The sequence below is a fragment of the Streptomyces phaeolivaceus genome (genome assembly GCF_009184865.1).
Classification (GTDB): Bacteria; Actinomycetota; Actinomycetes; order Streptomycetales; family Streptomycetaceae; genus Streptomyces; species Streptomyces phaeolivaceus.
The window spans coordinates 3,386,118-3,499,714 of the sequence record NZ_CP045096.1 but is presented as its reverse complement, the minus strand read 5'-3'; the positions used below and the strand labels follow the sequence as shown (position 1 = coordinate 3,499,714).

The 113,597-nt window shown below is 71.2% G+C and carries 111 protein-coding genes (1 of these 111 only partly in view); 38 read left to right on the top strand and 73 right to left on the bottom strand.

All coding sequences use genetic code 11. The features are described from left to right. On the bottom strand, positions 1-395 hold the start of the coding sequence (locus tag F9278_RS16430; protein ID WP_152169015.1) for a helix-turn-helix domain-containing protein. Its footprint begins 601 nt before the window's first position; only the first 395 of its 996 coding nucleotides appear in the window; the start codon lies at positions 393-395; its stop codon lies beyond the left edge, outside the window. A gap of 263 nt (positions 396-658) precedes the next feature. Between F9278_RS16430 and F9278_RS16425 the strand changes: the two genes are divergently transcribed. Further along, positions 659-961: a hypothetical protein gene (locus tag F9278_RS16425; RefSeq protein ID WP_152169014.1), complete on the top strand. Its 303-nt coding sequence runs from the start codon at positions 659-661 to the stop codon at positions 959-961. Between the two features lie 86 nt (positions 962-1,047). Here F9278_RS16425 and F9278_RS16420 read toward each other — a convergent pair whose 3' ends face one another. Both F9278_RS16420 and F9278_RS16415 read right to left on the bottom strand, forming a co-directional pair. Next, the gene (locus F9278_RS16420; protein WP_152169013.1) at positions 1,048-1,233 is read right to left on the bottom strand and encodes a DUF397 domain-containing protein; all 186 of its coding nucleotides are present in this window, start codon (positions 1,231-1,233) and stop codon (positions 1,048-1,050) included. Beyond that, on the bottom strand, positions 1,230-2,090 hold the full coding sequence (locus tag F9278_RS16415) for a helix-turn-helix domain-containing protein (protein ID WP_152169012.1): 861 nt from the start codon (positions 2,088-2,090) through the stop codon (positions 1,230-1,232). Before F9278_RS16415 ends, F9278_RS16420 begins: the two co-directional genes overlap by 4 nt. 158 nt (positions 2,091-2,248) lie before the next feature. Here F9278_RS16415 and F9278_RS16410 point away from each other — a divergent pair, with 158 nt between their 5' ends. Together F9278_RS16410 and F9278_RS16405 are read left to right on the top strand one after the other, a co-directional pair. Further along, positions 2,249-2,749 carry an ATP-binding protein gene (locus F9278_RS16410; RefSeq protein ID WP_152169011.1) on the top strand — a complete coding sequence of 167 codons (501 nt, stop codon included), beginning with the start codon at positions 2,249-2,251 and terminating at the stop codon, positions 2,747-2,749. A gap of 461 nt (positions 2,750-3,210) precedes the next feature. Further along, on the top strand, positions 3,211-3,609 hold the full coding sequence (locus F9278_RS16405; RefSeq protein WP_152169010.1) for a hypothetical protein: 399 nt from the start codon (positions 3,211-3,213) through the stop codon (positions 3,607-3,609). Positions 3,610-3,678: 69 nt separating this feature from the next. Here F9278_RS16405 and F9278_RS48180 read toward each other — a convergent pair whose 3' ends face one another. Further along, positions 3,679-3,807, bottom strand: coding sequence for a hypothetical protein (locus F9278_RS48180; RefSeq protein WP_264300170.1), 129 nt, complete (start codon positions 3,805-3,807; stop codon positions 3,679-3,681). 952 nt (positions 3,808-4,759) lie between these two features. Here F9278_RS48180 and F9278_RS16390 point away from each other — a divergent pair. The 5 genes from F9278_RS16390 (at position 4,760) to F9278_RS16370 (ending at position 11,547) form a co-directional block, all read left to right on the top strand. Further along, a complete protein-coding gene (locus tag F9278_RS16390) occupies positions 4,760-5,425 on the top strand; it encodes a hypothetical protein (RefSeq protein WP_152169009.1) in 666 nt (221 codons plus the stop codon). A 63-nt stretch (positions 5,426-5,488) separates the two neighbouring features. Continuing rightward, positions 5,489-6,040 (top strand): SdpA family antimicrobial peptide system protein, encoded by a 552-nt coding sequence (locus tag F9278_RS16385; RefSeq protein ID WP_152169008.1) that lies wholly within the window; start codon positions 5,489-5,491, stop codon positions 6,038-6,040. Positions 6,041-6,057: 17 nt separating this feature from the next. Beyond that, entirely contained in the window at positions 6,058-7,008 is a 951-nt protein-coding gene (locus F9278_RS16380) for a sporulation-delaying protein SdpB family protein (RefSeq protein WP_152169007.1), read from the top strand. 92 nt (positions 7,009-7,100) lie between these two features. Next, the gene (locus F9278_RS16375) at positions 7,101-7,775 is read left to right on the top strand and encodes a hypothetical protein (RefSeq protein ID WP_152169006.1); all 675 of its coding nucleotides are present in this window, start codon (positions 7,101-7,103) and stop codon (positions 7,773-7,775) included. Between the two features lie 262 nt (positions 7,776-8,037). Then, entirely contained in the window at positions 8,038-11,547 is a 3,510-nt protein-coding gene (locus F9278_RS16370; RefSeq protein ID WP_152169005.1) for a BTAD domain-containing putative transcriptional regulator, read from the top strand. A gap of 13 nt (positions 11,548-11,560) precedes the next feature. Here the strand turns inward: F9278_RS16370 and F9278_RS16365 are convergent, their stop codons facing one another. The 18 genes from F9278_RS16365 to F9278_RS16280 all read right to left on the bottom strand — a co-directional run bounded on the left by F9278_RS16365 (position 11,561) and on the right by F9278_RS16280 (position 34,405). Then, the gene (locus F9278_RS16365) at positions 11,561-12,256 is read right to left on the bottom strand and encodes a hypothetical protein (protein ID WP_226966771.1); all 696 of its coding nucleotides are present in this window, start codon (positions 12,254-12,256) and stop codon (positions 11,561-11,563) included. A gap of 105 nt (positions 12,257-12,361) precedes the next feature. After that, positions 12,362-13,489, bottom strand: a complete 1,128-nt coding sequence (locus tag F9278_RS16360) for an ABC transporter ATP-binding protein (protein WP_152169004.1) — start codon at positions 13,487-13,489, stop codon at positions 12,362-12,364. Then, positions 13,482-15,254 carry an ABC transporter permease gene (locus F9278_RS16355; RefSeq protein WP_152169003.1) on the bottom strand — a complete coding sequence of 591 codons (1,773 nt, stop codon included), beginning with the start codon at positions 15,252-15,254 and terminating at the stop codon, positions 13,482-13,484. The genes F9278_RS16360 and F9278_RS16355 overlap by 8 nt, the downstream gene beginning before the upstream one ends. A gap of 49 nt (positions 15,255-15,303) precedes the next feature. Then, on the bottom strand, positions 15,304-16,458 hold the full coding sequence (locus F9278_RS16350) for an ABC transporter substrate-binding protein (protein ID WP_152169002.1): 1,155 nt from the start codon (positions 16,456-16,458) through the stop codon (positions 15,304-15,306). Positions 16,459-16,586: 128 nt separating this feature from the next. Continuing rightward, entirely contained in the window at positions 16,587-18,059 is a 1,473-nt protein-coding gene (locus tag F9278_RS16345) for a DUF6177 family protein (protein WP_152169001.1), read from the bottom strand. Next, positions 18,056-22,087, bottom strand: a complete 4,032-nt coding sequence (gene eccCa, locus F9278_RS16340) for a type VII secretion protein EccCa (RefSeq protein WP_152169000.1) — start codon at positions 22,085-22,087, stop codon at positions 18,056-18,058. The genes F9278_RS16345 and eccCa overlap by 4 nt, the downstream gene beginning before the upstream one ends. 49 nt (positions 22,088-22,136) lie before the next feature. Further along, entirely contained in the window at positions 22,137-23,678 is a 1,542-nt protein-coding gene (locus F9278_RS16335; protein WP_152168999.1) for a hypothetical protein, read from the bottom strand. A 16-nt stretch (positions 23,679-23,694) separates the two neighbouring features. Beyond that, positions 23,695-25,083 carry a type VII secretion integral membrane protein EccD gene (gene eccD, locus F9278_RS16330; RefSeq protein ID WP_152168998.1) on the bottom strand — a complete coding sequence of 463 codons (1,389 nt, stop codon included), beginning with the start codon at positions 25,081-25,083 and terminating at the stop codon, positions 23,695-23,697. A gap of 16 nt (positions 25,084-25,099) precedes the next feature. Next, the gene (locus F9278_RS47105) at positions 25,100-25,405 is read right to left on the bottom strand and encodes a hypothetical protein (protein ID WP_152168997.1); all 306 of its coding nucleotides are present in this window, start codon (positions 25,403-25,405) and stop codon (positions 25,100-25,102) included. Positions 25,406-25,449: 44 nt separating this feature from the next. Beyond that, positions 25,450-25,761: a pore-forming ESAT-6 family protein gene (locus F9278_RS16320; RefSeq protein WP_152168996.1), complete on the bottom strand. Its 312-nt coding sequence runs from the start codon at positions 25,759-25,761 to the stop codon at positions 25,450-25,452. 18 nt (positions 25,762-25,779) lie between these two features. Beyond that, the gene (locus F9278_RS16315) at positions 25,780-26,112 is read right to left on the bottom strand and encodes a hypothetical protein (RefSeq protein ID WP_152168995.1); all 333 of its coding nucleotides are present in this window, start codon (positions 26,110-26,112) and stop codon (positions 25,780-25,782) included. Positions 26,113-26,507: 395 nt separating this feature from the next. Next, a complete protein-coding gene (gene rbsD, locus F9278_RS16310; protein WP_152168994.1) occupies positions 26,508-26,897 on the bottom strand; it encodes a D-ribose pyranase in 390 nt (129 codons plus the stop codon). Beyond that, positions 26,894-27,799 (bottom strand): ribokinase, encoded by a 906-nt coding sequence (locus tag F9278_RS16305; RefSeq protein ID WP_152168993.1) that lies wholly within the window; start codon positions 27,797-27,799, stop codon positions 26,894-26,896. Before F9278_RS16305 ends, rbsD begins: the two co-directional genes overlap by 4 nt. Before the next feature lie 32 nt (positions 27,800-27,831). Further along, entirely contained in the window at positions 27,832-29,811 is a 1,980-nt protein-coding gene (locus F9278_RS16300) for an ABC transporter permease/substrate-binding protein (RefSeq protein WP_152168992.1), read from the bottom strand. Further along, the gene (locus F9278_RS16295) at positions 29,801-31,378 is read right to left on the bottom strand and encodes a sugar ABC transporter ATP-binding protein (RefSeq protein ID WP_152168991.1); all 1,578 of its coding nucleotides are present in this window, start codon (positions 31,376-31,378) and stop codon (positions 29,801-29,803) included. Before F9278_RS16295 ends, F9278_RS16300 begins: the two co-directional genes overlap by 11 nt. Next, on the bottom strand, positions 31,375-32,439 hold the full coding sequence (locus tag F9278_RS16290; protein ID WP_152168990.1) for a LacI family DNA-binding transcriptional regulator: 1,065 nt from the start codon (positions 32,437-32,439) through the stop codon (positions 31,375-31,377). Before F9278_RS16290 ends, F9278_RS16295 begins: the two co-directional genes overlap by 4 nt. Before the next feature lie 298 nt (positions 32,440-32,737). Beyond that, positions 32,738-33,868, bottom strand: coding sequence for a DUF2332 domain-containing protein (locus F9278_RS16285; RefSeq protein WP_152168989.1), 1,131 nt, complete (start codon positions 33,866-33,868; stop codon positions 32,738-32,740). A 132-nt stretch (positions 33,869-34,000) separates the two neighbouring features. Beyond that, positions 34,001-34,405, bottom strand: coding sequence for an ATP-binding protein (locus F9278_RS16280; protein WP_152168988.1), 405 nt, complete (start codon positions 34,403-34,405; stop codon positions 34,001-34,003). Between the two features lie 179 nt (positions 34,406-34,584). On the opposite strand from F9278_RS16280, the gene F9278_RS16275 reads away from it, so the two are divergent. From F9278_RS16275 to F9278_RS16265, 3 genes are all read left to right on the top strand, one after another. Then, positions 34,585-35,424 carry a helix-turn-helix domain-containing protein gene (locus tag F9278_RS16275; RefSeq protein ID WP_152173901.1) on the top strand — a complete coding sequence of 280 codons (840 nt, stop codon included), beginning with the start codon at positions 34,585-34,587 and terminating at the stop codon, positions 35,422-35,424. A 7-nt stretch (positions 35,425-35,431) separates the two neighbouring features. Continuing rightward, positions 35,432-35,620, top strand: a complete 189-nt coding sequence (locus tag F9278_RS16270) for a DUF397 domain-containing protein (RefSeq protein ID WP_152168987.1) — start codon at positions 35,432-35,434, stop codon at positions 35,618-35,620. Between the two features lie 84 nt (positions 35,621-35,704). After that, complete coding sequence (locus F9278_RS16265; RefSeq protein ID WP_152168986.1) at positions 35,705-36,133, top strand: VOC family protein; 429 nt, start codon at positions 35,705-35,707, stop codon at positions 36,131-36,133. A 218-nt stretch (positions 36,134-36,351) separates the two neighbouring features. On the opposite strand, the gene F9278_RS48175 is transcribed toward F9278_RS16265, so the two are convergent. Both F9278_RS48175 and F9278_RS16255 read right to left on the bottom strand, forming a co-directional pair. After that, on the bottom strand, positions 36,352-36,597 hold the full coding sequence (locus F9278_RS48175; RefSeq protein ID WP_193241518.1) for a hypothetical protein: 246 nt from the start codon (positions 36,595-36,597) through the stop codon (positions 36,352-36,354). Between the two features lie 45 nt (positions 36,598-36,642). Further along, positions 36,643-36,987 (bottom strand): hypothetical protein, encoded by a 345-nt coding sequence (locus F9278_RS16255; protein WP_152168984.1) that lies wholly within the window; start codon positions 36,985-36,987, stop codon positions 36,643-36,645. A 217-nt stretch (positions 36,988-37,204) separates the two neighbouring features. Between F9278_RS16255 and recD2 the strand changes: the two genes are divergently transcribed. Together recD2 and F9278_RS16245 are read left to right on the top strand one after the other, a co-directional pair. Continuing rightward, positions 37,205-39,469 carry an SF1B family DNA helicase RecD2 gene (recD2, locus tag F9278_RS16250; protein WP_152168983.1) on the top strand — a complete coding sequence of 755 codons (2,265 nt, stop codon included), beginning with the start codon at positions 37,205-37,207 and terminating at the stop codon, positions 39,467-39,469. Between the two features lie 275 nt (positions 39,470-39,744). Next, a complete protein-coding gene (locus F9278_RS16245; RefSeq protein ID WP_152168982.1) occupies positions 39,745-41,034 on the top strand; it encodes a citrate synthase in 1,290 nt (429 codons plus the stop codon). A 728-nt stretch (positions 41,035-41,762) separates the two neighbouring features. Here the strand turns inward: F9278_RS16245 and F9278_RS16240 are convergent. The 3 genes from F9278_RS16240 to F9278_RS16230 form a co-directional block, all read right to left on the bottom strand. Further along, positions 41,763-44,033, bottom strand: a complete 2,271-nt coding sequence (locus tag F9278_RS16240) for a heavy metal translocating P-type ATPase (protein ID WP_152168981.1) — start codon at positions 44,031-44,033, stop codon at positions 41,763-41,765. A 19-nt stretch (positions 44,034-44,052) separates the two neighbouring features. Continuing rightward, a complete protein-coding gene (locus F9278_RS16235; RefSeq protein WP_152168980.1) occupies positions 44,053-44,292 on the bottom strand; it encodes a heavy-metal-associated domain-containing protein in 240 nt (79 codons plus the stop codon). A gap of 151 nt (positions 44,293-44,443) precedes the next feature. Then, the gene (locus F9278_RS16230; protein WP_193241517.1) at positions 44,444-45,139 is read right to left on the bottom strand and encodes a TetR/AcrR family transcriptional regulator; all 696 of its coding nucleotides are present in this window, start codon (positions 45,137-45,139) and stop codon (positions 44,444-44,446) included. A gap of 171 nt (positions 45,140-45,310) precedes the next feature. Here F9278_RS16230 and F9278_RS16225 point away from each other — a divergent pair, with 171 nt between their 5' ends. Together F9278_RS16225 and F9278_RS16220 are read left to right on the top strand one after the other, a co-directional pair. Then, positions 45,311-47,569 carry an MMPL family transporter gene (locus F9278_RS16225; protein ID WP_152168979.1) on the top strand — a complete coding sequence of 753 codons (2,259 nt, stop codon included), beginning with the start codon at positions 45,311-45,313 and terminating at the stop codon, positions 47,567-47,569. Between the two features lie 364 nt (positions 47,570-47,933). Next, positions 47,934-48,977, top strand: coding sequence for a zinc-dependent alcohol dehydrogenase family protein (locus tag F9278_RS16220; RefSeq protein WP_152168978.1), 1,044 nt, complete (start codon positions 47,934-47,936; stop codon positions 48,975-48,977). A gap of 216 nt (positions 48,978-49,193) precedes the next feature. On the opposite strand, the gene F9278_RS16215 is transcribed toward F9278_RS16220, so the two are convergent. Continuing rightward, positions 49,194-49,394 carry a helix-turn-helix transcriptional regulator gene (locus F9278_RS16215; protein ID WP_152168977.1) on the bottom strand — a complete coding sequence of 67 codons (201 nt, stop codon included), beginning with the start codon at positions 49,392-49,394 and terminating at the stop codon, positions 49,194-49,196. A 317-nt stretch (positions 49,395-49,711) separates the two neighbouring features. Continuing rightward, a complete protein-coding gene (locus F9278_RS16210) occupies positions 49,712-50,629 on the bottom strand; it encodes a sugar phosphate isomerase/epimerase family protein (protein WP_152168976.1) in 918 nt (305 codons plus the stop codon). A gap of 138 nt (positions 50,630-50,767) precedes the next feature. Here F9278_RS16210 and iolC point away from each other — a divergent pair, with 138 nt between their 5' ends. From iolC to F9278_RS16165, 9 genes are all read left to right on the top strand, one after another. Further along, a complete protein-coding gene (gene iolC, locus F9278_RS16205; RefSeq protein WP_152168975.1) occupies positions 50,768-51,718 on the top strand; it encodes a 5-dehydro-2-deoxygluconokinase in 951 nt (316 codons plus the stop codon). 62 nt (positions 51,719-51,780) lie between these two features. Beyond that, positions 51,781-52,659 carry a Cgl0159 family (beta/alpha)8-fold protein gene (locus F9278_RS16200; protein WP_152173900.1) on the top strand — a complete coding sequence of 293 codons (879 nt, stop codon included), beginning with the start codon at positions 51,781-51,783 and terminating at the stop codon, positions 52,657-52,659. Between the two features lie 7 nt (positions 52,660-52,666). Further along, the gene (gene iolB, locus F9278_RS16195; RefSeq protein WP_152168974.1) at positions 52,667-53,515 is read left to right on the top strand and encodes a 5-deoxy-glucuronate isomerase; all 849 of its coding nucleotides are present in this window, start codon (positions 52,667-52,669) and stop codon (positions 53,513-53,515) included. Then, the gene (gene iolD / locus F9278_RS16190; RefSeq protein WP_152168973.1) at positions 53,512-55,401 is read left to right on the top strand and encodes a 3D-(3,5/4)-trihydroxycyclohexane-1,2-dione acylhydrolase (decyclizing); all 1,890 of its coding nucleotides are present in this window, start codon (positions 53,512-53,514) and stop codon (positions 55,399-55,401) included. The genes iolB and iolD overlap by 4 nt, the downstream gene beginning before the upstream one ends. 16 nt (positions 55,402-55,417) lie before the next feature. After that, positions 55,418-56,920, top strand: coding sequence for a CoA-acylating methylmalonate-semialdehyde dehydrogenase (mmsA, locus tag F9278_RS16185; protein WP_152168972.1), 1,503 nt, complete (start codon positions 55,418-55,420; stop codon positions 56,918-56,920). A gap of 225 nt (positions 56,921-57,145) precedes the next feature. Continuing rightward, complete coding sequence (locus F9278_RS16180) at positions 57,146-59,806, top strand: alpha/beta fold hydrolase (protein WP_152168971.1); 2,661 nt, start codon at positions 57,146-57,148, stop codon at positions 59,804-59,806. Then, positions 59,803-60,714 carry an ABC transporter permease gene (locus F9278_RS16175; RefSeq protein ID WP_193241516.1) on the top strand — a complete coding sequence of 304 codons (912 nt, stop codon included), beginning with the start codon at positions 59,803-59,805 and terminating at the stop codon, positions 60,712-60,714. Before F9278_RS16180 ends, F9278_RS16175 begins: the two co-directional genes overlap by 4 nt. 159 nt (positions 60,715-60,873) lie before the next feature. After that, a complete protein-coding gene (locus tag F9278_RS16170) occupies positions 60,874-62,463 on the top strand; it encodes a vWA domain-containing protein (protein WP_152168970.1) in 1,590 nt (529 codons plus the stop codon). Between the two features lie 154 nt (positions 62,464-62,617). Continuing rightward, positions 62,618-64,543: an AMP-dependent synthetase/ligase gene (locus F9278_RS16165; RefSeq protein WP_152168969.1), complete on the top strand. Its 1,926-nt coding sequence runs from the start codon at positions 62,618-62,620 to the stop codon at positions 64,541-64,543. An 87-nt stretch (positions 64,544-64,630) separates the two neighbouring features. Here the strand turns inward: F9278_RS16165 and F9278_RS16160 are convergent, their stop codons facing one another. Next, on the bottom strand, positions 64,631-65,035 hold the full coding sequence (locus tag F9278_RS16160; protein WP_152168968.1) for a rodlin: 405 nt from the start codon (positions 65,033-65,035) through the stop codon (positions 64,631-64,633). A 117-nt stretch (positions 65,036-65,152) separates the two neighbouring features. Next, positions 65,153-65,563 (bottom strand): rodlin, encoded by a 411-nt coding sequence (locus F9278_RS16155; RefSeq protein WP_152168967.1) that lies wholly within the window; start codon positions 65,561-65,563, stop codon positions 65,153-65,155. A 254-nt stretch (positions 65,564-65,817) separates the two neighbouring features. Here F9278_RS16155 and F9278_RS16150 point away from each other — a divergent pair, with 254 nt between their 5' ends. From F9278_RS16150 to F9278_RS16140, 3 genes are all read left to right on the top strand, one after another. Continuing rightward, positions 65,818-66,228: a rodlin gene (locus tag F9278_RS16150; RefSeq protein WP_152168966.1), complete on the top strand. Its 411-nt coding sequence runs from the start codon at positions 65,818-65,820 to the stop codon at positions 66,226-66,228. A gap of 266 nt (positions 66,229-66,494) precedes the next feature. Further along, entirely contained in the window at positions 66,495-66,752 is a 258-nt protein-coding gene (locus tag F9278_RS16145; protein ID WP_152168965.1) for a chaplin, read from the top strand. Between the two features lie 110 nt (positions 66,753-66,862). Then, positions 66,863-67,864 carry a chaplin family protein gene (locus F9278_RS16140; protein ID WP_152168964.1) on the top strand — a complete coding sequence of 334 codons (1,002 nt, stop codon included), beginning with the start codon at positions 66,863-66,865 and terminating at the stop codon, positions 67,862-67,864. Positions 67,865-67,912: 48 nt separating this feature from the next. On the opposite strand, the gene F9278_RS16135 is transcribed toward F9278_RS16140, so the two are convergent. Beyond that, a complete protein-coding gene (locus F9278_RS16135; protein ID WP_152173898.1) occupies positions 67,913-69,172 on the bottom strand; it encodes an FAD-dependent oxidoreductase in 1,260 nt (419 codons plus the stop codon). After that, positions 69,172-70,485, bottom strand: coding sequence for a carboxylate--amine ligase (locus F9278_RS16130; protein WP_404819012.1), 1,314 nt, complete (start codon positions 70,483-70,485; stop codon positions 69,172-69,174). Before F9278_RS16130 ends, F9278_RS16135 begins: the two co-directional genes overlap by 1 nt. A gap of 179 nt (positions 70,486-70,664) precedes the next feature. Between F9278_RS16130 and F9278_RS16125 the strand changes: the two genes are divergently transcribed. Then, entirely contained in the window at positions 70,665-72,047 is a 1,383-nt protein-coding gene (locus F9278_RS16125) for a glycoside hydrolase family 26 protein (RefSeq protein WP_193241515.1), read from the top strand. A gap of 22 nt (positions 72,048-72,069) precedes the next feature. Here F9278_RS16125 and F9278_RS16120 read toward each other — a convergent pair whose 3' ends face one another. The 9 genes from F9278_RS16120 to F9278_RS16080 all read right to left on the bottom strand — a co-directional run bounded on the left by F9278_RS16120 (position 72,070) and on the right by F9278_RS16080 (position 82,722). Beyond that, complete coding sequence (locus tag F9278_RS16120; RefSeq protein WP_152168962.1) at positions 72,070-73,209, bottom strand: GNAT family N-acetyltransferase; 1,140 nt, start codon at positions 73,207-73,209, stop codon at positions 72,070-72,072. After that, entirely contained in the window at positions 73,206-73,850 is a 645-nt protein-coding gene (locus F9278_RS16115; protein WP_193241514.1) for a YveK family protein, read from the bottom strand. Before F9278_RS16115 ends, F9278_RS16120 begins: the two co-directional genes overlap by 4 nt. Before the next feature lie 20 nt (positions 73,851-73,870). Then, the gene (locus F9278_RS16110; RefSeq protein WP_152168960.1) at positions 73,871-75,019 is read right to left on the bottom strand and encodes a glycosyltransferase; all 1,149 of its coding nucleotides are present in this window, start codon (positions 75,017-75,019) and stop codon (positions 73,871-73,873) included. Between the two features lie 7 nt (positions 75,020-75,026). Further along, positions 75,027-75,719 carry a polysaccharide deacetylase family protein gene (locus F9278_RS16105; protein ID WP_152173896.1) on the bottom strand — a complete coding sequence of 231 codons (693 nt, stop codon included), beginning with the start codon at positions 75,717-75,719 and terminating at the stop codon, positions 75,027-75,029. Positions 75,720-75,783: 64 nt separating this feature from the next. Beyond that, positions 75,784-77,565, bottom strand: coding sequence for a murein biosynthesis integral membrane protein MurJ (gene murJ, locus F9278_RS16100; protein ID WP_152168959.1), 1,782 nt, complete (start codon positions 77,563-77,565; stop codon positions 75,784-75,786). After that, positions 77,562-78,947: an O-antigen ligase family protein gene (locus F9278_RS16095; RefSeq protein WP_226966769.1), complete on the bottom strand. Its 1,386-nt coding sequence runs from the start codon at positions 78,945-78,947 to the stop codon at positions 77,562-77,564. The genes murJ and F9278_RS16095 overlap by 4 nt, the downstream gene beginning before the upstream one ends. 2 nt (positions 78,948-78,949) lie before the next feature. Next, complete coding sequence (locus F9278_RS16090; RefSeq protein WP_152168958.1) at positions 78,950-80,404, bottom strand: exopolysaccharide biosynthesis polyprenyl glycosylphosphotransferase; 1,455 nt, start codon at positions 80,402-80,404, stop codon at positions 78,950-78,952. Then, positions 80,401-81,573 carry a glycosyltransferase gene (locus F9278_RS16085; protein WP_152168957.1) on the bottom strand — a complete coding sequence of 391 codons (1,173 nt, stop codon included), beginning with the start codon at positions 81,571-81,573 and terminating at the stop codon, positions 80,401-80,403. The genes F9278_RS16090 and F9278_RS16085 overlap by 4 nt, the downstream gene beginning before the upstream one ends. Positions 81,574-81,612: 39 nt before the next feature. Then, on the bottom strand, positions 81,613-82,722 hold the full coding sequence (locus F9278_RS16080; protein WP_193241513.1) for a DUF3344 domain-containing protein: 1,110 nt from the start codon (positions 82,720-82,722) through the stop codon (positions 81,613-81,615). A 300-nt stretch (positions 82,723-83,022) separates the two neighbouring features. Between F9278_RS16080 and chpG the strand changes: the two genes are divergently transcribed. From chpG to F9278_RS16040, 8 genes are all read left to right on the top strand, one after another. After that, positions 83,023-83,262 (top strand): chaplin ChpG, encoded by a 240-nt coding sequence (gene chpG, locus F9278_RS16075; protein WP_046708543.1) that lies wholly within the window; start codon positions 83,023-83,025, stop codon positions 83,260-83,262. Between the two features lie 177 nt (positions 83,263-83,439). Beyond that, positions 83,440-84,243 carry a hypothetical protein gene (locus tag F9278_RS16070; protein ID WP_152168956.1) on the top strand — a complete coding sequence of 268 codons (804 nt, stop codon included), beginning with the start codon at positions 83,440-83,442 and terminating at the stop codon, positions 84,241-84,243. Between the two features lie 168 nt (positions 84,244-84,411). Then, positions 84,412-84,702, top strand: coding sequence for a hypothetical protein (locus F9278_RS16065; protein ID WP_152168955.1), 291 nt, complete (start codon positions 84,412-84,414; stop codon positions 84,700-84,702). 207 nt (positions 84,703-84,909) lie between these two features. Continuing rightward, positions 84,910-85,407: a DUF5949 family protein gene (locus F9278_RS16060; RefSeq protein WP_152168954.1), complete on the top strand. Its 498-nt coding sequence runs from the start codon at positions 84,910-84,912 to the stop codon at positions 85,405-85,407. After that, the gene (locus F9278_RS16055; RefSeq protein WP_226966768.1) at positions 85,407-86,045 is read left to right on the top strand and encodes a vitamin K epoxide reductase family protein; all 639 of its coding nucleotides are present in this window, start codon (positions 85,407-85,409) and stop codon (positions 86,043-86,045) included. The genes F9278_RS16060 and F9278_RS16055 overlap by 1 nt, the downstream gene beginning before the upstream one ends. A 126-nt stretch (positions 86,046-86,171) precedes the next feature. Continuing rightward, positions 86,172-86,678 carry a hypothetical protein gene (locus tag F9278_RS16050; RefSeq protein ID WP_152168953.1) on the top strand — a complete coding sequence of 169 codons (507 nt, stop codon included), beginning with the start codon at positions 86,172-86,174 and terminating at the stop codon, positions 86,676-86,678. A gap of 92 nt (positions 86,679-86,770) precedes the next feature. Then, positions 86,771-87,229: a tyrosinase family oxidase copper chaperone gene (locus F9278_RS16045; protein ID WP_404818894.1), complete on the top strand. Its 459-nt coding sequence runs from the start codon at positions 86,771-86,773 to the stop codon at positions 87,227-87,229. After that, on the top strand, positions 87,213-88,079 hold the full coding sequence (locus tag F9278_RS16040; protein WP_152168952.1) for a tyrosinase family protein: 867 nt from the start codon (positions 87,213-87,215) through the stop codon (positions 88,077-88,079). Before F9278_RS16045 ends, F9278_RS16040 begins: the two co-directional genes overlap by 17 nt. Positions 88,080-88,257: 178 nt before the next feature. Here the strand turns inward: F9278_RS16040 and F9278_RS16035 are convergent, their stop codons facing one another. From F9278_RS16035 to F9278_RS16020, 4 genes are all read right to left on the bottom strand, one after another. Next, complete coding sequence (locus F9278_RS16035; RefSeq protein WP_193241512.1) at positions 88,258-88,545, bottom strand: chaplin; 288 nt, start codon at positions 88,543-88,545, stop codon at positions 88,258-88,260. Between the two features lie 333 nt (positions 88,546-88,878). Further along, the gene (locus F9278_RS16030) at positions 88,879-89,124 is read right to left on the bottom strand and encodes a hypothetical protein (RefSeq protein WP_152168950.1); all 246 of its coding nucleotides are present in this window, start codon (positions 89,122-89,124) and stop codon (positions 88,879-88,881) included. A 111-nt stretch (positions 89,125-89,235) separates the two neighbouring features. Continuing rightward, a complete protein-coding gene (locus F9278_RS47095; protein WP_226966767.1) occupies positions 89,236-89,496 on the bottom strand; it encodes a hypothetical protein in 261 nt (86 codons plus the stop codon). Positions 89,497-89,777: 281 nt separating this feature from the next. Then, positions 89,778-90,725 (bottom strand): Fic family protein, encoded by a 948-nt coding sequence (locus tag F9278_RS16020; protein ID WP_226966766.1) that lies wholly within the window; start codon positions 90,723-90,725, stop codon positions 89,778-89,780. Between the two features lie 910 nt (positions 90,726-91,635). Here F9278_RS16020 and F9278_RS48715 point away from each other — a divergent pair. Then, on the top strand, positions 91,636-92,004 hold the full coding sequence (locus F9278_RS48715) for a helix-turn-helix domain-containing protein (RefSeq protein ID WP_152168949.1): 369 nt from the start codon (positions 91,636-91,638) through the stop codon (positions 92,002-92,004). On the opposite strand, the gene F9278_RS16010 is transcribed toward F9278_RS48715, so the two are convergent. The 3 genes from F9278_RS16010 to F9278_RS16000 are packed head-to-tail and all read right to left on the bottom strand — an operon-like array spanning position 92,001 to position 92,568. Continuing rightward, entirely contained in the window at positions 92,001-92,180 is a 180-nt protein-coding gene (locus F9278_RS16010; protein WP_152168948.1) for a hypothetical protein, read from the bottom strand. The genes F9278_RS48715 and F9278_RS16010 overlap by 4 nt on opposite strands. Continuing rightward, on the bottom strand, positions 92,177-92,368 hold the full coding sequence (locus tag F9278_RS16005; protein ID WP_152168947.1) for a hypothetical protein: 192 nt from the start codon (positions 92,366-92,368) through the stop codon (positions 92,177-92,179). The genes F9278_RS16010 and F9278_RS16005 overlap by 4 nt, the downstream gene beginning before the upstream one ends. Further along, positions 92,365-92,568 (bottom strand): hypothetical protein, encoded by a 204-nt coding sequence (locus F9278_RS16000; RefSeq protein WP_152168946.1) that lies wholly within the window; start codon positions 92,566-92,568, stop codon positions 92,365-92,367. The genes F9278_RS16005 and F9278_RS16000 overlap by 4 nt, the downstream gene beginning before the upstream one ends. Positions 92,569-92,718: 150 nt before the next feature. On the opposite strand from F9278_RS16000, the gene F9278_RS15995 reads away from it, so the two are divergent. Beyond that, positions 92,719-92,955, top strand: coding sequence for a GntR family transcriptional regulator (locus tag F9278_RS15995; protein ID WP_152168945.1), 237 nt, complete (start codon positions 92,719-92,721; stop codon positions 92,953-92,955). Positions 92,956-93,015: 60 nt separating this feature from the next. Here F9278_RS15995 and F9278_RS15990 read toward each other — a convergent pair whose 3' ends face one another. From F9278_RS15990 to F9278_RS15875, 24 genes are all read right to left on the bottom strand, one after another. Next, entirely contained in the window at positions 93,016-93,315 is a 300-nt protein-coding gene (locus F9278_RS15990; protein ID WP_226966765.1) for a hypothetical protein, read from the bottom strand. Then, complete coding sequence (locus tag F9278_RS15985) at positions 93,312-93,542, bottom strand: hypothetical protein (protein WP_152168944.1); 231 nt, start codon at positions 93,540-93,542, stop codon at positions 93,312-93,314. The genes F9278_RS15990 and F9278_RS15985 overlap by 4 nt, the downstream gene beginning before the upstream one ends. Positions 93,543-93,545: 3 nt before the next feature. Continuing rightward, entirely contained in the window at positions 93,546-94,442 is an 897-nt protein-coding gene (locus F9278_RS15980) for an endolysin (protein WP_152168943.1), read from the bottom strand. After that, positions 94,442-94,777: a hypothetical protein gene (locus F9278_RS15975; RefSeq protein ID WP_152168942.1), complete on the bottom strand. Its 336-nt coding sequence runs from the start codon at positions 94,775-94,777 to the stop codon at positions 94,442-94,444. The genes F9278_RS15980 and F9278_RS15975 overlap by 1 nt, the downstream gene beginning before the upstream one ends. A 63-nt stretch (positions 94,778-94,840) precedes the next feature. Further along, positions 94,841-95,368 (bottom strand): hypothetical protein, encoded by a 528-nt coding sequence (locus F9278_RS15970; RefSeq protein WP_152168941.1) that lies wholly within the window; start codon positions 95,366-95,368, stop codon positions 94,841-94,843. Positions 95,369-95,380: 12 nt separating this feature from the next. After that, positions 95,381-98,509, bottom strand: coding sequence for an alkaline phosphatase D family protein (locus tag F9278_RS15965; RefSeq protein ID WP_152168940.1), 3,129 nt, complete (start codon positions 98,507-98,509; stop codon positions 95,381-95,383). Then, on the bottom strand, positions 98,506-99,885 hold the full coding sequence (locus F9278_RS15960; RefSeq protein ID WP_193241511.1) for a hypothetical protein: 1,380 nt from the start codon (positions 99,883-99,885) through the stop codon (positions 98,506-98,508). The genes F9278_RS15965 and F9278_RS15960 overlap by 4 nt, the downstream gene beginning before the upstream one ends. Positions 99,886-99,887: 2 nt before the next feature. After that, a complete protein-coding gene (locus F9278_RS15955; protein WP_152168938.1) occupies positions 99,888-102,518 on the bottom strand; it encodes a phage tail protein in 2,631 nt (876 codons plus the stop codon). A gap of 144 nt (positions 102,519-102,662) precedes the next feature. Then, the gene (locus F9278_RS15950; protein ID WP_152168937.1) at positions 102,663-103,142 is read right to left on the bottom strand and encodes a hypothetical protein; all 480 of its coding nucleotides are present in this window, start codon (positions 103,140-103,142) and stop codon (positions 102,663-102,665) included. Then, positions 103,142-103,618, bottom strand: a complete 477-nt coding sequence (locus F9278_RS15945) for a phage tail tube protein (protein WP_152168936.1) — start codon at positions 103,616-103,618, stop codon at positions 103,142-103,144. Before F9278_RS15945 ends, F9278_RS15950 begins: the two co-directional genes overlap by 1 nt. 63 nt (positions 103,619-103,681) lie before the next feature. Then, entirely contained in the window at positions 103,682-104,104 is a 423-nt protein-coding gene (locus F9278_RS15940; protein WP_152168935.1) for a minor capsid protein, read from the bottom strand. Then, complete coding sequence (locus F9278_RS15935) at positions 104,097-104,450, bottom strand: minor capsid protein (RefSeq protein WP_226966764.1); 354 nt, start codon at positions 104,448-104,450, stop codon at positions 104,097-104,099. The genes F9278_RS15940 and F9278_RS15935 overlap by 8 nt, the downstream gene beginning before the upstream one ends. Continuing rightward, on the bottom strand, positions 104,447-104,767 hold the full coding sequence (locus F9278_RS15930; RefSeq protein WP_152168934.1) for a hypothetical protein: 321 nt from the start codon (positions 104,765-104,767) through the stop codon (positions 104,447-104,449). The genes F9278_RS15935 and F9278_RS15930 overlap by 4 nt, the downstream gene beginning before the upstream one ends. Beyond that, positions 104,764-105,180: a hypothetical protein gene (locus tag F9278_RS15925; protein WP_152168933.1), complete on the bottom strand. Its 417-nt coding sequence runs from the start codon at positions 105,178-105,180 to the stop codon at positions 104,764-104,766. The genes F9278_RS15930 and F9278_RS15925 overlap by 4 nt, the downstream gene beginning before the upstream one ends. 11 nt (positions 105,181-105,191) lie before the next feature. Further along, on the bottom strand, positions 105,192-105,695 hold the full coding sequence (locus tag F9278_RS15920) for a hypothetical protein (protein WP_152168932.1): 504 nt from the start codon (positions 105,693-105,695) through the stop codon (positions 105,192-105,194). Continuing rightward, entirely contained in the window at positions 105,692-106,003 is a 312-nt protein-coding gene (locus tag F9278_RS15915) for a hypothetical protein (RefSeq protein ID WP_152168931.1), read from the bottom strand. Before F9278_RS15915 ends, F9278_RS15920 begins: the two co-directional genes overlap by 4 nt. A 1-nt stretch (position 106,004) precedes the next feature. Then, entirely contained in the window at positions 106,005-107,213 is a 1,209-nt protein-coding gene (locus F9278_RS15910) for an SU10 major capsid protein (RefSeq protein WP_152168930.1), read from the bottom strand. Between the two features lie 14 nt (positions 107,214-107,227). Next, entirely contained in the window at positions 107,228-107,938 is a 711-nt protein-coding gene (locus tag F9278_RS15905; protein ID WP_152168929.1) for a hypothetical protein, read from the bottom strand. 126 nt (positions 107,939-108,064) lie between these two features. Further along, positions 108,065-109,204, bottom strand: coding sequence for a phage minor capsid protein (locus tag F9278_RS15900; RefSeq protein ID WP_152168928.1), 1,140 nt, complete (start codon positions 109,202-109,204; stop codon positions 108,065-108,067). A gap of 3 nt (positions 109,205-109,207) precedes the next feature. Next, a complete protein-coding gene (locus F9278_RS15895) occupies positions 109,208-110,800 on the bottom strand; it encodes a phage portal protein (protein WP_152168927.1) in 1,593 nt (530 codons plus the stop codon). Continuing rightward, the gene (locus F9278_RS15890) at positions 110,781-110,981 is read right to left on the bottom strand and encodes a hypothetical protein (RefSeq protein WP_152168926.1); all 201 of its coding nucleotides are present in this window, start codon (positions 110,979-110,981) and stop codon (positions 110,781-110,783) included. Before F9278_RS15890 ends, F9278_RS15895 begins: the two co-directional genes overlap by 20 nt. After that, positions 110,981-112,258 (bottom strand): PBSX family phage terminase large subunit, encoded by a 1,278-nt coding sequence (locus tag F9278_RS15885; protein WP_152168925.1) that lies wholly within the window; start codon positions 112,256-112,258, stop codon positions 110,981-110,983. The genes F9278_RS15890 and F9278_RS15885 overlap by 1 nt, the downstream gene beginning before the upstream one ends. Further along, positions 112,245-112,790, bottom strand: a complete 546-nt coding sequence (locus F9278_RS15880; protein ID WP_152168924.1) for a helix-turn-helix domain-containing protein — start codon at positions 112,788-112,790, stop codon at positions 112,245-112,247. The genes F9278_RS15885 and F9278_RS15880 overlap by 14 nt, the downstream gene beginning before the upstream one ends. A gap of 75 nt (positions 112,791-112,865) precedes the next feature. Then, positions 112,866-113,522: a DUF4352 domain-containing protein gene (locus F9278_RS15875; protein WP_152168923.1), complete on the bottom strand. Its 657-nt coding sequence runs from the start codon at positions 113,520-113,522 to the stop codon at positions 112,866-112,868. Positions 113,523-113,597: the final 75 nt, after the last annotated feature.

Genomic DNA, 113,597 nt, shown 5'->3' with positions numbered 1-113,597 from the left:
CCCACACCCCAGATCACCTGACGGCCCAGCCCGGCCGGCGCGTGCACCTCGTACGGCCGTGACGTGTCGCTCAGCCACAGGTCGCTCGGGCCGTACGCCTCGGTCCGCCCCACATGCTCGAACCCCAGCCCACCGCCGAGCACCAGCGACAGGTGGTACATCTCCGGGTCGGACTGCCGCACCAGTTTCTCGGTACGCCGGAACCCCGTCACCAGATGCGCCGTCGGCCACACCAGCACCGGCCCCAGCGCCATCAGCCGCTGCCGCGCCCAGAAGTCGTCCGCGAACTCGCAGCGCATCTCGCTGGGCGCGATCGCCTGGTGCATCAACTCCCGCCAGTAGTCGAACCGGTGCTCCTTGGGCACGTCGTCACTCCGGAACACGGTTCCGATCATGGCGGGTTCGGTCCGGGGTTCAGATCGTCGATGCGCATGCCCGCATCCTGACATATCCCCGTCACCGTCCTTTTCTCGTCGCGTCGAGGTGGACCGTGGTACCACGCGACGTCGCGGCGTACCGCGTCCGGACTACGGATCACCGTGCCGAAGGACGATGCCGGGGAGCACCGCACCGGGAGATCCTTTTCCGAGTGGCGCAGGGCCTTCCCCACTGGCTCACCCACGCCCCCACACGCAGTACGACGAAAAGGTGATGCGACATGACCACTGCCACCACATCCGGCGGAGCGAGGAACAAGCGCGTGCTCCGGGCGGGAGCGACGGGTGTGCTCAGCGCCGCGCTGTTCCTCGGCCTGGCCGCCTCGCCCGCCCAGGCCGCCTGGTTCGTCGACGGACCCCAGCGGAGCACGCCGTCGGCCGCCGAGGCGGACAAGTCCGCCACCGAGGCCAAGTGCCGCCAGGGGGACTACGTGGTCCAGTCGTCGTACCTGACCTTCTCGAACAACGACACCGAGGTCACCGCCTGGTTCTGGCGGGTCCTCTGCGAGCGGAAGCGCGGCTAGGGCGGGTCGGCGCGACACGTCGCGAGGGCGGTTCGGCGCGACACGTCGCGAGGGCGGTTCGGGGGACGGCCCGAACCGCCCTGCGGTCAGCCCCGGCAGGCGTACGGCACGAAGTCCGCCCAGGTGGCGGGGGAGAGGACGAGCTGGGGGCCGGTGGAGTTCTTGGAGTCGCGGATGTGGATGGAGTGGGGGGAGGTGGCTACTTCGACGCAGTCGCCGGATGCGCTGCTGCTATAGCTCGACTTGAACCAGGCCAGTTCACTGGTGCTCATAGGTCCCCTCGCATCCGTTGCAACAGGCTCACCGAGTCCGGGATGGTGAGAGCCTGTGAACGCATCCTGGCATAGCGCCGCTGGAGCACGCTGACCACTTTCGAGTCCGTGATCAGCAGGCCGCTCTCCTGGCCCTCGTTGTAAGCGAACCACTTCGCCTCGGGGGTTTCCAGCAGCTGCATCGGGCCAGCCAATCCGGAATGCGACTCCTGCACCAGCGGCATGACCTGGATCTCGACGTTCCGCAGCTTGGCGATCTCCAGCACGTGATCGATGAGTCCGCGGGTGACCTCTGTTCCGCCGGTGCGCCGCACGAACAGCTGCTCTTCGAGGATGAAGCCGAAGGCGGTGTTCGGGCGCTCTCGCAGCAGCCGTTGTCGCGCCACCCGGGCAGCCCACCGCTCCTCGATCTGCTCGTCGTCCATCGGTGGCAGCTGGTCGGCGGACAGCGCCCGCAGGTACGCCTCGGTCTGCAACAACCCAGGAATCAGACGGCACTCATACGTGTAGAGCACGATCGCCGCCGCCTCCAACTTGGCCCACTTCCTGAACCAAGCCGCCAACCCCGGCTGTCGCCCCAGATGCTGAGCCGCGCGGATCAGCGCACCCGTGTTGCCCAGCGCCCGATCCACCCCCTCCACGAACGCCGCGTCCGGCATCCGCCTCCCCAGCTCCACGGACGCCACCATGTGCTTGGAGTAGCCGATGAGGTCCGCCAACTCCTCCCGGCTCAGCCCCGCGTGCTCCCGCAACGCCTGGACCATCGCCCCGAACGTCCGCAGACTGTCGGACGCCTCCGGCTCGCCACCCCCGGCGACTCCGCCGATCCCCACCACGCCGCCGCTGTCGGCCACCATGGGCCACCTCCCGCGCACCCGCCCACCGAACCACACCGTTCCGTCACCCATGGTGACGCGATGTCACCAGTACCGTCCAGTGCGTAACCGTGTACGCGCGCGCAGCGTACACGGGCCGGAGCTGGTGAACGGGGCTTCGCACAGGCCACATTGGGGGCATGACCGCACCACCCGCCCCCCGACACCCCGTCGCCGTGCCCGCGTTCACCCAGCGGTTCGGCTCGACACCGCTGGGGGCCCGCCTCGCCAGACACCTGGCCCTGAACCAGCTGCACGCCTGGGGCATCCGGTACGGCTCGGAGGCGTCCGACAAGGCGGCCGTGGTCGTCGCGGAGCTGGCGGCGAACGCGGTGACGCACGGCCGCGTCCCGGGCCGGGACTTCGAGCTGCGCCTCTCGCTCCCGACCGGCTCCCTGCGCATCGAGGTCACCGACACCCGAGCCGAACGCCTGCCGCCGCGCCCCGGTACCGTACGACCGGCCCGCCCCCTGGACGAGGACGGGCGCGGGCTGGTGCTCGTCGACGCGCTGGCCGACCGCTGGGAGGTGCGGGACCGCAACCCGCCGGGCAAGACGGTCCTGGTCGAGATCGACCTGCCCGGTTGGCTGTCGCTGGTCCGGCGGCTCCCGGAACGCAGGCCGCCGAAGCGGCGCGGTTAGTCGATGTTCCAGACGGTGGGCAGCGGGCTCGGCGCGGTGTGGCGACGTCCCGGATGGTGGAGCCGGAACAGTTGGCGCCGCGCCAGTCGAAGTCCACGCTCTCCTTGGCCGCGATGCCGATGTTCTTGATCTGGACGGTGCCGCCCTGAGTGAACTTGACGGGGCCGGAGGAACCGCCGTTGACCGTGCCGGTCACATACGCAGCTCGCCCCGGACGGGATCGCCGCGCTGCCCACGTTGCTGGTGACCGTCGCGGCCGACGCCGGGGAGGCGACCAGTGGTTCTCGCTGGTCAGCGGCAGTGAGTTGAGCCTCTCGCGCGGCTCGTGGCGCTCAAGTCCTCGTAAGGTAAAGAGATCTTGAAGTCTCAACTAGGAAATCTTCTCAGGGTTGTTCGGGCAGGTTGCGAGGGCAATAATTCACGGCGTTGGATCCCCCCACAGTGAAGGAATGAGGACGCGCATGCGTTCCATCGGTATGACCCGCTCCCTCAGCCTCGCGGCGGCGATCGCCGCGGCGGCCACCCTCGGCTTCGCCGGCCAGGCCGCCGCGGCGAACGGCCATCGCACGAGCCTGGTGGCCTCGGTGCCCAGCGGCGTCAACTACGTCAAGATCACCAGCACCGGTAGCTCCAGCCGGAGCGGCGGCGGCAAGGTCAACCAGTGCCTGACCGTCTCCGCGGCGCGGAGCAGCGGTCCCGTGGTCTACGCCGACGAGACGTTCACCGTCATCGGCCACGGCAACAGCTCATGCAGCGACACGGGCAAGGGCGGAGAGAGCTACGACATCCCGGACGGCTGGGCGGCCGGCTGCGTCGTCTACGAACTCGGCGTCAACGCGCTGCAGCAGGGCTCCTGCTAGCAGACGACGGTGTGCCCCCTCGCCCGGAAGCGGCCGGGCGAGGGGGCACGCCTGTGCGTACAACCAGGGTTACGAGGTGACCGTCAGCAAGTCCCGCTGGTCCTCCGGCAGTTCGACCCGGTCCGCGTACAGCAGGGCGTGCCCCGGGTCGAAGACGAGGGCGACGTCCCCCGCCAGCCCTGCGTTGCCGCTCAGCACCCGCACCACCTGGTCGCCGAGGCGGACGTCGTACGCGTAGCGCGAGCCGGTGTGAGAGCTGGTGATGACCTGCGTGCTGAAGCTTGTTCACGCCGGGCGGTATCTCGGCCGAGGCCACGGCCTCTGGCCGTTCGGGGGGACCGCCACGGCGACGGAGTCGTCGACGACGGGCCTGCCGCCGCGCCCCGGCACCGTACGACCGGCCCGCCCCCTGGACCCCGCCCCCTGGACCCCGCCCCCTGGACCCCGCCCCCTGGACCCCGCCCCCTGGACGAGGACGGGCGCGGCCCGGTCCTCGTCGACGCACTGGCCGACCGCTGGCAGGTCCTGGACCGCAAGCCGCCCGGCAGGACCGCACTCGTCGAAACCGCCCCGCCGGACCGGCGCTCGCTGATGAGACGGCTCCCCGAACGCCGGCCGCCGAAGAGGCGCGACCAGCGGTTCCGGGTGAAGGGCCTGCCGATTGCCGGTCGTTGCGGGTCGTGGTGCTCCACCGGGGCTCGATGAGGAGCCTTCTCCCGGCCGGCGCCGGCCGCGCCGGTCTCCGCGTCGGCATCGTCACCACCGACGGCGTCGCCCATGTGCGGCAGGGCGGCCCCCTCGCCCCTGGGCACGTGTGGCCGACAACGTCCGGTCGCTGGCCCTGTCCGGGAACCGGATCGGAATCGTCCTGAAGGACGGCGGCCTGTACGCCTCCTGGGCCGGACCGCGTAGCCCCGGTGCGGCAACGGTGTTCCGGCGACCGGCAGGGGACTGCCGCCCTGGTGGGGCGCGGGCGGGGTTCCGCGGCGTGTTGTCGCAGGTCGGGGCACGTTGCGTGGGTGGGTCGCGGGGTGGTGGGCGGATCCAGAATCCGTCCGGTTTTTTGCTGCCCGCCTCCTTCTAGGGTCGAGAAGGAGGACGCCGCGGCCGAGGGCCGGGGCGTGTGGATACCGAGCTGAGATGAGGATTCATGCGCAAGAGCAGAGGTCTCGTGACGGGGGCGCGGGCGGTGGCGCTCGCGGTGGCCGTGGGGGTGGCCGCGTCGACGGGCATGGCGGGTACGGCGAGTACGGCGTGGGCGTCGGTGCGGGAGGGTGAGCGGTCGTCGGGGTACTCGGCGGAGGAGATCATCCTGGGGCTCATGGGCGAGGGGGTCGTGGCCAAGGAGCAGCCGGAGGTCGCGGTGGTGCCCAAGGGGCAGGCCGTGGGCGCGAACGAGTCGGCTGTGGCGGCGTTCGTGAAACTGGCCTCGCTGAAGGAGCCGGCGTTCGCCGAGGAGTTCCGCGCGGAGGTCACCTCGGGCGACCCGTACCGGGTCCGCAAGGGGCTGGAGCGGCTGGACACCATGTCCCGGACCATCGCGCAGGAAGTGGCCGAGGGACAGGGGGACCTGGGCAGCGGCTCCGGGTCGTTCATCGTGAACCACAGCGTGCTCATCAAGAACAGCACCCTGGTCAACGACAGGGACCTGGCCAAGGTCCAGGTGGTGGACGTCGTCGCGGCGGCGGCGGATGTCGCGGTGGTGGTTGAGGTCATCGCGGCCGCGGTGGTCGCGGCGGACTTCGAGGCCGGCAGCAGCGGCCTGACGACCGAACAGGCCGTGGCGATGGTGACCAAAGCCCTGGCCGGTAAGTAAGTAGGCATACGAAAGGGCGGCTCCGCCGTGCGCGGCGGAGGGCCCCTTGGGGGGTAGAAAATCATGTCTCGCACAGGCTTCTTCGGCGGAGCCGCCCTGTGGGCAACGGTCGGTGTGACGTCGCTCGTGGTGGCGCTGCCGGGTTCGGCGGTCACTCCACCGGGGCTCGACGAATCACGTCGGATCGTCGGCCAGGTGTGGCCCCAGGGCTGGTCGTTCTTCACCAAGAGCCCCCGGTCGCCGGTGAACGGTGCCTATACGGTTTCCTCCGATTCTTCCGACGGGGCGCCGCGGAGCGCGCTCATCGGACCCAATTCCAGTCCGTCCAACGTGTTCGGGGCCAGCAGAAGAGCGCGGGCCCAGGGTCCCGAGCTGGCGAGCCTGACCTTTGCCACGCCGAAGCGGGCCTGGAAGAAATGCGACGGGTACACGGTCTCCGACTGCGAGATCGGCGATTTCGGTTCGGCGCCGAAAATCCGTAACGAGTCTCCGATCCCGACGCTGTGCGGGAAGACCGTCCTCACCGCGGAGGAACCGGTTCCATGGGCTTGGCGAAAGCTGACAGAGAGCCAGTTCCGGATCGTGCAGGCGGCGGAGGTGGACATCCAGTGCTGAGACTCAAAATGCCCGCGGTGCCCGAAGCCGCCGAACGATTCGACCCGCGCACCAATGTGTACGGATTGATGCGCACCCTGATCGCCGTGGGGATGTTCGCCACACTGACCCTCACACCGGCCGCGGCCCTGTTCCATCCCGTCGCCGGTACGAAGGACGCCCCGTACTGCGACGGCCTGTCCGCGATCTCGGGGTTCTGCGTCGGCGGGGACGCGCTGGGTCTGGATGTGCGCCGCTGTCTGCTGGCAGCCGTGCTGATCCCCGTGATGATCGGCTGGAGGCCGCGCTTCTGGGTGATACCGCACTGGTGGGTCGCGTTCAGCGTCGTCTCCTCGCTCAGCCTGCCCGACGGCGGAGACACGGTCGCGGTGATCCTCACGCTGGCCATCGTGCCCTTCGGGCTGGTGGACGACAGGACCTGGCACTGGAGCACCAAGGGCGGCTCGAAGAGCCTGAGTGGTTCCGCCGCGGCTTTTTGCTACGTCACCCATTGGGCGATTCGCATCCAGGTGGCCGGGATCTACTTCCAGTCGTCGGTGGCGAAGTTCGGCGTCGCGGAGTGGGCCGACGGTACCGCGCTCGCCTACTGGCTCAACGATCCGTCCTTCGGTCTCCTGCCGCTCTGGAAACCCGCGATGCAGCCCTTGCTGGAGAACGGTTACACGGTCGCCGCTCTCACCTGGGGAGTCCTCGTCATGGAACTCACCCTGGCGTTCTCGCTCTTCTGGAAAGCGGAGGTGCGCCGGAAGACGTTCTGGCTGGGAATCACGCTCCACGCGGGAATCGCGCTCTTCATGGGCCTTTTCAGTTTCGCGTTCATCATGTTCGGTGCTTTGGTCATCGCCTACCAGGTGCCGACCACGAGCCTCGACCTTTTCCGGTTCGCGGGGCGAAAAGCACGGCGCGGAGATCACGACGACGACGCGCGCGACGCCCCGGTGCGGGACAAGTCCCTCGTCCCCGGCTGAGGAGCGTTCGGCTCCCGGCTGTCCGGTTTTCCATGTCCGCATTCACGTGCTCCGTGGCGTACGGCCGCCGAGCCGAGATGAGATGAGGATTCATGCGCAAGAGCAGAGGTCTGGTTGTGGGGGCGCGGGCGGTGGCGCTCGCGGTGGCTGTGGGGGTGGCCGCGTCGACGGGTACGGCGGGTATGTCGTGGGCGTCGGCGCAGTCGGTGCGGTCGGCCCAGGAGGGTGAGCGGTCGTCGGGGTATTCGGCGGAGGAGATCATCCTGGGGTTCATGGGTGAGGGGGTCGTGGCCAAGGAGCATCCGAAGGCGGTGCTGGTGCCCAAGGGGCAGGCGGTCGGGGCGAATGCTTCGGCTGTGGCCGCCTTTCTGGAACTGGCCTCCCTCAAGGAGCCGGCGTTCGCCGAGGAGTTCCGCGCGGAGGTCACCTCGGGTGATCCCTACCGGGTCCGCAAGGGGCTGGAGCGGCTGGACACCATGTCCCGGACCCTCGCCCAGGAAGCCGTCGAGGGGCAGAAGGACCTGGGAACCGGCAACGGCGCGGTCGTCATCGACGACACCCTCTCCGACCACATGGATCTCCCGATCTTCGACATGGCCTCCGTCAATGTCGTCGACAGGATCATGGCCCTGGACGTGGTCAAGCAACTCGACAAGACCCGGGTGGTCGTGATCACGTTCCAGATGGCGGATGTCGAGGAAGGCGCCCACAACCTGGCGACCGAAGAGGCCGTGGCGGTCATCACCAAGACCCTCGCTGCGAAGTAGCCCGCATCGCGCACCGCCTCCGCCCGGCCAGTCCGGGCGGAGGCGGTGATTTTTTGAGCACAAGTCACCTATGACAGAGGGGAGTTGACATGTCATCAGGGCGTTTCGTTGCGGAGCTTTTTGGACGGTTGTTGGCGGAGAAGGAGCTCTCCGGGCGACGGTACGCACACGTACTGTCATCCATCCGTGGCGGGAGGTTCCGCCCGGTGAGGCCGCCGCCGGAGTCCCGCGGCGGGGGGACAGCAAGGAGAAGCAGGGGCGCATGCCTGAGCAGCTGGGGGCCTGGCTTCGCGAGCGTCGGACGCGGCTGGGGCTGAGCCAGCCCCGGCTGGCGGAACTCGCCGGAGTCAGTGTCCGCAGCATCCGGGAGATCGAGCACGGCCGGGCCGGGTCCTCGTACAGCCCCTCCGTCCGCAGACTGCTCGCGGCACTGGGACCGGACGGCGGGCCGGGGGACCGGGACGCGCCACCGCTCCGGCTCGGCGTCCTCGGCCCACTCACCCTCCACGTGGCGGACCGGCCCACCCCGCCCGGCGCCGCGAAGCAGAGCAGCCTGCTGGCCCTGCTCGGCCTCCACCCCGGCGCACCCGTGTCCCTGGACGAGATCGTGGAGGTGCTGTGGGACGGCCGTCCGCCCGCCAGCTCCGTGAACATGGTCCACACGTACGTGGCCCGGCTGCGCCGCCTGCTCGCCCCGGCGGCCCGTCCCGGGGACACCGCCGGGGGCGTACTGCGCCGTACCCGGTCCGGCTATCTGCTGGACCTGGACGAACACCGGTCGGACGCGGCGGAGTTCACCACCCTGGCCACCCCGCCCGAGGGCACGGGCACGGGCAAGGGCACGGACGAGGTGTACACCCGGGCCGAGTCGGCGCTGCGGCTGTGGCGCGGCGCGATCCTCCAGGACATGCCGTCCCGGCTGCGTGAACACCCCTCGGCCGTCACCCTCGCCCGGCTGCGCCTGTCGGTGCTCCGGACGTACGCGGACCGCGCCCTGGCCGCCGGGACGACGGACAACGCCGTACGCGAACTCCGCCGAGCCGCCGACCTGGAGCCCCTGCACGAAGGGGTCCACGCCCGGCTGATGCTGGCGCTCGCCGCCTCCGGCGAGCAGGCGGCGGCCCTCGGCCTGTACACGGCGTTGCGCGACCGACTCGACGACCAGCTCGGCGTACGCCCCGGGCCGGAGCTGACCGACGCCCAGCTGCGCGTCCTGCGCATGGATCTCCCGCGTGCCTCCACCGCCACCACCCGCGCCCCCATGTCACCGGCCCCCGCCGCCCCGGCGCCCGCGCCCGCTCCCGTCCCGGCCCTCCTCCCGTACGACGCCGCGTACTTCACCGGCCGTACGGACCACCTCGCCCGCCTCGACGCCCTGCTCGACGAGGTCGGGCCGGGACCCGGCCGGGGCAGTGTGATCGGTGCCCTCACCGGTGTCGCCGGGGCGGGCAAGACCGCGCTGGCGGTTCACTGGGCGCACCGGGTGCGCGACCGCTTCCCCGACGGCCAGCTCTTCGTGGACCTGCGCGGCCACGCCCAGGGCGCCCCGCTGCGGCCCGTCGAGGCACTGGCCCGGTTCCTGCTCGCGCTGGGCGTGGCCCCGGAACGCGTCCCCGGCGCGCCCGAGGCCGCCGCCGACCTGTACCGCACCCTGGCCGCCGGACGCCGGATGCTGGTCGTCCTGGACAACGCCGCCGACCCGGAGCAGATCAGACCCCTGTTGCCCGGCGGCCCCGGCTGTCTGGTCCTGGTCACCAGCCGCGACCGGCTCGCCGGACTGGCCGCCCGCGACGGGGCCCGCCGTATCGCGCTGGACGTGCTCAGCGCCGAGGAGTCCCGGCTGCTGCTCGTCCGCACCCTCGGCAGGGCCCGCGTCGACGCCGACCCACGCGCCGCGGCCGACCTCGCCCGCGCCTGCGGACACCTCCCGCTGGCCCTGCGGATCACCGCCGCCAACCTCGGCGACAGCCCCGTACGCACCCTGCGGGAACAGGCCGACGAACTGAGCGAGGGCGACCGGCTCACCGCCCTCTCCGTCACCGGCGACCGGTCCACCGCCGTACGGGCCGCCTTCGACCACTCGTACTACGCCCTCGACGCCCCCGTCCGGCGGATGTTCCGCGTGCTGGCGCTGCTGCCCGGACCGGAGACCGGACTCCGGGCCGCCGCGGTCGTCGCGGGCACCACCCCCGGGGAGGCCGCCGCGCTCCTGCGGAGGCTCACCGCCGCCCATCTGCTGCGCGAACACCGGCCCGGCCGGTACCGCTGCCACGACCTGGTCGCGCTGTACGCCGCCGAACGACTGCGCGACACGGAGCCCGAGTCCGACCGCAGGGCCGCCCGGAGACGGCTGTACGACTGGCTGGTGGCAGTGGTGGACCACTGCGCCCAGCTGCTCGCCCCCGGGCAGCAGCGCCTGCTTCCCCGGGGTGAGGGCGGCGGCGCCGATGCCGCGGCGGCCTCGGCGGAGATCCCCGACGCCCCGGCGGCGATCCGCTGGCTGGACACCGAACTGGCCAACATCGCCGCGGTCGTCCACCAGGCCGCCGCCGAGAACCATCCGGCCTCCTGGCTGCTCGCCGACGCCCTGCGCGGCCACTCCTGGACCCGCAAGCTCGCCGTGGACTGGACGGCTCTGGCGGAGGCCGCCCTGTCCGCCGCCCTGTCCGCCGAACAGCCGCTGGCCCAGGGCGCCGTGCACAACCTGCTCGGCAACACACAGATCCAGCAGGGCCACCCCGAAAGGGCGATCGTCCACTTCGAGCGGCTGCTCGCCCTCGCCGAAGCCGCCGGTTCGCTGGAGGGCGCCGCCACCGCGCACACCAACCTCGGCATGGCCACCCGGCTCAGCGGTCGGCCGCGGCGCAGCGCCGAGCACCTGGAACAGGCCATGGAGGTCGACCGGCGGGGCGGCCTGCCGGACGGTCACCCGGTGGTCCTGGGCCAACTCGCCAACGTACTGGCGGACATGGGCCGGCTGGCCGAGTCACTGGACTGCCTGCTGCGGGCCGAGCGCCTGGCGCCGGACCTGGACTCCCGGCACAACCGGATCCACCGGGAGGCCGACCTCGCACGCACCCGGCAGCTGCTCGGCGATCACCGCCGGGCGGCACACCATCTGGAGACGGCCCTGTCGATGTCCCAGGACGACGGCGACGTGGGCAGCGAGGCGTACGTACTGCGGTTGAAGGCCTCCGTCCACCGCGACCTCGGCGACCTCACCGCTGCCCACGAACTGGCCGTCACCGCAACCGAGTTGAGCGACCAGAACGGCCACGACTACTACCGCGCCGGCGCCCGGATCACGCTCGGCGGCATCCTGCTCGCCTCAGGCCGACGCGGTGAGGCGGCGCAGGTCTACCGGGAGGCGTTGAAGCAGGCGCGCGAGCACGGCGCGTACGACCTGGAGGCCCGCGCCCTGCTCGGTCTGGCGTCCCTGCCCGACCCGCCGGACCGCGAACTGGCGGGCCGCGCCCTGGCCCTCGCCCGCCGCGCGGAGTACGTCCTCGTGGAGGGCGAGGCCCTGCTCGTCCTGGCCCGCGCCGCCCTGGGCCACGGCGAACCGGCGGTCGCCGCCGCCCACGCCCATGAGGCCCTCGCCCTGCACCGCACCACCGGCCACCGCAAGGGCGAGGCCCAGGCGTTGGACCTCCTCGGCCGGGCCGTCGAGGACACCGGCGGGGAGACCGGCGGCGCGGAGACCGCGGCCCATCACCGCGAGGAGGCCCGGCGGATCCTCCGCACCCTGCGCATCCCGGCCCCACTCCACTGACCGGCCCGGCCCCCTACTCGGCCACCGCCCCCTGCGACCGCCGGTACCGGTGGAGCTGCCGGGCCGTGTACACCATGGCGGGGGCGACGAGCGTGGGCACGAGCCACCACGGGAGGCCGAGCCGGGCGAACGGCAGCCCCACGCCGAAGCACGCGGTGAGCAGCGCGATGAGCAGGGGTTTGCCGTACCGGGCCCAGGTGCGGTGCTCGCGGTCCCGCGGACCGGTCAGCCGCGTCGTGCCGAGCCAGAACGCCAGGGCCGCCAGCAGCCCCGCGAGTGTGCCGACCGCCGCCGTCATCTGGAATTCGTCGCGGGGCTCCGCGGACGTGCTCTGCCGGACGTCCCCGCGGGCGAGCACGGTGACGTCTCCGCGCCAGACGGTGCCGGTGACCCGGTCCCCGGGCCGCAGTCGCTCCAGCAGCGGGTCCGGGTCACCGAACGACACGGCGCCGTTCCAGAAGGGGGCGCCGGACAGGGTGGCCTCGTGACTGCGGGTCCTGCTCTGGGTGTTGCGGGTGCCGTCGACGGTGAAGGAGACCGTGCGCAGACACTCCTCCCACTCCGCCGCCGGGGCCCCGGCGGCGCACGGCTCGGCCGCCCCGTACGCCTCGTACCGGTCCATGTCCTCGGGCAGCCACACGGTGAACACCCAGAGACAGACCAGCAGCGGGACCAGGGACAGCGTGAGCAGCGACGCGCCGATCCTCATGGCCACAGCTTCACGCGGCGTCGACCGGGCAGACAACGGAGTTGTCGGGCAGCATCCCTTTGCGCCTCGCTGCCGGGTCCCGGCAGCGAGGCGCGGCTCGGCGGGTTACGACGTCACCGTCAGCAAGTCCCTCTGGTCCTCCGGCAGTTCGACGCGGTCGGCGTACAGCAGCGCGTGTCCCGGGTCGAAGACCAGGGCGACGTCACCGGCCAGCCCTGCGTTGCCGCTCAGCACCTGGACCACCTGGTCGCCGAGGCGGACGTCGTACTCGTAGCGGGAGCCGACGTAGGAGCTGGTGATGACCTGGGTGTCGAGCCGGTTCACCCCGGCCGGGGTCTCGGCGGAGGCGACGACCTCCAGGCGCTCGGGGCGGACGGCGACCGTGACGGAGTCGCCGGTCGGGACGCGGGTGTCGCTGTCGACCCGGACGACCTCGCCGCTCGCGTCGAGGAGCACGGTGTGCCGGGTGCCGTCCACGCTCACCACCTTGCCGGTGAGGAAGTTGCAGCGGCCGACGAACGCGGCGACGGCGGGCGCGGCCGGCTTCTCGTAGATCTCGTGCGGGGTGCCGATCTGGATCATGTTGCCGCCCTCCATCACGGCGATCCGGTCGCTGAGCGCGAGGGCCTCGTCCTGGTCGTGGGTGACGTACACGGTGGTGATGCCCAGCTCCTCCTGGAGCCGCTTCAGCCACGCACGGGCCTGCTCGCGCAGCTTGGCGTCCAGGTTCGACAGCGGCTCGTCCAGCAGCAGGACCGTCGGCGAGTACACCAACGCCCTTGCCAGCGCGACGCGTTGCTGCTGGCCGCCGGAGAGCTGGTGCGGATAGCGACCGCTGAGCGCGGCCAGCCCCACCTTGTCCAGGGCGTCGTGGATCAGCGTCCTCTGCTTGTCCTTGGGCACCTTGCGGATGTCGAGGGGGAGGGCCAGGTTCTTCGCGATGGTCATGTGCGGCCACAGCGCGTACGACTGGAAGACCATGCCGAGGTTGCGCTCCTCGGGCGGGAGGAAGATCCCCGCCCCCGCGTCCACGAACGGTCTGCCACCCACCGCGATCGAACCCTCGGTCGGTTGCTCAAGTCCCGCGATGCAGTTGAGCGTCGTCGACTTGCCGCAGCCGCTCGCGCCGAGCAGCGTGAAGAACTCGCCGTCCTTGATGGTGAACGTGACGTCCCGCAGCACGGAGTTGTCGCCGAAGGTCTTGGCGAGGTTCTTGACGGTCACCTCAGGCATGGTGCTTTCCCTTCATGAGCAGTCCCGCGAGTGCGACGAAGACCGCGGTGATGCCGATCTGGAGGGTGGCCAGCGCGGCGACGGATCCGGCCCTGCCCTGCGTCCACAGACTGAGCATGGTGGTGCCGAGGATGTTGTTGTCGGCCGAGGAGAGGAAGACGGCCGGGGAGTACTCCTTGAGCATGATCACGAAGGTGAGGATCAGCGCTCCCGCGAACGCCGGCGTGATCAGGGCCCGCAGGACCCGGAAGAAGGTCATCAGCCAGTCGGCCCCCGACACCCGGGCCGCGTTGTCCAGCTCCCCGCCGATCTGCATGATCGCCGGCGCGACCGAGCCGAACGCGCTGGGCAGGGCCCGCATCCCGAAGGCGATGATGACGGCGTAGATCGTGCCCTGGAGGACCGAACCCATCCCGAAGGGCGCCAGCGCGAAGGCCCAGAAGAAGCCGATACCGATGATGATGCCGGGCAGCGACTGCGGGATGAGGGCCAGATACTCCACCGCCCGGCCCCACCGGAACGTCGACCGCCGGGCCACCATCACCGCGAACACGGCCAGCGCGCTGACGACCACCGAGCCGACACCGGCCACGATCATGCTGTTGTACAGCGACTGCACGTAGTTGTCGGAGTCGAAGACGATCTCGTAGTTCTTCGTCGTCACCGTCCTGAACGGCGACTGCAGCGGTGTGAAGACGAGCGTGAAGGACCGCATCACCAGACCCGCGATCGGGACGAGCGCGCCGACGATCACGTAGAACCAGATGCACGCGATGCTGACCCACTTCAGCCAGCCCAGGTCCAGCTTGCGCGGCCGGGTCACCTTGCCGCGCACGGACACGAACCGGGCCGCGTCCTTCAGCAGCTTCGCCTGCACGGCCACCAGGCTCAGCGTGACGACGAGGATCACGGTGGAGGCGGCGCCCAGCATCGTGTAGTCGGGGTCCACCGACTGAAGTCCGTTGTGGTAGAGGAAAGTCGAGAAGACGTCGATGCTGACCGGCTGGCCGTACAGCAGCGGCACGCTCAGTGTCTCGATGGAGACGGAGAAGACCAGGATCGCGCTGTAGACGATCGGGGGCCGCAGCAGCGGCACGATCACCTGGGCGAGGATCCGGAAGGGCCCCGCCCCGCAGACCTGCGCGGCCGACTCCAGCGAGGCGTCCGACTGCCGCAGCGCGTTGGCGCAGAAGACGTACGCGATCGGGGCGAGCGCCACCGCCTCCGTGAGCGCCATCCCGGGGATCGAGTACAGGTTCCACGGCACCCCGCCGAAGAGCTGCTGCACCTTGACGCTGACGAACCCGGCCGGGCCGTACATGATGATCCAGCCGAAGCCCAGGATCAGCGACGAGATGAAGAACGGCCACTGCATGGCGAGCGCGATCAGCCGCCCGCCGGGCAGCTTCGTGCGGACGACCACGATGGCCATCGGGATCGCGATGGCGAGGCTCAGAACCGTGGTCAGCGACGCGAACAGCAGGGTGTTCAGGGCGACTTCGCCGAAGCCGGCCTTGGTGAAGAGGTCGGTGTAGCCGCTGAGGGTGAACGCCCCGCCCGCCTCGTAGAGCGGGCGGTTGCGGATGCTCTGGTAGAGGGTCGGGACGATCGGGGCCAGCACCAGGACGGCGAGGAACGCCAGGACCGCGTACTGGACGACCGTGTCCCGTCCGATGCCGAAGAGGCGGCGGTAGCGCGGCGGCTGGAAGGTCTCCGCGGGTGTCTCGTCCGCCGGGGTGCGGGGTGGCTGGGTGAGGGTTGACATCTGAACTGACTCCGATCGTCCTTGAAAGCTGCCTGCCTACGGAGTCCGGCTACTTACGGAGTCCGTCGAAGCGCTCCAGCCAGGCCGCGGAGTCCTCCTTGGAGACCGGCTCGTACTTGACGTGGATGATGTTCTCCTCGCCGACCGCGTCCACGACCTCCTGGTACGTGTGCAGGCCCTCGCCCTTCACACCCTCGCGGTACGAGGCGAGCCCGCCCTCGGCGACCGCGCGCTGACCCTCGTCGGAGAGGGCGAAGTCCAGGAAGAGCTTCGAGGTCGCCGGGTGCGGCGCCTCGGCGGCGATACCGAGACCGCGCGGCAGCACGACCGTGCCGTCCTTCGGGAACACGATCTTCACCAGACCGGCGCTGTCCTCGACCACCGGGTAGGCGGGGGAGGCGCTGATCAGGAAGCCGGCCGTGTACTCACCGGCGACGATCTTCTCCAGCTGGGTGCCGGAGGAGGTCTCCGGGCGGGTCAGCGGAAGGATCCTCTCCAGGTCGTCCCAGGCCTCCGGGTTGCCCTCGGTGAGCGCCCGGGTCACGGTGAACCCGAAGGACCCCTCCGGGTCGCGGACCGTCACCTTGTTCTTGTACGTGTCCTCGTCCGACGTCACGATCTTCGCGAAGTCCGACAGGGTGGTCGGCGGGGTCTCCATCAGCGAGGTGTTGTACGCGATCGTCATCGGGTCCTGCGACATCGAGTACACGCTCGGCAGCAGCTCCGCGCTCGCGCCCAGCTCCTCCAGCTCGGGCGACTCGTACTCCAGGACCGTGTCCTTCCGGCCCGAGAAGTCCGCCCACGCCGTCGCCGCGCTGGAGATCAGCACATCCGCCGGGGACGACCCGGCCGCGTTCTCCGACAGCGTCTTCTGGAACAGCTCGTCGCTGTCCAGCTCGTTGACGGAGACCGTCTCGATGAAGTCGTACTTCTTCTTGAAGTCCCGGACGATCGGCGCCATGTTCTCGTCGCCGAGGTTCGAGTAGACGGTGAGCTTGCCGCCCTCCTTCTCCGCCGCCGCGATCAGATCGGCGTAGTCCGCCGGGTAGTAGTCCGGCACCTGGCCCGCCGAGATCTTGTTCTCCGCCACCTTCGGCGCGTCACCGTCACCACCGCCGCAGGCGGCCAGGCTGCCGAGTGCGAGCGTCGCGGCACACCCGGCGACAACGATGCGTCGGGTGCTGGTCTGGCTTGATCTGGCCATGGTTCTCCTCCTGGCGCGTGCCTTCTGGCAGCTGTTGCCGGGAGGTTAGGGACCCAGGTCAGGCCGGTAAATCCCTCATCCGTCAGAGCTCGTACTGCTCGTATTGGTCGTTGAGTTAGTGACGCGAGTCACCCTTGCCGGGCGGGTGCGGATGGCCGGGAACGATCTCTCCTGAGATGGGCCGTGAGCTGCTGGAGCCGTCCCCAGGCCTCGGTGTCCGTGCCGTCGCCGAGGGGGTAGTGCAGGGCCGGGCGGGCCGTCGGGCCCAGGTGCTCGGGGCGGATCTCGACCGGGGGGCGGCGGGCGTGGTCCAGGCCGATGGCGTGGACGTCGTCCGGGCCGAGGGTGAAGGTCGCGGGCAGCGGGGGGCCTTCGAGGCGGGGCGCGGTCGTGAGGTCGGCGCGGGCCACGCGCACCGAGGTCAGCATGGTCCGCAGCCCGTGCTCCCGGACCAGGGTGTCGGCCAGCGCCTCGATCCGGTCCAGCGGCGGTTCCTCACCGGCCGTGTACCCGAGCGTGAGGACCGCGTCCTCCTCCACGCCCTTCGTCGTCCGCGTCACCCGGACCGTCGCCGTCGCCGGCCGCTCCGGGGCGCCGACCACGATCAGCTGCGAGGGCTCGGGCGCCCGCTCCCGGGCCAGGTCCGTCAACTGCCGTGGCGACCAAGGGAGGTTGACCGGCTCGGCGGTGCCCCAGCCCGCCGGCGCCGCCCCCGTCAGCGCCTTCCAGGCCGCCTCCAGCGCGCCGCCCAGCAGCAGCCGGTCATCGGCCCGGTGCACGGTACGCAGGGCGACGACCAACTGCCGCCCCGGAGCCTCCTCGCCCGCCGGGCCGCTCTCGGAGCCGCCGGTCGAGCCGTCTGCCGGGCCGCCGCTCGGTCGGGTGAACGCGGTGGCCACCGCCGTCGTCCCGTCCGCCGCCGACGCGGGGGAGAACGCCCCGTCCCGCCAGCGCAGCACCGCCCCCGACAGCCCGTCGTAGTAGCCGCACTCCGGGTCCTGGACGACCCAGCGGTTGGGGACGCGCGCGAGGGTCGTACGGGCCGCCGGGGTCAGACGTACGCCGGGCGGCGTGACGATCTGGAGCGAGCGCCGGGAGGCCACCGCCGTACGCATGATCTCCGCGAGCCAGCTGGTCAGCGCCACCACCGGCCGGTCGATGAGGACGACGGCCGCGTGCTCGGTCACCACGTCCACCGCCGGCTGCCCCGCCCCCGCCGACGGCACGGCGGACACGTCCACGACCTCGGTGCTCGCCGCCCCGGACGGCCAGGTGGCGCCGCCCAGCAGCGCGTTGAGCCGCCCGCACACCACCCCCGCGAGCCGCTCCGCCTCCGGCACCGCCGTGGACGCCCGCGCCTCCGTCCACCAGAACGGCGTCTCCATGGCCTGCCCGAGCAGCCGCTCCGCCTCACCGGGCACCTGCACCAGCACCGGCGCCTCCACGGACACCAGCGGACGCCCGCCCGGCCCGTGCAACTGGACCACCGCGCCCTCGGCCGCCGCCGACAGGTCCAGCTCGGAGCCACCCGCGTACAGACTCGTCATCAGGGCCCAGACGTCGGGCATCTTCGGGGTGAGGGCGATGACGTCCTTGGTCACGGGCGGTCGCCCTCCTCGCTGTCGAGTGCCGTCTGGATCAGCTGGTGGGCCCGGCCCCGGCGGACCAGCGTGCCGCGCCCGGTCGGCTGCGCCGAGGCGTACAGGCCGGGGAAGAGCTGGCCCTCGCTCCGCTCACCGGTCATCAGCAGCGCGGCCGTACCGGTCTCGCGCAGGGTCTGCAGCAGCGGCTCGTACATCGCCCGGGAGGAGCCCGCCACCCGCCGGGTGATCACGAAGTGCAGCCCGATGTCCTGCGCCGACGAGACATAGGGCAGGAACGGCGACAGCGGCTGCTGCCCGGCGGTGGTGAGGATGTCGTAGTCGTCGACCAGGATCACGATCCGGGGCCCCTCGAACGCGGGCTCGTCGGTGAGCGCGTCCGGGTCGGCGCTCTGCGGCATCCGCTTCTCCAGCTCGCTCGCGATACCCGTCGCCAGCCCCGCCGCGAGCTTCGCGTTGTGCGCGTACCCGCCCCGGTACGGCTCCGGGATCACACCCCGCAGTCCACGCCTCGGGTCGAAGACACCGAAGACCAGCTCCTCGTCCGAGTACCGCTCCACGAGCCGCTCCGCGACCAGCTTCAGCAGATTCGTCTTGCCGCACTCGTTGTCGCCGAGGATCAGCAGATGCTGGTCCTGGCCGAAGAGGTCCAGGAAGGCGGGCGCCAGGGCGTCCTGGTCCACCCCTATCGGCACCCGGTGCGGCTCGGCGACCACCGACGGCAGCCGATCGGACGGCAGCCGGGTCGGCAACACCCTTACGGGCGCGGCCAGTTCACCGTGCCAGGTGGACCGTATCGTCCGGGCCGCGTCCTCCAGCGCCGGGCCGAGATCACCCGTCGACGGCCGCCCGTCGAGGCGGGGGAGGGCCGCCTGAGCGAACAGCTTCCCGTCGGTCAGGACCCGCCCCGGGGTGTCGGGCGACAGCGTCTCGGAGAGCTTGCGGTCCACGCTCGAATCGCTCGGCTCGTTGAGCCGCAGCTCCACCCGTGTCCCGAACATCGACTGCGTCGCGATCCGTACGTCGTTCCAACGCAGCATGGAGCCGACGACATGGATGCCGTACCCGCCCCCGCGCTTCAGCAGATCCACGACCGTGTCGTCCAGCTCGGCGAACTCGTCGCGCAGTGCCCCGAATCCGTCGATGAGCAGCACGATGTCCGTCGAGCCCAGCTCACGCAGCTTTCCCTGGGCGCGCAGCCGCCGCAGCTGGTCGACCGAGTCGATGCCGTGCTCCCGGAACAGCTCCTCCCGCTCGATCAGCATCGTCCGGACCTCGGCGACCGTCCGCGCGGCCCGCTCCCGGTCGGCCCGGCCCGCGATCCCGCCGACGTGCGGCAGCCCGGAGAGGGCCGAGAGTCCGCCACCGACCAAGTCAAGGCCGTAGATGGCGACTTCGGCGGGGGTGTGGGTCGTGGCGAGCGACAGCGCGAGCGTCCGCAGCAGTGTCGTCTTGCCGGACTGCGGGCCGCCGATCACCGCCGCGTGCCCGCCCGCGACCGTCAGATCGAGCACCCAGTGCCCCTGCCACTGCTTCGCCGGATCGTCCAGCACCCCGAGAGGCACCCGCAACGGGCCTTCCCCGGACGCCAGTCGAAGCCCTCGCTCATCCACCCGGACGGGCCCGGCCGCCGCGTCCAGCGTGATCGCGTCCGGCAGCGGCGGCAGCCAGATCCGCCGCACCGGCCGCGTGGCGGAGGCGAGTTGGTCCACCATCACCGACATCACGGTCGGCCCGGTCTCCCGCTTGGTCGCCTTCGGCTCGTCGACCGCCCCGCTCGCGGCCGACCCGCCGCCGGGCGTGCCGTCGAGCGTGTTGTACGTCGGATACGTCCAGGCCAGCGGCGTGTCGTCCTCCTGCGCGACCAGCGCGGGACCCCGGTACGCGCCCGACACGTACCCCGCCTTGAACCGCTCGTACGTCGAGGTGTCCACCTTCAGATAGCCGAAGCCCGGCAGCGGCGGCAGATGGAAGGCGTCGGTGGTGTCGAGCACGGTCCGTGACTCGTCGGCGGAGAAGGTGCGCAGCCCCAGCCGGTACGACAGATAGGTGTCCAGCCCCTTGAGCTTGCCGCCCTCGATGCGCTGGCTGGAGAGCAGGAGATGGACGCCGATGGACCGGCCGATCCTTCCGATGGACAGGAACAGATCGATGAAGTCCGGCTTGGCGGTGAGGAGTTCACCGAACTCGTCGATCACGACGAAGAGATGCGGGAGCGGTTCGAGATCGGGCCGCCGGGTCGCGCGCAGCGCCGCGTAGTGCCCGATGTCGGCCACGTTCCCCGCGTCCTTCAGCACCTGCTGCCGCCGCTTGACCTCGCCCGCGAGGCTGGAGTGCACCCGCTCGACCAGCCCCGCCTGGTTCTCCAGGTTGGTGATCACACCGGCCACGTGCGGGAGTTCGGTGAACGGGGCGAAGGTCGCGCCGCCCTTGTAGTCGACCAGGACGAGCGCGAGATCCTCGGGGGAGTGGGTGGCGGCGAGCGCCAGCACGAGGGTGCGCAGCAACTCGCTCTTGCCCGAGCCGGTCGCGCCCACGCACAGCCCGTGCGGGCCCATGCCCAGCTCGGAGGACTCCTTGAGGTCGAGGAGGACCGGCTCATGGCGGTCCGTCAGGCCGATGGGGACGCGCAGGAACTCGCGCTCGCGGCGCGGCGCCCACAGGTCGGCCAGGTTCAGCACGGCCGGGTCGTCGATGCCGAGGAGGCCCGGGAAGTCGACGGGCCCGGTGACCGGGGCGCCCTCGGCGGCCGACTCGGCGGACAGCCGCAGCGGCGCCAGCAGCCGGGCGAGGCCCTCGGCACCGGCGGCGGTGACCTGGTCGCAGGTGCCGTGCGCGGCCGGGACGGGGTGCGGCTCCGCGACCGTGAGCGGGTCCGGATCACGGAGATCCTCCACCACCACCCGATCGCCCCGCACGGTGATCCGCACCGACACCTGATCGGGCTCGTGCACCTGCTCCTCCAGCAGATGCAGCACCGTGACACCCATGTCCGCGAGCCCCACCGCCGTGTCCGGACGCGGCAGTTCGGCGGCCGTCTCCCCGTACTCGTCGCTCACCACGACCATGCGGGACGCCAGCCTCAGCGCCTTGCGGTCGGCGAGGCCCCGGCGCACCTCCGCCGCGTACGAGGCACGCCGGCCCAGCTCGTGCCGGAAGTGCCGGGCCAGCTGCGGCAGGCTCGGCGCGATCCGACGGGCCGCCACCGGACCGTCGTGCTCCTGCGCGTCCAGCACATGCGGCAGCCACTTCGCCCACTCCCAGTCCGCCAGCCGCTCGCCCGGCACCCCGAGTGCCATGGCCACGTCGTCCGGGGCGTGCGTGACGGCGACCTGGACGAGGAGCGCGCGGGCCACCCGCAGCACACCCTCCCGGTCACCGACCACGCTGACGTTGCCCGCGCGGTCCAACGGCACGGTGATCGGGCAGCCGCCCGCGACCGAGTACCGGGCCAGCAGCGCCCGCGCCTCGTTCAGCATGAACGGGTCCGGCGGCGTCAGCACCCCGCCCTGGTTCTGCCCGATGGCCAGATGCGCCACCGGGACGTCACCGGTGCCGACCCGCACCCGCAGGAAGTCCGCGTCCCGCCGCCGCCGCTCCCAGAGCCGGGCGGGGTCGCGCACCAGGTCGTACAGTGCCTCCGGGGGCGGATCGAGCACCCGCGCGAACTGCCGCCGCTGCCGCTCGTCGGCCCCGAACTCCTCGCGCAGCTCCTCCAGATACTCCAGATACCGTTCCCGCTGGGTCCGTCGGGTGCGCTGGGCCTTGCCGCGCTGGGAGAGGAAGAGGGCAACCGCGCCGAGCAGCGCGAAGACCAGCACGATCGCGCCGAGCGCCGCGAACTGGCTGTTCCGGATCACGGTCATCATCACGACCGAGCCCATGACACCGGCCATCGGCAGCAGCGCCGTCGCCGACGTCCCCGCCTTGCCCTCCGGGAGGTTGGGCGGCGGCTCGATCGTCCGGGCACCGGTGGCCGGGAGCGGCCGGGTGCTCCGCGCGGGCCGGTGGATCACCTGCTGGGTCACGACCGGGCCCCTTCTCGTGTCTTTCCGATCTTTCCGACGCGGGCAGGGCTCATCGCATCCTCACCGCGCGGGTCATCACCTCGGCCGCGAGCGTGATCGCCGCCTCCCGGGTCTCCTGGCCGAGCAGGGCCGTGCGGATGGGGCCGCCCTGGGCGAGATGGCGGTCGTAGGGGAGGGGGACGACATGGACGCCCGCCTCCTTGAGGTGGGCGACCGCCGTCCTCAGGTCCAGCGTGAGGTCGGGGGAGCCCGCGGTCAGCGCGACGACGGTCGAGGCCAGCGCGGAGTGCGGCAACTGGCCGAGCCAGTCCAGGACCTGACGGGTGCCGTTGACCCCCTCGGCGGTCATCGGGGCGACGACCACGCGCGCGTGGGCCGTGTCCATCGCCGTCCGGGCCACCTCGCCCGGCAGGGTCTCGCAGTCCACCACCGTCACCGCGAAGTAGCGCCGCAGCGCGAGGGTGACCGTGCGGTACGTACGGATGTCCAGCGGGGCCCCGACCCGGCCCTGGCTCCCGGGCAGCAGCCAGCCGCCGTCGGACACCGGCACCAGATACCCGGTGACATCGGTGAGCCGCATCGCCGGGTTGAGGATCCGCGCGAGGTCGGCCGCCGTCCAGCGCACCGAGTCGGCGCCCATCCGCACCGGCAGCGTGCCCAGCGTGGCGTCCGCCTCCATCGTCAGCACCGGGTCGTGCCGGTAGTGGTTGAACGTCCGCCCCAGCAGCGCGGCCGTCGTCGACTTCCCGACCCCGCCCCGGATCGACGTCACGGCGATCACCCGCCCCGTCGTCACCGGCTGCTGCAACTCCCGCGCGATCCGCGTCTCCTCCGCCACGTCCCGCGCCGCCGACGAGGCCAGCTTCCGGATCGACCGCCCGGTCCGACGGGCCACCGACTCCCCGTGCTGAGGCCGCCCGAGGGCGTGCGCCAGCCGGGGATCGATGGTGGGCACGGCGTCGGGGGCCCGCAGAGGGGTCTGGGGGGTGTGGGTGGCGCGGGTGGCCGGGGCGGCGGGGGATGCGGCGGGGGATGCCGGGGCCGGGGGCGCCTCGGACCCCGGTGCGCCCGGTGCGCCGGGCGCGGCCCCGGCGCCGGGTGCGGGGTGACCGACGGGTTCCGCCGGCCGGTCCGTGTCACCGGCCGTCTGCGGCCGCCGCGCATCACCGGCCGCACCCGACGACTGCGCGGCGGCCCGGGGCAGCCCCGTGCGGGGGGCCACGGCGGGCGCGTACGTCACGGGCGGTCCTACGACGCCCGGCACCTGCGCGGCGGGCAGTACCGACGGCGGCGCGACGGCCTCCCGCCCCGGTGGCTGCCCGGCGGGCAGGCCGTGGGCCGGTGCCGGTCGCGCGCCCGGGTCGCCCCCGGCCTCCTGAGGGGACCCCGGCGGCTCGGTCCTCTCCGACCTGCCCGGCGGCTCGGACGCCTCCGCCGGCACCGACCGCACCAGCCTCAGCGTCGGCTCGGCCCGCCGAGGCGGTGCCGGTGGCCCGGACGCGGCGTCGGCGCCCCCGTCCGTCGCCTGCTGCCGGCCCAGCTCACGCAGGACGTCCCGCTGCCAGTCCCCTGCGTCCCCTGACTGCGCCATGTGCGGCCCCCAGCTCCTAAGCGAACGTGTCGAGCAGTCGTCCGTACACGCCGAACACCCCGATGAGCAGCGGGAACAGGGTGATGACGCCGATGGATTCGAGGGTGTCGCCGAAACGCCGCAGCCGTACCCGCACATGCTCGGCGGGCCGCACGGCGAGCACCAGCAGCGGCAGCGCGGCGAGCAGGACGAGGACGGCGAGCGGACCGGCCGCCTCGCCGGAGCGGTCCAGCCAGGCCGAGACCAGCCGTAAGGCGAGCACGGCCGCCGCGCCCAGCAGCACCACGACCTCCGCGACCAGCGGGAACGCCCGTGCGCGCAGCGCGAGGACGACCATGGTGACGGCGGCCAGCAGCACGGTCCACTTGGTCGGCGCCCGCAACGCGAACACCCCGGCGGCGGTCGCCGAGACGGCCAGGGTGACCGTCGCCAGCGCCAGCCCCCGGTGTGTGGCGGTCAGCGCCGCCGACACCTGCAGGCGGCTCACTGAGGCACCCCCGGAACGCCGGTCGTCCAGCCCGGACAGCCCCGACGCCATCAACGCCAGCCGGGGCAGCAGCCCGAGCACGACCACGCAGACCACGGCGAGCACGGCCCCCACCTCGGCCTGCTCCGACACCGACGGCGACACCGAGCCGGAGACGGCCGCGGCGACCCCCAGCCAGCACACCGAGGCCCCGGCCAGCGCCCCCGCGCCGACCAGCCCGCCCCGACCGAGCGGGGTGAACAGCCCGAGCAGGGCGAGTGTGCCGACCCCGGCCGCGGCCATCGCCGCGACCTGCGGAGTCCCGGACCAGTTCTGTGCTTCCGCCGACGTGGACGCGCCGAGCAGTCCCAGCGCGCCCGCCGTCGCGATCAGGGTCGTCGACAGCGCCCGCTTCCCGGACCGCCCCAGCAGCGCGCCCGCGAGCGCGGCCACCAGCGCGACGCCGAGCAGCGCGCCCGCGACGACACCGGGCTCGTACGCGGCCCGTGCGAACATCCCGGCGGCCAGGGCCCAGCCGACCGTGGCGAACCCGGCGGTGACGCGGCGCGCGGCCGGCCGCCAGCGCCCGCCCCGGGCGTCGAGATCCTCGGCCGCCTCGTCCGTGACGTCGTGCACGACCGGCGCCGACGGCGCGTCCTCGGCCCGGACCAGCCGCAGCACCGCGCCGTCCGGGACCCCGGCCGACTCCAGCGTGCCGTCGTGCGCCAGCGCGGAGCCGTCCGCCGTGACCAGATGCCGCGACTCGGGCCGCTCGCCGACCCGGTCGTCGAGCAGGCGCATGATCTCCGGGAGCAGCAGCCCGACCGGTTCCCGCGAGGGCAGCACAAGGTCCACCCGCCGCCGCTCACCGACCAGCGTGACCCGGCTGAGCGCCGTCCGCGCACCACCCGTGGCCTGCCCCGATGTCCCCGTAGCCATCACGCGATCGAACCTATCACCGGGCGGAATCGCCGGTCGGGGCTGTGGAAAACCCTGTGGAAAACGTGGGGGACGGAGTGACCGAGGGCTGCACCGAACCCCCGTACGGACTCTTCCCGATGATGCGGTTCGACACGAACGACCACCCCACACATCCCGCGCACATCACCGCCGCGATGACGATCCCGGCGAAGACCTTCCCGATCCGTTCGTCCACCGAGCGCCGCTGCCGCTGCGCCCCGAACAGCAGGGCGTCCCGCAGCCGTCGGCGCCGCACCGACACCGACTCCAGCAACTGGCTGTCGTAATCCTGCGCTGCCACGGCTACGGAACCCCGTTCACTTCTCTTTCAGCCGATCCGCGTTCTCAGCCGATCTGGTCGACCGCCGCGCGGGCCTTGGCCAGCGTGGACTGCGCGGTGCCGTCGTTCTGTTCGAGCGTGGTGCGCACCAGGCGGATGATCTCGCGGACCTCGCCCGCGGCCTTCTTCCAGCGCTCTTCCTTGCCGTGGTAGTCGTCCGAGACACCGTCGGCCTGGAACTCGGTCATCGCGGCCTTCACGGCGGCGTCGCGGTCGGTGAGCACCCGCTCCAACTGCCCCACGATCGTGCCGAGCGCGGTCTGCACCTCACCCGAGGCACCGGTGTCGTACGAACGGCGGTCCTGGTTCTGAGCCATGGAGAATTCCCCCTCGTCCTATCGGGCGCCGAAGCGGGCCGCGTCGAAGTTGGCCAGCCCCATGTTCTGGTTGGCGTTGTCCTGGGACTCCACGTCACCCGTGCCGAACGCGTTGTCCATGCCCGACTGACCGCCGAGGATCGCGGCGAGCGAGCCGTTGAGGTCGGCCGTGATCTCGTCCGCGCGGCTCTTGAACGAGTCGAACGCCAGCTTGCCCGCGCCGTTGAACTTGCCCTCCAGCGGTTCCGCCGCGCTGATCAGCAGCTGAATCAGCGTCCCCAGGTCGTCGCTCGATCCGACCGTGCTCTTCCCGAGATCCGCCAGGGTCGTCGACCCCATGTCGAACTTCACGTCGTTCCACCCCCGTGTGTCCGGTTCATCCACGTCTGCGTGTACGTCTTCACCTGCGTCCCGAACATGCTCTCCCACAACGCGTTGCACCCGCAACGCACTTGCCGGTGAAGTGACACCATCGGGACATAAATCGAACAGCCCCGTGGCGAGGGTCACGTCCGACCGCCGCTCCGGCTCCGGCTCCGGCTCCGAAAAAATCTTGAGACACCCGTACAACCCTCCCCGCACCCGGCGGGTCGTACTTGGCATCAGGACTTCTCGGAGGGGGATCCGGGGGGATCGGGGGAGTTCTGACGGGGAGGGAAAAGCCGAGGGGCCCGGTCCAGTGGACCGGGCCCCTCGAAACGTTCCGCGCACCTTCCGGCTCCGCACACCTTCCGGCAGTTCCTCCGCTAGAAGAACACCCCGCACCGCAGCAGCACATTCGCGTACGGCCGCGCCTCCCCGGTGCGCACGATCAGCCGCGCGCCCGCCGACAGCTCCTTGAGCTTCTCGTGGGAGACCAGCTCCAGGTCGGGGAAGCGGTCCTCCAACAGTGCCGTCGCCTCCGGGTTCGCGCCCCGCACCTCGCGCGCGGCGGTCGCCCCCTCGACCACGATCTCGTCGAGCAGCCCGTCCAGCACCTCCGCGAACGACGGCACCCCGGCCCGGAACGCCAGGTCGACCACGCGCGGCCCGTCCGGCACCGGCATCCCCGCGTCGCACACCAGCACCCCGTGTTCGTGCCCCAACTCGGCGAGGGCGCCCGCCAGATGACGATTGAGTATCCCGGCCCGCTTCACAGCGCCGCGACCTCCTCGGCGGTCGGGAACGACACCTGCGCCCCGGCCCTGGTGACGGCGGCGGCCCCGACCCGGGCCGCGTACGCGGCGGCCTCGGCCGGCGCCGAGCCCGCCCCCAGCCTCCACGCGAGCGCGGCGGTGAACGCGTCCCCGGCCCCGGTGGTGTCCACGGCGTCCACCTTCACGGCGGGCACCCGCGCACTCCCCTCGGCGTCGGCGACCAACGCCCCCTCCGCGCCCAGCGTCACGACCACCGAACGCGGCCCGAGCGCCAGCAGCGCCCGCGCCCAGTCCTCCGGCGAGGGCGAGCCCGCCGGCTCACCCCCGACGATGATCCGCGCCTCGTGCTCGTTGACGATCAGCGGATCACAGGCGGCCAGCACCTCGTCGGGCAACTCCCGTGGCGGCGACGGGTTCAGCACGAACCGCGTGCCCTCCGGCAGCCGCCGTACGACCTCCACCACCGTCTCCAACGGGATCTCCAACTGCGCCGAGACCACCCGCGAGGCCCGCAGCAGCGCGTCGGCCGCCCGTACGTCCTCGGGGGTCAACTTCCCGTTGGCGCCGGGGGAGACGACGATGCTGTTGTCGCCCGACGGGTCCACCGTGATCAGCGCGACCCCGGTGGGCGCCCCGCCGACCAGCACCCCGGCCGTGTCGACCCCGGCCGCCCGCTGCGAGTCGAGCAGCAGCCGCCCGTTGCCGTCGTCGCCGACCCGGGCCAGCAGGGCCGTACGCGCCCCGAGCCGGGCCGCCGCGACCGCCTGGTTGGCGCCCTTGCCGCCCGGGTGCACGGCCAGGTCCGAGCCGAGCACGGTCTCCCCGGCGCCCGGCCGCCGCTCGACACCGATCACCAGGTCGGCGTTGGCCGATCCCACGACCAGCAGGTCGTAGTCGTACATGCGTGCTCCCTCTCGTCCGTCAGTCCTCGCCGTCAGCCGCTGAACTCGGCCACGTTCTCGGACGTGACCACCTTCACCGGCACCATCACCGACTTCTCGACCTTCTCGCCCTCGGCCGCCTTCACCGCGTTGCGCACCGCGATCCTGCCGAGTTCGGCCGGCTGCTGCGCGACCGACGCGTACAGCGTGCCCGCCTCGACGGCCTTGAGCCCGTCCGCCGTACCGTCGAAACCGATGACCTGGACGGACTTTCCGGCCTTGGAGCCGAGCGCCTTGATCGCGCCGAGCGCCATCTCGTCGTTCTCCGCGAAGACGCCGTCGACGCCGGAGTTGGACTGGAGGAGGTTCGTCATCACGTCGAGACCCTTGGTGCGGTCCCAGTCGGCGGGCTGCTTGGCCAGCACCTTGATGCCCGGGTAGGCCTTCAGCCCCTCGGCGAAGCCGGCGCCGCGCTCCCGGCTGGCGGAGGTGCCCGCCTGGCCCTGGAGGATGACGATCTCGCCCTTGCCGCCCAGCTTCTCGGCGAGCGACTTGGCGGCGAGCCTGCCGCCGCTGACGTTGTCGGAGGCGACGAGCGCGGCCGTGTTCGCGCCGTTGACCACGCGGTCGACGGCCACCAGCGGGATGTCCGCCTTGTTGACGGCCTTCGCCGCCGGGGTCACCGCGTCGGAGTCCACCGGGTTGACGATGATCGTGCCGAGGCCTTCGCTGGTGAAGTTCTGCAACTGGTTGGCCTGCTGCGAGGCGTCGTTCTGCGCGTCGGTGACCGACAGGTCCACACCCAGCTTCTTCGCCTCGTCCTGGGCGCCGGCCCGGATCTGCACGAAGAACGGGTTGTTGAGCGTCGACAGCGACAGCCCGATCTTCTCGCTCTTCGCCGCCGACGACCCGTTGTGCAGGAAGGAGGTCGCGCCCACGACGGCCGCCGCGACGACGGCGGCGAGCACATAGGTCATCGCCTGCTTCTTCCGGTCCCCGGACCCACCGGCCCCCGCCGGCACCGGAGTCGCCCCCGCCTTGCGCCGCACGGTGTCGAGCAGCACGGCCAGCGCGATGACGACACCGATCACGACCTGCTGCCAGAAGGCGGACACGGACAGGAGGTTGAGGCCGTTCCTGAGCACCGCCAGGATCAGCGCGCCGATCAGCGTCCCCGACGCCTTGCCCGTGCCACCGGCCAGCGAGGCGCCGCCGATGACGACCGCCGCGATCGCGTCCAGCTCGTAGCCCTGCGCGGCCTGCGGCTGCGCGGAGGAGAGCCGGGAGGCGAGCACGATGCCCGCGGCGGCGGCGAACAGCCCGGACAGCGCGTAGATCGCGAGCTTCTGCCGCTTCACCCGCAGCCCGGAGAGCCGGGCGGCCTCCTCGTTGCCGCCGATCGCGTACATGGCACGCCCGATGTACGTCCGGCCGAGGATCACAGCCGTCACACCGCCCAGCACCAGCATCACCAGGACCGGCACCGGCAGCCAGCCGCCCAGGTTGTCACCCAGGTGCGACACCGACTCCGGGAACGCGATCGGGCTGCCCTGCGAGATCACCAGCGACAGTCCGCGCCCCACCGACAGCATGGCGAGCGTCGCGATGAACGGCGGCAGCTTCCCGTACGAGATCAGGAAACCGTTGACGAGACCGCACGCGATGCCCGTGCCGATCGCGAGGATCACGGCTATCCAGACCGGTACGCCCTCCGAAGTGGCGCTCCAGGCAAGGACGGTGGCCGACAGGGCGGCCACCGAGCCGACCGACAGGTCGATGCCCGCCGAGACGATCACGAAGGTCACACCGAACGCGAGGATCGCGGTGACGGCGGCCTGGACACCGATGTTGAGCAGGTTGTCGGCCGTCAGGAAGTCGCCGGACAGCACCGACATCGCGACGACCAGGACGATGAGCGCGGTGAGCGCGCCGTTGTCGAGCAGGAGCCGGCGAATCCCCGAGGCACCCGAGGCACCCGAGGCACCCGAGGCGCCACTCGCGCCCGTCGAACTCTTGAGCGTGTCAGTGGCCACCGGGGGCCTCCGTTTCCTTTGCGGCTGTGGTGGGGTGGGAGACGGCGAGTGCCATCACGGCGTCCTGGGTGGCCTCGGCGGCGGCGAGTTCGCCCGCGATCCGCCCCTGGGCCATGACCAGCACCCGGTCGCTCATTCCGAGCACCTCGGGCAGGTCACTGGAGATCATCAGTACGGCGGCACCGGCGGCCGTCAGCTCGTTGATCAGCTCGTAGATCTCGACCTTGGCGCCGACGTCGATCCCGCGCGTCGGCTCGTCGAGGATCAGCACCTTGGTGTTCGCCAGCAGCCACTTGCCGATGACGACCTTCTGCTGATTGCCGCCGGAGAGGGTACGGACGTGCTGGTGCAGCCCGGCCATCCGGACCCCGAGCCGCTCGGCGACCCGGGCGGCGCTCTCCCGCTGCCCCTTCAGGTCGACGAACCCGCCCTTGGTGGCGCCCCGCAGGGTCACCAGCCCGAGGTTCTCCTCGACGGACGCGTCGAGCACCAGCCCCTGCCCCTTGCGGTCCTCGGGCACGAGCCCGATCCCGGCGGCCATGGCGGCGTTGACATCGTCCTTGCGAACGACCGACCCCCCGACCCGCACGGCCCCCTTGTCGTACGGATCCGCGCCGAACACGGCCCGCACGACCTCCGTACGCCCGGCCCCCACGAGCCCCGCGATGCCGACGACCTCACCGGCCCGCACCGCGAAACTCACGTCGTGGAACACGCCGTCGCGGGTGAGCCCTTCGACGACGAGCAACGCGTCCCCGGAGTCGGAGTCGGAGTCGGAGTCGGAGTCGGAGTCGGAGGCCGAAGGAGATCCCCCCTGCTCCCTGGGGTACTGCTGCTCGATCGACCGCCCGACCATGAGCCGTACGAGCTCGTCCTGGGACGTGGAGGCGGGCACCTGCCCGACGCTCTTCCCGTCCCGGATGACGGTCACCCGGTCCCCCAGAGCGGCGATCTCCTCCAGATGATGGGTGATGAAGACGACGCCCACCCCATCCTCACGCAGCCGTCGCACGATGGCGAAAAGCTTCTCGACCTCCTCGGTCGTCAGCACGGCGGTCGGCTCGTCCATGATCAGCACGCGCGCGTCGAGGCTCAACGCCTTGGCGATCTCGACCATCTGAAGCCGGGCGATCCCGAGTTCACGCACACGCGCGCGTGGCGAGACGCTGACCCCCACCCGCTCCAGCAGCTCGGCGGCGTCGGCCTCCATCCGCTTCCGGTCGATCATCCCGAAGCGCCGGGGCTGCCGCCCCAGAAAGATGTTCTCGGCGACCGTCAGGTCGGGCACCAGGTTGAACTCCTGGTAGATGGTGGCGATCCCCAGCCGCTCGGAGTCCTGCGCGCCATGGATGCGCACCTCCTCGCCACCGGCCAGGATCCGCCCCGCGTCGGGGGTGTAGGCGCCGGAGAGCATCTTGATCAGCGTGCTCTTGCCCGCGCCGTTCTCACCGAGCAGGACATGCACCTCGCCCCGGCGCAGATCGAAGTCGACGCCGTCCAGCGCGACCACACCGGGAAAGGTCTTGCGTATGCCTTCGATGCGCAGCAACTCGTCCGGGTCGCTCACGACGTGCTCCTGTTCGTTACGGGGGACTCGACGGGGGTGTCGATGGGGGAGTCGGTAGGTGCCTGGGCGGGGGACTCGCCGCACGAGAGGCGTACGACGAGACGGGCGGGGAGGGTGACGGACTGCGGGGGCCGCCCCTCGATCCGGTCGACCAGCGCGCGTACGGCGGCCCGCCCCAGCTCACCCGTCGGCTGCGCGACCGCCGTGATCGGCGGATCGGTGTGCACGAACCACGGGATGTCGTCGAAGGCGGCCAGCCCGACGTCCTCGGGAACCCGCATCCCACGCGCGCGTACGGCGTCCAGCGCGCCCAGTGCCATCAGGTTGTCGGCGGCGAAGACGACCTCGGGCGGCTCGGCCAGATCGAGAAACCCCTCGGTCACCCGCCGCCCGCTCTCCGCCTGGAAGTCGCCCTGCCCTATGTACGCGTCCGGCAGCGGCAGCCCGTGCTCGGCGAGGGCCTCCCGAAAGGCCTCGACCCGCTCCCGGCCGGTGGTGGTGGCGGCGGGCCCGGCGATGATCGCGAGCTTCCGCCGCCCGAGCCGGTGAAGATGGGCGACGAGATCCCGGACGGCGGCCCGCCCGTCCGCACGCACCACGGGCACATCCACGCCCGGGATCCACCGGTCCACGAACACCATCGGCGTCCCGGCCCGCGCGGCGTCCAGCATCAGTGGCGACCCACCGTCGGTCGGCGAGACGAGCACCCCGTCGACCCTCCGGTCGAGCAGATTCCGTACGTGATGATCCTGAAGCTCGGGCCGCTCATCGGCGTTCCCGATGATCACGCTGTACCCGAGCGCCCGCGCCGCCTCCTCGACGGACCGCGCCAGCTCGGTGAAGTACGGATTCATCACGTCACTGATGACCAGCCCGAGGGTGTGGGTCTGGTCGGTGCGCAGGGAGCGGGCGACGGCGTTCGGGCGGTAGCCGAGCGCCTTGACGGCGGCCAGCACACGCGTCCGCGCGTCCGCGCTGACCGACGGATGGTCGTTCAGCACCCGCGACACCGTGGCGACGGACACCCCCGCCTCGGCCGCGACATCCTTGATGCCGGCCATCGCCGCTCCACCTCCTTGTGGAATCGATTACACGACCGATTGGAATCGATTACACGACCGATTGGAATCGATTCCATAGGCCTGAAGCAAGGGTGCGAGGGTGGCTGAAATTCAATCGTGACCGAGGGGTGGGAGGGGGTGTGGGGGGCTTGAAAGGGTGCCGAGGGGGCTGAGGGGGCGTGACGGTACGAAGCCGAGCCGCCGGAAGCGGTAAGAGATCCGGCCCGGCCGTACATCTCCCCGCCGCCGACCCCACCCGTGGGCCGACGGCGCCTGGCCCGACAGTCGAAACGAGGACCTACGCGTCCGCCAGCCACGTCAACATGCGGCCCCGGGACCAGCAGCGGCCCACGGCCTCGGCCCGCAGGGCAGCCCCGTCGAACACCGCCAGCCCGATGACGCTGTGGCCGGAGGCACGGCGATCACCGAGCGTGGGGATCGCCGGTGCGACCCCGACCCCCTCCGCCGACACCCACGCCACCGCCCGCCCGGCCGCCGCTTCGTCGAGACGGTGCAGGAAGCGCAGGCGGCTCTCCAGCGGGAGGCGCGACAGTGCCCACGTAGTGGTGACGACCGGCAGAGTGTCGGCGGGGATTTGGGCGAAGGCGTCGGGCAGGAGGTCGACGGCGTCACCCCGGAGCAATAGCGGAGGTGCCGTCGCCACCAACGCGATCTCGGCTTCGAGCGCCGCGACCCGCTCAGGCTGACCCGGCTGACCTGGCCGCTCCGACTGACCCGGCCGATCCGACTGCCCCGACCGATCCGGCCACAGACAGGCACGCAGCCATCGGACGTCGTCCGGGTCGGTCACGTCGACCGGATCGGGGTCGATGCCGACCCGGGCGACGGCGTCGGGCATCGCCCGCGTCGGGACGGGCCGGTCTCCCACGACCGAACACGACACCCGCACGGGAGACGAGGGGTCGCCCAGCGAAAGCCCGTCGCCGTACGTGATGCCGACACGGTCGACATGGAGATTGAGCCCGGCCGAACAGCCCACGTCGATCAGCCCGACCGTGTGCGCGCCCACCCGGCGCGCGGCCTCGGCGATGGCCGGATACAGCACGGCGCAGCGCCCGTTCTCGTTCCCGTTCCCGTTGGTCGGCGTCCGCCGACGCGCGGCGATGGCCACGACCGAGTCGGTCATCCGCAACAGCGTGTCGATCGCCGCGTCGGTGGCGGCGTCGCCGTCCGCGGTCGCATAGGCCGCGGCCAACGCCGGGGCGCGTCCGGCGAGGGCGAGATCCTGCAGCGCGGCCAGGATCAGCGTGGGATGCCGCTTGCGCGCCGGCGCCGCCTCGATGGCGCGCAGCGCCTCGTCGGACTCGCTCAGGGCGACGGCGACGCGCTCGTACAGCGGCGATGTCCCGGCGGCGTCGACCTCACCGAACTGCCGGTACACCTCAGCGAGTGTGCGGGCCTTCCCCACGGTCGCGGCGCCTCCTGCGGTAGCCCTGAGATCCCGACGACCCTATCCGCGGATCACGCAACTCCACCATCGTGACCGGGGAGATCGCGACCGCATGACTTCACCTGGGCGAGAGGGTGAGTCAAGAGGACCCTAAGCCGCCGCCAACTCGCACCACACGTACTTGCCCCGCTCCCCGAACCGGGCCGACGGCATCCACCCCCAGTACGTCGCACAGGCCACGACGATCCCCAGCCCTCGCCCTTCCTCCTGCTCACCCACCCGCCCCAACGGCACCGGCGGCTCCGGCGGTTCGGGATCGGCGTCCCACGCCCCGATCCACACCATGCCCTCCACCGACCGCCGCACCCGAAGAGCGGCGGGCCCCTTCGTATGCCGTACGGCGTTGGAAATCAGCTCGGCGGCGAGCAACTCGGCGACGTCCACGAGCCCGATGAGGCCGTGCATGGTGAGGATCAGCCGCAGGGTGCGACGGCAGATGGGCACCGCTCTGGGGTCGTTGGGGATCTGGAGGGTGTAGTCCCAGGTTTCGGGCATGGGGCATCAACTCCGTTGGGTGAGGGGGGATCTGGGGCACGGTGGCATTGCCGCAGCCGTCATGGCGCGACGGGGCGGTGCGCTTCCGTAGCGTGGTCGGCGCATCACTGACGGTAGGGGTAATCTGTAATCCGGAGCAAGCCGAACGGCGGTTCCGGCCCGAAAGAGGAGAGCAACTCATGGTCCAGAGGCGTGAACCGACAGCCCGCCAGGTGCGCCTCGGCGTCGAATTGCGCAGGCTCCGGGAGGCCGCCGGCCTGACGGCTGTCCAGGCAGCGGCGCTCCTCGGGATGAACAGAGTGCAGATCAGTCACATCGAGTCGGGGCTCATCGGCGTGAGCGAGGGGCGGCTGCGCCGATTCGCATCCCATTACGCCTGCGCGGACACGGAGTTCATTGACGCGCTTGCTGGTATGGCTGCGGAACGCACGCGGGGTTGGTGGGAGGAATACCGGGGCAGGTTGCCCACGCGGTTCCTGGACCTGTCGGAACTCGATCAGTGCGCCGCGTTCCAGCGGGACGTGGCCATCCTGTACGTACCCGGCCTCCTCCAGACAGAGGAGTACGCGCGTGCCGTCTTCTCGTCCAGGTTGCCCGAACTGACGCGCGAAGAACTCGACTTGCGCGTCTGCCATCGTATGGCCCGTCACGGCAAGGTCGCCTTTCCGCACGAGATCGTGATCCATGAGGCAGCGCTACGTATCAGGGTCGGTAGCCGTGCTGCAGCCCGTGCTCAACTTGCCCAGCTCCTGGAGCTTTCCGAGGTGGACCGCATCACGTTGCGTGCCATCCCCTTCGACCTGGACGGCTTCGGCAGAGCCTCAAGTGCCATGACATACGTCGGTGGTCCCGTGCCCAAGCTGGACACAGTGGTGCGCGACGCTCCTCACGGCTCGATGTTCATTGATTCCGAGGCTCAACTCGCCAGTTATCGAATGCGTTTCCGTAAGGTGGAAGCCGTATCGCTCGCACCGAACAGGTCGCGTGACTTCATCAATCGGCTGGCGAAAGAGTTGTGAGGGCTCGATGAGAAACTGGAGAAAGTCGTCCTACTCCGGCGACGGCGACGGTGACAACTGCGTCGAGATAGCCACCACCCCGACCCACACAGCCGTCCGGGACTCCAAGACCCCGACCCGCGCCACCCTCACCTTCCCCACCCCCTCCTTCACCGCCTTCATCGGCGCCCTCAAGAGGTCGAGAAGGAGCGTGTAGGCCTCTCCGGGCAGGGGCGGCATCGCCAGCCTGGCCGGGGCGGGCCCGGGAGGCGGCGAAGGGCGCCGTCTCTACGATGGGCCGATGGCATCGATCAAGCAGTTCCAGGTCACCTTCGACTGCGCGGAACCCGAGCGCCTCGCTCGTTTCTGGTGCGAGGTGCTGGGGTACGTCGTGCCGCCACCACCGGAGGGGTTCGCCACTTGGGACGATTACCAGCGCGCGCTGCCGGCCGAGGAACAGGACGCGTGGTTCGCCTGCGTCGACCCCTCAGGCGTGGGCCCGCGCCTGTACTTCCAGCGCGTACCCGAAGGGAAGGCCGCCAAGAACCGGCTGCATCTCGACGTGCGGGTCGGCACCGGACTCGTGGGTGAGGAGCGCCTCGCCGCACTTGAGGCCGAGCGCGCACGACTGGTCCCGCTCGGCGCGGTACACGTACGAACCCTGTACGACGGCCAGGACGCGTGCATCCCGATGCGGGACATCGAGGGCAACGAGTTCTGTATCGACTGAGTACTGAGTACTGAGCCATCGACGACGAGACGACCGGCCGAGCGTGATCCGGACAACCACCGGTCATCCCCCGCTGCCGAACGCACCGCAAGCCCCCAACGCGACGGGCCGCCGGCCGAAGCCGACGGCCCATCACGACGTTATGGCCCATCACGAAGTGCACCGGCCGGAGCCACCCGCATGGGACCGGGACCGGAGACCGGAGACCGGGGACCGGCTCAGGACTCGCAGACGAGCTCCTGGTCCCCGGGGTCCGACGTGCAGCTGTCCCTGCCGTCCCCGCCCTGCGCGGAGTCGCCCGAAGCCTGATCGACGTTGTCCAGGACGTCGTTGCCCACACCGCCGTTCAGAGTGTCGACGCCCGGCCCCCCGACGAGGACGTCGGCGCCGCTGCCGCTCAGCAGCGTGTCCCGTCCCTCTCCGCCCGCCAGGGACTGACGGGCGGTGGCGTCCTGGGCGAACACCGTGTCGTTGCCCGGTCCGGCGTTGATCGAGGCGCGCAGGCCGGTTCACTGGGCGATGGTGTCCTGCTGGTCGCCGGCGACGACCATGATCGTCCGGTTGCCGGCCGGGCAGGAGACGGAACCGTCACCGTTGAGCGCGCACCCCACGCCCGCCGAAGTGGACGCCCCGTTGTCGATGACGGTGACGGTGCTGCCGGTCGGGTTGATGAAGATCCTGTTCCGCTCCCCGTCCGCCGCGTTGACGAAGATGAACGCCGCGTTGGCCTGCACCACCGTCGCGCCTGCCTGCGCCGCCCCCGTCGCGGCGGACGCCGGGCCGGTGGGTACGAGCAGCGCCGCCCCCGCCGCCGTCACTGCCGCCTGTAATCCCCTGCGGGTTGACACAGCCATGTTGCTCCTGTCGTCGAACACGCTCATGCCGAACTCGTGCCGACCGCTGGTCGAAGCGGCGGCGCACGGCTTCAGCGTCCGCGCCGGGCCGTGCGGAGACATGGGGGACAGCCCCAATTACCGCTACCGGGTCACTCGCGGCGCACGGCGGGCCGTACAGGGCTCACCGATCCCCTGGTCCCCCACCCCTGTCACACCCTGGCGGTACGGTCGGATCATGCCCGATCAGAAGACGGCCCAGCAGGGGACCGGGGAACGACGGCTCGCCGTCCTCGAAGGCGTACTCGAACGCATCACCTACGCCAACGAGGACAACGGCTACACCGTCGCGCGCGTGGACACCGGCAGGGGCGGCGGCGACCTGCTCACCGTCGTCGGCGCGCTGCTCGGTGCCCAGGTCGGCGAATCCCTCCGTATGGAGGGCCGTTGGGGGTCGCACCCCCAGTACGGCAAGCAGTTCACCGTGGAGAACTACACCACCGTCCTCCCGGCCACAGTCCAGGGCATTCGCCGCTACCTCGGCTCCGGCCTCGTCAAGGGCATCGGTCCGATCTTCGCCGACCGGATCACGCAGCACTTCGGCCTGGACACGCTCCAGATCATCGAGGAGGAGCCCAAGCGGCTCATCGAGGTCCCCGGTCTCGGTCCCAAGCGGACCAAGAAGATCGCCGACGCCTGGGAGGAACAGAAGGCGATCAAGGAGGTCATGCTCTTCCTCCAGACCGTCGAGGTGTCCACGTCCATCGCCGTCCGCATCTACAAGAAGTACGGCGACGCCTCGATCGGGGTCGTGAAGAACCAGCCGTACCGCCTCGCCTCCGACGTCTGGGGCATCGGCTTCCTCACCGCCGACAAGATCGCCCAGTCCGTCGGCATCCCGCACGACAGCCCGGAGCGCGTCAAGGCGGGCCTGCAATACGCCCTTTCGCAGGCCACCGATCAGGGCAACTGTTACCTCCCGGAGGAACGCCTGATCGCCGACGCGGTCAAACTCCTCCAGGTCGACACGGGCCTGGTCATCGAATGCCTCGCCGAACTCGCCCTGCCGGACGAGGACTCCGGCGACCCAGGCGTCGTACGCGAGAAGGTGCCGGGCGCCGATGGCGGTGACCCGGTCACCGCCATCTACCTCGTCCCCTTCCACCGCGCCGAACTCTCCCTCTCCGCCCAGCTCCTGCGCCTCCTGCGCACGGGTGAGGACCGGATGCCCGGCTTCCACGACGTGGCGTGGGACAAGGCGCTCGCGTGGCTGAGGGGGCGTACGGGCGCGGAGTTGGCGCCGGAGCAGGAGGCGGCCGTACGCCTCGCGCTGACGGAGAAGGTGGCCGTGCTCACCGGCGGCCCCGGCTGCGGCAAGTCCTTCACGGTCCGCTCGATCGTCGAACTGGCCCGCGCCAAGAAGGCGAAGGTCGTCCTCGCGGCCCCCACCGGCCGCGCCGCCAAACGCCTCGCCGAGCTGACCGGCGCCGACGCCTCCACCGTCCACCGCCTGCTGGAGCTGAAGCCGGGCGGCGACGCGGCGTACGACAAGGACCGCCCCCTGGACGCCGATCTGGTGGTGGTCGACGAGGCCTCGATGCTGGACCTCCTCCTCGCCAACAAGCTGGTGAAGGCGGTGCCTCCGGGCGCGCACCTCCTCTTCGTCGGCGACGTCGACCAACTCCCCAGCGTCGGCGCCGGCGAAGTCCTGCGCGACCTCCTCGCCGACGGCAGCCCGATCCCCGCCGTCCGCCTCACCAAGGTCTTCCGCCAGGCCCAGCAGTCCGGTGTGGTGACCAACGCGCACCGGATCAACTCCGGGCAGCACCCGGTCACCGACGGCATGAAGGACTTCTTCCTCTTCGTCGAGGACGAGACGGAGGAGGCCGGACGGCTCACCGTGGACGTCGCGGCCCGTCGTATTCCGGCCAAGTTCGGACTCGATCCCAGACGCGACATCCAGGTCCTCGCCCCCATGCACCGGGGCCCGGCGGGCGCCGGCAACCTCAACGGGCTGCTCCAGCAGGCCATCACGCCCGCCCGCCCCGACCTGCCCGAGAAGCGGTTCGGTGGCCGGGTCTTCCGCGTCGGCGACAAGGTCACCCAGATTCGCAACAACTACGAGAAGGGCGAGAACGGCGTCTTCAACGGCACCGTCGGCGTCGTCACCGCCCTCGACCCGGTCGACCAGCGGCTCACGGTCCTGACGGACGAGGACGAGGAGGTGGGCTACGAGTTCGACGAACTGGACGAGCTGGCGCACGCCTACGCGGTGACGATCCACCGGTCCCAGGGCAGCGAGTACCCGGCCGTGGTGATCCCGGTCACCACCGGAGCGTGGATGATGCTCCAGCGCAACCTCTTGTATACAGCGGTGACCAGGGCGAAGAAGCTCGTCGTCCTCGTCGGCTCCCGCAAGGCGATCGGCCAGGCGGTCCGCACGGTCTCGGCTGGCCGGCGGTGCACGGCCCTCGACTTCCGGCTCGCACCACGGCCACTGTGAGGACCCCGGGGCACTGCCGGGCGGCGACCCTCGTGCGTACCTCTCGTGAAGCCCCGTCGCCCCGTGAGTGAAATTTGATCGATCAAATGAGTCGTAAAGGTCACACAGCCCTTCCAGATGGTGGACGGAGGGGGCAGGATGAACAAGTTGGCGGCACTCAGTGCCGCCGATGGGCCCGATGGTCGACCCCGAGTGCACTCACCAGAGCCAATTGGGGGATGGTAGAGACAGTCAGGGCACCTCGAAGATGAGGCACTACGTCGGTGAGGGATGACGTGAGCGACAACTCTGTAGTACTGCGGTACGGCGACGGCGAGTACACCTACCCGGTGATCGACAGCACCGTCGGCGACAAGGGCTTCGACATCGGGAAGCTCCGGGCCCAGACCGGTCTGGTGACCCTGGACAGCGGCTACGGCAACACCGCTGCCTATAAATCCGCCGTCACCTATCTCGACGGTGAGCAGGGCATCCTGCGCTACCGCGGCTACCCGATCGAGCAGCTGGCCGAGCGCTCCACCTTCCTTGAGGTGGCGTACCTGCTCATCAACGGTGAGCTTCCGACCGTCGACGAGCTCTCCACGTTCCAGAACGAGATCACGCAGCACACCCTGCTGCACGAGGACGTCAAGAACTTCTACCGGGGCTTCCCCCGGGACGCCCACCCGATGGCGATGCTGTCCTCCGTGGTCAGCGCCCTGTCGACGTTCTACCAGGACAGCCACAACCCGTTCGACGAGCGGCAGCGCAACCTCTCCACGATCCGCCTGCTCGCCAAGCTGCCGACCATCGCGGCGTACGCGTACAAGAAGTCGATCGGTCACCCGTTCGTCTACCCGCGCAACGACCTCGGTTACGTCGAGAACTTCCTGCGCATGACCTTCTCGGTCCCGGCCCAGGAGTACGACCTCGACCCGGTCGTCGTCTCCGCGCTCGACAAGCTGCTCATCCTGCACGCGGACCACGAGCAGAACTGTTCGACCTCCACGGTCCGTCTGGTGGGCTCCTCGCAGGCGAACATGTTCGCCTCGATCTCCGCCGGTATCTCCGCGCTCTGGGGCCCGCTGCACGGCGGCGCCAACCAGTCCGTGCTCGAGATGCTGGAGGGCATCCAGGCCAATGGCGGTGACGTCGACTCCTTCATCCGCAAGGTGAAGAACAAGGAGGACGGCGTCCGCCTGATGGGCTTCGGCCACCGGGTGTACAAGTCCTTCGACCCGCGCGCCAAGATCATCAAGGCCGCCGCGCACGACGTCCTCTCCGCGCTCGGCAAGTCCGACGAGCTGCTGGACATCGCGCTGAAGCTGGAGGAGCACGCGCTCTCCGACGAGTACTTCGTCTCGCGCAACCTCTACCCGAACGTGGACTTCTACACGGGTCTGATCTACCGCGCGATGGGCTTCCCGACCGAGATGTTCACGGTCCTCTTCGCCCTCGGCCGTCTCCCGGGCTGGATCGCCCAGTGGCACGAGATGATCAAGGAGCCGGGCTCCCGCATCGGCCGCCCGCGCCAGATCTACACGGGCGTGGTCGAGCGCGACTTCGTCCCGGTAGAGGCCCGCTGAGCGGAGTACTTGTAGCAGAGGGGCCCGTGCGGAGAGCTGTTCCGCGCGGGCCCCTCCGCATGCCCGCTGCGTCAGAGGGCGCCCTACGGCGAGTGAGCCGAAGGGGCGCGCCTGTGTCGAGAGCCCGAACGCGCGGAGGCCCGAAGGGTCGAGCGCGATCGGGCTCTCGACACAGGCTTAGGCGCCCCGGAGGCGAACCGAGCCCCAAAAATAGGGAGAAGGCGCCCTGCAACGCTGGTCCCCCCACGGGCCGGCGAGCAGGGCGCCTTCCCATGTCCCGGTGCGGATTCCCCCCACGGGATCCGGCCGGGCGTCTGGTGGGCACAGCGCCTGAATCGCTGAGCTGAACGAGCAAAACTCGTCCTACCTGTATGTGTCTGTTCTGCTGCGGTGGTGTGCGGTCTGCCGGGACGCGTACGTACGGGAGGGCCGCTCAAAGCTCCCCGGTGCACGTGCCCCGGCAACGCAATTCCGGGAACGTCCCCCAAGACATCCCCAGATGCCAGTCACGCCCCCCAAGACGCTTCTGACATCGCCAACTTAGACTCACGAACCCCTTCGGTGGTTACGTTCACATCACTGTGATCTGCGTCTCTTGCCATATGTCCTGAAGATACGTAAGAGACCCGATTCGGTGATCGAGACCCCAGCGTAAGGATGATGCGCGAGCCTTGTGAAGAGCTTATGTGAGGCTGCTTCCGGACTCTAGAGGGACTTTTGCCCGCCGGTCATGAAAATGTCCTGAGTCGCAAGCTGTTCGTTACCACGAAAACGGACGAAAAGGCCATAGCCGCCCCAGCGAGCATCGGATTGAGCAGTCCGGCCGCGGCCAGCGGCAGCGCGGCCAGGTTGTATCCGAAGGCCCAGGCCAGATTGCCCTTGATCGTGGACAGGGTCCGCCGCGACAGCCGGATGGCGTCGGCGGCCACCCGCAGGTCCCCGCGCACCAGGGTCAGATCGCCCGCCTCGATCGCCGCGTCCGTCCCCGTGCCCAGCGCGAGCCCCAGGTCGGCGGCGGCCAGCGCCGCCGCGTCGTTGACGCCGTCGCCGACCATCGCGACCGTACGGCCCTCGCCCTGGAGCCGGCGTACGACGGCGACCTTGTCCTCGGGCAGCACCTCGGCGATCACATGCTCGGGGGAGATGCCGACCGCCGCGGCCACGGATCGCGCCACGCGCGCGTGGTCCCCGGTCAGCAGCATCGGGGTGAGCCCGAGCGCCCGCAGCCGCCGTACGGCCTCGGCGCTGGTCTCCTTGACCGCGTCGGCGACCGTGACGACACCGAGTGCCACCCCGTCGCGGACGACGACGACCGCCGTGTGCCCCTCGTCCTCGGCGGCCTCCTTGGCGCGCTTCAGGGCCTCGGGGAGCGGTCCGTCGAGGATCCGGCCCACCTGGACGTCGTGGCCCTCCACGAGGCCGCGTACGCCCCTTCCGGGCAGGTTCTCGAAACGCTCCACGGGCGGCAGCGCGCCCACGCGGTCCTCGGCCCCGGTGGCGATGGCCCGGCCCACCGGATGCTCGGAGGCGTGTTCGACGGCACCCGCGAGCCGTAGCACGTCCTCCTCGCGCACGTCCCTGTCGGGTACGTCCGTGACGTGTACGCGCCGGAGGGTCATCCGGCCCGTGGTGACCGTGCCGGTCTTGTCCAGGACGACGGTGTCGACGCGGCGGGTGGACTCCAGGACCTCGGGGCCCTTGATGAGGATGCCGAGCTGGGCGCCCCGGCCGGTGCCGACCATGAGGGCGGTCGGGGTGGCGAGGCCGAGCGCGCACGGGCAGGCGATGATCAGCACCGCGACGGCCGCCGTGAAGGAGGCGGTGGTGTCGTCGGTGAGGCCGAGCCAGACGCCGAACGTGGCGACCGCGAGCAGGATGACGACGGGCACGAACACCGCCGAGATCCGGTCGGCGAGCCGCTGCGCCCGCGCCTTGCCGTTCTGCGCGTCCTCCACCAGCCGGGCCATCCGGGCCAGCTGGGTGTCCGCGCCGACGCGGGTCGCCTCGACGACCAGCCGGCCCCCGGCGTTCACGGTCGCGCCCGTGACGGCGTCCCCGACCGTCACGTCCACCGGCACGGACTCACCGGTCAGCATGGACGAGTCCACGGCGGAGGCACCCTCGACGACGGTGCCGTCGGTGGCGAACCGCTCCCCGGGCCGTACGACGAAACGGTCCCCGACGGCCAGCCGGCCGACCGGGATCCGTGTCTCCCGCCCCTGCCGGAGCACCGAGACGTCCTTGGCGCCCAGCTTCAGCAGCGCCCTCAGCGCGGCGCCCGCGCGGCGCTTGGAGCGGGCCTCCAGATACCGGCCGAGCAGGATGAACGCGACGACCCCGGCGGCCACTTCGAGGTAGATCGCCGAGGAGCCGGAGGCGCGCGTCACCGTGAACTCGAAGTCGTGCCGCATGCCCGGCATACCCGCGTGGCCCCAGAACAGGGCCCACAGGGACCAGCCGAAGGCGGCGAGCGTGCCGACGGAGACAAGGGTGTCCATCGTGGCCGCGCCGTGCCGGAGGTTGGTGAACGCGGCCCGGTGGAAGGGCAGTCCGCCCCACACGACGACCGGCGCGGCCAGTGTCAGCGAGAGCCACTGCCAGTTGTCGAACTGCAGGGCCGGGACCATGGACATGAGGATCACGGGCGCCGCGAGCAGCGCGGAGACGGTGAGCCGCTGCCGCAGGGAGGCGAGTTCCGGGTCCTCCTCCGAGGAGGGCTCGTCCTGCTGCTCGGCCTCCGGGGGAGCCGGGGGCGGCGGCTCCTCGGCCGTGTAGCCCGTCTTCACCACGGTGGCGATCAGGTCGGCGACCGCCGTCCCCGAGGGATAGCTGACCTTCGCCTTCTCCGTCGCGTAGTTCACCGAGGCGGTGACCCCGTCCAGGCGGTTGAGCTTCTTCTCGACGCGGGCCGCGCAGGAGGCGCAGGTCATCCCTCCGATGATCAGCTCGACCTCGTGGACGGGGTCACTTGTCGGGGCCGCCGCGGTGGTGCTCGTCATGTCCGTGCCCGGATCGGTGTCAGACCTTGCCGACCAGCTCGAAGCCCGCCTCGTCGACGGCGGCGCGTACGGCCTCCTCGTCGAGCGGGGCGGCCGAGACCACGGTGACCTCGCCGGTGGAGGCGACGGCCTTCACCGAGGAGACACCGGCGATCTGCGTGATCTCGCCGGAAACGGCGCCTTCGCAGTGGCCGCAGCTCATTCCGCTCACCTTGTAGACGGCGGTGACGGAACCCTGGGTGTCGGTCTCGGCGGTCATGTCGTTACTCCTCGTCGGGGGTGTGCTCGGGGCGTAGGGGTTCGAGTAACCCATCTGGACATCGAGTTTATACCCCCTAGGGGTATGAATCCAAGAGGGGTGGGGCGGGAGTGGTGGGGCGGCCGGGGCGGTCCGCCGCGAGCCGCCGGTCTCAGGAGGTGGCGGGGGTGCCGCTCGCGGGGGCGGCGGCGAGCTGGTCGCCGACCATCGGCTCCAGGTAACGGAGCACGACGTTCTTCAGTTCCTGGACGTAGGCGTCGCGCTCGGCGCCCTCGTGGGCGAGCACCAGCTCCAGGCCCGCCATGTAGACGCCGATGCAGACATGCGCGACACGGGTGACGGCGGTGGCCGGCGCGTCGGGCAGGAGGGGGGTGAGCAGGGCCTCGACGCGGGCGACCAGGGTCGTGTGCAGGGCGTCGTGCTGCTCGGCGATCCGTCCGGGGACGTCCGGGCCGTGCATCAGGGCGAAGAACACCGGGTGCCGGCAGTTGAAGTCGATGAAGCGGTCTACCGCCGCCGCGACCGCCTGCTCCAGCGGGGTCGCCGGGTCGACCGGGGCGAGCGCCTCGCCGTACGCCTCCTGCATCTCGCGCATGAGCCGCTCGCCGAGCTCGATCGCGATCGCTTCCTTGTTCGGGAAGAACTGGTACAGCGTGCCCGGCGAGACCCCCGCCTCGCGGGCGATGGCGTTGGTGCTGGCGGCGGTGTACCCGGTCGAGCAGAACACGGAGGCCGCGGCTTCGAGGAGCTGGGCGATACGGCGCTCTCCGCGGGCCTGGCGGCGGCGCGGCTGCTCCTTCTCCTGCTGTTCCTTCTCCTGCTGTTCCTTCTCCTGGTTGGTGGGCACGCGGTTTTCCCCAGCTTTCCGGACGTGATTGACAAACACGAGTGGTCGCTCGCATTCTGGAGAAACGCGAGCGATCTCTCGTGTTTGCCAGTGTATGGCTTGGCGTCCCCATGCCGCCCGGCTGTGCGCGGCACGGGTTCGGAGTGATCAGAGTGAAGGGGACACCGCACCATGACCGAAGTCAACCGGCCACCCCGAGTGGGGGGCTGGACCCGGTTCGTGACCGCCCGCCCCCGGCTCTCCCTGCTCGTCGCCCTGGTGCTCACCGCCCTCGCGGTCGTCGCGGGCAGTGATGTCGCCGACCGCCTCGACAGCGGCGGCTGGGAGGATCCGGCCGCCCAGTCCACCTACGCGACCAAGGCCCTGGAGCGCGAGTTCCCGGGCTCCAACCCGAACTTCCTGCTGCTGGTCGACGCGGGCGGGGCCTCGGTCGACGACCCGGCCGTCGCCGCCGAGGCGAAGCGGCTGACCGAGCGGCTCGCCGCCGAGAAGGGCGTCACCGGCGTCGGCTCCTACTGGCGGACCGGCGCCCCGACCCTGCGCGCGGAGGACGGCAAGGAGGCGCTGATAGCGGCCCGCCTCACCGGCGACGACACCGCGGTGAACAAGACCCTGGACCGCATCGCCCCCGAACTGCGCGGCACGCACGGCCCGGTCGAGGTCAAGGTCGGCGGCATCCGCGCCGTGCGGCACGAGATGCAGACGATCATCCGGGAGGACCTGCTGCGGGCCGAGATGATCGCCCTGCCGGTGACCCTCGTCCTGCTGGTCATGGTCTTCGGCAGCGCGGTCGCCGCCCTGCTCCCGCTCGGCGTGGGCATCGTCGCGATCCTCGGCACCAACGCCATCCTGCGCGGCCTCACCGAGGTCACCGACGTCTCGGTCTTCGCCCTGAACCTCACCACGGCCATGGGCCTGGGCCTGGCGATCGACTACGCCCTGTTCATCGTGCGCCGCTTCCGCGAGGAACTGGCCACGGGCGCCGACCCGTTGACGGCCGTCGCCACCACCCTGCGCACGGCCGGCCGCACGGTCCTCTTCTCCGCCCTCACGGTCGCCGTCTCCCTGGCCGCCATGATGGTCTTCCCGCAGTACTTCCTGAAGTCCTTCGCCTACGCCGGCATAGCGGTGGTCCTCCTGGCCGCGGCGGCGGCGCTGATCCTCCTCCCCGCCGCCCTGGTCCTCCTGGGCGACCGCGTCAACGCCTGGGACCTGCGCAAGCTGTTCAGGCGCCGCAGGACATCGGACGCCGACGGGGGTGACTCCCCGGCAGCGAAGGAGAGCGGGGCGCCCGTCGAGGAGGGCGCGGCCTGGGGCCGCATGGCCGCCCTCGTCATGCGCCGCGCCCCCTACTTCGCCATCGCCACCACCGCCGGTCTGATCCTCCTCGGCCTCCCCTTCCTGGGCGTGAAGTTCGGCACGGCGGACGATCGCCAACTCCCCGCCACGGCCGAGTCCCATGTCGTCCAACAGCACCTCCGCGAGGGCTTCCCGGGCACCCCCGGAGGCGGCCTGGAGGTCCTGGCGGAAGGAGAGGCGACGAAGTCGGAGTACGCCGCCTACAAGGAGCGGCTCGCCGACCTTCCCGAAGTGCTCCGCGTGGAAGGCCCCCTGGCCAAGGGCGAGTGGGCCTACTTCACGGTGCAGCCGAAGGGCGAGGCGGTCGACGAGGGCGCACAGGCCCTGGTGGACGACATCCGGGCGCTGGACGCCCCCTTCGACACCTCGGTGACGGGCACGGCGGCGGTCCTGGTCGACACGAAGGCGGCGATCGGGGAGGGCCTGCCCTGGGCGCTCGCCTTCATAGCGATCGTCACCCTCATCCTGGTCTTCCTCCTCACCGGCAGCGTGCTGATCCCCCTCCAGGCGGTCCTGCTGAACGCGCTCAGCCTCACCGCGATGTTCGGCGCGCTGGTCTGGGTCTTCCAGGACGGCCACCTCTCCGGAGTGCTGGCCTTCACCACCCCCGGCTCCATCGAGACCACCCTCCCCGTCCTGATGTTCTGCGTGGCCTTCGGCCTCTCCATGGACTACGGCGTCTTCCTGCTCTCCCGTATCAAGGAGGAGTACGACCACACCGGCGACCACACGGCCTCCGTCCGCTTCGGCCTCCAGCGCACCGGCGGCCTCATCACCGCCGCCGCCGTCATCCTCGCGGTCGTCATGATCGCCATAGGCACGTCCCGCGTCACCAACACGAAGATGCTCGGCCTCGGCATAGCCCTGGCCGTCCTCATGGACGCCATGATCATCCGCAGCCTCCTGGTCCCGGCCGTCATGCGCCTCACCGGCCGCGCCACCTGGTGGGCCCCGGCCCCCCTGAGGCGCTTCCACAACCGCTTCGGCCTCACCGAGGGCGACCCCACCCCCACCCCACCAACCCCCGAGCAGAAGCCACACGACCGAGAGCCGATCTCCAGCCACAGATGACGAAGCGGGCCGCCTGAGGACGACCGGCGGCCCGGCGGCGGATGCCGACGGACGGTGAGGCAGGCCCGAAGGGCCGCCGCACCATCCAGGGGCGCGGGGAACTGCGCGACCAGCCCCCACCGAACCCGCACGCACCCACGCACCCACGCACCCGCCCCGAACCGTCCGCCCCGAACCGTCCGCCCCGAACCGTCCGCCCCGAACCGTCCGCCCCTCCCGCAGCGCGAAGGGGGTCGAAGGGGCGCAGCCCCTGGAGGATGGGACGGGTAGGGGCGGCGGGGGCGAGAACCCCTCGCCCCCGCAATGCGATGCTGACCCGGACCCCAGAAGAGGATCAACGGCCCCCGACCAAGAGGTGGGACACATGCGCGCGCTGGTGTTCGAGCGATTCGGAGAGCCGGCCACAGTGAGGGACCTCCCCACCCCCACACCCGCCCCGCACGGCGTCGTCGTCCGCGTGGAAGCCACAGGCCTCTGCCGCAGCGACTGGCACGGCTGGCAGGGCCACGACCCCGACATCACCCTCCCTCACGTCCCGGGCCACGAACTGGCCGGAGTCGTGGAGGAGACCGGCGCCGCGGTCACCGGATGGCACCCCGGCGACCGGGTCACCGTCCCCTTCGTCTGCGCCTGCGGCACCTGCCCCGCCTGCGCGACCGGCGACCACCAGGTCTGCGAGCGCCAGACCCAGCCGGGCTTCACCCACTGGGGCTCGTTCGCCCAGTACGTCGCCCTGGACCACGCCGACGTGAACCTGGTGGCGCTCCCGCCGGAGCTGTCGTACGGCACGGCCGCGGCCCTCGGCTGCCGCTTCGCCACGGCGTTCCGCGCGGTCGTCACCCAGGGCAGGGTCGCGGCGGGGGAGTGGGTCGCGGTCCACGGCTGCGGCGGAGTGGGCCTCTCCGCGGTGATGATCGCGGCGGCGTCCGGAGCCCGGGTGATCGCCGTGGACGTCTCGCCCCGAGCGCTGGACCTGGCCCGTGAGTTCGGCGCGACGGAATGCGTGGACGCCACGACCGTGCCGGACACGGCGGAGGCCGTCCGCGACCTCACCGGCGGCGGCGCCCACCTCTCCCTCGACGCCCTCGGCTCCCCGATCACCTGCGCGGCCTCCGTCAACGGCCTGCGCCGCCGGGGCCGCCACATCCAGGTGGGCCTGCTCCCGTCCGAGACCGGCACCACCCCCGTCCCCATGGCCCGCGCGATCGCCCTGGAGCTCGAACTCCTGGGCAGCCACGGCATGGCGGCCCACGCCTACCCCCGGATGCTGGAGCTGGTCCGCGCGGGAGTCCTCCGCCCCGACCTCCTGGTGACCGCCACGATCTCCCTGGACGAGACCCCCACCGCCCTCGCGGCGATGGGCACGGCCCCCGGCAGCGGCGTAACAGTCATAGAACCGTGGCGCTGAAGTCCTCGCCCGCCCCCACGCCCGCCCCCAACGCCCTCCCCCTCACCCGCCCCCTCGCCCATCCCGGAAAAACGTGTCCCCGGACCCTCGACAGCGGAGGACCCGGGGACAAGCGGACAAGCGGACAAGTGGACAAGTGGACAAGCGGACGAGCGGGCGAATCGACGAAGCGTGCGGGACGGACTCGGCTCGGTCGGCTCGGTCGGACCGGTCGGCTCAGTCGACCCTGCGCCCCCGGTTCCCCGGTCTGGAGGCGACCCAGGCGCGGATGGTGTCGGCGTACCAGTAGGGCTTGCCGCCCTCCACGTGGTCGGGCGCCGGCAGCAGCCCGTGTTTGCGGTACGAGCGGACGGTGTCGGGCTGCACACGGATGTGCGCCGCGATGTCCTTGTACGACCAGAGGCGTCGGTCGGTCATCAGTGGCACCTCCCTGCGCGCACCACGGCGGCGGCCGGGAGGACCGTAGGGGGAGCCGGGCACTGCGCTGGCGATCACAAGCCTGTGCCCGCTCAACGACTCTCAGTGATCACCGAGAGTGCCCGTGGATCACGTGTGACGGAATACCCGCGTACACGTGACATGTGTGACAGGGAGGGGTTATTTGTGACAAGAGTGACGCACGGGCGCCCCGAAAGGGGTGCGGGGAACTGCGCGACCAGCCGCGAACCACCCGCAGCCCGCCGATCACCCGCAGTTCCCCGTCGCTTCTCGGTGCCCGCCCTCCAGCGGAGCGCCTACGCGCCGCAGGACCTCAAGAACGCCCGAGTCCGCTGAGCGATCGGCAGTGGAGCGTCCGGCTCACACGGATACATGTCCTGCTCCACGATCGCGAACAGATCCACGTCCAGCTTCGCGGCGGCGGCCAGCACCGGCCCCAGCTCGGGCACGCCCTTCGGCGGCTCGCACATCACACCCCGGGCGACGGCAGGCCCGAACGGAATCTCGTTCGCCCGCACATCGGCCAGGATCTCGGGGTCGACCTGCTTGAGGTGCAGATACCCGATGCGCTCCCCGTACGTCTCGATCAGCTTGACGCTGTCGCCGCCGCAGTAGGCGTAGTGCCCGGTGTCGAGGCAGAGCGAGACCACCGAGGAGTCCGTGCCGTCCAGGAAGCGGACGACGTTCTCCTCGCTGTCGATGTGGGTGTCGGCGTGCGGGTGGACGACGATCTGGAGGCCGTACTTCTCCCGCACCTCCCGCCCGAGCCGCTCGGTGAGCTGGGTGAGGTGCCGCCACTGCTCGACGGTCAGTTCGCTGGGCTCCAGCACCTTGCCCGTCTTGTCGTCCCGCCAGAAGGACGGGATGACGACGAGGTGCTTGGCACCCATCGCCTGCGCGAGGACCGCGTTGTCGGCCACGTGCGCCCAGGTCTTCTCCCAGACGTCCGGGCCGTGGTGCAGGCCGGTGAACACGGTGCCGGCCGACACTTTCAGGCCGCGCTTGGCGGTCTCCTCGGCGAGGACCGCCGGGTCGGTCGGCAGATAGCCGTACGGGCCCAGCTCGATCCACTCGTAGCCGGAAGCGGCGACCTCGTCGAGGAAGCGCTGCCAGGGGACCTGCTGGGGGTCGTCGGGGAACCAGACGCCCCAGGAGTCGGGCGCCGAGCCGACTCGGATGCGCGAGAGTGAGGACTGAGGTGACAACGACGTCATGGGAGTCAGCTTCAGCCCCGAAAGCGGAGGGTGTCAATAGGTGGTCCGAATGTCTGGACAAAGTATTGACAGGGTCGCTCCGGCGGAGCTAGACCTTGACGGAACCGGCGGACGGGCCCGGCGCGTGAAGGGAACTCGATGGCGTACGACCTGATCACCATGGGGCGGATCGGTGTGGATCTCTACCCGTTGCAGACGGGGGTTCCGCTGCCGCAGGTGACGTCCTTCGGGAAGTTCCTCGGCGGATCGGCCACGAACGTCGCGGTGGCCGCGTCCCGCCTCGGCCGCTCCACCGCCGTCATCACCCGCACGGGTGAGGATCCCTTCGGCGACTACCTCCACCAGGCGCTGCGCGACTTCGGCGTGGACGACCGCTGGGTCACCCCGGTCCCGGGTCTGCCGACGCCCGTCACCTTCTGCGAGGTCTTTCCGCCGGACGACTTCCCGCTCTACTTCTACCGCCGCCCCAAGGCCCCGGACCTGGAGATCGACGCCCACGAGCTGGACCTCGACGCCATCGCCGGGACCCGGATCTTCTGGGTGACCGGCACCGGTCTGAGCGAGGAGCCCAGCCGTACGGCGACGCTCGCGGCCCTCGCCCACCGGGCCAGGGCCGGGACGACGGTCTTCGACCTCGACTGGCGCCCCATGTTCTGGACCGACCCGGCCGAGGCACGCCCCTTCTACGAGGAGGCCCTGCGGCACACCACCGTCGCCGTCGGCAACCTCGACGAGGTCGAGGTCGCCACCGGTGTCCGCGAGCCGCGGGCCGCCGCCCGCGCGCTGCTCGACGCCGGCGTCGAACTCGCGGTCGTCAAGCAGGGGCCGAAGGGTGTTCTCGCGGTCAACAGCAAGGGCGAGTCCGCCGAGGTCCCGCCGCTGCCCGTGAACGTCCTCAACGGCCTCGGCGCCGGTGACGCCTTCGGCGGCTCCCTCTGCCACGGCCTGCTCGAAGGCTGGGACCTGGAGAAGATCATGCGGCACGCCAACGCGGCCGGCGCCATCGTCGCCTCCCGCCTGGAGTGCTCCTCCGCGATGCCCACCGTGGAAGAGATCGAGACGGCCGTCGCGGCGGGAGCGGTCCTGTGACCCCCACGCGCCCCACGACCGACGGCGTGAGCCCCCTCGGCTCCCCCGGCCCCCTCGGCCCCATCGACGTCTCCGCCCTCGTCCGTACCCGGGTCCATCACCCCGAGGCCATCGCCGAGGCCGCCGCCCGGCGCGCCCGCCGGCCCCTGATCGGTGACTCCGGCCGGCTGATGATCGTCGCCGCCGACCACCCGGCCCGTGGCGCCCTCTCCGTCGGCGACCGCAAACTCGCCATGGCCAACCGCGCCGACCTCCTCGAACGGCTGTGCCTGGCACTGTCCCGCCCCGGGGTGGACGGCGTCCTCGCGACCGCCGACATCCTGGACGACCTGCTCCTCCTCGGCGCCCTCGACGGCAAGGTCGTCATGGGCTCGATGAACCGGGGCGGCCTCGCGGGCGCCAGCTTCGAACTCGACGACCGCTTCACCGGCCACCGCCCCGAGGACATGGAGCGCCTCGGCTTCGACGCCGGCAAGCTCCTGCTGCGCGTCGACTACGACGACCCGGGCTCCCTCACCACCCTGGAGTCCACCGCCCGCGCCGTGGACGCCATGGCCGAGCGACGGCTCCCCGTCTTCGTCGAGCCGTTCATCAGCCGCCGCGACCCGGCCACCGGCAAGGTCAAGAACGATCTGAGCGCCGAGGCCGTCACCAAGTCGATCGCCATAGCGGCCGGGCTCGGCGGCAGTTCGGCGTACACCTGGCTGAAGGTGCCCGTCACCGAGAACCCCGACGACATGGCCCGTGTCATGGAGACCTCGACGCTGCCCGCCGTGCTGCTCGGCGGCGATGTCGGCGAGGACCAGGAGGGCGCGTACGAGAAGTGGCGGGGCGCGCTGCAACTGCCCACCGTGCAGGGGCTGGTGGTCGGCCGCTCGTTGCTCTACCCGGCGGACGGCGATGTGACCGCCGCCGTGGACACCGCCGTTGGACTGTTGTGAGGGCCGCATGACACAGAAGACCGAGCTGTACGTACCCAAGGGCGCCACCGCGAACGACCGGTACGCCGTGGACATCGATCCGGAGCGGGCCGGCTGGACCCACAGCAGCCTCAGGATCGTGGAGTTGGGCCCGGACGGCACGCATACCTTCAGCGCCGGGGACAGCGAGTGGATCGTGTTGTCCCTCAACGGCGGTTGTACGGTTCAGGTGTCGGAGGAACCGGGCAATTCGGACGGTGGCGGCATCACGGAGTTCCAGATCCTGGGCAGGGAGAGCGTGTTCGCCGGAGTCTCCGACTTCGTGTACGCGCCCCGTGACGCCCGGGTACAGATCGCCTCCGGCGCGGGAGGCCGCTTCGCTTTGGCAGGAGCGAAGTGCGAGCGACGACTCCCCGCTCGTTACGGCCCCGCGCCGGAGGTCCCCGTGGAGGACCGGGGCAGCGGCACCTGCGCCCGCCAGGTCCGCAACTTCGCCTCCGCCGACGCCTTCGCGTGCGACAAGCTGATCACCGTCGAGGTCATCACCCCCGGCGGCAACTGGTCCTCGTACCCGCCGCACAAGCACGACGAGAACCGGCCGGGGGAGGAGACCGAACTCGAAGAGATCTACTACTTCGAGATCGACGGCCCGCACGGCTTCGGCTACCAGCGCGTGTCCCCCTCCCGCGAGGGCGGCTCCGAGGTGCTCGCCGAGGTCCGTTCCGGTGACGCGGTGCTCGTTCCCGACGGCTGGCACGGCCCGTCCATCGCGCAGCCCGGCCACACCATGTACTACCTGAACGTCATGGCCGGTCCGGGCTCGGAGCGGCAGTGGCGGATCTGCTTCCACCCCGATCACACGGAGGGGTACCGATGAGCACGGGGACCACGAGGCTCACCGTCGCGCAGGCGCTGGTCCGATTCCTCGCCGCCCAGTACACCGAGCGCGACGGCGAGCGGCGGCGGCTGATCGGCGCCACCTGGGGCATCTTCGGCCACGGCAATGTCGCGGGCCTCGGCCAGGCGCTGATCGAGTACGCCGACGACATGCCCTACCTCCAGGGCCGCAACGAGCAGTCGATGGTGCACGCGGCCGTCGGCTACGCCCGTCAGTCGAACCGCCTTTCCACGCACGCGGTGACGACGTCCATCGGCCCCGGCGCCACCAACCTCGTCACCGGCGCCGCCCTCGCCACCATCAACCACCTCCCGGTGCTGCTCCTGCCCGGCGACATCTTCGCCACCCGCCCGGCCGACCCGGTCCTCCAGCAGCTCGAAGTCCCGTACGCGGGCGACATCAGCGTCAACGACACACTGCGCCCGGTGTCGAGGTACTTCGACCGGATCACCCGCCCCGAGGCGCTGATCCCGGCCGCGCTGCAGGCGATGCGCGTCCTCACCGACCCGGTGGAGACGGGCGCGGTCACCCTCGCCCTCCCGCAGGACGTGCAGGCGGAGGCGTACGACTGGCCGGAGGAGTTCTTCGCCGAGCGGACCTGGAACGTGCGCCGCCCGGCGGCCGACGTCGCCGAACTGGCCGCGGCCGTGGGCGCGATCCGGGAGGCACGCCGTCCGCTGATCGTCGCCGGCGGCGGTGTCCACCACGCCCGCGCGGAAGAGGTGCTCGCCGAACTGGCCGACGCCACCGGCATCCCGGTCGCCTCCACCCAGGCCGGCAAGGGCTCGCTGCGCTTCGACCACCCGCAGGACGTGGGCGGCATCGGCCACACCGGCACCGCGACCGCCAACGAACTCGCCCGCACCGCCGACCTGGTGATCGGCGTCGGCACCCGGTACACGGACTTCACCACCGCTTCGAACACCCTGTTCGCCGCCGACGGCGTCCGCTTCCTCAACCTCAACATCGCGCCCCACGACGGCCACAAGCTCTCCGGGCTGCCGCTGATCGCGGACGCGCGGGCCGGCCTCGAATCGCTCGCCGAGGCCCTGGAGCTCCACGGGCACCGGGTCGCGGACGCGTACGTCTCCGAGTACGGGGAGGACAAGCAGCGCTGGGAGCACCGCGTCGACGCCTGCTACGAGGCCGACGAACCGGACACCCGGCCCACCCAGGCCCAGGTCCTCGGCCTCCTCGACGAGATCGTCGACGAGTCCGACATCCTCATCAACGCGGCCGGTTCCCTCCCCGGTGACCTGCACAAACTGTGGCGGGCACGGTCGCGGGACCAGTACCACCTGGAGTACGGCTACTCCTGCATGGGCTACGAGATACCGGCCGCGATCGGCGTCCGGCTGGCCGCCCCCGGCCGCCCGGTGTGGGCGCTGGTCGGCGACGGCACGTATCTGATGATGCCGACCGAGATCGTGACCGCCGTGCAGGAGAACATCCCGATCAAGGTGCTGCTCGTGCAGAACCACGGGTACGCCTCCATCGGCGGCCTCTCCGAGTCGGTCGGCGGTGAGCGGTTCGGCACCGCGTACCGCCACCGGAATCCGGACGACGGCCTGTTCACGGGCGCCCCGCTGCCCGTGGATCTCGCCGCCAACGCGGCCAGTCTCGGTATGCGCGTGCTGCGCGCCAGGACCGTCCGTGAGCTGCGCGCCGCCCTCGCCGAGGCACGGGCGGCCGACACTCCCACTTGTGTCTACGTGGAGACGGAAACGGCAGACACAGTGTCGGGCCCGCCCCCCGCGCAGGCCTGGTGGGATGTACCTGTGGCCGAGACCGCGACCCGCGCGTCGGCGGTCAAGGCACGCGAGGAGTACGACCGGCACGTCTCAACCCGACGCCGCCATCTGTAAGCAAGGAGTTTCTGGAATGACGAAGATCGTCAACCACTGGATCGGCGGCAAGACCGTCGAAGGCGCGTCGGGTACGTTCGGGCCGGTCACGGACCCGGCGACCGGCGCGGTCACCACCAAGGTCGCCTTCGCGACCGTCGACGAGGTCGACGCGGCGGTACGCACCGCCAAGGAGGCCTACGTCACCTGGGGCCAGTCCTCGCTGGCCAAGCGCACGGAGATCCTGTTCCGCTTCCGCGCGCTGCTGGACGCCAACCGCGACGCGATCGCGGAGCTGATCACCGCCGAGCACGGCAAGGTGCACTCGGACGCGCTCGGCGAGGTCGCGCGCGGCCTGGAGATCGTCGACCTGGCCTGCGGCATCAACGTCCAGCTGAAGGGCGAACTGTCGACGCAGGTCGCCAGCCGTGTGGACGTCTCGTCCATCCGCCAGCCGCTGGGTGTCGTCGCGGGCATCACCCCGTTCAACTTCCCGGCGATGGTCCCGATGTGGATGTTCCCGATCGCCATCGCGACCGGCAACACCTTCGTCCTGAAGCCGTCCGAGAAGGACCCCTCGGCCTCCATCAAGATCGCCGAGCTGCTCTCCGAGGCAGGCCTGCCCGACGGCGTCTTCAACGTCGTCCACGGCGACAAGGTGGCGGTGGACCGTCTCCTGGAGCACCCGGACGTCAAGGCGATCTCCTTCGTCGGCTCGACCCCGATCGCCCGCTACATCCACACCACGGCCTCCGCCAACCACAAGCGCGTCCAGGCGCTCGGCGGCGCCAAGAACCACATGCTGGTCCTCCCGGACGCGGACCTGGACGCGGCGGCGGATGCCGCTGTGAGCGCGGCGTACGGCTCGGCGGGCGAGCGCTGCATGGCGATCTCGGCGGTCGTGGCCGTGGGCGCGATCGGCGACGAGCTGGTGGACAAGATCCGCGAGCGCGCCGAGAAGATCAAGATCGGCCCCGGCAACGACCCCACCTCCGAGATGGGCCCGCTGATCACGGCCGTCCACCGCGACAAGGTGGCGTCCTACGTCACGGGCGCGGCGGCCGAGGGCGCCGAGGTGGTCCTCGACGGCACCGGCTTCACGGTCGAGGGCTACGAGGACGGCCACTGGATCGGCATCTCGCTGCTGGACAAGGTCCCCACCACGGCGAAGGCGTACCAGGACGAGATCTTCGGCCCGGTGCTGACCGTGCTGCGCGTCGACACCTACGACGAGGGCATCGCCCTGATCAACGCCTCGCCCTTCGGCAACGGCACCGCGATCTTCACCCGCGACGGCGGCGCCGCCCGCCGCTTCCAGCTGGAGGTCGAGGCCGGCATGGTCGGCGTCAACGTGCCGATCCCGGTCCCCGTCGGCTACCACAGCTTCGGCGGCTGGAAGGACTCCCTCTTCGGAGACCACCACATCTACGGCAACGACGGCACCCACTTCTACACCCGGGGCAAGGTCGTCACCACCCGCTGGCCCGACCCGGCCGACGGCCCCTCGGGCGTGGACCTGGGCTTCCCGCGCAACCACTGAGCACCACGCCGGTCACTTCGCCCCCTGCGCCCGAGGGCTCGGGGGGCAGAGGTGTTTGTGCGGCTCCTGGAACGCCCGACTTATCAGGTTGCTGTCGAGTCCCTCCCCCACCCCCGCGTACCGCACCCGCTGTATACCGAATTCCTCCCGTACGACCGTGGGATGCCCCACTCTTCCCCCCTGAGGGGGCCATGCCGCACCGACAGCGCCCCGTACCGTTGACGCATGGATCTTCGACTGACCGGCCCGCGACTGCGCGGAGCGCTCCGCCGGAGGCCGAGGCGCACCATCGCCGCCGCGGTCGCCGTCGTCGTGCTCGCCGGCGCGGGCACCTGGACGGCCACCGCCTCGGACGGGGCGGCGCCGGTGAAGCGCACCGACCAGGCCATGACCACGGCCGAGGGCGTGCGCATCGACACCTCGTACTTCACCTCCGGCGGCGACGGCCGCCGCCCGGCCGTCATGCTGGGCCACGGCTTCGGCGGCAGCAAGGACGACGTCCGCTCCCAGGCCGAGGCCCTCGCCCGCGACGGCTACGCGGTGCTGACCTGGTCGGCCCGCGGCTTCGGTGAGTCGACCGGCAGGATCGGGCTGAACGACCCGAAGGGCGAGGTCGCCGACGTCACCCAGCTGATCGACTGGCTCGCCGACCGCCCCGAGGTCCAGCTCGACAAGAAGGGCGACCCCCGCCTCGGCGTCGCCGGCGCCTCGTACGGCGGCGCGATCTCGCTGCTGGCCGCCGGGTACGACGACCGGGTGGACGCCATCGCGCCCGCGATCACGTACTGGAACCTGTCGGACGCCCTGTTCCCGAACGGCGTGTTCAAGAAGCTGTGGGCCGGTCTCTTCGTCAACACCGGCGGCGGCTGCGAGAAGTTCGAGACCCAGCTCTGCGAGATGTACCAGCGGGTCGCCGAGTCCGGGAAGCCCGACGCGGCGGCCGAGAAGCTGCTCGCCGAGCGCAGCCCCGAGGCCGTCGGCGACCGCATCAAGGTGCCCACCCTGCTGATGCAGGGCCAGACCGACTCCCTCTTCCCGCTCGGCCAGGCCGACGCCGCCGCCAAGGCGATCAAGGCCAACGGCGCGCCCGTCGAGGTCGACTGGATCTCCGGCGGCCACGACGGCGGTGACATGGAGACCTCCCGCGTCCAGGCCCGGGTCAACTCCTGGTTCGACCGCTACCTCAAGGACGACAAGGGCGCCGACACCGGCTCCGCGTTCCGTGTCACCCGCACCCTCGGCGCCGGCTCCGGCGACGGCGAACCCCGGCTCGCCGGTACGACCGACGACACCTACCCGGGCCTGGAGAGCGACCCCACGAAGATCGCCCTCGCCGGCCGCGAGCAGAGCTTCGAGAACCCGGCCGGCGCCAACCCGCCCGCCATCTCGGCCCTCCCCGGCCTCGGCGCCGGCGGCGGCCTCGCCCAGCTCTCCTCTCTCGGCGTCAGCATCTCGCTCGACTTCCCCGGCCAGTTCGCCGCGTTCCAGTCGAAGCCCGTCGCCGAGGACCTCCAGATCACCGGCTCGCCCACGGCGACCGTCCATGTGAAGTCGACCACCGAGGACGCCGTCCTCTTCGCCAAGGTGTACGACGTCGGCCCGGACGGCAGCAGGTCGCAGGTCCTGCCGTCCCAGCTCGTCGAGCCCGTCCGGGTCGAGGGCGCCAGGGCCGGCAAGGACGTGCGGCTCACCCTCCCGGCCATCGACCACGAACTCGACGACGGCCACAGCCTGCGCCTGGTTCTCGCCTCCACCGACCTCGGCTACGCCTCCCCGGCGACCCCGGCGACGTACACCGTCTCCCTCAGGGGCGATCTGGAGGTGCCCACACCGCTCGGCCGGGCCGAGCGCACGGACGTGCTGCCCGCCTGGGTCTGGTACCTGCCGATCGCCGGTGCCGTGATCGCGGCGCTCCTGCTGGTCACCGGCCGCCGCCGGATCGTCACCCCGGCCCCGGACCCGGCGCTCGCCGAGGTCCCGCTGGAGATCACCGACCTGAGCAAGAAGTACAAGAACGGCGACCGGTACAGCGTCCGCGACCTCTCCTTCCGTGTGGAGAGGGGCCAGGTCCTCGGGCTGCTCGGGCCGAACGGCGCCGGCAAGACGACGACCCTGCGCATGCTGATGGGTCTGATCCAGCCCGACGGCGGCCGGATCCGGGTCTTCGGCCACGCGATCGTGCCGGGCGCCCCGGTCCTCTCCCGGGTCGGTGCCTTCGTCGAGGGCGCGGGCTTCCTCCCGCACCTGTCCGGCCGCGAGAACCTGGAGCTGTACTGGGCCGCCACCGGCCGCCCGGCCGAGGACGCCCACATGGACGAGGCCCTGGAGATCGCCGGTCTCGGCGACGCCCTGGCCCGCGCGGTCCGCACCTACTCCCAGGGCATGCGCCAGCGCCTGGCCATCGCCCAGGCCATGCTGGGCCTGCCCGACCTGCTGATCCTCGACGAGCCGACCAACGGCCTCGACCCGCCACAGATCCGCGAGATGCGCGAGGTCATGATCCGGTACGCGGCGGCCGGCCGCACGGTCATCGTCTCCAGCCACCTGCTGGCGGAGGTCGAGCAGACCTGTACGCATCTGGTCGTCATGGACCACGGCAAGCTCGTCCAGGCGGGCCCCGTCAGCAAGATCGTCGGATCCGGCGACACCCTGCTGGTCGGTACGTCCGAGCCGGTGGACGAGCCGGTCGTCGAGAAGATCGCCGCTCTGCCGGGTGTCACATCGGCCGTCCGCGCCGACGACGGCCTGGTGGTCCGGCTCGACGCCGACGGCAGCGCCCGGCGCCTGGTCGCCGAACTGGTCCGGCTGGAGGTCCCCGTGGAGTCCGTCGGCCCGCACCGCCGCCTCGAAGACGCCTTCCTCACCCTGATCGGAGAGTCCGCATGAGCACGCTGGCCGAGCGTGCCGAGCACGCAGAACCCGGGCACACCGAGCCCGGCCGCGGCGAACCCGTGGAGGTCGCCGACGGCTACCGCGCGGGCCGCACCCTGCCCCTGCGGGTCGAACTGGTCCGCCAGCTGAAGCGCCGCCGCACGATGGTCATGTTCGGCATCCTGTTCGCCCTGCCGCTCGTGCTGCTGATCGCCTTCCAGGTCGGCGGCACCCCCGGCGAGGGCAACAACCGGACCAACCTGATGGACACCGCGACGGCGTCCGGCGCGAACTTCGCCGCGGTGAACCTGTTCGCCGCCGCGGGCTTCCTGCTCGTCATCCCCGTCGCGCTGTTCTGCGGCGACACGGTCGCCTCGGAGGCCAGCTGGTCCTCCCTGCGCTATCTCCTCGCCGCACCCGTGCCCCGCGCCCGGCTGCTGTGGTCCAAGCTCGTCGTCGGCCTCACCCTCAGCCTCGCGGCGCTGGTGCTGCTGCCGGTCGTCGCGCTGATCGTCGGCTCGCTCGCCTACGGCTGGGGCCCGCTGGTGCTGCCGACCGGCGGGGAGATCGCGACGGGCGCCGCCGCCCAGGCCCTGGCGATCACCGTGGCGTACATCTTCGTGTCCCAACTGGTCACCGCCGCCCTGGCGTTCTGGCTCTCCACGAAGACCGACGCCCCGCTCGGCGCGGTCGGCGGCGCCGTCGGCCTCACCATCGTCGGCAGCGTCCTCGACGAGGTGACCGCTCTCGGCGACTGGCGCGACTTCCTGCCCACGCACTGGCAGTACGCCTGGCTGGACGTCGTCCGCCCGCAGCCCGAGTACACCGACATGATCCAGGGCGTCTCGATTTCGGTAACGTACGCGCTCGTCCTGTTCGCCCTGGCCTTCCGGGGTTTCCGCCGCAAGGACGTCGTCTCCTAGGTCAACGGAGGATCACCCACCGGTCTCGACGGGCCCCCGCCGTGGCCTCTTCGAGACGGATCCGCAACTCCCCGTGGCGCACATCCGGGCCCCCTCCGCCGTCACAGTCACAACAGTCGCCCGCAGAAAGGCGACAGGCGACGTGGCTAGGGGGCCCGGATGCACACGTATCGCAGGACCGGTCGGACGACGACACGACGGCGGCTGGGCACCACGCTCCTCGCCCTGGGCACGGCCGGCGCCCTGTTCCTCACCGGATGCGGCGGCGGCGCCGGCGAGCGCGGCGACTCCTCCTCGTACGACCGGGGCAAGGGCGAGAGCCGCCCCGACGACGGCTTCCCGGCCCCCATGCCCGAGGGCACCGGCACCGGCGAACAGCGCGGCGGGCAACCGACCGAGGGCTCCGACGACTTCGCGCCGTCCCCGGACCATCTCTCCACCTTCGCCCTCGACGTCGACACCGCCTCCTACGGCTACGCCCGCCGCACCTTGGAAGACGGCGCCCTGCCCGACCCGTCGACGGTCCGGCCGGAGGAATTCGTCAACAGCTTCCGCCAGGACTACGAACGCCCGGACGGCGACGGCTTCTCGGTCACCGTCGACGGCGCCCGCACCGACGACGAGAACTGGTCGCTGGTCCGCGTCGGCCTCGCCACCCGCGCCGCCGAGGACGACAGCAGGCGCCCGTCCGCCGCCCTCACCTTCGTCATCGACGTCTCCGGCTCCATGTCCGAACCGGGCCGTCTCGACCTCGCCCAGGACGCCCTGCGCACCATGACCAACCGGCTGCGCGACGACGACTCCGTGGCGATCGTCGCCTTCAGCGACGAGGCCGAGACGATCCTGCCGATGACCCGCCTCGACGACCACCGCGGCGAGATCCGCGAGGCCGTCGACAGCCTGGAGCCCACCGACTCCACCAACCTCGCGGCGGGCGTCGAGACCGGCTACGAGACGGCCGTCGACGGCCTGCGCGAGGGCGCGACCAACCGGGTCGTCCTCCTCTCCGACGCGCTCGCCAACACCGGTGACACCGACGCCGAGACCATCCTCGAACGCATCGCGAGCGAACGCCGCGCCCACGGCATCACCCTCTTCGGCGTCGGCGTCGGCAGCGACTACGGCGACGCGCTCATGGAACAGCTCGCCGACCGGGGCGACGGCCACACCACCTACGTCTCCACCGAGGAGGAGGCCGAGGAGGTCTTCTGCGAGCAACTCCCGCGCCACATCGACCTCACCGCCCGCGACGCCAAGGCCCAGGTCTCCTTCGACCCGGCGACCGTCGACGAGTTCCGCCTCATCGGCTACGACAACCGGCGGGTCGCCGACGAGGACTTCCGTGACAACCGCGTGGACGGCGGCGAGGTCGGCCCCGGCCACACCGTCACCGCCCTCTACGTCGTCCGCACCAAGGAGGGCGCCGAGGGCGGCCACCTCGCCACCGCCACCGTCCGCTGGCTCGACCCCGACACCCGCACCCCGCACGAGGAGTCGGCCGCCCTGGAGACCCCGGCCCTGCACGGCGACCTTTGGACCGACGCACCGTACGGACTCCGGGTCGCCGCCGTCGCCGCCTACTTCGCCGACTCCCTCCGACAGCGGGACGGCCACTGGACCGCCCTCCCGGCCGGCCTCACCCTCAGTCAACTGGGCGACCGCGCCGACGACTTGGCGCGGGGCCGCGAGGACAAGGACCTGTACGACCTGGCCGAGGCGATCAAGACCGCCGACGAGATGCTGACCTGACGACCCGGCCCCGGGGGACGGCCGGGGGACCGGCCGCGCCCGTCCCCCCGCCCCTCCCCGTCCCCCGGAGTCGCCCGAAACCATTGAAAATTCCTTACGCACCGGTAAGTTGACTCGTCAGTAATGAAGTGGTCGGGGGCCCCGGGGAGCGGTGATGGGCGTACGCAAGGACTTGAACCAGGCGAAGCGGCGCGGCGGCCTGGCCGACCGCGTCGAGGTCGAGGTCGTCAGGGACGCGCACGGCGTGGTCCGCGAGGCCCGCACCCCCGCCCTCGCCCCCCGCCCGACCGGCGGCAGTATCGCCGACCTGCCCTTCGTCAACGCCACCGCGGCCCCCGACGCGGTCGTCCTGCGCCGCGCCGACCAGCACGGCACCTACCGCCCGGTGACCGCGACGGCCTTCGCCCGCGAGGTCACCGCCACCGCCAAGGGGCTGATCGCCGCCGGTCTCGAACCGGGCGGCCGGGTCGCGATCATGTCCCGCACCCGCTACGAGTGGACGGTCCTCGACTTCGCCGTCTGGGCGGCCGGCGGCCAGTCCGTCCCCGTCTACGCCACCTCCTCGCCCGAGCAGATCGAGTGGATCGTCCGCGACTCCGGCTCCCGCTTCGTCGTCGTGGAGACCGCCGACAACGCGGAGGCCGTCGCCACCGCCACCGCCGGCCACTCCCAGCCCCCGCACGTCTGGCAGATCGACCGGGAGGCCCTCGCCCACCTCGCCGACCTCGGCCGGGGCGTCCCCGAGGACGAGGTCACCAAACGCCGCGCCGCCCTCACCCCCGACACTGCGGCGACCATCTGCTACACCTCCGGCACCACCGGCTGCCCCAAGGGCTGCGTCCTCACCCACGCCAACCTCCACGCGGAGGCCGCCAACACGGTCGAACTGCTCCACCCCCTCTTCAAGGAGGTCACCGGCGAGGTCGCCGCCACCCTCCTCTTCCTCCCGCTCGCGCACATCCTCGGCCGCACGATCCAGATCGCCTGCCTCATGGCCCGCATCGAGATAGGCCACTGCCCGAGCATCAAGCCCGACGAACTGCGGCCCGCGCTCAAGAGGTTCCGCCCCACCTTCCTGGTCGGCGTCCCGTACCTCTTCGAGCGGATCCACGCCACCGGCCGCGCCACCGCCGAACGCATCGGCCGCGGCGCCTCCTTCGACCGCGCCCACCGCCTCGGCGTCCGCTTCGCCCGCGCCTACCTCGACAAGTTCCTGGACAAGGGCCCCGGCCCGACCCCCGGCCTGTACGCCGCCTGGGCCCTGTACGACCTGCTGGTCTACCGCCGCGTCCGCAAGGAGCTCGGCGGCCGGATGCGCTACGCCATCAGCGGCGGCTCCCCGCTCGACCGCGACCTCAACCTCTTCTTCTACGCCGCCGGGATCATCGTCTACGAGGGCTACGGCCTCACCGAGACCACCGCCGCCGCCACCGTCGTGCCGCCCCTGAAACCCCGCCCCGGCACCGTCGGCCAGCCCGTCCCCGGCACCGCGATCCGTATCGCCGACGACGGGGAGGTCCTCATCAAGGGCGGCATCGTCTTCGGCACCTACTGGAACAACCCGGTCGCCACCGACGCCGCCCTCACCGACGACTGGTTCGCCACCGGTGACCTCGGCGCCCTCGACGAGGACGGCTATCTCACCATCACCGGCCGCAAGAAGGACATTCTCGTCACCTCCGGCGGCAAGAACGTCTCCCCGGCCGTCCTGGAGGACCGGCTGCGCAGCCGCCCCCCGGTCGGCCAGTGCATCGTCGTCGGCGACAACCGGCCCTTCGTCGCCGCCCTCATCACCCTCGACCCCGAGGACGTCACCCACTGGCTGCACGTCCGCGGCATGTCCCCGGACACCCCGCTCTCCGAGATCGTCGGCGACCCCCGGATGCGCGCCGACGTCCAGCAGGCCGTCGACTACGCCAACCAGGCCGTCTCCCGCGCCGAGTCCATCCGCGAATTCAAGCTGGTGGAGGGCGAGTTCAACGAGGAGAACGGCCTGCTCACCCCGTCGATGAAGATCAAGCGCCACGCGGTCACGGCGGCGTACGCGGCGGCGATCGAGTCGCTGTACGCCAGGAAGTGAGCCACGGGCCAACGCTGTAGGAGTACGGCGAAGCGGGCCGCCGAGAACTCGGCGACCCGCTTCGGTGTGTCCGGTGGCGGCGTGGTGCTACTTGCCGTTGTTGTTGCCGTTGCCGTTGTCCGAGAGGATCGGGATGTCGGACAGGATGTGCGACAGCGGTTCGTCGCCCTTGGCCTGGGTGGAGTTCTCGGTGCACTGCTGGTTCTGCGGCGCCGACAGGATCGGGATGTCCTGGAGGGCGGCTCCGATGGCACCGATACCGCCGACGTTGAGCTTGGCCGGCAGACCGATGCAGGGCTTGTTGAGCGAACCCTGGACCAGGGAGAGCTGCGGGCTCATGTCGCCCTTGGTCACCGAGTTGCCGAACGCCTGGCTGGCACCGTTGCCACTGAAGGAGTTCGTGCCGCCGTCATCGGCGACCGCCTGGGGGGCGGCGGCAGCGAGGCCGGCGATGGAAGCGGCAACAGCCGCGGTAGCCCACAGCTTCTTCATGTTCGATCCCTTTCGGAAAGCGGACTCCGTTGCGGAGTTGCGCCCTGATCAACCGGGCGCCCGGCCAACGGTTGCGTAGATTGCCCCCATTGGCGCATTAGGAGGCTTATCGGGGTGCTACTTGCCGTTGTTGTTGCCGTTGCCGTTGTCCGAGAGGATCGGGATGTCCGACAGCAGGTGCGACAGCGGCTCGTCGCCCTTGGCCTGCGTGGAGTTCTCGGTGCACTGCTGGTTCTGCGGCGCCGACAGGACCGGGATGTCCTGGAGGGCGAGCCCGAGCAGCCCGATGCCACCGAGGTTGAGCTTGGCCGGCAGGCCGATGCAGGGCTTGTTGAACGAGCCCTGGATCAAAGCCATCTGCGGGCTCATGTTGCCGTACGTCGCCGAGTTGCCGTACACCTGCTCGGCGCCGTTGCCGCTGAAGGTCGTGGTGCCGCCGTCGTCGGCGAGCGCCTGGGGCGCGGACGCGGCCGAGGCTCCGACCACGGAGGCGGCGATCGTGGTCACGGCCATGAGCTTCTTGATCACTTGCGATTCCCTTCTGGAAAAACCCGTTTCCACCGGAGCGCCATGGACAACTTCCGCCGGACTCCACAGTTGCTCTGATTCACTCCGTCGGCCCATGCGAAGGAGTGGCGGCGGGGCGCGCGGAGCGTTTTCGGTCCACTGGAATTCGCCGGCGTGAGCGGGCCGAACGGGTGACGCACCGAAACCGCCGCGGGTGTACGGCCGTTGCTGCCAGCGTCAGGGACCCGCGGGTTCCGCCATGAAAGGAACGCGAAATGCTCAAGAAGGCAATGGCCGCGGTTACGATCGCCGCTTCCATCACCGGCCTCGCGGCCGCCGCCGCCCCCCACGCGCTCGCCGACGACGGCGGCACGAACTCCTTCAGCGGCAACGGCGCCAGCCAGGCGTTCGGCAACTCGGCGACCAAGGGCGACATGAGCCCGCAGCTCTCCCTCGTCCAGGGTTCGCTCAACAAGCCCTGTGTCGGTCTGCCGGTCAAGGGCAACATCGGCGGCATCGGCCTGCTCGCCGGGATCGCCCTCCAGGACATCCCGGTCCTGTCCGCGCCGCAGAACCAGCAGTGCGCCGAGAACTCCACGCAGGCCAAGGGCGACGAGCCGCTGTCGCACATCCTGTCGGACATCCCGGTCCTCTCGGACAACGGCAACGGCAACGGGAACGGCTGACCGGAAACCGGAAACGGAAACCGGTAAGCGGCCCGGTCCGTCCGTGCGGTGCATGCGGGCGGTCCGGGCCCTTCCGCTGTCCACGGGGGAGCCATTCGAGTGGCCGAATATTCGACAGTCCGATAATTCCCGGGGCGATCGAGTGAATTACCCCGCTCCCCGCGTTCCTGAGTTTCTTCAGGTGTCTATTCCTCGTTTCGCAGGCTGCAGGTCATGATGCGAGCCGTTCATGCTGTGCTCGCTCGGTTTCGGCCGTCAATTGAGGCATGACCGCAGAGAAGGGAAATGACGTGAAGCTCAAGAAGAGCGCTGCTGTCGTCGCCGGCGTGATCATGGCCGTGGGTCTTGCCACCCCGGCTTTCGCCGACGCGGACGCCAAGGGTGCCGCCATCGGTTCCCCGGGTGTCCTCTCGGGCAACGTGGTGCAGGTTCCCGTCCACGTTCCGATCAACGTGTGCGGCAACTCCATCAGCATCATCGGGCTGCTCAACCCGGCAGCCGGCAACGTGTGCGTCAACGACTGACGTCGTAACGCCTCGCACCAGCCGTTCGGCTGTGCCTCAGCCGGCCTTGGAGTGTCCTCAGCGGCGCCAAGGCCGGCTTTTCCCACTTCTTCGAGCAGGAAGAGAACGAGATGCGCCATACCCTGCGCAAGAGAATGGTCGTGGCCGCCGCGACGACGGGCCTGCTGTCCCTCTACGGCACGCCGGTGCTCGCGGACACGGGCGCGCAAGGCGCCGCCTCGAACTCGCCCGGCGTCGCCTCGGGCAACGCGGTCGAGGTGCCGGTCACCGTTCCGGTGAACGTCTGCGGCAACACCGTCGACGTCGTCGCGGCCGGCAACCCCTCCCTCGGCAACGAGTGCGGCAACGCCGGTGACCACACCGCGCAGAGCCCCCGCAGCGCCCCGGAGAGCCAGGCCGCCCCCGAGCGGCAGACCGCGCCCGAGCAGTACGCCGCCCCGGTGGCCGAGCCCCGCTACGCCGCCCCGGTCGCCGACCCCGAGGAGTCGTGGGAGTCCGAGTACCAGGAGTACGAGGAGTTCGCGGGACACGGCGCGTACGAGGGGGCCGACGCGTACACGGAATACACGGACCCCTGGGACGACGGCGGTTACGGGAACGACGACGGTACGCAGGGCGGCCACGACGATTCCCCGGGCGACTACGGCGACCACCCGGACGACGAGGAGGCCGAGGGCGGCTACGGCGACCACCCGCCGACGGACCCGCCGACGAAGCCGCCGCACGAGACCAAGCCGCCGACGCACTCCCCGCAGCCGACGAAGCCGCCTGCGCACTCCCCGCATCCCACGAAGCCGCCGACGAAGCCCCCGCACTCGTCGCAGCCCCCGACGAAGCCCCCGCACTCGTCGCAGCCGCCGACCAAGTCTCCGCACCCGACGAAGCCGCCGCACGAGACCAAGCCCCCCACCAAGCCTCCGCACGAGACCAAGCCGCCGACGAAGCCTCCGCACGAGACCGAGTCGCCGACCGGCCCGCCCACCAAGCCGCCCACGCTCCCCGAGACCGGCAGTGACCGTGAGGCGCTCGCCGCCGCCGGGGCCGCCAGCCTCGCGCTGATCGCGGGTGGGGCCATCCTGTACCGGCGGGGCCGGGCCGCGTCCGGTCGTTGAGCCGCCTCGGGTGCCGGAGGCGCGGTGGGCCTCCGGCACCCGGGCAGGTCAGGACCCGGCGGTGGAGGCCAGGTCGGCCCGCGCTCCCGGCACCGGGATCCGCCCGCCGGGCACCCCCGCGCGCAGTCGCCGCCGTACCCCTCGTACCAGTGCGGGCGCCGTGAACGACGCGCCGTAAACGAAGCGCATCGCGGGGCCGAAACCGGCGGCGGTCGTGAGACCCGCGAGGAACAGGCCGGGGACCGAGGACTCGAAGTCCCGTCCCACCGAGGGCGAGCCGTCGGCGAGCGGCACCAGGTCCGCGCGGAGGTCACGGGCCAGGGGGTCGAGCCGCTCACAGGTGGCCCGGAACCCGGTGGCCGCGATGACGTGCTCGGTGTCCAGCGAGGTCAGTTCGCCGCTGCGGCCCACCGTCTCCAGGCGGACGCCGCCGCCCGTCCCGTACGCCGCCGCGACCTCCTGGCCGAGCCGTACCTCGACGGCCCGTTCGACGCGGTCGCGGACCCACCAGGCGCCCGCGGGGCCCAGCGCCGATGCGGCGACCCGGACCCGTCGCGTCTCGGGCAGCCGGCGGTACCAGCCGGGCCGTTCCGCGTAGAACCAGTTGCGCCAGCCGCAGCCCAGGCCGCTGTGCGGGGAGCGGGCCAGGTCCCACAGGGGGCGCTCCAGCGGGGGTGGGACGTCGTTCCAGCGGAGGGTGGGGGAGCGAGCCAACACCCTGACGCGGGTGCCCTGTTCGGCGAGGAGCGCGGCCGTCTCCAGGGCCGCCTGGCCGCCGCCGATCACCGTGACGTCCCGGCCCCGGAATCGGTCGAGGGCGCGGTGGTGACTGCTGTGGGAGACCAGGGTGGGGTTCAACTCGCGCAGTACGGACGGTACTTCGACGAAGGGGAGGACGCCGACGGCGAGGGCCACCGTGCGGGCCCGGACCGTCTCGCCGTCGTCCAGGACCGCCTCGAACGCCCCGCAGCCGCGCTGAAGACGCGTCACCATCCGTTCGTCGACGGGCGGGAGGGCGTTGCGGGCGAACCACTGGCCGTACGCGGCGAACGTGCCGACCGGGATGGGGCGGCCGTGCCCGGCCTCGACGCCCTGTTCGGCGCAGTACGCGTCCAGCCGCCAACGCCCCTCCGGGTCCGAGAGATTGGAGGCCCAGGGCTCGGACTTGAGGAACATGCCCGACGGCATGTGGTCGCGCCAGGACGCCATGGGCCGGCCGAGGACGCGCAGGCTGAGCCCGGCCGCCGCGGCGTGGGACGCGATGGACAGGCCGTAGGGGCCGGCGCCCACCACCAGCAGGTCGTACATCACGGGCGGCTCGCTTTCTCGTTCTCGGCGCGGTTCCCGGCCTGGCTCCCGGCCCGGTTCTCCGCCCGGCTCTCCGTCCGGTTCTCGCCGGGGGGCCGGTCGTGCGGGGCGGGAGGGGGCGTGCGGGGTGCCAGCAGCCGGCCGAGCGCGTGGCGGGGCCACAGGGACCACAGGGCGAGGCCGGGGGCGCGGTCGTCGCGCGCGTACCAGGCCAGTTCGCGCGTGCCCGGACGGACCGACGGGTACGGCGGGGCGGACGGGCGCAGCGCGGTGAGCGGCGCGTAGTTCTCCACGACGAAGGTCCGGCCCGGCACGGGCGACCCGTCCGGGATCTCGCGGCCCGTCAGGTCCAGGTGCAGCGCGCGGACGACATCGACACCGGCGGTGTCGGTGAAGAGCCGGAACTGCGCGCCGGGGCGCGGGTTGAAGTCGAGCAGGTGGTACGCGCCGGTGCGGCCCTCGCGACGGAAGTCGAGGTCGAACACGCCCCGGTAGCCGAGCGCGCCGGTCAGCCGCTCGGCGAGGTCCCGCACCTCCGGGTTGGGGGTCCAGCGGCCGACGGTGGTCAGGCCCGCGCCGGGCGGCCAGGCGCCCAGCTTCCGGCCGGGACCGCCGCCGCGTACGGCCCCGGCGCGGTCGGCGTACCCGTGGAAGAACCAGTCGCGGTCGAGCCCCGGTGGCAGGAACGCCTGGAGGAGCAGCCGGCTGCCCGCCTGCGGTGAGCGGCGGTACAGGGCCGCCGCCTCCCCGGCGGAGCGCACCACCGTGGTGCTGCGCAGGCCCGCGTCGGCCGGCAGCAGCCATGGGCGGCTCCACTTGGCGACCACCGGCAGGCCCAGCTCCCGGGCCGCCGCCGCGGCCTCCGCCGGGCTGTCGGGGAGCGCCGTCGCCGGGTGCGGGAGGTCCAGACGTGCGCACAGGGCGGCCAGTTCGGCCTTGTCGGCGACCTGCTCGGCGAGCGCGGCGGGACCGTCCGGCAGCAGATAACCGTCCGTCAGTTCCCCGCGCAGCCGCGCGACGGCCACGGCGCTCGCGTCGTCCAGGGGGACCAGGACGGCCCGCCGGCCGACCCGGTCCGCCACCCGGCGCAGGACGGCGGCGAATTCCTCGGGACGGGCGCCGAGCCGGGGCGGGGTGTGGGTGGCGCGGAGGAACCGCGAGCTGCGGACGGGGCTTCCCGCGCAGTCGGCGACCAGATGCACCTCCACCCCGGCACGGCCCAAGGACCGTACGGCTCCCAGGGTTCCGTGGTGGAAGGGATTCCGGTCCGTCCGCAGCAGAACGGCCGGAACGCGGGTGTCGAGCGGCGACACGTTCATTTCGACAGGGTCCTCGCACATTTCTTTGACGTCGGGTCACCCGTGCGGGCGATTCGGGCACCCGAAGGCCGGAGCCCCAGTTGGCGGAATTCATATTCGTATGACTGATTGTCAGTAGGTGGAAATCGGCGGCGGAAAGCAGTGAAGTGAAGAAAGCGGAGAGGGGAGCGGACATGGCTCCACAGCAGCGACGGGCCCGCCACAGGCGGCCCCGCAACAGACGGCTGGCGCTCATCGCGGCCGGCGTGGTCACGACGTTCGCCCTCGCGTCGGTCCCGGTGTACGCCGTGGGCGCGATGGTGACCCGGGTGACCGACCCACCGGCACCGGCCGTCCCCCAGACACCACCGGCACCGGCCGTCCCCCAGACACCCGCCGCCCCGGCGGCTCCGATCACCCCCACGGTTCCGGCGGCACCCGCCGCCGTGACCCCGGCCCCGGCCGTCCCGACACCCGTGCCGGCCACTCCCTCCGAGACCCCGAAGGCCCCCGAGCAGTTGCCGGCCATCGGCGCCTATCTGCACTACGGGCCGCGCGGTGTCGCCCGGATCGCCGAACTGAGCGACTGGCTGGGCGGCTCCGACCTGCGGGTGGCGCACACCTACCTGCCGGGCGACCGCTGGTCCAACATCGAGGGCCTGCCCGGCTTCCTGGACTCCTGGGCGGAGTGGCGGCGCGACGAGGACGACCGGATGTTCGTCCTCAACGTGCCCATGATGGAGCGCAACGAGGAGGGCGTCTCCGACGCCGAGGTGCGTGGGCTGCTGCGCCGCGCCGCCGCCGGTGAGTTCGACCGCCACTACCGCCGACTCGCGGAGCGGCTGGTCGAGTTGAGGATCCCGGACACGGTGATCGTGCTCGGCTGGGAGATGAACGGCATCACGTACACCCATCGCTGCGGGCCCGACCCGGAGAACTGGAGGAAGTACTGGAACAGGATCGTCACCACGATGCGCGCGGTGCCGGGCCAGAAATTCAAGTTCGACTGGACCCCGAACAGAGGCCGGGACGCCATTCCCTGGACGCAGTGCTATCCGGGGGACGACACGGTCGACATCATCGGCATGGACTCCTACGACCAGCCGCGCGGCATCACGTTCGACGAACAGGTGAAGGAGCCGTACGGTCTGCAGGCGCACGTCGATTTCGCGAAGGAGCACAAGAAGCCCATCTCCTATGCGGAATGGGGACTCTTCCGCAACGGTGACAACCCGGAGTACATGAGGCGCATGCTCGCCTGGATGGACGAGCACAAGCCGCTCTACAACACGCTCACGGACTACTGCCCGCACGGTGTCTGGCAGTGCGCGAGCAACCCGCAGGCGGCGCAGGTGTACCGGTCGATGCTCTTCGGCCGTGACACGGACGCCACCGCGACCCCGAAGCCCGCACCCACTCCCACGCCCACCCCGACGCCCACCCCCACGCCCAAGCCGGCTCCCACCACGCCCGTACGTCCGCCGAACTGCTCGCCGCTGGAACTGGGCGACTGGGTGGAGTACTGGATCGGCGGGAAGCTCTGCATCCGCACGGACTGGTGGGCGCGCTACCGGTGATCCGGCGCCGGCGGCGGGCGGCTCACCCCCCGCCGCCGGCATCGCGTTCCTTCCGGGCTCGCCAGCGGCGGACCAGTTCCTTGCCCCGGCAGCGGGCCGCCGCGTCACAGGCGACCGCCGACAGGATCGGGGCGGTCCGGCGGCGGGCCAGCAGCAGCCGCTGGTTGACGACCGTGTCCGGGCGCCAGCGCAGCTTGTACGGCTCGGCGCCCCGCAACAGGCTCAGCACCTGGTGGGCGCCGGAGCCGACCTGCGCGGCGCAGGCGTTGAGCAGCATGGTGGCCACATCCGCCTTGCGTTCGCGCAGGTGTGGATGGGCGCCGTAGAGGTAGCCGCCCGCCAGCTTCCGCGAGAGCAGGGTGACGTCGACGGCCAGGACGTCGTCGCCCAGCCGGAACTCGGTCACCACGGCGTCCCCCGAGCGCACCATCGGCCCGACCGAGCGCGCCAGATGCTCCGAGAAACGGGGCCGCATGTGCTCGGTGGTCACCTTGCGGTCCTGCCACTGGAGCCGGTGCAGCTCCAGCATGGTCCGCAGCGCCGCGTCCACCTCGTCGGCGCGTACGGCACGCGGTTCGATACCGAGGTCGCCGAGCTTGCGGAGCTTGGCGCGCACCCGCTGGGCCCGGGAGTTGGGCAGCCGTTTGAGCAGCTCGTCCATGGGCTGCGCGGGCAGCTCCAGACAGACCGAGTCGGCCACCTTGCGGCGCGGACCCCGCCAGTAGTCGTAGATCCGTTCGACGGCGGCGCCCGGCCGTACCTCGCGGAAGTCGATCAGCGCGGTCCGGGCAGCGGCGGACAGCCCCTCGGCGAGCGCGGCCGACGCCTGTTCGGCGTACTCGTCGTCGACGATCACATCCGCGAAGTCGGAGATCGGGCAGCCGAGCGGGACAAGGGCGGGCAGCGGGCGCCGCACGAGCATCAGCGGGGCGACCGCGCGCAGCTCGGCGCCGTCCCGGACCACGACCAGCCGGAGCCTGCCCGGGGTGCCGTACGACAGCCACCAGGAGTGCAGCCAGGCGTGGTTCTGGAACGGGGTGGCCGCGCCGCACCGCCGGTACAGACGGTCCCAGGCCTCGGCCAGCTCGCCGAACTCGCCCTCGTCGGTGCAGAGTTCGGCGCGCAGGGTGGTGCTCACCCCGGTGTGCAGGGTGCTGGTCACAGCTGTCCGTGGGTGTCGGCGGCGAGAGCGGGACCGGGGACGGAGGCCGCCGGTGGGGTCTCCGGGGTGCGTCGTGGCCGGACCAGCAGCGCGAGTCCGCCGAGCAGTCCGCCGGCCGCGGTGCCCACCAGACCGGTCACCGTCGGCGACGCCGAGGACGCCTCGGTCGGCCTGGTCGCACGGGCGAACTGCTCCAGTTCGACGCGCGTCGACCGCTTGGAGTCGCCCGCGTGCCGGGTCAGCGCCCGGGAGACGGCGTTGGCCATGTCGGCGGCGAGGTCCGGCCGCGAGGAGGTGGCGGACACGGCGACCATCGGCGCGTCCGGCGAGGTCGCCGTCCGCACGTTCTTGCGCAGCGTCGCGATCGGTACCCCCGCCCACACCTGCGCGTCCCCGAGCACCGCGACCTGGGTGGCCACCCGGCCGTACGCCTGTGCGAAGCCGAGCGCCGACTGCGGGTCCGATCCCTCGCCGGGCACGACGACGACATAGCTGGTGGCGGTGTAGACGGGCGCCTTCACCACCCCGTACGCGCCCCCGGCGAGCCCGCCGAGCAGCGCACCGGCGGCGAGCAGGGACCAGGGCGGCAGGGACCTGGAGCGGGTGGGGGAGATGGGCCCGCGGCTGGGGCCCTCGGTCATACGTTCAGACGTACGGTCGGTCATGCGGAACTCACTCCCAGGGACGGGGTTGGCGAGGGCGTGCTGGAGACGGCGGCGGCGTACACGTCCATGAGCTGGGCGGCGCTGCGGGTGATGCAGTAGTGCTGGGCGGCGGCGGGGATGTCGCGGGAGCGCGGGCCCTGCGCGCGGATGTCCAGCAGGGCGCGTACGAACGACTCCGCGCCCCCCTGGACGCGGCGGGCGCCGGCGGTCGCGTCCGGCGGCAGGTCCTCGATCGCCGGGCAGGAGACATAGAGCACGGGCAGCCCGGACGCCATCGCCTCCACCACCGCGAGCCCGAAGGCCTCCTCGGCGCTGGGCGAGGCGAGCACGTCCATGGCGTTCATCAGGGAGGGCAGGTCGGTGCCGGGGGCGCCCGCGGCCGGGCGCTCCCCGGTCAGCAGCACCCGGTCGGCGACCCCGGCCCGCTGGGCGGCCCGCCGCAGCACGCTCTCCTCCGGGCCGCCGCCGACGATCAACACCCAGCAGTCGTCCGGGAGTTGACCGAGCGCGCGGACCAGCACATCGAACCGCTTGCCCGCCGCGAGCCGGCCGACGCCCCCGACGACATACGCGTCCTCCGGCAGCCCGAGCCGCCGCCGGGTCAGCTCGCGCAGGTCGGCGTCGAAGCGGAAACCGGCCAGGTCGATGCCGTTGGGGACGACCTCGATCCGGGGGCCCGGCACCCCCCAGCGCCTCAGCCGGTCGGCGACGGTCGGCGAGACGGCGACCGTGGACCGGCCCAGGCGCTCACTGGCGAGATACAGGGCGCGCACTCCGGCGGAGAGCCTCCGGCCCTCCATCTGGGAGTCGCCGAGCGAGTGTTCGGTGGCGACGACCGCCCGGACCCCCGCCAGCCGGGCGGCGACCCGGCCGTAGACGCAGGCCCGGTAGAGATGGGTGTGGACGAGGTCGTAGCCGCCCCGGCGGATCAGCCGGACCAGCCGGGGGAGCGCGGCGAGATCGCGGTTGCCGCCCATGCCGAGGTGGGTGACACGGATGCCGTCGGCGGTGAGCCCGTCGGCGACCGGGCCCGGGTTGGTCAGCGTCACCACGTCGCAGTCGACCGGCAGATGCCGCAGGAGCAGCCGCAGTTGCTGCTCCGCGCCGCCGACGCCGAGGCCGGTGATGATGTGCAGTGCCTTCACGTCGGCCTCAGACCCCTTCGACCGGACGCCGGCGCAGCCGGTGCAGCTTCCGCTTCAGCAGCAGCCGCAGGGCCGTGTCCTCCTCGCCGATGTGCACCCGGGGCAGCGCGTACGGGCCGTTGAGCGGGCCCGGGTCGATGGCGCAGGCGTACGAGTAGCCCGCGTCCCGTACGGCGTCGGCGGCCCGCTGGTCGAGGGTGCCGTACGGGTAGCAGAAGCCCTGGACGGGCGCGTCGATCAGCTTTTCGAGCCGGGTGCGGCTGTCGGCGGTCTCGGCGCGCAGGGTGTCGTCGTCCGCCTCGGTGAGGTCGACATGGGTCAGCCCGTGCGAGCCGATCTCGATGCCCTGCGTCCCGGCGGCGGTCCGGATGCCCCGCTCGTCGAGCAGCGGCTTGCGCGGGCCCAGCGGGTCCCAGGCGTTCTCGCCGCCGAGCCGCCCCGGCAGCACGAAGACGGTGGCCCCGAAGCCATGGGCCCGCAAGCGCGGCAGCGCGGTGTCGACGAAGTCGACGTACCCGTCGTCGAAGGTCAGCCCCACCAGATCCTGGCCCTCGCCCCGGGCGCGGGCGGCGAGCAGCTCGGTCATGCCGACCCCGCGCAGGCCCCGCCGCCGCAGCCAGCCGAGCTGGGCGTCGAGGCGGTCGGGCGAGACGGTGATGCGGTACGGGTCGTCGGAGCAGTCGCCCACCGAGTGGTACATGGCCACCCAGAGGGGGGTCGCGGGGGTCCCCGTCGGTCTGTGGCCGGCGGGGACGGACGGGCGGTCAGCGGATACGGACATGCGGCAGCCTTCGTGTGACGGAACGGAGTGCGGGGGTGACGCCGGAGGCGCCCATGGCCGAGGCCAGCAGGACGAAGACGAAGGCGACGACCGCGCCGCCGACGGCGAGGCCGAGGACGGGCGATGCGATCCGGTCGGCGCAGTACATCCCGAGCGCGCCGGCGGCCACGGCGGCCCGGACCGGCCTGCTCATCTCGGTCACCACCTGCCGGACCCGGATCGGCACCGCCCGGCCGCCCATGCCGTACAGCAGGAGCAGGGCGGTCAGGGTGATGCCGATGGCGTTGGCGGCGGCGATGCCGAGGACGCCCCAGGAGCCGACGGTGGCCGCGCCGATCCAGGAGGTTGCGACGATCCCGGCGGCCATCGCGGCCAGCGGGTACCAGGTGGGCCGCCCGGCCGAGAAGTACGAGCGGACGAGCGCGCTGACCAGGGCGTGACCGAGCAGCCCGAGCGCGTACACCCGCATCACGGACGCGGTGGCGGCGGTGTCCAGCGCGGTGAACGCGCCGCGCTGGAAGAGCAGTTCGATCATCTGGGGCCCGCACGCGAAGATCGCCGCCGCGCCGAGCAGCACGATGCACGACACCAGCGCGAGGTCCTTCTCCACCCGGCTGCGGGCCCGCTCGGTGTCGCCCTCCGCCATCGCCTGCGCCACCACCGGGAGGGTGACGGTGCACAGCATCAGCGAGAACGTCATCGGGATCTGGGCCACCTTCTGCGCGTAGTTGAGATGCGAGATGGCGCCGGCGGGCAGCGTCGAGCCGAGGAAGCGCTCGATGAGGACCTGGGACTGACGGCAGAGCGCGAAGAGCAGGACGGTGGTGATGAGGGTGAGTTCGACGGGACGGGCACCGTCGCCGTCGGCCTCCGCCGTGGCGCCCGACTCTCGATCGTCGGCCCCAGGCTCCCGCTGCTCGGCCTCCGATTTCCGCTCCTCGGCCTCGGCTCCCGATTCCCGGGGTGCCCGCTCCTTGCGGCGCAACTGACGGAGCAGGGCCGGGAGTTGGGTGAGGATCATCAGGACGCCGCCCACCGCGACACCCACGGCCGCCGCCCGCACGCCCCAGCGCCCGCCGAGCAGGAACATCGCCGTGATGATCCCGACGTTGTACGCCACGTAGATCGCCGCGGGGGCGGTGAACCGGCGGTGGGCGCGCAGGGCCGCGCTGCAGTAGCCGGCCAGGCCGAAGGTGAGGACACAGGTGCCGGTCAGCCGGGTGCAGTCGACCGCCAGCCGGGGGTTCGGCAGACCGGGGGCGAGCGCCTCGACGAGATAGGGCGCGCCGACGATCAGCAGCATGGCCGCCGCCACGAAGGCCAGCGTCAGCCGGGGCAGCGTGGAGGCGACCAGGGAGCGGACCGGGTCGCCCGCGCCGCCCCGGGCCCGGCGGGCCACGGCCACACTGAACGCGGGCACCAGCACGAACGCCATGCCGTCCTCGATCAGCAGCGTCGCCGCGAACTCCGGCACCGTCCAGGCCACCAGGAAGGCGTCCGTCTCGCTGCCGGCCCCGAACAGATACGACAGCGACTGGTCGCGGCCGAGCCCCAGCAGCGCGCCCGCCGCCGTGAGCACCGCCGTGACGAGCGTCGCCTTCGCGAGGAACCGGCCCGTGGGCGGCGCGACCTCCGAGAGATCGGCCGCCCGCGCGCCGGGCACCACCGGGTCCGCCCCGGGGCCGGCCGAGGGGGCGCCCGCGGGGGACACGGGGGGCGGCTGAGGAGGCGGCTGGGGAGGTGTCTCGGAGGGCGTCATGGTCATCGCGCCCCGGCCCCCTCCGGTACGCGGGCCGCGGCGGCCCCGACCGGAGCGGCACCCGTGGCGGTCCGGTCCGCCAGCGCCCACCACGCCACCAGCCCGAAGCACACGGCCGTCAGCACGGTCGTCGGACCGCCGATGTCCGCGTACGCGAAGTCCACCAGCACCCACGAGATCAGCCCGCAGGCCACGAGCCCGCAGTCGAGGCCACCGCTCCCGGTCCTGGTCCGGCCTTCGCGGCGGACCCGAGCCAGCCCCCGCACCCCGCACACCGCCAGCGCCAGCCAGCTCCCGCCGAGCGTCAGCAGGCCGATCAGCCCCTGCTCGCCGAGAACCAGCAGATACATGTTGTGCGGCGAGAGCAGCGGCTGCTTCTGGTAGGCCGTACCGGCACCGGCGATGTCGCTGCCGGAGGAGAGCGCCAGCGAGGCATGGCCGTCGCGGTGCTCGGGGAAGCCCTTCAACCCGACGCCGGCCAGCGGCTGTTCACGCCACATGCCGGCGGCGGCGGCCCACATCGTGTACCGGTCGGTGACCGACTGGTCCGGCGCGTCCGCGACCTGGGTGATGCTGCTGATCCGGTCCTGGATCATCGAGGACCCGATGCCGAGCCCGCCGACCAGGACCACGCCCACGGCGGCGACGGCCGCGAGGACCACCACCGCCCGCCGCAGCCCGGCGAGCACCACCTGGATCCCGCACGCCGCGGCCGTGGCGATCCACGCGCCCCGGCTGAAGGACACCGCGAGCGGCAGTGTCAGCAGCAGCGAGCAGGCGATCGCCCAGGCCCGCTGCTTCGCTGTCGCGGGCGCCAGCGCCAGCCCGACCGCGCACACCAGCCCGAACGACACCACGGTCGCCATCCCCATGACGTCCCCGGCCCCGAAGGTCCCCACGGCCCGGATGTCCTCACCGGCGTAACTGGCCCCGGTCCCGGTGGCGTACTGATGCACCCCGACCGCGCCCTGCCACAGCGCGAGCGCCACGAACGACCAGGCCACCACCCGGAAGTCCGACCGGCTCCGGACACAGAGCAGCACCGCCATCGGCACCAGCACGAAGATCTGGAGGTACCGGCCGAGCCCGGCGATCCCCTCCCCGGGGTCACCCGCCCCGGCCGCCGCCAGCGCCAGCCCGCACACCGGCAGTCCGAGGACCACAGCGGCCGTACGGGTCAGGGGGCGCCGCCGGTCCCGCAGCAGCCGTACGGCGCACCACAGCACCAGCAGCCCGGAGACGGCGTCGGCCGGGGTCGCGCCGCCCTCGGCGCCCTGTGCGATCGGCAGCGCGAGCGCGGCGACCACGGCGACCACGGGCAGGACGGGCAGGACGGGCAGGACGGGCAGGACGGACCGGAGCGGCGCCGCAGCGCGCGGAGACGTCACGGTCAGCTCCCCGTCGGACGGACGAGCGCGGCGGCCGTGCGCACCAGGATGCAGAAGTCCTGCCACAGCGACCAGTTGTCGATGTACGCGTTGTCGAAGCGGGCCCGGTCCTCGATGGACGTGTCGCCGCGCAACCCGGTGACCTGGGCCAGCCCGGTGATGCCGGTCCGCATCCGGTGCCGGGCCGCGTAGCCCGGGTAGGTCTGCCCGAACTTGGCCACGAAGTAGGGCCGTTCGGGGCGCGGGCCGACCAGGCTCATGTCGCCGCGCAGCACGTTCCACAGCTGGAGCAGCTCGTCCAGCGAACTGCGCCGCAGGAAGCGGCAGAACCAGCCCATCTCCTGCTCGTTCGCCACGCTCCACCGGGTCGCCGCCTCGTGCGCGTCGGCCGGGCGGTGGGTGCGGAACTTCAGCAGCGTGAACGGCAGCCCGTCCCGCCCGATCCGCTCCTGCCGGAACACCACCCCCGGTCCGTCGCTCAGCCGCAGGACGACCGCGCACACCAGCAGCAGCGGACTCACCAGGAGCAGCAGCGCACCGGACACCGCCACGTCCAACAGCCGCTTGCCGATGGCCTCATGACTCTTCGTCAGCTCCAGCCGACGGCAGGCGAACCCGGCGAGCAGCTCGGTCGAACCGTCCCGGTCGTACGAGGGGGACTCGGGGTCCACCTCCCACAGGGCGCAGCCGCCGTCCTCCAACGTCCGCAGCAGCGGGGCTCGTTCGGTGCGGGAGCCGACGACGAGCACGGCCTGGACGCCGTTCTGGACGGCCGCCCGCCGCACCTCCTCCGGGGTGGTCAGCACGGGCAGGCCCTCGGTCCCGGCCGCCTGGTCGGCGACCACCCCGACGGGCCGGATGCCGCACCCCGGGTGGCGCAGGAACGCGGCGGCCACGCGCTGCGCGGTCGCCGCCGGGCCCACCACCAGGGCCGCGCCGGGCCGCCGGACGAGCGCCCGGCGCCGGTTCCAGTGCACCGAGCCCCGCCCGGCACAGGCCGCCGCCGACTGCAGCGCGCAGCCGAGAGCCAGCTCATGGGCGGTGAGCGCGTGGTCGGGGGAGTGCGCGGCCACCCCGGCCGCGAGCACGCACCAGCCGAGCACGATCCGCCCGCACACGGCGGGCAGTTCGTCGAGCACGGTGGGCACGGCGGGCGGCCGGTAGAGACGCGCGCGGGTGTTCAGCCACGCCACGGTCAGGGCCAGCAGGGCGGCCAGCAGCGGTCGCCCGGGAGTCGTGTCGCCGGTGAGCGCCAGCACCGCGAGCAGGGCCGCGCCAGCGTCCACGGCGAGCAGCGGCAGCCCTGAGGGAGGCCGCGCGACGGGTCGCCGGCCGGCCGGGAGGGTCAGGCCGCCGACGCTCTCGCGCGCCGGGACCACCGAGACCGACGAACCGCCGAACTCGCGTTGCTGTCCACCGGGGGAGGGGACGGTACTTTCCGTACGTTCCGCAGTCACGTGTGGATGGACTCCCTGTACTCGGTGGCTTTCCCGCGCCGGCCGCCCGCGCCGCCGAGCAGTTCGCGGTACACGCCCGCGACGGCCCGGTGCGAGTGCCGTACGTCGTGCGTGGTCAGTACGTGATGGCGGCCCTGGTGGCCGAGCGACTCGCGCAGCAGCGGATCGAGCAGCAGCCGGGTCACGGTCGCGGCGAGCGCGGCGGGGTCCTCGACGGGCACGGGATCCTGTCCCGGCGGCAGACTCTCGCGGGCCCCGTCCACCTCGGTGAGCACGACCGGCCGCCCGCACGCCATGGCCTCCAGCGGCGCCAGCGCCATGCCCTCCCACCGCGACGGCAGGACCACCAGATCGGCGGCCTGGTACCAGGGCACCGCGTCCGCGACACCCCCGGCGAACAGCACGCCCTCGGGCGCCAGGGCCCGCAGCCGCTCGCCCTCCGGCCCGTCCCCGACCAGCACCAGCCGCGCCCCGGGCACCCGCCGCAGCACCGCGTCCCACGCCGTGAGGAGCACGTCCTGCCCCTTCTGCCGGCACAGCCGCCCCACGCACACCACCAGTGGAGCGGCCGGATCGACCCCGGCGAGCAGCGGAATCCCGGCACGGACGGCGTCGACGGCGGCGGGGTGGAAACGCCCGGCGTCGACGCCGTTCGGGATCACCGTCCAGCGCGCCCGTACCCCGGCCCGCTCCCCGGTGATCCGCTCGGCCTCGCTGACGCACACCACCCGCGCGGCCCACCGCGTCCCCGCGCGCTCCCAGCCGAGCGCCAGCGCCGCCATGGCGCCGTCCACCGCCTCGAACGACCAGGCGTGCGGCTGGAACACGGTCGGCACCCGCCCGCGTACGGCGAGCCGGCCCGCCAGTCCGGCCTTCGCGCTGTGCGCGTGCACCAGATCGGGCCGCACCTCGTCGAGGATCCGCCGCAGCCGGCGCACCTCGGACAGCAGCGCGGGCCCCGGCGACCGGGTGGCCGCCCAGGGGCGTACGTCCGCGCCGAGCGCGCGCAGCTCCGGGGCGAGCGGACCGTCGGGGCAGGCCACCGCGACGTGCAGACCTTCGGCGAGCTGGGCCCGCACCAGGTCCGTCACGACACGGGCCACGCCGCCGTCGACCGGCTGCGTGAGATGCAGGACCCGCGACGGAGGGTCGGATGGTGACAAGTGCATGCGGGTTCCTCGCTCAAGGGCGGCGCCGGGCGGCGCGCGTCACGGCTTGGCGTCGACGGCGACGAAGAGCGCCCCGACCCAAGCCGCGTCCCGCTGCGAAACGAGCCGGAAGGCCAACTGGTCACCCCCATGGCGGATTTCATCGTCCAGTTCGAGCACGTCCGAGTCGTAGCCGAGGGTGTTCGCGTACGCCGGCGTACGCCCCGCGACGACCGCTCCTGGCTGGCTGATCGTCGAGTTCAGGAGGTCGTCATGGGGGTTGGCCGCGTCCTCCAGGGCACTGGCCTCACCTTCACCCGTCGAAACGGTGAGCGAATCACCGGTGCGCCCTCGGTCCCCGTTGTAGGCGACCAGGCCCACGGTGCCCCGGGCACCCGCGGGGAAGGCCGTGCCCCGCAGCCGGATCGTCTGCTCCCCGCCCGCCGCGAGCGCGTCGAAGCCGTCCCACATCGCCAGATGCCGCAGCGGCTCCGCCGGGTTCTCGTACGCCACCATCAGCGTCCAGCCGCCCCACGCCCCGGCCGCCGAACGGCCCATGGCCACATTGACCTGGGCCACCGTGTAGAGCCCGGAACCGCTCGACCGCACCAGCTCCGTGACGTCCGCCGAGGCCTGGAACGCGTCCGCGCCGCGCGCCACCCGGTGTCCCACCACCGAGTCCGCGAGCACCTCCTTGTACTCGCCGCCGGGCTCCGCGATCAGCACCCGCCCGTTGTCCTTCGGCGGCTTCTGCTCGCCCACCCGCAGGTTCCCGCCCCAGTACAGCCGCGCGTACGACACCCGCGAGCCCGGCGGCAGCCGGACCTCGCCCCGGCTGGAGTTGTAGGTGTTCGGGTCCTGGTCGACGTCGATGTAGAACATGTCGAAGTCGTCGTTGACGCCGGTGCGCGCCGGGTCCAGGAGGGTGCGCCCCGCGCGCGCGTCGGCGCAGGAGGTCGCCGTCGTACGGCAGGTGATGGAGGAGTTGGCCGCGCGGACGATGCCGCCGTGCTGCAGGGCCCGATGACGCTGGGCGAAGGCCAGCCGCTCGGCCTCGGGCGAGGGCGCGGGGGGCGCGGCCGTCGCGGGGGCGCCGGGCCCCCAGAGTGCGGCGAGGGCGCAGCAGCCCACCATGGCGCGACGCAGCAGAGGACCCGGGTGAATTCGCATGACCGGCGGTGCCCTTTCGGGAGCTCGTTCGGGTGCTTGTACGGGGGAATGTCGCGGACCGTCGAAAGGCCGAAATCCTGCGGATCTGATAATGGCCGCGGCGGCCTGGGGAGGTGCGCAACTCTAGCCCGCTATGTGTATTTATCTGCGGAACGCGCCAACTGTGTCGGAATGGTGAAGCAGCCGTTTTCGGAGATCACTCCTTTGGAGGCACAACCCCCGGTGCATGCCGCGCGTTTATCCAGCGCCGGGCATCCCCGCCCGAGTGTTTTTTGCATCAACTCCAAGGAGCACCTCTCCATGTCGCGTATCGCGAAGGGCCTGGCCCTGACCTCCGTTGCTGCCGCGGCCGTGGCGGGCACCGCCGGCGTCGCCACCGCCGACAGCGAGGCGAAGGGCTTCGCCGCTCACTCCCCGGGCGTGCTGTCGGGCAACGTCGTGCAGGTTCCGGTCCACGTGCCGGTCAACGTGTGCGGGAACACCATCAACGTCATCGGTCTGCTGAACCCCTCGTTCGGCAACAAGTGCTTCAACGACTGACGTTCGAGGACTGACGTCCCCGCACTGACGTTCGCGCGTTAACAACGAACCGGCCGTCCTCCCCACGGGGAGGGCGGCCGGTTCGTGTTGCCCCGAATGGGGTCCCTCGGTTGCAGGCCGCGATCACCGATTTCACGGTGAAGGAACGATCCCTCGCACCGATGGAAAGGAACATCCATGCGTGCTCTGCCCGCACGGCGTCTCGCGGTCCCCGCACTCTGCGCCACCCTCCTGCTCGGCGTCTCCGCCCCGGCCGCCATGGCCGCCGACGTCGAGACGGCGCGTGACCGCGCCCGGTCGGCGGCGGCGCCCGTCCCCGGCGCGGACGCGCTGACGACCCAGCTCAAGGGTCTCGGCGACCTCGGCGGCGTACTCGGGCCGGTGACCGATCTGCTCGACGCCGTGCTCAAGGCGGACAACGGCCAGCTCTCCGCCGACCGCGCCGAGGAACTCGGCGAGGCCGTACGGGACGCCATCGCCAAGGCGAAGGCGGCGGATCCGGCCGCACCGGTCGAACCGGCCGCGCCCGCGGCGCCGGCGGTGCCTGCGGTTCCGGCCGCGCCCGCCGTACCGGTCGCGCCCGCCGTACCGGTCGCGCCCGTCGCCCCGCCCGCCGCGACCACGCCCATGCTCCCGGCGGCCCCTTCGGTCCCGGCGGCTCCCTCCGTCCCGGTGGCGCCATCCCTCCCGGTGGCCCCGTCCGTCCCGGCCGATGCGCAGCAGGCCGTGACGTTGCCGGCGTACGACCGCGGGTCCGTCGAACGGGTCGGCAGAGTCCCGGCGGACCTCGTGTCCGACGCGCTGACCGCGCTCCAGGCGGCGGTCGACGCGCTGCTCAAGGCGGTCACCTCCGGCGAACTCGCCGAGGTGCTGCCCGCTGTCACCGGTGTGGTGAACAGCCTGCTCAAGCTGGTCGCGGCCATCCTCCTGGGCAGCGGCCTGCCCGTCCCGGCCGACCTGCCGGCCGTGCAGGCGCCGTAGGAACCGAAGCGAGCCGTCGGGTCGCCCGCAGTCCGGGGCGGTCCGGCGGCTGTTTCGTATGACCTGTCGTTCGGCGTCAGATATGACATGTCCGGTACGGGGTTTCCGTCGGCGCGAGGGCTCGTTGGACACGGCGCAGAGCTTCCAGTATCCGAGGAGAGGAACACGATGAAGTCGCTGAAGGCCGCCGCTGTCGTCGCAGGGTCCATGGCCATCGCCGGTGCCGCCGCGCCGGCTTTTGCCTACGACGCCACGGACGTCACGCCCACCAGCCTCAACGGCGCGGTGAACACGCTCTTCAAGGGGCCCATCGAGCCCGCGCCGCTGCAGCAGCAGTCGAACGCGCTCGACACGGAGAACAAGGACTCCGTGCTCCACACGGTGAGCGGCGCGACCAAGGCGCTCAACTCGCCCGGCGGCGCCACCCAGCTCCTCGGCGGTCTGCCCCTCCAGGGCTGACGATCCCTTTCCCAGTCCCACGGGGCCGGTTCCGCGATGACGCGGCACCGGCCCCGTGGGTTCTCCCGCCCTTTCCTCCGTCCCTCGGGAGCGTGAATTCACCGTTGTTCGAGGCGTGTCCCTCGTTCGTGTGGTCGGCCGTCGTGTGTCGCCCGGTCGGGTGAAAAGGCGGCCAGGTTGTTTGGCGGGCGTGGATAGGGTTCCGCGGTGACTTCAACTTCCGCTGAAACTCGCCCTTTCCGCCCCGCCGACCTCGGCACCCTCGTCGTCATGGCGTGGAGCGGTGAAGCCCCCGACGGGGACATGCCTTATCTGCTCGCCTACACCCTCGGCGACGGCCAGAGCGGCCCCGAGGGCTCCACGGCCGCCGTGACGGATCTGCTGACGAGCCTCGGTCTGTCCATCGGCGAGAAGGTCGTCGACGGCGCCGCCCATCCCAGCCTGCCGGTCACCCTGCTCGTCGAGGCGGGCCAGGCCGTCGTCACCATGCCGCAGCTCAACGCCCAGTGCCCGGCCCCGCCGGAGTGGCTCGCCGCCGTCGGCGAACGCGGCTTCGCCTACCTGCTCTTCGCGACCCGCCCCTGGCCCGAGGCCCGGCCCGGCACGCCCGTCGAGCCCGAGGCCCTCGCCGCCTTCGCGGGCGACACCGAGACGCTGATCAGCGCGGCGCACGTCCTCCTGCCGGCCCGCAGCCTGCGCAGCTGATGGCCGCCCCGGCAGGGCGGTCGGTGGACGGAGGGGTGGCCTCGGCGGGGCGGTCGGTGGGCGCGGTCGGCGGCGGCCGGGCCTTCGCGGTACTGCTGCTGATCACCGGTGCGGCCGGGCTGCTCGCCTCCTGGGTCATCACGCTCGACAAGTTCAAGCTGCTGGAGGACCCGAACTTCACCCCCGGGTGCAGCCTCAACCCGGTGGTCTCCTGCGGCAACATCATGAAGAGCGACCAGGCCTCCGCCTTCGGGTTCCCCAACCCGATGCTAGGTCTGGTGGCCTACGGCATCGTCGTCTGCGTCGGCGTGAGCCTGCTGGCCGGGGCGGGCTTCCCGCGCTGGTACTGGCTGACCTTCGAGGCGGGCGCGCTGTTCGGGGTCGGCTTCGTGACCTGGCTGCAGTTCGAGTCGCTGTACCGGATCAACTCACTCTGTCTGTGGTGCTGTCTGGCCTGGATCGCCACGATCGTCCTCTTCTGGTACCTGACCGCGTTCAACGTCCGCAGCGGTTTCCTGCCCGCGCCGGCCGGGCTGAGGAGCTTTCTCGACGAATTCCCCTGGGTGCCTCCGGTGGTGCACCTCGGAGTGATCGGAATGCTCATCCTGACCCGCTGGTGGGACTTCTGGACAAGCTGACCAATACGTCTCTCGGACTATTGCGGCAGTCGGGCGAATCTTGCGCTCGGGGAGATCCCCGGATCGTTCACCCGGTACGGACGCCGAGCCCGGATCCGCTCATTCCTTGAAAGGGACCGTACCGAGATGAAGCCGACCACACGAGGAACCCTTGCCGCCGTCGTCACCGGTGTGGTGGCCGCGGTGGGCGCCTCCGCCGCCCCCGCCGTCGCGGCCGAGACGGTCCCCGTCCCCCTGCCGCTCGAAGGTGTGGAGCACTCCCTGAACGTGAAGGCGCCCAAGCTGGCGGGCGAGTTGCCGCTGCTGATGCCCGGCGCCCCCCAGGGGCCGACGTACGTCGAGGGGCGGCTGCTGCCCGCGAGCGCCGTGCCGCAGGTGCCGCTCGGTGCCGCGCTGCCGGGGCTGAAGGCCGAGACCCCGCTGCCCCGCGTCGTCGGGGAGGGCTTCGAGCGGGTCGGCCTCGACGCCCCCGCCGCCGATCTGCGGACCCTGACCCCCGGGCTGAACGTGGACACCCCGCTCACCGCGCCCAACCCCGACGCGCTGGGCCTGCCCAGCCTCCAGGACCCCCAGGCGGCCGTCCTCACCCCGCTGCTGCGGACGGCGCCGACCGCGAACCTCGGGCTCGTCTGAGCCCGCGGCGACACGGCGGACGAGGCCCGGGACCGTGCGCGCCCGGGTCCGGCCGTCCGGGGGTCACCGCTACTGAACACGACGAGGAGACAGTGTTGTTCGTCAGCAGAGTGACGGTGGACCCCGACGCCGGCCGGAGCAGAACGCGCCGAGGCGTGCTGCGCGCCCTGGGTGTGTCGGCCGTCGCCCTGGCCGTGGCCCCGGTCGTCGCCGCCGCGTGGCCCCGCCGGTCGGCGCGGTCCGAGGAGACCGACTTCGACGAGACGTACCGGGGCCGCCGTATCCGTGGGGCCAGGGCCGACGAGGGCCACACCGCCTATCTGGGCGCCCGGACGCCCGGCCCCGGCGAGTGGGACGTCACCGTCGACGGACGCCCGCTGCATCTGATGCGCCGCGCGGACGGCACGTATCTGAGCATGATCGACCACTACCGCTCGTATCCCACGGCCCTGGCGGCGACCCGCGCCGCCGTCGACGAGCTGGGCACCACCCAGCGCCTGCGGGTACTGGACCTGGCGGAGGGGGCGCTCGGCCATGGCCTACACCCGTAAGGACGTCAGCACGCTCACGCGCGCGGAACGCAAGCGGTTCGTCGGCGCGCTCCTGGGGCTCAAACAGCGCGGCGAGTACGACGAGTTCGTACGGATGCACATCGACCACTACGTCTCCGACGGCGACGGCGGTCTGCGTACGGCCCACATGGCCCCCTCTTTCCTGCCCTGGCACCGCCGGTTCGTGCTGGAGCTGGAGAAGGCGCTGCGCCGGATCGACGACTCGGTGACCGTGCCGTACTGGGACTGGACCCGGGACCGTACGACGACGTCGGCGCCCTGGACGACGGACCTGCTCGGTGGCAACGGACGGCGCTCCGACCACCGGGTGATGACCGGCCCCTTCGCGTACGGGACGGGACGGTGGACCATCACGGAGGGGCTCACGGACACGGAGTACCTCACCCGGGACTTCGGTTACCCGCGCAACCCCGTCGAACTGCCCACCGCCCGTGACCTGGACGCGGCGCTCGCCGAGCCGGTCTACGACAAGGCCCCCTGGAACTCCGTCACCCGCGGGGGTTTCCGCAACCGGCTCGAAGGGTGGGGGCAGGGGACCGGCAACGGCTCCTGGCTCAACCACAATCGGGTGCACCGGTGGGTCGGCGGGCACATGGTCGGCGGCGCCTCCGTCAACGACCCCGTCTTCTGGCTGCACCACGCCTTCGTCGACCTGCAGTGGACGCTCTGGCAGCGGCGGCACCGGGGCGCGCGCTATCTGCCGGCCAAGCCGCCGGCACGGGGTGACGCGCAGCGCGGGCGGGTCGTCGCGCGCGACGAGCGGATGCCGCCCTGGAATGTGACTCCGGGGGCGCTGGAGGAGATCGGGAACGTGTACCGGTACGCGTAGCGGTTCCCTGGAGCGGTTCCCGAGAGCCGTTCCCCAGAGCCGTTCCCGAGAGCGAGACAAGCCCCCGACGGTGAACCGCCGGGGGCTTCTCGTCAAACTGTGCCGCTGCTCCTGCTGCCGCTGTCGCTGCTGTGAGCCACGGGCCGGGTACCGCGTGCCGCTCGGGGTGTCGGCCTCGTCAGTGGCCGTAGCCGGACGGGCCGGGGTTGCCCTTGTGGCTGTCGTGGCTCTTGTTGACGCAGACGTTGCCGAAGGCCGGGTTGAGCAGGCCGACGACGTTGATCGTGTTCCCGCACACGTTGACCGGCACGTTGACGGGGACCTGGACGACGTTGCCCGACAGGACGCCCGGGGAACCGACGGCCTTGCCCTCGGCGCCCGCGTCCGCCGCGGCCAGGCCGGCGCCGCCGAGCACAACGGCGGACGTGCCGAGCGTGACGACGGCTGCCTTCGCGATGCGAGACATCACGTTCTCCTTCTTGATCGGTGAGCACGACCCCCACTTCGTGGCCGCACGCCCCTTCAACGCGCCCGCGCACCGGGGGTCACGGCGTTCGCCGGGGGGATCACCCTTCCCGAACGGGAGTGTGCTTCCGGTCGATCTCGGCGACCAAGATCACGACGCGGGTTCCGACCCGACCACGAACGATCCGAACCACCTCGGGCAGTCCTTGAGCCGACTCACGCACGGCGACCCGTTCGAGATGCTCCGCCGGTGACGCGCGCCGACGCCGTGACGGCGTCGGCGCGGGAGTTCGGGGCGATCGGGCCGGGGCTGACGACCGCTGTCCTTCGGACTTCACCTGCTCCTGGTCTGCTTCCGGGCTGCCCTTGTCAGCCAGGTCCGGCACCCCCACCGGGCGAGCCCACCCATGAGCAGGGACAGGAGGATGGCTCCCCAGTCGATGACATGGGGAAGTCCCGGAAGGAAAGCGAAGAAGGCGAGCGTGACAGTCACTCCCGCGAGGAACGCGGCGATCTCGATCCGACGGCGCCGGGATTCGGGAACCCGCTCGGAGTTCTCGCCGTTCTGCTGCTCGATCATGGGTGACTCACTTCGTGATGTGGTGGCACTGGCTCACGCGCCTGACTCCATTGACGTGGAGGTGGGCGCACGCCTTCCCATAACGAGGCAGGGTCTGGGGAGAGTTGTTCCTCAGCCGCTGCTCAGCGCGGCCACGAAGGCGCAGTCCACACCTGCGTTCTGGTAGGTGATCTTCCTCCCGCCGCCCCGGATGATGTGTGTGAACATGCACCCGGTCGGGACCTTCATGGTTACGCCACCCAGGCTGTATTCGAAGGTGCGCACGGGAGTTGAGCCGATCGCGGTGGCGTGCGCTCCGGTCGGAGTGGTGAGGACGAGTGCGCCGGCGGTGGCCAGGACCGTGAGGAGGCGCGCGAAGTACTGCGTGGCCAAAATGGTCCCCTTCTGGTGATCTCTTGATGAGCACCTGGGACAACTTGGCTCTCCCGCTGCCAGTTGCTGGATTTTGATAGGTTCACTATCAAGTGTGATCAGGACATAAGCGGGATGACCGGCGAAATTGAACGCTTGCCGTGGGCTCCGGGTCTGCGCGTCCGCTCCAGACGCCGCCGCTTCAGCTCCTCGGCACGGTAGAAGGCGTCACTGACAACGAGGGCGGAACCGCCGCTGACCGGCAGGTTCGCTATTACGGGCAGGTGTGCGAGGGGGGCGGGTCACCGTTTCCGTCTGTACGGGTCTGCATACGGCTCCATGGACTGGCGGACCTCTTCGCGGACTGGATCCATGGGCGGACCGGGTGCGTAGTAGCGGGCGCGGCCCTTGCCGTGAGGGGCGAGCCAGCCGCGGGCGACGAGCTCTCGGATGTCGCGGATGGCCTGCTGGTCGCTGAGGTCGGCGTCCTGCTGGTAGACCGTGCGGCGGACCTTCGCGTCCGAGAAGGCGGGCAGCAGGGCGTGGACGACGCGCTCGTCCAGGCCCGTTGGTTCGACGGCTTCGACCAGGCGGGTCCAGGTGCGGGACATCACGTCGAAGCGCCGCTGGGCCTGCTGCGCCTGGCGGTGGTGGGCGGTGAGGCAGAACCGGATCCAGGGGCGTGTATCCCGCTCCGGACTCCAGAGCGGACCGCCTACGTCCTCCAGGACCTGGTAGTAGGCGTAAGTGTTCTGGCCCCGTCCGAGCCACTCCTCGATGGACGAGAACTCGGGCGGCATCAGGGCCTCGCGGGAGAACACAAGGGTGGAGAGCGCTCGGGACATGCGCCCGTTCCCGTCCTTCCACGGGTGGATCTTGACGAGGTTGAGGTGGGCCATCGACGCGCGCACGTGGACCGGGGCGTCGAGGTCGCCCTCATTGAGCCAGTCGATGAACTCCGACATCAACGCGGGGACGTCCGTCTGGTCCGGAGCGGTATAGGCCGGGACCAGAGGGTCGTCGGGGCTGGTGACGTAGACGGGCCCGTCGCGCCAGCGGCCGGGGCGTTTGTCGAGGTGGTGGCCCTGAAGCATGAAGTGCAGGCCGTTGAGCAGGCCGGCGTCGTAGCGGAAGTCGCCTCCGGCGTCGGCGAGGGCCTGGATGAGGCACCATGACGAGGTCTCCGATCTCCATCGTGATGGACAGCCGCAGTTGGTGCTTCCAGCGGTCCACGGTGCCGAACGCCTCATCGGGACAAGAGTGTGAGAGCGGGTCCCCGACACCGGCGATCACCAGGCCTTCGTCCAGCGCTTGTTCTTCGCGCTCCCCGAACCGGCCCCCACAGACCGTCCATGCTCTGGTCATGGTTCCCTCTTGCGTTCCTCAACAACCGCTCTCGTTGCGGACGTTGCACCTGGAGTGGGCCGAATGCACTGGCCGCGCCCCTCCGCTGTGGCCTGGCGAGCAAGAGATCAAGCCAGGAGGCGGGTACCTCGCCAGAGCGCTCAGGGGACGGGGTGGGCGCCACTTCGGTGCCTGCTCCGCATCTTTCCGATGGACCGTCAGAATGGCTCTGATCAGTCACGACCTGCTCGCAGATGAGGGCGGACCATGGGGCGACGACTCCCGAAGCGGGGGACGTATGCGGGACGGGGAGTCTGATGTGAGGGTGCAAATAGGGTCAAAGAGCCGCTCAGGGCAATGGGAAAGCCCCCCGTAGGTGATCTCGTGAAGGGCTGGAAAGTGGCTCTGACCTGCAAAAAATGGGCGCCCCCGGCAGGACTCGAACCTGCGGCCAAGCGCTTAGAAGATGTTCGGGGTTAAGCGCTGTGCTCACCTGGTGTTTTTGCAGGTAGCCGATAACCAAACTTAGGTGAGGCGCTTGGTCAATGTTCGTGGGGAGATTGGCGGAGACTCGGCGCCCAGCAAACGAGCGCCGCCCCGAGCCCACTGTAGGGGCCCGGGGCGGCAAGACGCACGGCTCCGCCATCTGGACGGATGAGTACCTCGCGCGAGGGCCCGTACCGTGCGCCCGTTCGGACCGCCCGCCCCACGCCGACAAGGGCAAGCGGGTGCCTGGTGATTCTGCCGTCCTCGCCTGAAATTTGAGGGCGAATTCGCCTACAGACTCCATGATCAGAAGCGGCCAAGTTGGGCAAGATGCCCATGCCTGCCCCGCCCCCCGACCGCAGCCAGCTCGACGAGCGGCGACAGGCCTTCGGGAATCGGCTCCGCGATGCCCGGCACCACGTTGGCCTCACTCAGGAGCAACTGGCACTCCGGGCTGGCATGGACCGCTCTCAGTACTCCGAGCTGGAGCGGGGACAGCGGGACGCCCGTCTGTCGACGCTGCTGCGGATTGAACGCGTTCTCGGCGCGAACCTGAGCTTCGTGGTGGATGGGCCCGCCGCCGCGACGGGGGACGAGTGCGGCGGGCCCACCCAGGCCGCCCCTTACGGCACTGATAGCGGGGCGGCCACCCCGGGCGCCGGCGATATCCGAGGACCGGCACCAGGGAGACCGGACTAGCGCCAGGTGGTCTTGGTGTACGGGTGGTAGTGCTCGGGGTTCCACGCCTCATGGCCGATGGGCTCGGTGCAGTGGACGAGCGTCTTAGGGTGCTCGGCCCAGCAGTAACCGGCGATGCCTCGGGGTGCGGGCGGGATGTCCTTGGCGGGGATGACCTTCGGCTGCTTCGGCTTCACTTCGCTCCTCCGTGGCAGGTGGGGCAGGCGTAGACGCCGACGGATCGGTTGTGGGCGCCCCAGTAGCCGACGGCTATCCCGGCGTGAACCGCGTTGTGGTCGAGGGGGGTGCTGCACCAGACGCAGCGGGTGGCGTCGCGCTGGCCGGGGGTCAGCTGCCAGACGGTGGGCAGCGTCCGGGCGGTCACGCGTGGCCCTGGATGGGGGTGAGGTCGTAGGCGGTGCGGCAGGGGGCGCAGGCGTACAGGTCGGGGGTGCCGGTGCCGGAGCCCTGGTCGGCGGTGATTTGTACGAGGCGGACGGTGCGGTCGTAGCCCTGGTGCCACGAGCAGTACCGCCGCGCGGGAGGCCTGTCGGTGGTGGCGGCCGGGCGCGTAGTGTTCGCCATGTCGACTCCACATCAGTCGTCCATACCCCCGGCCGGTCGCACGGTGCGGGGGTGTTCTCTGTGCAGCGTAGACCTAGGTAGCTAGGCCCGCTAGGCGAACCAAGCTCTCTCGTCTCGCTGAGTGAGGCTATCGAACCTAGCGTCACGATCATGGAGTGGGAGCCGGACGTACCGCGATGGCGGCAGATGTACGCGGTCATCGAGGAGCGGATCGCCGATGGGACGTATCCGCCAGGGTCGCAGTTGCCGGGCGTGTTGGCGTTGCAGGGCGAGTTCGGGGTGGCGCAGATGACGGCGCGCAGGGTGTTGACGGAGCTGCGGGCGGCGGGGCTGGCGCAGATGCAGCCGGGGGTGGGGACGTTCGTCACTGAGCTGCCGCAGGCATGACGAAAGGCCCCCCGCCCGGCCCGTAGGCCAGACAGGGGGCAATCCCGCACCACCGGGGTCTCATCGGCCGACGGCCTGCCACAGAGCCACACCCAACGCGCCCAGCGCCGTGGCAGCCGCGACGGACGGCAACGGCCAGCGGCTCCGCTCCAAGGTCGCTACCCGCGGCTCGATGTCGGTCGTCTTGGGCATGGCCTCCAGCGACCTGAGCCTGTTCTCGTGGTCGTTGATCTGTACGGCCTGGCCAGCGAGCGCGTCGAGTTTGGAGTCGACCCGGGTGACGACGTCGTGCAGTGATCTCATCTCCTGGTACATCTGTGCCGAGCTGATGTAGACGCCAGGGTCCTGGGGGGCCGTCACGCTATAGCCCCCGACGCCGGGTCCCTCTCGGCTGGCAGCGTGGAGGCGGTGCCCTTTCGGCCGAGGTGCTTCGCCACCCACGACTTCGCCGACGCGGCCACCAGCGCGACCGGAGCGGCCCACCAGACCGGCACATTGGCGAGGTCGACGACGACCAGGCCGAGGGCGGCCTCGGCGCCGGTCCAGCCCGCGCGCTCGGCGAGGTCGAGTACGAACTTGCTGGCCATGGGCTACTCCTTGACGTCGAAGCCGCGGCGCTTGCCGAGCTTGGTGAGCGATGCGACGCCGGGGAGGCCGTCGGCGGCCTTGCCGGACCAGCCGCAGCGCATCTGCCACAGGCCGTAGGCGGCCTGGGTGGCGGTGCCGAAGTGCCCGTCGGCGAGGCTCTTCGCGAGGAGGCCTTCCTTCACGAGGGCGTCCTCGACGACCCGCACGTCCGGGTACGAGACGGGGGTGCCCTTCTTCGGCGGGTCCGTCTTCGCGGCCTTCAGCAGCTCGGACAGGTCGACCACCGGCCGCCCGGTGCCCGGCTCGGAAGGCGGCGCCCCCACGAACGCAGGCCACGAGCCCGGGTCTTGGTGGTCGTTCTCCGGGACGTGCGCGTGCGCGTACCAGCCCGCCTGCTCCCGCCACACGGACTCGCTGCGCCGCGACGTGAAATCGACCGGCCTGCCCATCGGCCAGGTGTCCGGCACGCCCCACGAGCGCACCCACGCGTTCAGCTCCGCCCAGCCCTCGCACGGGGTGTCCGTGAGCCTCGCGTACGCCTTCCCGTCGACCCGGCAGTGCGGGAAGAACAGCGCCTCCACCTGGAGGACGACCTTCCCGGCCCGGTTCGTACGGGTGCCGCCAGCCTCGTCGGCGAGGCTCTTGGAGCGCGAGTTCGCGGGCAGGAACTGGACGATGCGGCCGGTGAACGGGTCCCACAGCACGTGCGGGGCCGCCGACTTCCCGCCGCCGGAGAAGTAGCTCCGCAGCCGCTCGTACGGCACGAGGTCCTTCGGGGCCTTCGCGGTGGCGTTGACGTCCCAGGTGATGTGGCCTATGGCCTTGGGCGGGCCGCCGTCGGTGGGCGCGTGGTCGCCGATGTCGAGGCGCTGGGCGCCGGGCATCCAGAGTTCGGGCATCACACACGCTCCGGCCATGCCCAGTAGGACGGGCCTTCGCCGAGCGTCCGCGAGGTCGCCCAGAAGACGTCGTTGCCGTCCAGGGACACCTGGAGGTTGACCGCCGACTCGGGAGTCTCGCCGAAGATGCGGACGATCATCGCCGGGTAGACGTCGCCCTCCTGGGCGTGGTTGCCGACGTGGGCGACGTGACCGTCCGCGCCAGCGTCTCCCGGGCCTGAGGGGCCGGAGAAGTTGCTGCGGAACGCCTGGGAGTCGCGGCGGCGCCGGTTGATGGCTTCGGCGTCCTGCCCGCTGAGCGTGTAGTGGACGATGCGTCCGATGGACGGCTTCATGGGTGCCTCCAGGGCATGGAAAAGCCCCGGCCAGACGGCACGGGGCACGGTGGTGGGGAAAGGTCAGCGGATCCTCTGGTAAAGGAACCGCGTCTGGTTCCCGCCCCGCAGGATCGTGTCGTTCGCGCTGCTCGTGTTCTGCGCGAACTGGAGCGTGATCGGCCCCGGCGCCGCATCCGTCTGAAGCGTCCCGAAGTCGTACGCCGAGTGGAAGTTCGCCGCCCCCGAGCCGCCCGCGATCCGGTTCGTCGTCGCAGCAGCACGCCGCATGATCACCGACCCGCCATCGTTCACCGACGCCGTCGACAGCGACGCCGCGTTGGCCAGCGAGAACGAACAGATCAGCATCCCACTGAGCGACCACGCCCACTTGAAATCGGCCGCCCCATCAGCCGAGTACGAGAGGAACAGCTCGTACTTGTACAGCGCGTTCGGCTCCAACTGCGCGGTGACCTCGCTGTTGACCAGCGTCGTCCCCGTGCTGCCGGAGTTGACCGTCTGGTCGTTCTCCTGCGTCACCATGCGCGGGACGCCCGCATTCCACTGATCAGCCGTCGCGATCTGCCCCGCGTACACGTACGGATTCGGCACGAACCCTCCCTCCTACAGGCCCAGCGGGGCCGGTTGAGCCAGCGAGACCGGAGCCCCGGCCGCGTGCGGCTTCTCCACGCCGTTGATGGCCCTCCGCACAGTCATCACCTGCGGAAAAACCTCGAACTCGTCGAAGCTGAAGACGACCGGCAGGACGTTCGTGTTGCCGGTCGTGATGAACGAACCGCAGCCCACCACCCCGCTCGCCAGGCTCGTATCGGTAACCGACACCTCCCAATCCTCCGGCTCGATCCCAGCCACCGGCCACGCCTTCGCCCGGACCGTCGTCCCCTCGATCTGGAGCCGCACCTTGTACGTCGCCCCCGCAGTGAACGGCAGGGTGTGCGGCGCGGTCGCGAGAAGCGTCTCAGCGGGCAGGCGCTTGCGGATGCTGAGCTGCACCGTGCTCGCCGTGCTCACGAGCAGCCGAGCGAAGTAGTACGACCCGGCCGCAATATCGCCCCTGGCCAGGAGGAACGCCGACATCGTGTCGCCCGTCGGCACCACCGGCAGGGTGATGCTCGCCCTCACCTCCACGTCGGCCAGCGACAGCGAGTTCAGCGACGTGATCCGGAAAACATTCCTCGTGCCGTGCGAGTGCCGGCCGACCGAGCCGTTCACGTCGTAGTCCGACGCCGAGCCGCCCGACGTCGACCAGGCACCGCCCACGGTCGCCGAGCCCCACCCGGACGACGCCGAACGGCCGAACTGGTCCAGGGAGGACGGCGTGCACGCGGTGCAGCGGACGACCTCCCCGCCGAGCGCCAGGTCGACGGGGAAGTGACCGGGGAACAGGGCAGTGATCCCACTGGACTGGATCCACGGCGCCCGGTCCCGAATTCCGTCCGGCGGCGTGTGCACGACGAACTGGGTCGCTGCGGCCGTGACCGCGTTCACCAGCAGACTGCGGGAGGTGTCCCACCGGTTCGGCCGGTCCGGACCGGCCAGGTAGGACAGCGGCACAGTGAACGCCATGTCGTCGATGTACACCGCGTCCTCGCCGGACGCCGCGCTGTTGTCCTTGATGTATCGGAACGTCACCGCGCTGGTCGACGCCACGCTCACCGTGAACTGCGTCCACCCGGTCGCGCCCTGAGCCCGCAGCACCTGCACGCCGTCGACCAGCACGAGCAGCCGGTCACCCTCGAATCCGGCGCCAGCCGACTCCGAGGAGGTCCGATACCAGAACGTCAGCGTGGACGCCCCCGCAGGCACGGTCACGACTGCGTCGGACGTCTGGTTGTTGCTGATCGCCCCCGAGCGGAACGACCACGCCCCAGCATGGAACTGGGCGTTCGTCCGCAGCCACGGCAGCGACCCGCCGTTCGTGACGACGACGTTGAGGGTCGCGTCCTCGAAGTCCTCGACGACGTCCCCAGCCCCGCGGTCCTGCGCGATCTCCAGCACGTCCCACGGCCGGCCGGGCGTCGTGTTGGCCTGCCACGCCCATTCGTGCTCGCCGATCCGCTCGCTGTACCCCTCGACGATCAGCTCCACGTCGTCCGGCGGGAGATCCTCCGGCGGGTGGGTGATGTTCAGCTTGTTGCCGAGGGAGGCGCCGGCCACCGCGTCCGCGACCGCTCCGGTGTTCCCGGCCTTGGCGAGGTCGACGTGGACCTCGGGGATCCGGGCGTCGGGGCTGGTGCCGAGGTGGACTCTCCAGCTGGCCTGGTCGGCGAGCTGGTCGTCTGAGGCAACCTGGACGGTGACGGAGTCCGGGTAGCTGCCGACCGTGTTCGTGCCGCGCGGGCCGTCGGCCTCGAACACGCGGGCCTCTCCGCCGTCCTGCCGTGCCGCGGTGACGTCGTTGACGGTGCCGTCGACGCCCACGCTCGGCCGGAACGGCGCCTTCAGGTGGGTCGCGTAGTCCAGGGCGAGGATCGGGTTGCCGATGTGTGCGTACGCCGTGTGGGACCGCCACGGGACGCCGTTGATCCATCCGGTGCCTTCGAACTCGATGGTGTGCCCGCGGTCTCGGACCTGCACGGTGCCGTACTGCTGGCGGCCGGCGACGGCGCCGAGGTCGTACAGCGGGTCCAGGGTGCTGTAGTCGCTGTCCATGCTGGCGAACATGTAGACCGGGAATCCGCCCCAGGGGTTGCCGGGGCCGGAGCAGAGGGACAGGTTGTGCTGGTCGGCGGTGAGCTGGATCATGCGGTCGAGCCAGCCTGTGTCGCCGAACATCTCGATGAGCTGGTCGCGTTCGTGGAGGAACGAGTTCCAGGTGTCGGTGCCGGTGCCGTCGGCGAGCCACCGCGATGGGGTGATCCACACGAGGGCCTCGGCGCCGCCCGCGTTGGCCGCGAGGAGGTTCTCCATCCACGTCTTCTGAGCCGAGCCCAGCATGGTCTTCGTCGGCGACTGCGGGTCGCTGTTCGGGTCGCGCGCGGAGCGGACGTCGGAGGCGACGAAGAGGATCCTTCCCACCTGCCAGCTCTGGTTGATGGTGGACGCCGACGGCAGCGTGTAGTGGGGCACCCTCTCCCGGTACACGGAGTTCGCGGTCGCGTTGCCGGTGGCGGTCCTGTCCGAGTTGTTTGGGCCGTAGTCGTGATCATCCCAGACGTAGGTCATCGCAGTGTCGCGGAAGAACCGGCCCTGCCGGGCGTTCGCGCCGAGGGTGCCGTTGAACGTCAGGTTGTCGTCGTACGCGGTGCGGTAGGTCGCGGCGGTCGCGACGGCGATGTTCCGGTAGTGCAGGTCCCCGAGATGGCTGAAGAACAGCCAGTCCTGCGCGGCCGACTGCGCGCGCATCGTGTCGAACACCGGGTTGTTGGAGACCGCCGAGGTGATGTACGAGTCGTCCGGCGCGCCGGTCAGTCCCGCGTCCCCGGCCGCTCCGAAGGTGAAGCTCGCGCGCTCTCCGGCCGCGACCGGATGCGTGCGGAACGTCCCCGAGAACGTTGTGTCGAGGACGCCGTCATCCTCCAGGGCGTAGTAGTACCGCACCCCCGGCTGAAGCCCCGTCGCCTGCAACGAGGCGATGCCGTCGGCCGTGGGCACGACCGGGCCGAAGTACGCCGGCGCCGACAGCGATGAGGCGAGCGACACAGCCAGCCGGGTCGACGTCCCGGTGACCTTCCCGCGCACCCAGGCGCTGGTGTGCGTAGTCGCCCCGACCCACACGTGCGTCACGCTCACGAGACCCCCTGGCTGTACTTCGAGCGGTTCGTCCGGTACTCCAGCGCCAGCTCGTCCGTCGCGTCCGTCAGCGTGCCGCCGTCCACCGCGATCGCCGCCTCCAGCAGACTCATCAGGTTGTCGGCGCGCTGCGGGCCCATCAGCGGAGTGCCGTCCAGGTCACCGATCACCCGCAGCGGGATCCCGCTCTCGTCACACAGCCGCTCGACGCGGCGGCCGGCACGTTCCCCGGTGTGGCCGAGGAGGGCCTTGTAGCAGTCGAGGGCGTCCGGCGGGTTGGCGCCCCAGTACGCCCAATGCCCGGTGGTGAAGTTGCTGCCGGAGGGGGCGTCGGACTGGTCCCAGCCGAACGTGACGCTGTTCAGGGGCCGGTAGGCGACGTTCAGGACCGTCGTCGCGCCGAGCTGGGGGACGCCGTCGATGTGCAGCTGCACCAGCGTGTTCGCGCCGCCGCCTGCGGTGGCCACGGAGAGGCGGATGTGGTGGGGGGCGTCGTTGTTGAACAGCTGTGGCGCGGTGACGTCGGCGACGAGGGTGTCCGCGAGGCCGCCGGTCTCCCGTTCGATGCGGATGCTGACGGAGAAGGAGTTGAAGGCGGGGTCGACGCCCGTGAGCATGGTGACGCGTTGGTCGTCGTTGTTCCCGGCGCCAATGTCGCGGTAGTCCCAGTAGTCGGCGTTCCCGGGGCCGCTACGGACGTGGTCGAAGGACCAGCCGCCCTCGTCGGCGGCCATGCTGATGGGGGCGGTGAGCATGCCGACCTTGCCGTTCGGCAGGCCCACCACCGGCTCCAGCCACGGCGCGAGCTTGCCGGAGCCCCAGTTCGGCTGGCCCTGGTAGAACGAGCCGGACTCGCCGACCGCACGCACCGGCTGAGCGCCGGTGGCGACCTCCAGTGCATGTCCGGCCTCCTCGCCGTCGGTCAGCGGCCAGTACGCGCGCGGGGTCTGGAGTGCCATGAAGCGCCGCATGGCGTCGTAGGCGGGCGGGTTGCCGCCCTGGAGGGCGTACACCAGCCCGAACGCGTCGACCGAGACCCAGCGGTCGTTGTCGGTGGAGTGCCGCTCCAGCACGAAGTCCGGGATCACCCCGCAGAAGCGGTACAGCTGCGTGCCGTTCGGATTCACGCTCACCCGGCAGACCGTGTTCGGCAGCAGCAGCCCGTAGTACTCGCCCGTCGGGTTGACCGGCGAGTACCGGGCCCGCACCTGCGCATTGTTCTTCAGGTAGAACCGGCACCGGGACGGCGACGGCCGGGATGCGCGGTCCTTCCGGCCGCGCGTGATGGTGATCCGGCCGCGCACGTAGACGTCGTTCGTGATGTCCACCCACACGCCGCCCAGCAGCAGCTCCACCAGCACCCACGGGTAGGCCACGGTCACACCGCCTTTCCGAGTGCGGTCTGCACGTCGCCGCCGCCCTCAATGTCCACCCAGCCGCGCACCATCCGTAGGAGGGTCTCGTCGCTGCCATCGACACGCAGGCGCACGTTGACGTCCACGGCCTGGGCGCCTGGCGTACCGAGACTCCCCAGGCCCGCCATGGACAGCTCGCCCGGCAGCGCCAGACCCCCGCCGATCCCCAGGCCGCCCAGGACCGGACCGAGGCCCGGCATCCCGTCGAGGGCAGAGCGGACGCTCGGCATCGCGGCCTCCATGCCCCTGGCGAAGTCGGTCACCAGGGCCCGGCCGGAGTAGACGCTGTAGCCCCTGCCCGAGAACGGGCCCTTCTTGGCGGGGCTGAAGGGGAAGTAGTCCCGCGCCGCGCTGACCACCGACGAGGCGGCGGACGCCACATCCGCGAGACGGCTCATGATGCCGTCGATGAACCCCTGGATCAGCGACGATCCAGCGGACATCAGGAGCCCGCCGAGGTTGCCGAGGACGCCCACGGCCTGACCCGGCATGCTGGCCAGGTGGCTGATCGCCCGCCGGACACCGTCGAAGACCCCCGACGCCATGCCGGTGACGGCCGAGATGACGGCCAGCCCGGCGTTGATGACGGCTTGCTTCGCGTACTCCCAGGCCCCCGAGAAATCGCCCTGGAGCAGCGCGATCACGGCTTGAAGGACCGGCACCATGACGCCGGAGATGACGTCGGCGAGGAAGCCGCCCAGCATCACGGCGAGTGCCGCGATGACCGGGATCAGTTCCTCGATGACGGGCATCATCGCCGCCAGGCCCTCGGCGACGAGCTGGGCAATCATCTCCAGCAGCGGTGCGACGGCCACCAGGAGTTCGCCGAACGCCTCGCCCAGGGTTACCAGCGTGGGCCCGAGTTCCTCGATCAGCTCGCCGAGGATCGTGATGCCCGCGACGAGCGTCGTGGCGAGGATCTCCGCGAGCGGCTCGATGATCCCCGGCAGGTTCTCCAGGATCGGCGCCAGGGTGTCCATGAGGATCCCGGCGGTCTCCTCGATCACCGGAGCCAGGGCCTCAAAGACGGTGACGCAGGCCTCCAGCAGCGGGGTCAGCGCGGGCAGCAGTGCCGCCGCGAGTTCCCCGACGACCGGCAGCAGCGGCAGCGCGGCGTCGACGAGTGCGCCGACCGCCTCGGCGGCCGTCACCAGGACCGGTTCCAGGGCCTCGATGACCGGGGCGAGGGCCTCGCCGAGCGCCTCGATCAGCCGCTGGGCGGGGGGGCCTAGCGCCTCTAGGACCGGGCCCAGCACCCCCAGCGCCTGGCCGAGGAGCGGCGCCGCTGTCGATGCCAGCTTCGCCACGGTCTCGAACAGCGCCGAGAGCCCCGCCTGCACCGGCTCGGACGCGAACGCCTCGTCCAGCGCCTCGGTGATCGTCTTGAGGGTGCCGATCAGGCCCCCGCCGGAAACGTCTGCGGCCTCGAAGATGCTGCCGAAGATGGAGCCGACGTTGCCGACGACGTCGAAGAGGTCGCCGATCAGGTCGATCGCGTCCTCGATCGCCCGCTCCATGGCGCCGGACTCGAACGCCTCGCCCAGCTTGTCGCCGATCCGGAACGCGGCGTCCCCGGCCTTCTCCGTCAGCCGCTCGAACGACGGCCCGGCCGCTGCGGCGACCTGACCGAGCGCCGTCGCGACGATCCCAGGGATGAAGGACAGGTTGAGCAGGCCCTTCGAGGCGGAGCCCATCGCCTTGCCGAGCGTGCCGTCTTCCGCCAGGTTCTTGGCGGCGTCGATGACGCCCTTGCCCATCAGGTTCACGGCGCCCGCCGTGGCCAGCAGCTCCCGCCGTACGACCGGCAGAGCGGCGGCGCCCGCGCGCTCCAGGTCCTCGGCGAGGCCGCGGAACACGCGGTTCTGGACGTCCTGCTGGAGGTCGCGGAGGGCCGGTGCCGCCTCCTTCACCGCGAGGGCGAACTGCTTCGCCTCGGGAGACAGCTTGGCGAGCGCCTCTTCGAACTCCTGCGCCTTCGCCGGGTCCAGCGCCGCCGACAGGGCATCGCCCATCCCGACAGCCGCCAGCTTGACCACGCCCGACGCCTGCTGCATCGCCAGCAGAGCCGTCGCACCGACACCAGCCGCGGGGGCGATGTTCTGGAGCGTCGCCACCAGCGCGGCCGCCAGCGGCAGCGCCGCCCCGATAGCCCCCGCGATCGGAGCCGCCCCAGCCGCCACCCGGGCGAGCCCGCCGGCCGCGCCCACGATCCGGCCGAGGACGCCGGCGAACCGGTCGCCTTCGCTGCTGGCTCCGCGCAGGGCGGTGCGGGTGTTGTCGCCCATCTGGCGGGCGGCTTCGCCGGTGCGGACGAACCGGCCTTGGAGGTCGCGGAGTCGGCCGTTGGCGTCGCGGGTGAACTGGTTGGTGGCGTTGTTCGCCACCGTGATGGCGCCGGTCAGGTCGTCCCGGAGGGACATGGCCATGACCTGCGACTCGTTGACGAACCGGCCGCGCAGATCCCTCAGTCGGCCTTCGGTGTCGACCTGGAAGCCGCGCATGCGGAGCTGGCTGTTGGCCAGGCCGCGGCGCATTCCGCTGTCGTCCGCGCGGATGAAGCCGACGAGTTCGCCGACCGTGAGGGCGTCCGACACCGGGGCACCCCCTCTTCAGTTAGCTGTGCAGTGCCGCGCGCACCTGGTCCGGGTCGTCGACGATCGAGATGAAGTCGCCCGCGACCCGGCGGAACACCGCGTCCGGGGAGAGGCCGCGGAGCAGGTTGTGGAAGCGGCGGCGGCCTAGGTGCGCGATGTCTTGCGGGCCGTAGCCGTACTCGCGCTGGAAGTCCGCTTCGATCGCCCACCACCAGCGGCGGACTGCGATCTCCGTGCGGCTCGGTTCGGCCCCTTCGGGCCCAGCTGTTTTCCCGCGCCCGCACCCTGCTCGACGAGATCGAAGGCCTCGCGGTGGGTGAGCGGGTTACCGGAGGCGTGGGCGAGGCCCCAGGTCATGACGACCTGGAACTCCCTGAGGCCCATCCCTGCCTCGATCCACTGGTCCAGCACATCGGTGCCGAAGAGGAGCCCGATCAGCTCCTGGATGTCCTCCAGCGCGGAGGACTCCCGTAGTTCCTCGATGCGCCGGGTGACGACCATCGGCATGTCGGTGGGTACTGGGACCGCGATGCCGCGGATCGTCTCCGTGCGCCCTCGGGAGACTTCGGCCCAGAAGTCGTCCCAGGACTCTTCGCCCCGCACGGGCGTCTTGCGGGCGGTCATCAGATGGCCGCCGTGGTCTCAGCGCCGGAGCGGGTCACGGTGCAGGCCCAGGTGACCTTGTCGTTGTTGCCGCCGCCCTCCTCGCCGAGCTGGAAGGTGGCGTCCGGCCAGACCGTCCATACGGTGTCGCCGGGGGCGGCGAAGCGGAAGCCGACGAGGGAGTCGACGCCGAGGCGTCCGGCCTGCGCCTCCGCGAGCGCCATGGCCGGGTCGAGGGCTCCGGTGATCGGGTCCTTCATGCGGAAGCCTTGCAGGCCGAGCGTCTTGCCTTCCTGCATGTTCTGGGTCTCCGCGCGCCCGTCGCTGCCGAACGTGGTGGTGTCGGCGGCCTCGTAGGCGTGGCCCTTGGTGAAGGTGTTGATGCCGCCCTCACCTGAGCCGTTCTTGGCGGTCCTGAACTCGGTCCAGGTCCCCGGGTTGTTGAAGTCCTCGATCTGGAATCGGACGTCGCGAGCGTTGTACTTGACTGCCGGCATAGCTCCTCCAGGCATGACGAAATGCCCGCAGCGAGGAGCAGCGGGCCGGAAGGTGGGGTGGGGTCAGCCGCGGTGGGCTGTGACGTTGAGGTGTTCGGCGCGGAAGTTCGCGACGTACTCCATGCGGCCGTTCTGGTCCTTGCCGATCGCTGTCGGGCCGCCCTGGAGCGCCACGCACAGGATCAGCAGGGTCCCGTCCGGCAGCGTGACCGGCCCGAGGCCGTGCAGCTCGCCGTAGATCGCCGCGCACCGCGTACGAGCGGCCGTGGGGTCCGTGTCGCGGGTGCGGACCTGGATGCGGGGCTCGTCGTACGGCAGCAGCGAGTCCGGCTCCGCGCCAGCCTGGTAGCTGGTGATCGCCACCGCCGTGTCGGGCCCCGAGGGCATGTCGTCGAGGAAGGTGTCCCCGCCGGCGCCTTCGGGGTCGTAGGTGAGCAGGCTCAGGGCGTCAAGGTGGCGGGCGATGCCGTCGAGGAAGTCAGCCACGGAACCACCTCCGGAGGTCGACCTGCATCATGCGGAGGACGACGTCCCGCTCCCGGTTGAACGGGATCTCCAGGTACTTGGCGGACCGGCCGGGGAGGTGGCGCCAGGTCAGCTCTTCGTGCTGCCGCTTCGCGTACGGAGTGTCGTAGGAGACCGCGCCCTCCATGCCGTTCACGGTCACCTTCCCGGAGCGGCGCAGGGTGCCCTCCTCCAGCGGCACGATCTTCTGCGACTCGCCGAGGACGTGCTCCAGGCCCCGGCGGAGACCCTCCTCGGCAAGCCTGCGCCCACGGGTGGTCCACAGCCGCTGGGCGTTGCCGGGGGTGAAGCGGGTGTAGACGCTCACTGGAGACTCACCTCCAGATGGTCCGGGAGCGGGAGCTTCCCGCCCTCGTGGCGGGCCTGCACGAGCACGGTGGTGACCCGGCCGTCCGGCAGCGTCACCCGCGACTCCGGGACGGCGTCGACCGCGTCCAGGCGGCAGTAGAACGTGGCCGAGGAGACCACTTCGTTGCCGTCCTTCGCGCGGACCATGCGGTTCTTCTCCTCCAGGAAGCACCGCACCGCCACCGGGGCCTCGAACTTCGGGCCCCTGGAGCCCGACGGGCCGCCGTACGGCTCGACGGTCACCTGATGCTGGAGCCACATCCCAGGCAGCTTCACGAGGTCACCATCCCCATGCGGAAGATGTCTGGGGTCAGGTCCATGGAGAGCAGCGCATCCATCGCCTTCGGGGCAATCTCCCGGGCCGCCGAGGCGCCACCCGAGGTGGCCGTGACCGACCGGGACATCTGCGCCGAGCCCAGCTTGACGGTGCCCCAGCCGACCCCGGCCGCCCCCGTCGAGTCCCCCAGCTCGTCCCACCACTGCGCCTGAGCACAGACGGCGTCCGAGAACGCCGACCGCACCGTTGCGTTGGACGGGTAGCCGTCTTCGTCGACCTCGTACCAGCACAGCCGGAACACCTGCGCCTCCAGCATCCGCGAGGCGTCCGCCAGCTGCTGGTCGATGTCCGAGGGCGGGGTCTGCCCGGTGTACGCCGTGTACTCCGCCGACGTCGCGTAGATCCTGGCCACCGGGCACCCCCTTACGCGCTCGCGCCGATGATGACGACGTCGTACGTCACCGACGTGGACCCGGCCGAGTTGGTGAGCGTCAGCAGGTCCCCGGTGCCCGCGGTGACCGCGACGCCGGTCGCGTCCGGCGCCACCCACAGGAACAGACCGCCGGGCCGAACCGCGAGGCCGTCCCCGGCCGCGAGGAACAGCGGGACGCCGTTCGACGCGGGCCTGGTGACCTGCACGTTGTTCGTATTCCCGGCCGCCGCCCGGATCAGCACCGCCTTGACCCGGGCGAACGTCAGCGCTGCCCCGAGCGGGTCCGACAGAACGCCGGCCAAGTCCAGATCCTCCGTCGCGGACGCGGCGAGCGTCCTCGTGTCGGCGAAGATCTTGTCCGCCTGGTTCGCGCCCACACCCGACGCCAGGGCGACCGACGCCGAGTAGTCCAGAGGCGCCTGCGGGGTGACGAGGTCCAGAGCTGAGGAGAGCGTGCTCCTCAGGCTCAGGCTCAGGCTCGTGCTCAGCGTCATGCCCCGTCACCCTCTCCGCCGTACTTCTCGATCAGCTCGTCCTTGGTGAGGCCGTCGATCGCGGCCTCCTCGTCCGAGTCCTTCGCCCGCGAGCGCGCGTAGGCCACCCACTCGTCCTTGACCGCCGCCTTCGTCGGTCGCTCAGGCGGGGGCTGCTTCCCACCCTCCTCCGGGTCGGCCTTGACGCACCGCCAGCCCGACCCCGGATCGGCCGCGAGAGTGGCGTACCGCTCAGCCTCCGGACTGCCCAGCACCGGCGCCACCCGCTCAGCGATGTGGGGGCCGGAGCCCCGCTCGTAGACCGCCACGTCAGATCACCAGACCGGTCTGGACCGCGTGGGCGCGCTCGTTGCCGTACTTCAGGCCGATCTCGCCGTACAGCTGCTTCTCGTCCGAGGCGCCGGTCTTCGCCAGGTCCTCCTCGAACATGACGCCCTTGCCGGGGATGTTGAGCATGACCGGCATCAGCTGCTCCAGCGAGGCCACCAGGATCGAGTCCTGCGGCATGTGCCGGTCCATCATGATGTTGAGCCGCCCGAAGTCGGTCTCGATGGTCTGAACGCTGACGCCGCCGACGGTGCGGCTGGCCTCGGTGATGAGGACCGCCTTGCCGTACGCGTCCGCGTAGGCCTTCGTGATCGCCCGCTTCTGGATCGAGTTCGTCACGAGGGTCGCGGTCTCCTGCTCGCTGATCCCGCCGTTGTCGTAGGCGAGCTGGAGCATGTCGTCGACGTGGAGGGTGGTCAGGGCCGTCGACCAGGGGACGGTGTAGGAGATCCCCGAGGATGTGCCCAGGGTGATGGCCGCGCCGCCGCTGGACGCCGACACCTTGAAGGTGTTCGCGTCGACCGCGTCCACGTAGTACACGCGCCCGGCGATGATGCCGGTGGCGTCACCGGTGTCCCGGAACACGATCTTGTTGCCGTCCGACAGGCCGTGACCCGTCGACGTGATCGTGTCCGTCGCCGAGGAGGCTCCGGTCACCGTGGTGCCCCGCGAGATGCGGTTCGTGGTGATGGCCTCCAGGATGCCCCGGGTCTTCCGGGCGGTGGCGTTCGTCGTCGGGTTCGCGAACTCGCCGTTGAGGAACGAGTAGTTCACGTCCAGGGCCACCGACTTCAGCGCCTGCGCGACCTGCCAGTCCATCTCGTTGGCGACCGGGTTCTCCCCGTTCACCCCCCGGAACGGCGCCGCGCCGGGCGTCGCCAGCGCGCCCACCGCAGCCTGCTTGGTGTAGGAAACGGAGACCTTCTCCTGGTGGATCTGCACGACGTTGCGGACGTTCGCCCGCACCCGCTCCTCGGCAGTCGGCGCGGTCGCGCCCTCCACCTTCGTGCGCTGCGCCGGGTCGCGCAGGTCGGAGGTCTGCCACTCGAACTCCTGCGACGTGGTCATGCCACCGCCGGTGAGGCCGCCGATGGCCGACAGGAACGGGGTCTCCTCCGGCGTGATCGCGAAGAGTTCGCCCGCGTAGTTGGGAAGGTTGAAGGTGGTGCCCATCCCGGTGATGCCGGCCATGGTGCCTCCTCAGTTCAGGTTTGTGCGGCCTTGAGCCGCTTGAGTCGTACGACTTCGGGGAAGTTCCGCTTGCGTGTGGCCTCCTCGATCTGCTTGTCGAGGGATGCGCCCTGGTCGCCGGAGCCGCTGCCGCCGCCCATGTCGCCGCCGGAACGGCCGGCGCCCTTGGGGGCGAGCTTGGCGAGCTTCTTCACGGCGGCCGTGATGGCGTCGTTGTCGACCTTGCCGTCCTTGTCGACGAACCGTGCGGTGTCGATCAGGTCGGTGGCGTCGCCGAGGTTCACGCCTGCTTTGGCGGCGGCGGCTTCGAAGCGCGACGCGGCCAGTTCCTTGCCGTGTTCGAGGGCGGCGGCCGTACGGCCCCGCGTCTCTGCCTCAGCGACCGCCTTCTCTTGGTCGCTCATCTGGGACGCCTTGAGCGTGGCCAACTCGTCAGCCGCGCCCTTGTTGTCCTTGGCGCGCTTCTCCCACTGGCGGGCGAGCGCCTTCCAGTCGGTGCTGTCGCCGTCTCCGGAGCCCGATCCGGACTGCCCGGATCGCTGTCCGGACTGCTGTCCTTCCTGGCCAGAGCCTTCACCGGCCGTGCCGTCTCCGCTCTGTCCGGACTGGCTCTGAGCCTCAGATCCGGCCTGTCCGCTGGACCCGGATCCGGAGCCGCCTTCGGCCACGCCGTTGCCATCCGCGATGGCGTAGAGCGGCGAGCCGTCGTGGTGGCGGCCAAGCACTCCCAGCGCTGCGTGCGTTGCCAGAGGATGCCTGAAGTGCGACCGCCTGAAAGGGACCTGCATGGTGATCTCCCGTGCGGGATTGTCCGGCGGTCGCCGTGCGGCGGGTGCCGGGAAACTCGTGGGTCAGCGCGCAGCACCGATCTGCTCGCGCTGAGGCTTGCGGCGAAGGTCAGGGTGCGCGGCGACGTGCTCGCGCTGGGCGGCCTGCCACTTCCGGATGTACGCGCCCGCGCGGCGGCGAGCGGCCTCGTCCATCGCGGCGGCCTGAGTCCGCTTCCACTTCCGGATGTGCCGCTCGATCTCCCGTTGCCGCTGCGTGTCCTCGTACGTCGTGCCCGGCGTCGCATGGTGCGGCGGCCGGGCGGTCACGCCGGGCAGGTACGCAGCGAGGCTGTGCCGGCAGTTCGGGTGGAACAGCCCAGCGGCCCGCGCCTCCACGAGCGACCCGGCCACATGGACCGCCACCGTGCGGGTCGGGGCGAACAGTCCGGACGGCTGGATCGTGTGCTCCGCGCGGATCGTGTGCGGTCCGGACTGCCCGGACAGCGTGAGGATCTCGCCCTCCCACTGCCGACAGAGCGGGCACTCCAGTGGGGCGTCCGAGACGATGACCAGTCCCACGCCGATCTCTCCGAGCGCGTCCACGTGCCCGTCGACCGCGGCGCGAGCGGTGACGGAGCGGACCGCCATCTCGGCGTAGGACGCCATCTCCCAGTTCCGGCTAGAGCTGTCCGTGAAGGCCGTGACACCGCGGGCGGCGAACTGATCGAGGGCCCGCTGAGCGGCGTCACGGCGGGTCATCGTGCCGAGCAGCACGTTCCCGGACGCCCGCGCGACCACCCGCCGGTACCCGTCCACGATCGCGCGCGTGATCCGGGCGTACACCGGCCGGGTGTCCTGCGCCATGCTCGCGGCCAGCCGGTCCACAGCCGGCGCGTTCGGCAGGGCGTCGCGGGCCACCAGCTCGCGGCCGATGTCCAGCGCGCCCAGCTCGGCGACGGCCGCCTGACGACCGCGGTTGTAAGCCTCGATCAGCGCGCGGCGTACGGCTCCGTCGGTGTCGGTCTGGAGCGCGTCGGTGACCGTTTCCACGGCCGTGCGGAGGTTGCCGATCGCGGCGAGCTTCAGTTCGGCCCAGCGGGGTGAGTCGAGGTCTGCCTCCAGGGCCTTGGCGATGCGTTCGAGGAGTGCGGCCTCGGCGTCCTCGTAGAGGTGAGCAACCTCGTGGGCGAGGTTCTCCGCCATCGCGGGGGAGACCGGCATCGGCTACTCCTCCCCGGTGGCGCCCTCGTCCTCGGCGCTGGCGGCCGGGAACCCGCCTCCGGGTCCTTCGGCGCCGGTCAGGACCGGGTCGGCCATCGCCGATTCGTCCTTCAGCCGGGCCACTTCCGCCTTCACCTGGGTGTCGTCCCAGTCGGGGTGGACCATCTGTACGAGGGTCTCCCGGGAGGCGGCCATGGCCCGCGCGAGCAGCTCGGCGGTCTCAGCGAGTTCCCGGGGCCCCTCCATGATGGAGTCCTGGAACTCCACCTTCGGCGGCTCCGCGACCAGCCCCGCCACCCGAAACCGGGGCCCGGCCAGCACCGCTAGGTAGGCCGAGCTGATGCTGGCGATCCCCGGGTCCCAGTACATGCCCTTGCGGCCCTTGGTCGTCATCGACCGCCGGTTGCGGGCCCGGATCTCCGTCGCGGTGACGGCTTGCCCGTCGCCCTCGCCGAACGTCGAAGCGGAGTAGCCCGCCTGTCGGACGCCCTGCTCAAGCAGTGCCTGGCAGGTGTCCCGGTGCTCGGTGACGCGGATCTCGAACTGGACGTCCGTGATCGGGTTCGGGTCGCCCGGGCGCGGGAGCATGCTCAGGCCGGTGTAGACCCGCCGCTCCTCGGACCATGCGGCGCCCTGGCCGGGGCCGAGGGACTCCAGCATGGACTGGGCGACGATGATGCGGCCCTTGCCGTTCTGTACGTCCCGCATCCACGAGCTGTAGGTCTCGTCGAGGGCGTCCATGATGCCTTCGATGCCCTGGAAGTCGCTCTGCCCCCAGTAGGCGGCGGTCGGGATGTGCCTCCAGGCGCGGGCGGGCCGGACGTTGGGCACGTACGCGGCCGTGAGGTGGTCGGGCGCGCCGGTGTCGATGCCGCCCTCGGCGTCCACCTCGGTGGCGAACGGCGCGGTCTCAGGGTGGTCGACGAGCGGCCGGGCCGCGCCGAGGCTGATCGTCGAGCCCTCGTACAGGCCGTGGAAGATCCGGCCGCGCTCGTGACGCTCCAGGTGCCGGAACACCCGGTTGTCGTTGACGCCCTCGGATTCCAGGACGGTCCAGAAGGTGACAGCGACGAGGCGCCCGTACCGGAACTCGGGGACGGCCCGGTCGGCGGCCACGGTGTCGATCCACGGCCGGTCCGACACGTCCTCGTCCCAGACCACGCGCAGGTACGCGCCGCCGAGCGCGGCGCAGATCTCCCCGGCTTCGAGGAGGGTGGGCTGGAGGCCGTCCTCCATGAGCGCGTCGAGGGCCTGCTGCGTCGCCTCACCGGAGCCCTCGGGGGCGAGGAGTTTCGGGGGCTCGGAGAACAGCAGCTCGCTGCTCGTACGGGCGATGTCCCCGGCCAACGGCACGTGGAGCTTGTCGCGCTTCTCGCCCTCGGGGGTGGGGTTGCCCCAGAACCAGCGGGCGAGGCGGCCGACGACGCCGCCGCGGTGCTGCGCCGGCCGGTTGACGACATCGCGGTAGCCGCGGCCGGTATACCGGGCCTCCAGCCGGTCGGGGTCGGAGGCGTACCAGGCATCCCAGTCGGCGAGGGCATGCAGCACGCGCTCGTCGGTGGGCGGCCACGGGGTGTCAGCCGTCGGGAGAGGCATCGGCCGCCTCCTTCGCGCTGGCCTCGATGGCGTCTGCGGTCGCACGCAGCGCCTCGGCGATGTCGGTGGTGGTCATGGTGACCGTGCCGTCCCCTTCGAGGTCGAGGACGACTTGGCCAACCTCTGTCTCGGTGCCGTTGCCGATCCGGAGGTAGATCGGAATGGCGAGCGTGCCGGGCATTACGCGGCCACCTCCAGGAGCATCGGAATGTGTGGCCGCCACAGGGCCTCAGTCGTACGGACGCCGTACCTGAGCGCGTCACAGGAGTGGTCGTCGAGCTTGATCGGGACGTCCTCGCCCTTCTCAGCTTTCTCGTCGTCCCAGCTGTAGCCGGGGATCTCCTCGATCAGCCCGCGCGCGGACTCGTGGACGAGGAGGCGGCCGGCAGCGATGAGGGACGCGACCGTGCGGATGCCGTCGACGACGGTGTTGTCGGCGGGGGTGACGCCGTGGACGCCGTCGCGGTGCAGCTGCTCGACGTACGAGGCAGCGGACGGGTCCACGACGGTCCACTCCGGCTGGACGCCGATGACGTTGGTCTGCGGGTGCGGCACCGCGGCGAGCCAGCGCTTGCGGGCCTGGCTGTACTCGACGTCGGTCTTCTTCCGCCGCTCCGCGCGCGAGTCCCACCGATACTCCGAGGCGACGTACAGCCGTTTGTCCGTTCCGAGGCCGATGAGGAGGTCGGCGTACGGGTTGGTCGTGCCGTAGTCGATCGCGTCGCACAGCCAGCGGGCCATCGGCGGGAGCGTCTTGACGACGTGCCGTTCCTCGTCGAAGCAGTCGTAGATGGCGCCCTCGGCCTGCACCCAGTGCCCGAGGATGTTCCGCCGGTAGAACAGCCCGGTGTACGTGCTTTTGAGGAAGGCGACGTACTGCGGGTCGAGGTACGGGTTGTCGTCGAGGGTGAAGTGCCAGGACCGCAGGCCCGTTTCGGCCGGCCTCTTCAGGTACTCCTTGCGGAACCAGTGCGCCGGGTTGTCGGGGTTGGTCGTGGTGAAGAGCTTGGCGCCCTTCACGGAGCAGCGGGCGAGGAGCTGATCGAAGAACAGCTTGGGCAGCGTCGTCGCCTCATCGACGTACGCGCCGGCGCAGGTCATGCCCCTGACTTTGGGTTCGGCTTTCGCGTCGTTGGCGCCGAGGACGTGAACGACACGGCCCATGATGATCGCGATCGGTGCACCTGGGTTGTACTGGATCTGCTTCGACAGCTTCCCGAAGATCTCCGGGTTGGTGAGCGGCTGGATCACGTTCCGGTACAGCGAGTCGCGGGTGCGGCCCACCATGACCAGCTCGCCACCGCGCGGGGCATTCCTGACGAAGGCCAGCCAGCAGATCAGCGAGGCGATCGTCTTGCCGCTGCGGACTGAGCCCTCCCAGGCGTTGACGCGCGCCTCGGCCTCGACGATGGAGATGATCTGCTTACGGGACAGTGGCAGCGCATCAAGGAGACTCACCTTCCGCCTCCTCGCCGCCTGCCTCCTCGCTCTTCGCCTGGTCGTACGCCGCCTTCAGCCCGACCATGAGCGCGCCGAGGACCGACTGCGCGTCCTCGACGCCAGAGTCATCGGCCGGCGGGACGAGCTTGAGGGACTTCTCCAGGGCGATGCCGGCCGCGGCCATGAGGTTCTTCTTGTCGCCGGAGGGCGGCTCGTCGACGTGCTTGTCGCGGTAGGTGTTGTCCTTGCCGCCGAAGTTGTAGATCGTCGCGGGCTCCCACATCTGCTGCGTCAGCCTCATCGCATCGAGGTGGAGGTCGACGGCGGTGTCAGCACGCAGTGCGGCGAGCTGGGCGACGCGGGCGCGGGTGGCGTCCTCGGTCATCGACGTGTCGAAGACGAGGCCTTCTTCGGCGCAGATGACGGAGACGGTGCGTTGGGCGCGGCCGACTTGGCGGGCGATGGCGTTGCGGCCGAGGCCCTGTCCGTGGAGGCGGATGATGTTGGCGCGGTCTTCATCGGTGACCGGGTTGGTGTTCTGGTTCGGCACGGTCACCTCCCGGGCAAACGGAAGGCCCGACCGCACGGGGTGGGCGGCCGGGCCAGTCAGGTGGTGCGGTGCCGGTCAGGACACGGCAACCCGCACAGGGTCTTCGAGGAACTGCGTGTACGTCACGTGCTTGGCGGTGAACTTGCCCTTGCTCGTGATCGCGCCGGACACGTTCTCACCGGGGGCCAGGTCCACGGTGTCGATCTGGTTCTCGTCGACGCCGAGTTCAGCAGAGTGCTTGGTGCCCTTGCTGTCGGTGATCTCGAAGTACAGGACGTTGACGCTGATCGTGTCGTCGCTGTTGTTCGTGACGGTCACCTTGACGCTGGTGTAGTTGCTGCCGGTGGCGAGGATGGTCGGAGTGAAGGCGGTCTTCTTCGCGACGATCTTCACGTCCGGCTCAGGGGCCGCTTCCTCCTTGGCGGGCTCCTCGGCCGGCTTGTCCTCGGCGGCGGGGGTGTCGTCCTTCTTCTCGGCCTCGACGTTCTTGTCGTCGGTGCTGACTGAGGTGCCCTTGCTGCTGGCCGTGTTGTCGTTGCCGACGACGGCTCCGAGGGCGCCGATGATGACGAGGAGGACGACGACGCCGAGGCATCCGAGGCCGACGATCATGCCGACGGGGGTCTTCTTCGGCGGCGGGGGCGGTGCGCCCCATCCGGGCTGGTGCGGGTGCTGTTGCGGCTGCTGTCCCCACCCGGGCTGTTGCGGTTGTTGCGGGTACTGCTGGTTCATTGCGCCCCCCACGGCGTGCTTTGTGCGTGAGGGGTGAATCTAGTGGATGTATGGGGCGTGTGAAGACGCTGGGAC

Excerpts from the sequence above, each read along its gene's own strand:
- F9278_RS15900 (WP_152168928.1), bottom strand. The coding sequence starts at position 109,204 with ATGCCGGTCTCCCCCGCGATGGCGGAGAACCTCGCCCACGAGGTTGCT.
- F9278_RS16320 (WP_152168996.1), bottom strand. The coding sequence starts at position 25,761 with ATGGCTCAGAACCAGGACCGCCGTTCGTACGACACCGGTGCCTCGGGT.
- F9278_RS15895 (WP_152168927.1), bottom strand. The coding sequence starts at position 110,800 with ATGCCTCTCCCGACGGCTGACACCCCGTGGCCGCCCACCGACGAGCGC.
- F9278_RS16350 (WP_152169002.1), bottom strand. The coding sequence starts at position 16,458 with ATGGCCAGATCAAGCCAGACCAGCACCCGACGCATCGTTGTCGCCGGG.
- F9278_RS16080 (WP_193241513.1), bottom strand. The coding sequence starts at position 82,722 with ATGCGAATTCACCCGGGTCCTCTGCTGCGTCGCGCCATGGTGGGCTGC.
- F9278_RS16355 (WP_152169003.1), bottom strand. The coding sequence starts at position 15,254 with ATGTCAACCCTCACCCAGCCACCCCGCACCCCGGCGGACGAGACACCC.
- F9278_RS16280 (WP_152168988.1), bottom strand. The coding sequence starts at position 34,405 with ATGCCCGAAACCTGGGACTACACCCTCCAGATCCCCAACGACCCCAGA.
- F9278_RS16385 (WP_152169008.1), top strand. The coding sequence starts at position 5,489 with ATGTCTCGCACAGGCTTCTTCGGCGGAGCCGCCCTGTGGGCAACGGTC.
- F9278_RS16065 (WP_152168955.1), top strand. The coding sequence starts at position 84,412 with ATGAAGTCGCTGAAGGCCGCCGCTGTCGTCGCAGGGTCCATGGCCATC.
- F9278_RS16115 (WP_193241514.1), bottom strand. The coding sequence starts at position 73,850 with ATGACCGAGGGCCCCAGCCGCGGGCCCATCTCCCCCACCCGCTCCAGG.
- F9278_RS15890 (WP_152168926.1), bottom strand. The coding sequence starts at position 110,981 with ATGCCCGGCACGCTCGCCATTCCGATCTACCTCCGGATCGGCAACGGC.
- F9278_RS16210 (WP_152168976.1), bottom strand. The coding sequence starts at position 50,629 with ATGACGTCGTTGTCACCTCAGTCCTCACTCTCGCGCATCCGAGTCGGC.
- F9278_RS15950 (WP_152168937.1), bottom strand. The coding sequence starts at position 103,142 with ATGACCGCCCGCAAGACGCCCGTGCGGGGCGAAGAGTCCTGGGACGAC.
- F9278_RS15945 (WP_152168936.1), bottom strand. The coding sequence starts at position 103,618 with ATGCCGGCAGTCAAGTACAACGCTCGCGACGTCCGATTCCAGATCGAG.
- F9278_RS16275 (WP_152173901.1), top strand. The coding sequence starts at position 34,585 with ATGGTCCAGAGGCGTGAACCGACAGCCCGCCAGGTGCGCCTCGGCGTC.
- F9278_RS16370 (WP_152169005.1), top strand. The coding sequence starts at position 8,038 with ATGCCTGAGCAGCTGGGGGCCTGGCTTCGCGAGCGTCGGACGCGGCTG.
- F9278_RS16425 (WP_152169014.1), top strand. The coding sequence starts at position 659 with ATGACCACTGCCACCACATCCGGCGGAGCGAGGAACAAGCGCGTGCTC.
- F9278_RS16305 (WP_152168993.1), bottom strand. The coding sequence starts at position 27,799 with ATGTACGACTACGACCTGCTGGTCGTGGGATCGGCCAACGCCGACCTG.
- F9278_RS16180 (WP_152168971.1), top strand. The coding sequence starts at position 57,146 with ATGGATCTTCGACTGACCGGCCCGCGACTGCGCGGAGCGCTCCGCCGG.
- recD2 (WP_152168983.1), top strand. The coding sequence starts at position 37,205 with ATGCCCGATCAGAAGACGGCCCAGCAGGGGACCGGGGAACGACGGCTC.
- F9278_RS16165 (WP_152168969.1), top strand. The coding sequence starts at position 62,618 with ATGGGCGTACGCAAGGACTTGAACCAGGCGAAGCGGCGCGGCGGCCTG.
- F9278_RS16105 (WP_152173896.1), bottom strand. The coding sequence starts at position 75,719 with ATGTACCACTCGGTGGGCGACTGCTCCGACGACCCGTACCGCATCACC.
- F9278_RS16055 (WP_226966768.1), top strand. The coding sequence starts at position 85,407 with ATGGCCGCCCCGGCAGGGCGGTCGGTGGACGGAGGGGTGGCCTCGGCG.
- F9278_RS16150 (WP_152168966.1), top strand. The coding sequence starts at position 65,818 with ATGCTCAAGAAGGCAATGGCCGCGGTTACGATCGCCGCTTCCATCACC.
- F9278_RS16235 (WP_152168980.1), bottom strand. The coding sequence starts at position 44,292 with ATGACCGCCGAGACCGACACCCAGGGTTCCGTCACCGCCGTCTACAAG.
- F9278_RS16365 (WP_226966771.1), bottom strand. The coding sequence starts at position 12,256 with ATGAGGATCGGCGCGTCGCTGCTCACGCTGTCCCTGGTCCCGCTGCTG.
- F9278_RS16020 (WP_226966766.1), bottom strand. The coding sequence starts at position 90,725 with ATGAGGCGTTCGGCACCGTGGACCGCTGGAAGCACCAACTGCGGCTGT.
- mmsA (WP_152168972.1), top strand. The coding sequence starts at position 55,418 with ATGACGAAGATCGTCAACCACTGGATCGGCGGCAAGACCGTCGAAGGC.
- F9278_RS15980 (WP_152168943.1), bottom strand. The coding sequence starts at position 94,442 with ATGCCCGAACTCTGGATGCCCGGCGCCCAGCGCCTCGACATCGGCGAC.
- F9278_RS16415 (WP_152169012.1), bottom strand. The coding sequence starts at position 2,090 with ATGGTGGCCGACAGCGGCGGCGTGGTGGGGATCGGCGGAGTCGCCGGG.
- F9278_RS16375 (WP_152169006.1), top strand. The coding sequence starts at position 7,101 with ATGCGCAAGAGCAGAGGTCTGGTTGTGGGGGCGCGGGCGGTGGCGCTC.
- F9278_RS16070 (WP_152168956.1), top strand. The coding sequence starts at position 83,440 with ATGCGTGCTCTGCCCGCACGGCGTCTCGCGGTCCCCGCACTCTGCGCC.
- F9278_RS16000 (WP_152168946.1), bottom strand. The coding sequence starts at position 92,568 with ATGGCGAACACTACGCGCCCGGCCGCCACCACCGACAGGCCTCCCGCG.
- F9278_RS16420 (WP_152169013.1), bottom strand. The coding sequence starts at position 1,233 with ATGAGCACCAGTGAACTGGCCTGGTTCAAGTCGAGCTATAGCAGCAGC.
- F9278_RS16410 (WP_152169011.1), top strand. The coding sequence starts at position 2,249 with ATGACCGCACCACCCGCCCCCCGACACCCCGTCGCCGTGCCCGCGTTC.
- F9278_RS16360 (WP_152169004.1), bottom strand. The coding sequence starts at position 13,489 with ATGCCTGAGGTGACCGTCAAGAACCTCGCCAAGACCTTCGGCGACAAC.
- iolD (WP_152168973.1), top strand. The coding sequence starts at position 53,512 with ATGAGCACGGGGACCACGAGGCTCACCGTCGCGCAGGCGCTGGTCCGA.
- F9278_RS16175 (WP_193241516.1), top strand. The coding sequence starts at position 59,803 with ATGAGCACGCTGGCCGAGCGTGCCGAGCACGCAGAACCCGGGCACACC.
- F9278_RS16255 (WP_152168984.1), bottom strand. The coding sequence starts at position 36,987 with ATGGCTGTGTCAACCCGCAGGGGATTACAGGCGGCAGTGACGGCGGCG.
- F9278_RS16390 (WP_152169009.1), top strand. The coding sequence starts at position 4,760 with ATGCGCAAGAGCAGAGGTCTCGTGACGGGGGCGCGGGCGGTGGCGCTC.
- F9278_RS16125 (WP_193241515.1), top strand. The coding sequence starts at position 70,665 with ATGGCTCCACAGCAGCGACGGGCCCGCCACAGGCGGCCCCGCAACAGA.
- F9278_RS16160 (WP_152168968.1), bottom strand. The coding sequence starts at position 65,035 with ATGAAGAAGCTGTGGGCTACCGCGGCTGTTGCCGCTTCCATCGCCGGC.
- F9278_RS15920 (WP_152168932.1), bottom strand. The coding sequence starts at position 105,695 with ATGACGCTGAGCACGAGCCTGAGCCTGAGCCTGAGGAGCACGCTCTCC.
- F9278_RS16135 (WP_152173898.1), bottom strand. The coding sequence starts at position 69,172 with ATGTACGACCTGCTGGTGGTGGGCGCCGGCCCCTACGGCCTGTCCATC.
- F9278_RS16140 (WP_152168964.1), top strand. The coding sequence starts at position 66,863 with ATGCGCCATACCCTGCGCAAGAGAATGGTCGTGGCCGCCGCGACGACG.
- F9278_RS16215 (WP_152168977.1), bottom strand. The coding sequence starts at position 49,394 with ATGACCGACCGACGCCTCTGGTCGTACAAGGACATCGCGGCGCACATC.
- eccD (WP_152168998.1), bottom strand. The coding sequence starts at position 25,083 with ATGGCTACGGGGACATCGGGGCAGGCCACGGGTGGTGCGCGGACGGCG.
- iolB (WP_152168974.1), top strand. The coding sequence starts at position 52,667 with ATGACACAGAAGACCGAGCTGTACGTACCCAAGGGCGCCACCGCGAAC.
- iolC (WP_152168975.1), top strand. The coding sequence starts at position 50,768 with ATGGCGTACGACCTGATCACCATGGGGCGGATCGGTGTGGATCTCTAC.
- F9278_RS16040 (WP_152168952.1), top strand. The coding sequence starts at position 87,213 with ATGGCCTACACCCGTAAGGACGTCAGCACGCTCACGCGCGCGGAACGC.
- F9278_RS48715 (WP_152168949.1), top strand. The coding sequence starts at position 91,636 with ATGCCCATGCCTGCCCCGCCCCCCGACCGCAGCCAGCTCGACGAGCGG.
- F9278_RS16145 (WP_152168965.1), top strand. The coding sequence starts at position 66,495 with ATGACCGCAGAGAAGGGAAATGACGTGAAGCTCAAGAAGAGCGCTGCT.
- F9278_RS15995 (WP_152168945.1), top strand. The coding sequence starts at position 92,719 with ATGGAGTGGGAGCCGGACGTACCGCGATGGCGGCAGATGTACGCGGTC.
- F9278_RS15910 (WP_152168930.1), bottom strand. The coding sequence starts at position 107,213 with ATGGCCGGCATCACCGGGATGGGCACCACCTTCAACCTTCCCAACTAC.
- F9278_RS16405 (WP_152169010.1), top strand. The coding sequence starts at position 3,211 with ATGCGTTCCATCGGTATGACCCGCTCCCTCAGCCTCGCGGCGGCGATC.
- F9278_RS15985 (WP_152168944.1), bottom strand. The coding sequence starts at position 93,542 with ATGGCCAGCAAGTTCGTACTCGACCTCGCCGAGCGCGCGGGCTGGACC.
- F9278_RS16335 (WP_152168999.1), bottom strand. The coding sequence starts at position 23,678 with ATGGCGCAGTCAGGGGACGCAGGGGACTGGCAGCGGGACGTCCTGCGT.
- F9278_RS16035 (WP_193241512.1), bottom strand. The coding sequence starts at position 88,545 with ATGTCTCGCATCGCGAAGGCAGCCGTCGTCACGCTCGGCACGTCCGCC.
- F9278_RS16240 (WP_152168981.1), bottom strand. The coding sequence starts at position 44,033 with ATGACGAGCACCACCGCGGCGGCCCCGACAAGTGACCCCGTCCACGAG.
- F9278_RS16050 (WP_152168953.1), top strand. The coding sequence starts at position 86,172 with ATGAAGCCGACCACACGAGGAACCCTTGCCGCCGTCGTCACCGGTGTG.
- F9278_RS16085 (WP_152168957.1), bottom strand. The coding sequence starts at position 81,573 with ATGCACTTGTCACCATCCGACCCTCCGTCGCGGGTCCTGCATCTCACG.
- F9278_RS16265 (WP_152168986.1), top strand. The coding sequence starts at position 35,705 with ATGGCATCGATCAAGCAGTTCCAGGTCACCTTCGACTGCGCGGAACCC.
- F9278_RS16290 (WP_152168990.1), bottom strand. The coding sequence starts at position 32,439 with ATGGCCGGCATCAAGGATGTCGCGGCCGAGGCGGGGGTGTCCGTCGCC.
- F9278_RS16030 (WP_152168950.1), bottom strand. The coding sequence starts at position 89,124 with ATGATCGAGCAGCAGAACGGCGAGAACTCCGAGCGGGTTCCCGAATCC.
- F9278_RS15975 (WP_152168942.1), bottom strand. The coding sequence starts at position 94,777 with ATGAAGCCGTCCATCGGACGCATCGTCCACTACACGCTCAGCGGGCAG.
- F9278_RS15875 (WP_152168923.1), bottom strand. The coding sequence starts at position 113,522 with ATGAACCAGCAGTACCCGCAACAACCGCAACAGCCCGGGTGGGGACAG.
- F9278_RS16225 (WP_152168979.1), top strand. The coding sequence starts at position 45,311 with ATGACCGAAGTCAACCGGCCACCCCGAGTGGGGGGCTGGACCCGGTTC.
- F9278_RS16220 (WP_152168978.1), top strand. The coding sequence starts at position 47,934 with ATGCGCGCGCTGGTGTTCGAGCGATTCGGAGAGCCGGCCACAGTGAGG.
- chpG (WP_046708543.1), top strand. The coding sequence starts at position 83,023 with ATGTCGCGTATCGCGAAGGGCCTGGCCCTGACCTCCGTTGCTGCCGCG.
- F9278_RS16270 (WP_152168987.1), top strand. The coding sequence starts at position 35,432 with ATGAGAAACTGGAGAAAGTCGTCCTACTCCGGCGACGGCGACGGTGAC.
- F9278_RS16170 (WP_152168970.1), top strand. The coding sequence starts at position 60,874 with ATGCACACGTATCGCAGGACCGGTCGGACGACGACACGACGGCGGCTG.
- murJ (WP_152168959.1), bottom strand. The coding sequence starts at position 77,565 with ATGACCATGACGCCCTCCGAGACACCTCCCCAGCCGCCTCCTCAGCCG.